This is a genomic window from Thalassospira sp. NFXS8, from assembly GCF_040148805.1.
Lineage (GTDB): Bacteria > Pseudomonadota > Alphaproteobacteria > Rhodospirillales > Thalassospiraceae > Thalassospira.
Window position 1 is genome coordinate 230,687 of record NZ_JAGEMF010000004.1, and the last position, 115,343, is coordinate 346,029.

Below are 115,343 nucleotides of genomic sequence, written 5' to 3' on the forward strand. Positions count from 1 at the left end.
CTGCCTTTCGGGTAATATAACCCGGCATGAATCACTTCACTGTTGCGCGAACTGGTTTCTGTTCCGATGGCATCATGACGTTCAATGATCATGACCTCGCGCCCGGACAGCGCCAGGGCACGTGCGCAGGCAAGGCCAACCACACCTGCCCCGACAACAATTGTTTCAATATCATGCGTCATAAAGTTTATCGTCCTGCCTGACGAAAAAGGACTGGCTGCCCGGTATTGTCTTGCCCGTCCCCTTTGACCTGCGACGGGCTGCTGCTGGTGTAGGTTCCCCGCGCTGATGTGCCGTCAGTACAAAAAATAGCCCAGTTGCCAAAGGGAAGTGTTGCGGAGTTGTAACGACCATCCTTGTGCTGCCAGTAACCTTCGCAATGGCGATTGGCATCATCAATGATCATTGTGCCTTCACCTGCCGGTTTGTCAAATTTCAGTGCCCCGCGGCCTTCGATATTGTTCCAGCGTGTCATAATGCCAATTCCCTCGTCAGGGGAAATGGTTGTGTTGGTTGGCTCACCCGTGATGATGGTGGTTTGCGGTGCGGTTTCGGGTGATGATATGTCGTCAGTGATGGCTGCCGTTGGGGCAGTTGCATTCGGGTTGGCCGGGACGGCGGGAACGCCAACAGGCACCTGGCCATCTGTAACCGGCGCGCCGATATCACCGGGCAAATTAATTTCAAATCGTAAAAAGAAGCTGGCGGCAAAATCACGCGCCGCGGCCGGGTCCATTTGCTGTGCCGGGGCTTGATGTTTGGGGGCGGTTTGCACGGCTATCGGTTCGCAGAAATATCCCAGAAGCTGGCTGCCGCGCTGATCGGCGCGGGTTGGTTCCCAACGGCCTGAAAAACTGATGCATTGGGCATTGTCGCGCGCAAAGGGCAAAACCATGATGGGGCCACTGGGGGTTTGATAGCTAAAACTTTCACCGTTTTGACGGCTTTGGTTTTGAAGTGTTTCAAACATTCCCAGCAATTTTGCCGGTGGGGTATCTGTGCGAAAGGCAAAGCCGGGGCTGGTTTCGGAAAAAACCGATTCGATATAAATCTGGTTGGACGTATGCCCTTCGTCGCTTTGATCCAGCCAGCGCGCAACCGATACAGTGCTGCTGGTGCGGACTTGACGTAGATATACCGCCTGGGCGTTAAAGGGCGGATGATAATGAACCGGGCTTTCCGCGGCTGATACTTTCAGAAACCCGCCGTCACTTTGGGCATGGGCACTGCCGCTGCCTGCCATAGTAGCAATACTTGCGCCCAGAAGGCCCGTTATCAAATTTCGCTGAAAGGTCACAAACTTTTCCCCCGTTGAGCCTGCTGTCTTTGCTGCATCAATTATTCTATGTTTAGCGTCAAGACAGGAAATTGGCTAGGGTCAGGGCTTATTAATAGCTATTGACCGTAAGGGAGAGCTGATTTGCCCCGTGACATCTGCGTCTTTATGCTTGATTTTTGATGGCAAAGGCGTTCATTCACGAGCGATGGGGACTTTTGGTTTTCAGAACGAAATGACGGAGCAGCGCGTAATGACGGGGGACGCAACCGCCACCATGACCGAAATCAAGGGCCAGGGCGATGCCAGTACAACAGGCGGCCGCAGCAAACGTGCGCATGTTATTGTAATTGGCAATGAAAAGGGTGGGTCGGGTAAATCAACGACGGCCATGCATTTGATCGTTGCCTTGTTGAAAATGGATTTTTCTGTTGGCTCGCTTGATATCGACGCCCGGCAGGGAACTCTGACCCGCTATGTCGAGAACCGCGAGGCTTTTAATACCGCCCGCAGTCTTTCGTTAAAAATGCCGGTTCATTATCCAATCTATCGCAGCGAAGATGGCGATGCGATGGCCGCCAAGCACGATGAACGCGAACGTTTTACCCGTGCTCTTGGCGAATTGGTTGTTAATCACGATTTTGTCGTGATGGATTGCCCGGGCAGTGACAATTACCTTTCGCGTTTGGCCCATGCCTGTGCCGATACGCTGATTACGCCGATTAATGACAGCTATATCGACCTTGATATGCTGGCCCGTATTGACCCCGAAACCCTCGATGTGAAAGGCCCCAGCCTTTATGCCGAAATGGTTTGGGATGCGCGTAAGCGCCGGGCGGCGGTCGATGGTGGAACCATCGACTGGATCGTGATGCGGAATCGGCTGTCGCATCTTGACGCACGTAACAAACGCGATATTGCCGAAATCCTCGACAAACTGGCAACCCGGGTTCATTTCCGTGTGGCGCCGGGTTTTGGCGAACGCGTGATCTATCGCGAATTGTTCCTTAACGGATTGACGCTTCTTGATTTGCGCGAAAAAGGCATTGGTATTACTTTAAGTATGTCGCATATGGCCGCCCGCCAGGAAGTGCGGCAGTTACTTGAAGTTATCGGCTTTACCCCGAGTGATGGCGAAGAACTGCCAATCTGATAACGGGTGCAATCCAGGTTCTGAAATTACGTATCGGCAGGATAATGGCGGACAAGGACAAGGCCGTTTCAACCGTGTCAACGGATCAGGATATTGCCAGCTTTGTCAGGCAGGCGCAGTCTGTTGCCGGTAGTGCGCCGGCGTCGGGGCCGGCGCAAGGGCGAATTGTATTCGCAATGGATGCAACTGCCAGCCGCCAGCCCCATTGGGATATGGCTGCGCACCTTCAATCCGAGATGTTTGATGCGGTGGCGCAGATGGGCGCGCTTGATATTCAATTGGTGTTTTTTCGCGGTTTTGGCGAATGCAAGGCCAGCGGCTGGTGCCGGGACGCGGGCCAGTTGCGGGCTAAAATGAATGCGGTGCAATGTCGCGCGGGTCAAACCCAGATCGGCCGGGTTTTGCACCATGTTCTTAATCAGAACAAAAAACAGCCCGACCACCCGGTTAATGCCCTGGTTTATGTTGGTGACTGTGTTGAGGAAGCGGCGGATGATCTGGCGCATCTGGCTGGTCAACTTGGCATTTCCGGCACACGGGTTTTTGTTTTTCAGGATGGCCGTGACAGCGATGCAACAAAAGTTTTTCGTGATATGGCCCGTCTGGGGAATGGTGCCTTTGCCCGTCTTGACGGCAGTGCAGCATCTGTTTTGCGCGATTTCCTTGGCGGGGTTGCGTCCTTTATTCTAGGCGGGTTCGATGCGCTAAACGATTATAATAAAACGAAATCATCGTCTGATATTCATTTTCTTACCGATCAATTGCGACGGAAACGCTGATGCAGTGGCTTTTGCTTGGTATTGGTCTTTTTGTCGCCACAGGGTTTGTTTTGCGCTGGTTGGCAAACGCAAAACCGGCTGATATCCGGCAATTGGGCTTTGGGTTGATTGCAATTGTTCTGGTGCTTGTGGGGCTTTGGCTGCTGCTGACTGGCAAACTGGCAGCCATGGTTGCGGCCCTTGTTGCCGCCATACCATTTCTTTTTCGTGTCCTCAAAATTGGCTTATTGTGGCCATTTTTCAAGAAGATGTTCGCTGGTGCCCATGGTTGGGGCCGGGGAGCGAACCCGCAAGGTGCTGATGATGACGGTACCGGCACGGGCCGCTTTTCTGAAATCAGGACACAGCTTCTGGTGATGCAGCTTGAGCATGGCTCGGGTCGGCTGGGGGGACAGGTCATTGCCGGGAAATTTGCCGGACGCGACCTTGACCGCCTGAGACTTGACGAACTGCAACTTTTATATGTTGAATGTTGCGATGCACAAGATCAAAGCCGGACAGTGTTTGAGACATATCTGGATCGTCGCAGTGATTGTCAGGGCTGGCGACAGTGGGACGATGCAGAGCGAACGGAAGGCCGTTCGTCACAGCATGAACAAAATGGAGGCACTCGCGGATTTCGCTCAGAAGGGATGGATGTCACGGAAGCCTGTAAAATTCTGGGTTTGGGAAAAAATCCGGACCGCGCCGAGATCAATCGCGCCTATCAAACGTTAATTAAGGCGGTACACCCTGATCATGGCGGATCGGACTATCTGGCATCCCGGGTCAATGCAGCACGGCACGTGTTATTACAAAATTGTGGCGATTGATGTAATCCCCCGGAAGGGCAGCTTGATCAATGATCTGAAATTGTGGCAAAAGCGATAGATACTTGCTGCAAATTGAGAGATTTAGCGCATCCGTCGCCGCCAAAAACAAAGGAATAAAAGATGACCAAACGTATTAAAAAGGCGGTTTTCCCGGTGGCGGGCATGGGGACGCGGTTTTTGCCAGCAACCAAGGCTATGCCGAAGGAAATGCTGCCTGTTGTTGACAAACCCCTGATCCAGTATGCGGTGGAAGAAGCAATTGCTGCCGGTATTGAAGAATTCATTTTTGTTACCGGTCGTGGGAAAACCGCGATCGAAGACCATTTTGACCGTTCAGCCGAACTTGAAGCGATTCTGATGGAGCGCGGCAAACATGATGCCCTTGAAACGGCATTGGCGATGATCCCCGAAAATGGCCGGGTGACTTATACCCGGCAGGGTAACCCGCTTGGTCTGGGGCATGCTGTTTTATGTGCGAAATCCCTGGTCGGGGACGAACCATTTGTTGTGCTTCTGGCCGATGACCTTATTCAGTCCAAAACGCCGTGCATGAAGCAGATGGTTGAAAGCTATGGCCGCACGGGCGGCAATATGGTTGCGGTTATGGATGTGCCGCGTGAAGAAACCAAACGCTATGGCGTTCTGGAAGTCGAGGGTACGAATGGCCGCCTTGTCAGTGCGTGTGGCATGGTCGAAAAACCGGACCCGAAAGACGCGCCGTCAACGCTGTCGGCGATTGGACGTTATATTCTCGATCCGGGTATTTTTGATGTGCTGGAATCGATTCCGCGCGGGGCAGGAAATGAAATTCAGCTGACCGATGCGCTGGCTGCCATGATCGGCAAGGTGCCGTTCTATGGTTATCGGTTTGAAGGGCAACGGTTTGATTGCGGTAACAAGGTTGGCTTTTTGAAAGCAACACTGGCCTTCGCGCTTGAGCGACCGGATCTGCGCGATGATATGCGCACCCTGATCAAGGAATTCGCCGAACTTGAAGCCGCGAAATAACAGATTTTATTGAATGTCCGGGGGCACAGACCCCCGGTCAGTGTTTTAATGGGGTAAAACATCCATGCATGTTGCAATGATTGGCACCGGCTATGTCGGTTTGGTTTCCGGGGCCTGCTTTTCGGAATTCGGTACGGACGTTATTTGTGTAGACAAAGACGTCAGCAAAATCGAACGCCTTGAGCAAGGCATCATGCCAATTTACGAGCCGGGCCTTGATGTTCTGGTTGAGAATAACGTCAAGTCGGGCCGGTTGCATTTTACCACCGACCTGAAAAAAGGTGTTAAGGATGCCGATGTTGTTTTCATTGCGGTTGGCACGCCGACGCGCCGTGGCGATGGCCATGCCGATCTAAGCTATGTCTATGCTGCGGCGGAAGAAATTGCCGAAGCAATGGAAGGTTTTACCGTAATCGTGACCAAATCGACCGTTCCGGTGGGAACGGGGCGCGAAGTGGAACGGATTATTCGGGAAAAACGGCCTGATGCGGAATTTGCCGTTGTTTCCAACCCCGAATTCCTGCGTGAAGGATCGGCAATTGGCGACTTCATGCGCCCGGACCGGGTGGTTATTGGCACCAGCAATGAACGTGCGCGCACGGTTATGTCTGATCTGTATCGTCCGCTTTATCTGATCGAAACGCCAATTGTTTTTACTACACGTGAAACGTCGGAAATGATCAAATATGCGGCCAATACATTTTTGGCAGCTAAAATTACCTTCATCAACGAAATCGCCGATTTGTGCGAAAAAGTGGGTGCTGACGTGCATGATGTTGCCCGCGGCATTGGCCTTGATGGCCGCATTGGCAAAAAGTTTTTGCACCCGGGGCCTGGTTATGGCGGGTCATGCTTCCCCAAGGATACTTTGGCGCTTGTGCGGACAGCACAGGAACATAATTCGCCGCTGCGCATTATTGAAACGGTGGTTGCTGTTAATAACGACCGCAAAAAAGCAATGGCGGACCGGGTTATTGCGGCTTGTGGTGGTTCTGTTGCGGGGAAAACCATTGGTATTCTGGGTTTGGCATTTAAACCCAATACCGACGATATGCGCGATTCTCCCAGTCTGGATGTTGTCCCGGTGCTGATTGCGGCAGGGGCCAATGTGCGGGCATATGACCCCGAGGCAATGGAAGAAGCTGCAAAACTTCTTGAGGGGCTGACCTATTGCGAAACGGCCTTTGAAACCATCGAAGGTGCGGACGCCATGGTGGTCCTGACGGAATGGAACGAATTCCGCGGATTGAATTTGAAACGCGTAAAAGCTGCTTTGAAATCACCTGTGGTGGTGGATCTGCGAAATGTGTATGAGCCGCGCGAGATGAAAGAACATGGCTTTGAATATAGCTGTGTTGGTCGCGGCACAATTGGAGGCAATTGACCTATGACCGCTTCGGATGGCCATAAATTTGATCCCTCGATGCTGCGCGAATATGATGTGCGCGGCGTTGTAGGCAAAACCCTTCATGAGGAAGACGCCCATGCGTTGGGGCGTGCGTTTGGGACAATGGTTCGCCGCAGCGGCGGCACCCGTGTCGCCGTTGGCCGCGATGGCCGGTTAAGCTCGCCAGATCTGGCTGATGCCCTGATCAAGGGTATTCGTACCACCGGTTGCGATGTGCTGCGTATTGGCCGTGGCCCGACGCCGATGCTGTATTTTACGGTATATAATCAGAAAACTGATGCCGGCATTATGGTGACCGGTTCGCACAATCCGCCGGATTATAATGGCTTTAAAATGCTGAATGCCGGAAAATCGGTGTTTGGGGCCGCCATTCAGGAATTGGGCCGGATTGCCGAACAGGGTGATTTTGAAGTTGGTGCCGGCGGCCTTGATGATATCGATATCGAGGATCGTTATGTTGATCGCCTTGTCGATGAACTCGACATTGACGTTGCCAAGCCAATGACCATTGTGTGGGACTGTGGCAACGGTGCTTCGGGGGATGTCGTGCGCAAGCTGACGGCAAAATTGCCCGGCACCCATCATTTGTTGTTTGATGACATTGATGGCACCTTCCCCAATCATCATCCGGACCCGACTGTTGAAGCCAACCTGGTCGATTTAAAAGCCGCCGTTGCCAAACATAATGCGGACTGGGGCGTTGCTTTTGATGGCGACGGTGACCGCATCGGCGTGGTCGACGGTCAGGGTCGTGTTTTGTGGGGCGACCAGCTGTTGCAAATTTATGCAGCCGATGTTCTGGAGCGCGTTCCGGGTGGTGCAATTATCGCCGACGTCAAAGCCAGTCAGACATTGTTTGACGAAGTGACCCGACTTGGTGGCAATGCCATTATGTGGAAAACCGGTCATTCCCTGATCAAAACCAAAATGATCGAGGAAAAGGCCCCGATTGCGGGTGAAATGAGCGGCCATATTTTCTTTGCTGAACGGTATTACGGCTATGACGATGCGACTTATGCTGCCGTCCGCCTGTATCGTATTCTGGTGCAAAGTGGCAAAAGCCTTGATGTCTGGCGTGATGCAATGCCGGTTGCCGTCAACACGCCGGAAACCCGTATTGAATGCCCTGATGATCGCAAGTTCGCATTGATCGAGGAAGTTCGTGATCGCTTGGCCGGGACGGATGCCGAAGTAAACGGCATTGATGGTGTGCGCGTACGTACCGAAGATGGCTGGTGGCTGCTTCGGGCATCCAATACCCAACCTGCGATCGTTGCCCGGTGCGAGGCTGCTGATGATGCCGGGCTTGAACGCCTTAAAGGGCAGGTAACGGCCCAATTACAGAAAAGCGGGCTTGAAAGTGCCGATTTCTTTGCCGCGGGCGGCGGTCATTAAGGCGAGTTTTTGATCTGAAATTTGGCTGGATCCGGTTGAGCCCGAAGGTATTTCACCTTCGGGCTCAATTTCTTTCCGAACGTTATTTATAGAAGGATAACCAGTTCACGATGGTGTCATCGGCAGGTCATGGTTTGCGATAAAGGAAATGATTTCTGTCAGTCCGAGCATCTCACGAGATACGTCGTGCCGGATGTCTCAAACTTACGCCTGCATAATGTATGGTCGATATAACCCGTAATGGGGCGTTGTTTGATGCGGGCTTATTAACTTGGCTTGGGACGTAACAGCCATCTTACCGTGGTAAGGAGGGCGGAAAGTTTTAGTTCCGTTCTTTGCTCCGCGGGTTACGCCAAAGATTAAGGGCTGCCAATTTGGCAGCCCTGATCAAAAATGCTTGTGATATTCGGGTCGTGCTTATCCGGCGTCGTCAGGTGTGACGACAGGAATGCAGGCCATGTTCTGGCGTTGTAAGGCGGCACAGGCACTGCGTGCGTCTTCCTCGGCACCAAACCCAATCAGCCGTGCCCGATAGACAACGCCACTGTCTGATTCCTGTTGCTCAACGGCAGCACGGGTTAGGCGTAAAATTTCAGGGGCACTGCGCGCAGCGGTCAAGACGGCTTCCTGGGCGCGGCGCTGGTCGCTAAAGGCACCAACCTGAATGCCCCAGCCGCCTTGTGTTGGCTTTATGCGGGTGACGATGGTGTCAGTATCGATGTGACCGGGAATTTGCCCCTCGTTGGCGTTATTCAGCTTGGCGATCAGCAATTGCGTGTCTGCAGGAAGAATTTTGTCTTCCGGGCTGATGCGCGGCCGCGGCGGAATAATTTCACCATCTTTTTTTAGTTCGACATAGGCTTTATCAAGCAGTTTTTTCATTTGGTCATCGCGCGAACGGGCGGTGCGGCCACCAAATACGGCCCCGATCAGGCGTTTGCCATCGCGTTTGACCGATGCCACCAGGTTAAAACCCGATGCGTTGATGAAACCGGTTTTGATGCCATCTGTGCCATAGTACGACGCCAGAAGATTATTATGGTTGCCATAAGTGCGGTTGCCATAAGTAAATTTCTGCGTTGAAAAGAAGTGATAATAGTCACCAAAATCATTGCGCAGGCGCAAGGCGAGACGAACCATATCGCGCGCCGTGGTCATCTGCCCCCGGTTGGGCAGGCCCGATGCATTGCGAAAAGTTGTGCTTTTCATGCCGATTCTGCGCGCGGTCGACGTCATCATCTGGGCAAACTTGGTTTCCGTGCCCCCCAGATATTCGCCAATCACAACGGCAACATCATTGGCCGATTTGGTGACCAACGCCAGAATGGCATCCTTGACCGCGATGGTGTCACCGGGTTGAACGCCAAGTTTTGACGGTGCCTGGCCCCACGCCCGTTTGGAAACCGGCATGCGGGTTGCCAGCGTGACCTTGCCGCTATCAAGCGCGTCAAACAGCATATAAAGCGTCATGATTTTGGTCAGTGACGCAGGATAAACCTTTTGATCCGCACGATATTCATGCAGCACCTGGCCGCTTTCGGCATCAATAATTAATGCGGTATAGGTCCTCGCGACGGCAGGCGCACTTATCATCGGGAGCGCAAGCAAGGCGAACAAAACCATGCCCATCACGCATAAAAGCCCTCGGCCCGTCATGCGTGATGGCGAAAAGTCAGCGGAGTCTGGTTGTCTGGTCGGCATGGCAGGGCCGACGCGGAACAGAGAAATCATAAACAATGTCCGGTTAACGAGTATCCCCAAGACGGTTGAGGCCAGCATGCCAGTTCCGACTAAAAAAATGCTTAACGGAATGAAGAATACTGACAGGTCAATGTGCCTTGCCGATGCCCCAATTGCACGTAAGTTTATGACTTGTGATCGAGTCTGTCAAAACAGAGGTAAAAATGCCCACAGAAATACATAGACCGCACAATGATATAGCGTCAAAGCGGGCTGGATTCCTGAAGTTTGTTTCCGCGGTGTCTGCAGCCGCAATTTTGGCCGGTTGCAGCTATACCGCGACCAGTGACATTGCGAATCCGGTTGTGCGCAAGGCAAGCTGGTTTTCATATTTGAATGGCGATGATCTGCGAACTGCCTGTTCAGCGGGCGAGGCCGAAGGGCGGATTCGCATTGTTTATAATGCCGATTATTATAAGGATGTGCGGACATTTGATGTTACGCCGCAAACGGGAACCGATAACTTCTCGATGGTTTCGCATATGTTTGGTCCCCTTGATGTAAGCGAAATGAATGTGTCTGTACGATCACCACTTGGCGCTTTCAGCGGTGAACCTGTGCGCCAGACATTGACGCGCCAGCAATATCTGACATTGACTGACGCGATGCAGGAAGATGGTTTTGGCACCCAGAATCGGGACGGTCTTCGTTTGCATTCGGAAAACTATTACTGGGTAGCGTTGGGCTGTTCGCAAAAACAAATAACCCTGGCAGCCTGGGCCAATGGTGATGATGATTTAAGAGACCTGCATTTCCCGATTGTTCTGCAAAAGGTTGCGGGACAGGTGGACCCGTTACCACCGGCACCGGACCCGGACGTGGCATTAAGCCCGGATCCAACCATCGGACATGACCGTGACGAGCAGGACCGTAATTTTTATCGGACTGTTCGGGGAAATACTCTTCAATAAAACAGAATATAAACGGGTTGGCATTTGCCAGCCCGTTTGTTTTTCAACGGTATTTCCCGGGCGGGTTGTTTTGTGAATTCAATGTCACGAAAGTATCCTTGACGTTTTACGCGTTTCCATCTAAGGTTTTGCTGCATTGCAACATCGATATGGCTATCCTGAAACTCGTAAATGGAGGACGGCACAATGGTGACGACCCCGAAAAAGGTGCCTGCTAAATCCGATAAACCGTCAGCATCCAGCGCAAAAGCGACTGCGTCGGCTGCGGCTCCTGACTCATCTGCGAAAACAGTGACAGCCGGTGCTGCATCTGCGAAGAACTCGTCTGGCGCTTCTGTGCAGGCCGCGTCAAAAACGCCTTCCGGTAGCGCTTCGGGCAGCAAGGCTGCGCCAGCGACAACCGCAAGCAAACCTGCTGCTTCCGCGGCGAGGAAAACTCCGGCTTCGTCTGCAAAGACGCCAGCAAAGGCAGCATCGCGACCGCAACGTGCCGCTGCTGCCGGGGCAAGCAAGCCTGCTGAAAAATCGGCAAATGTTACTGCCGCCAAAGCGACCGGGGCGGCATCCGATAGCGTGGCAAAATCCGCTGAAACCGTGAAGTCGGCAACTGCAAAGCAGGCCGAGGTTGCAAAGGCAACCGCAACCAGCGCAACGCAGGCCGCAACAGCGGCGGTAAACAAGGCTGCCGAACAGGCGCCCAAGGCCCCTGAAATTATTGCGCCGGTAACCGCCGAAATGGTGACGCCGGTGAGCAAGGTTGAAGTAAGCCTTGATGATTCTGCCGCGAACGACACGGTAAAGGTTACTCAAAAGGTCGAAGCTGAAATTCCCGTGCCTTTGGTTCCGGTGTCGCAGCTTTTTGAAGCCTGGCAGTCTGATGATGTTGTTAAAATGATCACATCGGCACAGGAAGCCGCAAACGAAGCATTTGCCAGTTTGGTTGATGCCGTATCAGACCAGACCGACCTTTATTCGGATGCCGGTTCACATCTTACCAGCCAGTATGAAGATCTGTTCCAGTCGCATTTCGCCAACTGGGACGGCATGATGCAGGCATCGTCAAAAATGGTGGAAACCGGTGGACTTCTGAGTAAGGAGTGGATGGCCTGGATGCAGCGCGAGCTTGATGCCGCGCAGTCGGATGTCGAGGCTCTTTCCAAAGTAGAAAAAATTGAGGATGTGCAGGAAATCAATTCCCGTATCGTCAAGCGGATGGTCGATGGTGCCCTTGAAGAACATTCCCGTATTCAGGAAATCTGGCTGGGTATGTGGAATGATGGTGTGTCATTGATCGGGAAAAGCTGGGAAAACAAAGCTGCCAGCTGACACGGCATTTGCCACGAAATAATATACCGCGCACAGCTGGTTTCATGCTGTGCGGAAAAGATGTCTAACAGGGCGGGTGCGGTCGATGATCGCACCCGTTTTGTGCATTTGGGCCAGAACGCAGCGTTCACAATTTGGTGTTGCTTCGGGCGGCCAAGTTTCACTTCTGCATCTTGCGTCGCCGCATTCGCACCTTACATGACATGTAAATGAGTAATGTTTTCGTGGACTGAGTTTACGGGGCTTTGAAACAGAGGCATGTTGACCTATCATGTTTTACAAAGCGCAACAAAAAGGATTCCGGTTAGCAGGTTATGAGTGATCAGGGCAATCAGGGTGACGGCCTCCCGACCACGGGAGTGGTAACTAAGACACGGCCGAAAACCAAAAAACCGGCAATGTACAAGGTGTTGTTGCTCAATGATGACTACACGCCGATGGAATTTGTCGTTCTCGTCCTGGAACAATTCTTTGGAAAGGGACGGGAAGAAGCGACGGCAATCATGTTGCAGGTTCATCGCAAGGGCGTAGGGATTTGTGGCGTGTTTACCTATGAAATCGCTGAAACCAAGGTCAATCAGGTGATGGACCTGGCACGCCAGAACCAGCACCCGTTGCAGTGCACGATAGAGAAGGAGTAGTCATACATGCTCTCGCGTAATCTGGAAGAAAGCCTGCACCGTGCGCTTGCATATGCATCCGAACGGCGACACGAATATGCAACGCTGGAACATTTGCTGCTATCGCTGACCGAAGATCAGGATGCGATCGCTGTGTTCAAGGCATGCCGGGTTGATGTTGACCGGTTGCGCAATGAATTGCGTGATTTCGCCGACAGCGAACTTTCGGGCCTGATCAGCGCCCGTCTGGTTGACCCAAAGCCGACAGCCGGTTTTCAACGTGTTATTCAGCGTGCTGCCATTCACGTTCAGTCTTCGGGCCGCGAAGAGGTAACGGGGGCCAATGTTCTGGTTGCCCTGTTTTCCGAACGTGAATCCCATGCGGTGTATTACCTGCAATTGCAGGATATGACGCGGCTGGATGCGGTGAATTATATTTCGCATGGCATTGCCAAAACGCCTGAACTTAATGAACGTCGTATTCCGCGCGGCGCCGAAGAAGACCTGGGTGCCACTGGCGCACAGGATACCGACGAGCCAGGTGCGGCCAAGGAAGGCGAAGCGCTAAAGGCTTATTGCGTTAATTTGAATGTTAAGGCGCAAAAAGGTAAAATTGATCCGCTGATTGGCCGGCAGAGCGAAATTGACCGTACCATTCAGGTTTTGTGCCGCAGAACCAAAAATAATCCGCTTTATGTTGGTGACCCTGGGGTCGGTAAAACCGCCATTGCTGAAGGGCTTGCCAAACGTATTGTTGATGGTGATGTGCCGGAAGTTTTGTTGGGTGCAACGATCTTTGCCCTTGATATGGGTTCGCTTTTGGCAGGTACGCGCTATCGCGGGGATTTTGAAGAACGGCTGAAGGCTGTGGTCAAGGAGCTGGACGAGCATGATAATGCCGTGCTGTTCATTGACGAAATTCATACTGTGATTGGGGCCGGTGCCACATCAGGCGGGGCGATGGATGCGTCCAACCTTTTGAAACCTGCCCTTGCCAGTGGCGCATTGCGGTGCATCGGGTCGACGACTTACAAGGAATTCCGGGGTCATTTTGAAAAAGACCGCGCCCTTGTGCGTCGTTTTCAGAAAATAGATGTTGATGAACCATCGCTGGAAGATACCATCAAGATTCTCAAGGGTCTGAAGCCTTATTACGAAGAACATCATCACGTTAAATACACCAACGAAGCTATTCGGTCGGCGGTTGAGCTGGCGTCACGCTATATTAACGACCGCAAGCGCCCTGATAGTGCGATTGATGTAATTGACGAGGTTGGTGCATCGCGGATGCTGGTGGCCCCCAGCAAGCGCAAACGCACGATCAGCAAGCGTGATGTCGAGGAAATTGTTGCCAAAATAGCCCGTATTCCGGCCAAGTCGGTATCAAGTGATGACCGCAAGGCGTTGCAAAATATTGAACGTGACCTGAAAACGGTGGTGTTTGGTCAGGATAAAGCCATCGAGGCCCTTTCAAGCGCGATCAAGCTGGCCCGTGCCGGTTTGCGCGAGCCTGAAAAGCCGATTGGGTCTTATCTGTTTTCCGGCCCGACCGGGGTTGGTAAAACCGAAGTTACCAAACAGCTGGCCCATGTTATGGGGATCGAGTTTGTGCGGTTCGACATGTCCGAATATATGGAACGCCATAGTGTCTCGCGTCTGATTGGCGCGCCTCCTGGATATGTCGGCTTTGATCAGGGTGGTCTTTTAACTGATGCCGTCGATCAGCATCCCCATGCGGTGGTGCTGCTTGATGAAATTGAAAAAGCCCATCCCGACCTGTTCAATATCCTGCTGCAGGTAATGGATCACGGCAAGCTGACGGATAATAACGGTAAGACTGTTGATTTCCGTAATATTGTGCTGGTGATGACCACCAATGCCGGTGCATCGGATATGGCGAAACCCGCCATCGGATTTATGCGGGACCAGCGTATTGGCGAGGATGAAGAGGCGATCAAGCGTACCTTTAGCCCTGAATTCCGCAACCGTCTGGATGCGGTTATTCCGTTCACCCATCTGCAAGCAGACGTTGTCAAGATGGTCGTGGATAAGTTCATTTTGCAGCTTGAAGTTCAGTTGGCGGATCGCAATGTCTCTATCGAGCTGACAGAGGCTGCGCGCACTTGGCTTGCTGATCGTGGCTATGATCCGGCGTTTGGTGCCCGTCCCCTTGGTCGGGTTATCCAGGAGCATGTTAAAAAGCCGCTGGCCGAAGAGTTGCTGTTTGGCAAACTTGAAAAGGGTGGTTCTGTTCTGGTCGATATCGAGAATGACGGTGTTGTTTTTCGGTTCCCCGATTATCAGTCAGGTAAAAGTGAAACCCGTGACCCGGAAATGGTTGAATAGGATTTGAGCCTGATTTCAAAGGGTTTAACTGTTCAGGCTTGCTATCGGGCCATAGCATAGTATCTTGGGATGCATCCGGTCTTTCGTTTGGGCCGGATGCATTTTCAATTAAGGATTGTTCCGGCAGTTTATGAATTCATCGACACAAAAACAAAAAACTAAAGAGGTCGAGCATTTTCTGTCGCAGTTGGAAAAGCGCGGGCGCATTTTAGTGTCGATTGCAGCCGAGCTGGAGGTAATGGCCGATGCAACAGACGTTACCCGTTATCGTCCGTTTCGCGAACAAGTCGATAATTTCAAGGCATTGTCATTGATTCTTTCTGAACGGCTGGCGGCCCTTGATGCGCATCCCCGAAAGGATGAACTGGAATCGCAGTTTCATAAATTGCAGGTTCTGATGTTGCGACTGGTGATTAAAACCAGCCTTAAGTTCTTTTTTGTGATGAGCGCCAAGGCGTTTTTGCCTTTGGGGTCACGTGAGCTGTTCCAGAGCGAGCTTCGGACATTGTATGAAGCTGAAAAAATGCTCTCTGATCCGCGTTACAAAAGTGACCTTGATGAAAGTGCCCAGGATGATCTGGATATGGCCAAGGATATCCTTGAGGAAATCATCCAGCACGCGCCGACACTTTTGAATTTTGGCAAAAAATCATCGACGGCTAAAAAGAAGAAGTTTCGTTAAGTTGTACGCTATCTTGTAAGTATTCCAATCCGATCGTGTGGGGTGGGGTATGGCTTAGCCTATACCAGATATAGGCGTTTTTTTTAGGTGATAACGCAATATCCGCAGAATGCGAATTTAATTTGTAAGATCAAAGACAGTAGCGAGTTGCTGTTTTCGCGTGCTTTGGTGGGGATTTTCATTGCGTTAGAAGAGTGTCGTTGAGGATTTTCGCAAAATGGGGAAGTCAATTTCGCAAATTGCAAAGATTTTTTTTCAAATTGCGAATCTGGATCATATCCTCCGAAGGTATTACTACTCTATACCGCTAAAATCAGCGGAATTTTAATTTCCCAAAACTGGCACGGCACCTGCATAGGCTATAGCGGACAGTTGTTCTGTGCAGGGGCGCGCTACGGTGCGCCTGGAACAACGTAATCTTCTGCAGTTTGCTCGTGTCCCAACCAAAACTTAGCGGCGATTTCGTATCGCCGCTTTTTTCTTGCCCGAAATTAGGGCGAGCCAGACACAACGGCACGATATTTTCCCCATCATAATAGAGCATTCCCAAATTAGGATGTTACGACACTATTCTTTTCGTATAGGTTGCTGCTATACCAAATGGCAATTTGTATGCGAGTTGCCCTGTTAATTTTGCGCTTGAACCCAAGTTATAAAGAGATGGCGCGTCAAAGAATGGCAAAGGAAGTGCGATGAAGCGATTTAGTAAGTCCCATTGGGCGCTGGCGGCAGGCGTGACAGCGTTGCTTATAGCGAATGGTGCTTTGGCCAAGCAGGCCTCGCCGGGCGCGCCGGAGCAATTAATTGATGCAACTGTTATTTCAGCCGTACGCGAGTGGCTTGCCAATCCGGTGGTCGAAATATCGGTGAAGGGCCAGAACAAGCGCAACCAAAACCTGTCACAGGCCGATATTGATGCCGCCGACAAGGAATGGCGCACCGAGCGCGAAGCCGAAGACCAGCCGATTATTGCGGCGGTCTTGACTAATCCTTTATCGGGATACCTGACCCAGATTCAGGCGCGCTCTGGCGGACTTTATAGCGAAATATTCGTTATGGATGCCCACGGTCTTAATGTCGGGCAAAGCGCTATCACGTCGGATTTCTGGCAAGGTGATGAAGCGAAATTTCAAAAAACCTATCCGCAGGGGGCGACGGCGGTTTTCATCGACGAAGCCGAATATAACGAGGCCGCCGATAACTGGCGCTCGCAGCTTAATATGACGCTGGCAGATAGTGCCGGTGTGCCGATGGGGGCTGTGACAATCGAAATCAATCTTACCGAACTTGCGCGCCGCAAGGGCCTTTAAGGGATCAAGTGTTATGATGTACATAAAGAATATGCTTATTCCAACCAAACTTGCGGCATGTTTTGCGGTAATTATTGCCGTTATTTTATGTGTTGGCGGGGCGGGATTAAATGCGATGCGCCTGGTGCAGAATGCAAGCAAAGGCACGGCGCAACTGACAAGTATCGAAGAAAATTTCACCGATATTGATCGTTATTATCGAACTGCCCGGCAGGAAATGACCTATTTTCTGACCACAGGTGACAGAAGTGGATTGACGGCCTATCGCGAAGCAGTTGATTTGACCGACAAAAGTGTGGCGCAGTTGATGGAGACTGCCACCAGTGATACCGAAATTCGCCGGCTGGCCAGCGAAATGGAAGCTGCGATTGATGGCTGGGAAGAAATTGCCAATCGTCAGGCGCAACTGATGCGTCAGTATCTTACAGTAAATCATGCCCGCGCAATTGAAGCATCAGGTGAACCCCGTGCGTTGGCCCTCAAAGCCACCGAGGCAGCCCATCAACTGGAAGATTATATCGACCAGTCACGTGATCGGCTGGAGCAAAACCAGAACGACGCCATGAGAGCATTTGTGATCACCCTCGTTGTTGGTGTGATTGCTCTGGTGACGATTGCGGTTTTGTTTGCAACGATATTGTCACGCATGATTGCAACGCCGATCCGCGATATGACAGCTGCCATGGGTAAACTTGCCGCTGGCGACGTTAATGTTCAAATTGCAAAAATGAAACGTACCGATGAGGTAGGTGATATGTCGCGGGCATTGCAGGTTTTTCGTGAAAATGCTGCCGAGCGTCTGCGCCTTTCTGAACAGGAACGTATCGAAGCGCAACGTCAGCTGGAGCGGAGCCGCAAGATGGGTGAGCTTTCTGATCAGTTTGACCGCCAGATCAGCGAAGTCCTTAACACTGTAACAATGGCCCTTGGTGAAGTACGTGGTGCATCCGAGCAGTTGTCAGATCATTCTGCACGCGCTAACGACCATGCCCAAAGTGTTGCCGAGCAGGCCGAGGAATCAACTGCAAATATCGAAACTGTGGCAACAGCAACGACACAGCTTTCGTCCTCGATTAACGAAATTTCGCATCAGATTTCACAGGTTACCGGTATTGCCCAGAAAGCCGTACGTGATACCGAGCAAACCAACCAGCGCGTATTACAGCTTAACGAAGCTGCGCAAAGTGTTGGCGAAGTGGTGAACCTGATTAGCGATATTGCCAATCAAACCAACCTTTTGGCTTTGAACGCAACCATTGAGTCGGCCCGGGCCGGAGAAGCCGGAAAGGGATTTGCCGTGGTTGCAGGCGAGGTTAAAAACCTGGCGGCACAAACTGCACGTGCGACCGAACAGATTACGATCAAGATTACGGAAATGCAGTCTGAAACCGGTGCGGCAGCAGCGGCAGTTCGTACCTTTGCCGAGACCATTCGCAATATCGAGGGGCTGATGGCCGTGGTTGCCAGCGCGGTTGAGGAACAGGGTGCTGCAACTCACGAAATTTCACGCAGCGTTGATGGGGTTGCTAATGGTAACCAGCAAATCAACAGTGCGGTAAGCAGTGTGGCACGGTCTGCTACCCAAAGCGGTGAACTTTCAAACGGGCAGCTTGGCTGTGTGGGGCGTTTGTCAGCTGCGAACGATCAGTTGCTGGAGCATGTTCAGGGCTTTCTTGATGAAGTGCGCAAAGTCTAGTGTCGCTGTTCGTTGAGGATGCCGGGACTCTTTGATTGAAACCGGTCAATCCGGTCTTGGAAACGGATGTCATGACGGTAAAGGACCGGGGTGAAGTGCCCTGGTCCTTTTTACATGCGGTTTCCGTCGTTTCTGTTAATTGTCTTGCCGGTAGGGGCTGTGTTCGTCCTTGATAAACAGGCTGTCCTGTTCGATCCCGGCACGTTCCTGATCCAGAAATTGCGCAATGGCTGCGCGTAGCCCTTCATGGCGCAAAAAATGGGCTGAATGGGTTAGCACCGGTTCATAGCCACGCTGAATTTTATGTTCGCCCTGGGCGCCGGCTTCAACGGTTTCAAGTTTGCGTTCAATCGCAAGGTCGATGGCCTGATAATAACAGGTTTCAAAATGCAGCATGGGTGTGCGGTCAATGCTGCCCCAATTGCGTCCATAGAGTGTTTTATCGCCGATCAGGTTTAACGCCCCGGCAACAATGTTGCCATCGTGTGAAGCGGTGACAAGTACGACATTGTCGCGTAGCCGGTCGTGTAGCAGGTCGAAAAAGTCGCGGGTTAGATAGGCTTCACCCCATTTGCGATCTGTTGTGTCACGGTAAAATTCAAAAAAACGGTCCCAGTGAACGGTTTTCAAATCGTCACCGGACAGAGCTGCAAAGCTGTATCCCGCTTCGACAACCTGGCGGCGTTCTTTGCGAATGTTTTTGCGCTTGCGCGAGTTTAGGGCACCTAGAAAGTCGTCAAAACTTTCATATCCACGGTTTTTCCAGTGATATTGAATGCCGACACGCGGCAAAAACCCGTTCTCAGCCATGATCCGGCTTTCATCTTCACTGCAAAAGGTAACATGAACACCCGAAAGCCCCAGTTGCGCGGGCAGGGCGGCAAGACCTTGCGCAAGGGCCTTGCGAATGTCGTTGGGGGCAGGGTGGTCTGCCCGTACCAGCAGGCGAGGGCCCGGCACCGGGGAAAAAGGCACTGCCGATTGCAGTTTGGGGTAATATTTGCCGCCAGCCCGCTGAAAGGCATCGGCCCAGGCCCAGTCAAACACATATTCACCGTATGAATGACCTTTGACATAAAGGGGGGCGACCCCGACAATCGTGCCATCATCGTCGGTGCAGATAATATGAAACGGCTGCCACCCGGTATCGGCATGGGCCGATTGGCTGTCTTCCATGGCAGATAAAAACGCAAAGCTGACAAACGGATTGACCGACCCTGCACAGGCATCCCATGCCTCGGCCCCGATCTGATGGATATCGGTGGCGGTTTTTAACTCTATTGGCAATTTTTTCCCCATTGGCAGACGGCAGGCTGACCCATATGGAACCTACGCAGAACCCGGTATATGCGTTCAAAAGATAGGCGCAATGCGTATATGTGCAAGGGAAAGCCTTTGACCTCGCGGCAAGTTGGTCCTATTTCATGAACGGCTTGGGAAAAACCCCAGCATATTCTTCGAAGAAAAGGATGGTACGCCGTGATCAGCAAGCTTTCGTTGGAGAAGGACAAAATTAAAATTGTTCTGCTCGAAGGTATCCATGAAAATGCTGTTAAAATGTTTCGGGAGGCCGGCTATTCAAATGTCGACCTGTATCCCGCTGCTCTTGACGCTGACGAACTGAAATCTGTCGTCTCCGAGGCGCATTTTCTTGGTATACGATCCCGCACCAAACTGACGGAAGAAATTATTGATGCCGCGCCGAAACTGACATCGATCGGTTGTTTTTGTATCGGTACCAATCAGGTTAATCTGACGGCCGCCGCCATGCGTGGCATTCCGGTATTTAACGCACCCTATTCCAATACCCGTTCGGTCGCGGAACTGGTGCTGGGCCAGATTATTATGCTGATGCGCGGTATTCCGCAGCGCAATGCATCGGCTCATGCCGGTGGCTGGCTTAAAAATGCCAAAGGCTCGTTCGAGGCGCGCGGTAAAACGTTGGGCATCATCGGATATGGTCATATTGGATCGCAGCTTTCAGTGCTGGCCGAATCGCTGGGGATGAATGTTGTTTATTATGACGTGATCAACAAGCTGGCGATGGGCAATGCAACCTCATGTGTCAGCATGGACGATCTTTTGGCCCGTTCGGATGTTGTTTCGCTGCATGTTCCGGCAAACGATCAGACCAAAAACATGATTACGTCGGTTGAACTGGGTAAAATGAAGCCTGGGGCCCATTTCATTAATGCTGCACGCGGGAATGTTGTTGTCATTGAAGACCTGGCCGCTGCCCTTGAAAGTGGTCATCTGGCCGGTGCCGCGATTGATGTCTTTCCGGTGGAGCCGGCAGGCAAGGATGAACAGTTTGAAAGCCCGCTTCGCGGGATGACCAACGTGATCCTGACTCCGCATATTGGTGGTTCAACCCAGGAAGCGCAGGAAAATATCGGTATCGAAGTGGCCGACAAGCTGATTACCTATTCCGATAACGGTTCCACCCTTGGTGCGGTTAACTTCCCCGAAGTGGCCTTGCCGGTTAAAAACCGTAATCACACCCGTTTCATGCATATCCATCGCAACGTTCCGGGCGTTTTGTCGAAAATCAACGATGTGTTTGCCACCCGTGGCATGAACATTTCCGGGCAGTATTTGCGCTCTGAAGGCGGGGTTGGTTATGTTGTCGTCGAAGTTGACGACGAAATTAAACCGGGCCTTGGGATTCGCAAGGAACTTGAAGCCATCAATGGCACCTTGCGTGTCCGCTTCCTGATCTAGGACTCCGGAAATTAAACTGATAATAAGGGGCGGGGCCATTTGGTTTCGCCCCTTTCTTTTGAACCAGGCAAAGTCAGTGGACTTGTTAAATGGCTTCAGAATAATACCAGTTGATACCACATTCGGAGTTCGGTCAGAAAAATCTAATATTTGGTATTCAAAAGGTATTTCTTTTGTGCTTCTGTTTTGATGTGTGAATTGGACATGTCAAACAACAGGGTACAAAAATGAACCTAAAAAAAGCAATCAGGGTTGGGCTTGCCGCGATGATGTTGGCGGGCATTCCGTTTTCGTCGGTACTGGCCGCCGGGCAAACCGATGCTGCGCGCATTCGCGAGCTGGTTGATACCGGCATGCATTATTACTGGTCAGGCGGTGACGTTAAAAAAGCCGAGGCCGAGGTGTTTAAGGGAATTACCCTTCATGGCCGTTATGATGTGGTTGAACAGGCCTTTGCCGAGGCCTCAGCCTTGTCACCCGAGCGGCTTGACTTTCGCTATGCTGTTGCTTCGGCGCGTATTCTTCAAAAGAATATCGATGGCGCGATTGAAACCTATACCGGTATTACCCGCGTCGATCCGAACGCCTTTAATGCCTATGCGTGGCTTGCCGCCCTTGCGCATATTCGCAATGATGATGCTGCCTATCATAATTACATGGATGCGTTGGCGGGTATTAACCGGGAAAAGGCAAATGCCTTTCGCAAACGTTTTGATCGCGCCGATACCATAATGTCTATGGCCCCCAATCAGGATGTGCCAGCATTGGCGCATCATACGACCATCGTGATTTTGGGATATGCATTGGCCGAGGATGGCAGCATGCGTCCGCCTTTGATGCAACGGCTTGAAATGGGGCTGGCCGCGGCCAAAAGGAACCCTGATGCCTATGTGATGGTTACCGGTGGTCAACCGCAGGCCGGAGTTACCGAAGGTGACATGATGATGCGCTGGCTGGTGGACAAGGGTGTTGACCGTGGCCGGATTATTCTGGAAGACAAATCCAGGGATACCGTTGGCAATATGTTGAACATTGCCAACCTGTTACATCGTCATACAGCCGATGATGTGATTTTGGTGACCAGTGCCAGCCATATGCGGCGCGCACAAACTGTACTGGAAGATGCCCTGGCGCAATATGACATCGATGCACCGGTACATCCGCTTATCGCTCTTGATTTCGATAGTATGGAAGAGGCAGCAAAAGTTAGCGATAGTGAAAAGCTGGTTGTTTATCGGGATTTGCTGCGTGTTGCAGGCATTTGGGCATTTCCGGGTTTGCAGCAGTAATTTTGCGTGACAGCCGATAAATTAGTGACGGTAACGGATTTTAACTTTCCGGCCATGTCTGTGGACATGGCCGGGGTTATGTCGTCGGGTAAGGTTTTTCGCACAATACGGCTTCAAGCGCTTCCTGATCGGCCTGGAAGGGCAGGCTGGACCGCCCGGTCAGTGCATTGGCAAGTTTGGTGCGGTATTTTTCCCGTGAAATTTCAACAACGCCAAACTGTTTTAAGTGATCATTCACAAATTGGGTATCAAGCAATTGATAACCGCCCTGGCGCATCAAGGCGACCAGATGTACCAGTGCCACCTTGGATGCATTGGTTGCGCGCGAAAACATGCTTTCGCCAAAAAAGGCCTGGCCGAGACTAACCCCGTATAATCCGCCGACCAGTTCACCGTCTTTCCAGGCTTCAATCGAATGGGCGCATCCCATTTCGTGCAGGTGGCAATAGGCCTCGCGGATACTGGCATTGATCCATGTTTCTTCGCGTGTGTCGGTCGTGGTCGCACAGGCCGCGATTGTTGCGGCAAAATTGCTGTCAACTTTGATGTCGAACTCGCGGCGGCGAACGGCTTTGCGCAGGCTGCGCGGGACATGAAATTCACCCAGCGGTATCACCCCGCGCCATTCCGGATCAATCCAGTACAAGGTCGGGTCGTCATGGCTTTCGGCCATGGGAAACAAGCCCACGGAATAGGCCCGGATCAGAAGCTCTGGCGTCAACTGGTTCGACATGATCGCTGAAATGGTTGCATATCCTGATTACGCTGGCGGTCCCTATCACCAGATCCTGTCTTTCATATGTGCATCGTACCCGGCGCAACAAGACGAAAATTAATCTATTCTGTTTTGTCACAGTTAGGTATAATGCAAAGCTATACCCAAGGACGCTCAATTTTGCATGTTCAGTTTCGCATTGATGGGTAAAACAAAAACGGTGGTGGGGATGAGGAAAAGCCACCATTCTGTTTTTGAAGACATGATTTGGCATTGAGTAATGTCCGCATTCAGCGCTTGATCCGCAAAATTCAACCGTATGTTTTCTGAGGGGATATTATGAAACTTTTACGGTCCGTTGGTGTTGCCTTTCTCGTGTCGACGGCATTTGTCGGCGCATACGGAACGACAGCAGCTTTTGCCCAGTCGGCGGGGCAGTCAGCAGGTATCGCCCAGTTGCCGCCTGCTTTGCGAGCGGCTCTTCTAGCGGGTAATTCTAACGCAATTCAGCAGGCGATACAGACCTTGAGCGGCGGTAACGCGACGCGGGCAGCAAGCCTTGCCCAGCAAGTTGCTGCAGCGGCCGAGGGGCTTGTTCAGACCAACCCGCAGGCAGCCCTTGCGGCTGCGCAGGCGGCTGTCAATGTTGTCAGCAATAATCCGGTCCAGACTTCCGCGCCAGCTGCTGCCAATAATGTGGCCGCAATTGCTGCCCGTATTGTTGTTCATCCGAATGTGATTCAGGTCGCACCGGCCCAGGTTGCCCAGGTTGCGACCCAGGCGGTTCAGGTTGCAACATCACCGGTCGTATATCAGTCTAACCCGACAGCAAGTATACAGGTTGCCGCCAATTCATATGCTGCGGTAACTAATTCGAAGGTTGTAAGTGCGTCGCCGGATGCGGCACAGCGGGTGACTTTGGTTATTCGTCAGGCAAGTGCCAATTCCGAGTTAAATGGAGCGAACCAGGCTAATAGTGCGCAAATGAGTGCGATATTGCCGCAAGACCAGCAGCCAGTGGCGCCAAGTCAGGATTTTAATCCTTATGATGGTTCTTCAACAGAGCCCCCTGTTCAGGACTCCGAATTGGTTAATAACGCATCGCCAACGTAATTGAGCCTGACGGGAAGAAATTAAAAAACCGGGGACCCATTGGTCCCCGGTTTTCTATTATTTTTTCATGCCCATAAATTTCTCAAGCCAATGAATATCGTAATCCCCGGCTTGAATATCGGGGTTTTCCAGCAATTTCTGGTGCAGGGGAATGGTGGTTTTGATGCCGCCAATGGCATATTCAGCCAAGGCACGGCGCAAACGCATCATGCATTCCTGTCGGTCACGCCCATGAACAATCAGCTTTGCGATCATGCTGTCATAATAAGGCGGAATTGAATAACCGGTATAAATGCCACTATCAACGCGCACGCCAAGGCCACCAGGGGCATGGTATTCCTGGATTTTGCCGGGCGAGGGCACAAATGTTTCCGGGTCTTCGGCATTGATGCGGCATTCAATGGCATGGCCATTAATTTCGATATCATCCTGGGTAAAGGATAATTCCATACCCGCAGCAACGCGAATTTGCTCGCGCACCAGATCAACGCCCGAAATGGCTTCGGTCACCGGGTGTTCCACCTGCAAACGGGTGTTCATTTCAATGAAATAGAACTCGCCATTTTCGTAAAGAAACTCGATGGTACCGGCATTGCGATAGCCCATGTCACGCATGGCGTTTGCCACCACGGTCCCAATCCGGTCGCGTTCTTCGGCGGTCAGGGTTGGCGAGGGGGCTTCTTCCATCACTTTTTGATGGCGCCGCTGCAAGGAGCAATCGCGCTCAAAAAGATGCACGGCATTCCCATGGGTATCACCAATGACCTGCAGCTCAATATGGCGCGGTTTGCCCAGGTATTTTTCGATGTAAACAGCGGCATTGCCAAAGTTTTGCATCGCTTCCTTCCGCGTCATGGAAAAGGCTTCGGCCAAATCCTCGTCGCGTTCCACAACCTTCATACCACGACCGCCGCCGCCGCCCGATGCTTTGATCAGCACAGGGTAGCCAATGTCGGCAGCACATTTCTGGGCCAGCTCAACAGTGGTAATTTCGCCGTCAGACCCTGGCACAACAGGAATGCCAAGTTTTTCGACAGTCTGTTTGGCGGTGATCTTGTCGCCCATCATCCGGATATGTTCCGGGCTGGGGCCGATAAAGGCAAAGCCGTGTTCTTCGACCATGGCGGCGAAGTCGGCATTCTCGGACAAAAAGCCGTATCCCGGGTGAATTGCGTCGGCGCCGGTAATTTCGGCAGCCGAAAGAATGGCCGGGATATTGAGATAACTGTCGCGCGACGCTGCCGGGCCGATGCAAACCGCTTCGTCAGCCAAACGCACATGCATGGCGTCGGCGTCGGCAGTGGAATGCACTGCGACGGTTTTGATGCCCATTTCGCGGCAGGCACGCTGAATACGCAGCGCGATCTCGCCTCGGTTGGCAATCAGGATTTTTTCGAACATTGCGGTTATGACCCCGGCTTATTCAATGATGACCAGCGGCTCGTCATATTCGACGGGGTTGCCGTCGGTTGCGACGATCTGGCTGATTTTGCCTGCTTTTGGTGCACGGATCGGATTGAAGGTCTTCATGGCTTCAATCAGCATCAGGGTCTGGCCTTCGGCAACCGTCGCACCTGCGCTGATAAAGGGGGCGGCACCTGGTTCGGGTGCGAAATAAACCACACCGACCATGGGTGATTTGACACAGCCCGGATGTGACGAAAGATCACCACCAGCCGGTGCGCCGGCAGCCGGGGCTGCAACACTGGCAGGTGCGGCGATCGGGGCTGGTGCAGCATACGTGGTGCCCTGGCGGGCAACGCGAATTTTATTGTCGCCTGCGGCAACTTCAATTTCTGTAAGATTGGTTTCGTCCAGCAATTCTGCAAGCTGGCGAATGGCGTCATTATCGATGTTGAACTTGCTCATTTCGACTATCTTTTATGATGAGGGGGCAATAAGGGGCTTCAGAGCGTCAAGGGCCAGGACATAGCCCTGTGCACCAAAACCGCAAATCATGCCTTTTGCGGCCTTCGAGACGAAGGAATGATGCCTGAAAGTGTCACGCTGATGAATATTGGACAGATGGACCTCGACGATCGGCAAATCTGATGCCAGCAAGGCATCAAGAATAGCGACCGACGTATGCGTATAGGCCGCAGCATTAAGAATGATGCCGCATCCCTTTACACGGGCTTCCTGTATCTGGTCAACCAGAACGCCTTCGTGATTGCTTTGATGAAAGGCGGTTTGAAGGCCAATCGACGTCGCATGCTGTTCACACAGGACCCTTATATCTTCCAGGGTGGTCGCACCATAGATTTCGGGCTGACGCTGTCCCAGTAGATTAAGATTTGGCCCATTTAAAATGTAGACGGGTTTTGTCATCCGGTCTCACATACCCAACAGTTTGTGAAGCGTTTATAACACGACGATAGTATGACGCAACGCTGCATTCCTTATATCGCAATGATGGAATATGCCAGCAGTGCTGCAAATTGGGCCCGCATTGTTATATTTGCCGCAATACAGGCCAAAAACGGGTGATCTCGGCTTGCCTTCAAACCCGGTGCTGACCATACTGCGGCCAAATATACAAGGATTAGGGACTTTAGTAAAAAAATGCGCCTTACGATCAATGGTGAAGACCGCACAGTCGAAAATGCAACCACAGTGGCCGATCTCCTTGAGCAATTGCAAATTGCTTCGGGCAAGGTGGCGGTTGAACGCAATCTTGAAATTGTTCCCAAAACTGCATACGGCGTAACTGCGCTTGGCGAGGGCGATAAACTGGAAATTGTTCATTTTATTGGGGGCGGTTCGTCCGATGCGGACCTTGCCGCAGCCGAAGATGATGGCTTTGTGGTTGCCGGGCGTACTTTTAAGTCCCGGTTGCTGGTTGGTACCGGTAAATACAAGGATTTTGATGAAACCCGCCTTGCTTTGGAAGAATCGGGTGCTGAAATTGTGACGGTGGCGGTGCGCCGGGTCAATGTAACCGACCCGAGCCAACCGATGCTGGTCGATTATGTTGACCCGAAAAAATACACTTATTTACCCAACACAGCCGGGTGCTTTACCGCAGACGATGCGATGCGGACATTGCGGCTGGCGCGCGAGGCTGGTGGCTGGAATCTTGTAAAGCTGGAAGTGCTGGGCGATCAGAAAACCCTGTATCCGAACATGCCTGAAACCCTGAAAGCGGCCGAAATCCTGATCAGGGAAGGCTTCGAGGTAATGGTGTATTGTAGCGATGATCCGATTCAGGCGAAAATTCTCGAAGATATGGGGTGTGTTGCGATTATGCCGTTAGGGTCGCTGATCGGTTCTGGCATGGGAATTATCAACCCGGTGAACATTGCCCTGATCAAGGAAAATGCGTCGGTGCCGGTGTTGGTTGATGCCGGTGTCGGGACCGCATCGGAAGCGGCCTTTGCGATGGAACTGGGATGTGACGGCGTTCTGATGAACACGGCCATTGCCGGGGCGAACGACCCGATTCGTATGGCGCGTGCCATGAAACATGCGGTTATTGCCGGTCGCGAAGCCTTTTTGGCCGGGCGGATGCCGCGCAAAAGCTATGCCGATCCGTCATCGCCATTGGCGGGTATTATCTGATTTCTGGCTGCCTTGTCTAAACAACATCCCCCGTTTCGAGATCGAAACGGGGGATGTTGTTTTATTGCCAATCCGATATGAAAAAACTGCATATGCGGTTTGAGATGCGGGATCAGGAATCCTTGGACAGGCCGGCATCAACCAGTGATTTAACCCGTTCCATATCTGCCCCTGGTACCAGCGTGCCGTTGATCAGGAAGGCAGGTGTTCCATTAACACCAATTGATTTGGCCATGGCGCTGTTGCGTGACAGTTCTTTTTTGACGTCATCGCTGTCCATGTCCTTGTGCATTTGGGCAATATCCAGCCCCGCACCGGCGGCCAGTTCGTCAATGCGGTCGTTGGTGAGCTGGCCACGGCTGCCCATCATGGCACGATGAAGTTCCAGGTATTTTCCCTGCTTGTGGGCGGCCAGGGCTGCGCGTGCGGCAACCACCGATTCCGGTGTCAGGATTGGTAATTCCAGAAAAATGGTGCGGATTTTTTGGGTGTCGTCGTCGGCCATTGCCATCACATCATCAAAGGCGCGTTTGCAGTAACCGCATTGATAATCGAAAAACTCAACCACAGTGACTGGCGCATCGGCAGAACCAACTGAAGGCGCGATCGGGTCTTTGGCGGAAAGGGCTTGCCAGACCGGTGCAATGGCTTCGTCCTGGCGGCGGGTTTGCTCGCTCATTTGCCAGGTTTGTACATTTTGAAGGGCACGCAAAAGCACATCCGGGTGATCCATCAGATAGCCCTCGATCATGCTTTCAACCTGTTTTTGTTGCGCAGGCGACAGGTCGTCTGCGGCATGGGCAGGGGTCGAGGCCAGGCTCGTCATTGCCAGCGGCAACGCAACGGCGCAACAAACCGTCGCTTTTTTCAAAATGTGCAATGCCATTAAAAATCCTTTTGTCTGCGGTCAGGCAAAACTGCCAGCAAATTACAGTATGGTTGTAACCTTGATACGGGACACATGCCCTAACGGGAAAGTAAAATATGCGAGAGGTAGGTCACAGCCGCAGGGGCACGGTTCTGCTGTGGGCGTGACGCAATGCCAATCCATACCAGTTTGACAGCGGTTGGGTCAGTCTTGGGCCAATACCGACGATGCAATGTGGCAAGGTCCAGATAATCGGTTTGCCAAAAGCTGTGTGCCGTAGACGGCATCGACGGAGCCGATGAAGCGGACGAAGCTGTCGGCATGTCGCCAACTGGAATTTGCAGGACATAATCGACACCCGGCAGGCCAACGCCAAAGTCTGTTTCGCTCCAGTTATCTGCGGTTTGGTTACGAAACCCCAATATTAGTGTTGCATCACCAGGGCGGGCGCCATTTTGCAATTGCCAGTCAAAAGATAAAAATGGCGTGCTTAAAATGGCAATATTGGTACGTCGGCCCAATTCAACCCCGTCGCCTGGTGCACCATATGCAGAAACTCCCAGGGCGATTTTGCCATCAATATCGGCCCAGAACAGGGCGGGGGGCGACGGTAACGTCCCTGTTGCCATCTTTTGGCGCGGGTTTTGTAACGGCGATCCTTCCCGACGTGGCACATACAGCCAATATTCCGGCAGTTTATGCGCTTCCAGGGCAAAGGGCGCATAAAGCAATTTTAATCCGCCATCGGCATTCACCCCGGCGCCGGGCAAGCTACAGGCGGCCAAAAACATGGCCGTCATAGTAGCAATAATTGCCCGAAACCGCTGAAAACGCATATGTGTTGGACATTCAGACGGGAATTTTCGCATGTGTCTGTGTCCGATTGCAGGTTGGCTCAGGGCAGTATTGAAGAATGCAGGCAGTTGTTTTCTCGGCTAGCGATACCATCCCGGCGGGTATGTGCCGCGGGATGGTATGGGTGGGGGTGTTGTTGGCCTGGCAACGTCACGGGCTGTTAGTTTTTATTGTCTGGCTGGGTGGCGCGCAAAATATCCTGTGCGCGCTGCCAAGGGGCCGTGCCGCTGGTCAGTTGCCGGTCCGCTTGCACGGCATGATAGCGTGCAGCGCTACGATCACCGGTCAAAAGACTATATTCCGACTGGGCAAGCGATGCCTCGCCGGTATTGTTTAATCGGGATTCGGTAATGGCACGAAACCGCCAGGCCGATGCGTTATCGCGTTCCTTTGACAGGGCCGCCAGCAAGTTTTGTTTGGCATCATCGAGCAGGGCCGGGTCGTTGGTTTCAAGTTCGGCATGGGCCAGTAAAATACGGATCAGCGGGGCGTCGCCGCCAGATTGGTCAACTGCCTTGTGTAACGGCTCAATGGCATCGGCGGCTTTGCCAAATTCCAGCAAGACCTGGCCTTTTAATTCGGCGAAATATGGATTTTCCGGTTCGTCGGCAATCAGCGCGTTGATGCGTTCCAGTGCCGGTTCAAGCTGCGAATCGCGATAATAGGCAATTGCGCGGGCATAGCGGGCGGCAATACTGGTATCGGACTCGGGATACTGGCGCAGGGTTAACTGCAAGCTGTTGGTAAAGGCGAAAAGTTTGGCGCGCATTCGGGCATGACGTTCGTACAGGGCAGGTGAAACCTTGGCATCCTTAAGCGGAGAGTTGGCAACATAGTTTTCAAGAAACTGCACACGTTCGGTTGTTAAAGGGTGGCTGCGCAGATAAGGGTCCTGATTGGCGGCACTTAACAGTTCCTGCCCTTCAAGCTTCTCCATAAAATTTCTCATGCCGCGCGCCGAAATGCCGGCCTCGGTCAGAAATTTAACGCCCGCCTGGTCAGCGCTGCTTTCCTGGGTGCGGGAATATGCGAGAAAATTACGCTGCGCCAGGTTCTGCCCGCCAATAACGGCGGCGGTGCCAACATCGGCCCGGCCGGATGCAACCCCGGCCGCAACGCCTAAAACCGTTGAAAGAATTGAGATTGCCGATGCATTGCGCAACTGGTCCTGCACGCGCGAAAGATGCCCGCCAGCGATGTGGCCGGTTTCGTGCGCGATAACCCCCATCACCTGTTCAGGAGTATCTGCTTTCAACAGAAGCCCGGTATTGATAAAAAGTTTCTGCCCGCCTGCAACGAACGCATTGAGACTGTTATCGGAAACGATGTAAACCGATACAGCCTGTGGATCGAGACCGGCGGCCTTGAACAGGGGCGTGGCATAGAGACGAAGGGTTTCCTCGATTTCTGTGTCACGGATAAATGAACGGCCTTGGGCGAAAACTGCGCTGGGCAAGGCAACAAGGAAAATGGCAGTGAGTGTTAAAATGCGTCTAAGCAAAATGTGCGTTCCGTATGTTCGTTCATCCGGGCCAGTCGAAAAGCAGGCAGGCCAACCATCATGGCGGATCGCCGCGGCTTTCGCAATGACTGCTGTACTTTGTGCTTGCACCACCACACCACAAAATGTTGGCCAGATCGGGGCAGTCAAAGGTGTTTTGGGTGGTGTGACGGGTGATGAACCCCTTGCCGTACAAACCGCGCGCGATGTTTTGTCATCGGGTGGTACCGCGGCTGACGCGGCGGTTGCCCTGTATGCAACCATGACAGTTACCAAACCGTCGGTAGCCGGTATTGGCGGTGGCGGTGTGTGCGTTGTGCATGACCGTGTGGCACAAAAAATTGAAGTTCTGGATTTCTGGCCGCGCCCGGGCACCAAAACTGCCGATGGCCAAACCCATACCGCTGTTCCCGGTGTTCCGCGCGGCTTGTATGCGCTGAGCGCCCGTTATGGCCGTTTGCAATGGGGCCAGCTTATTGCCAGTGCCGAACAGGATGCCCGTTTTGGAACACCCCTGTCGCGATCTTTGAAAATGGATCTGGAAGCATCACGCGATAAAGTTATGTCTACCCCTTCGCTGGCGGCAATCTATAGCCGTGATGGCCATTTGCTTGAAGTTGGCGACCGGGTTCAGCAACTGGGCCTTGGCGCATTGTTAACGTCGTTGCGGGTCAAGGGGCCTGGCGATTTTTATAGTGGGGGGCTGGCATCGCAAATCGTGACGGCGGTTCAAAATGCCGGTGGTACACTGACGCTGGCGGATCTTAACAATTATAAACCGGTCTGGCGGGAGGCAACTGCCGTGAAATCGGGCAATGAAAACCTGTATTTCACTCATGCTCCCAAATCGGCAACCGGTACGGGTGATATCACAGGCGAGGGTGATGTTGTTTCGGTCCTGAACCGTTATCTGGCTGATATCGACAATGCGCCAGCCAACAGTGCAAAGGGGGGGCGGAGCGGATTTGTCGTTGTGGATCTTGCTGCCAATGCCGTGGCTTGTGAAACCACAATGAACGAACCCTTTGGCGTTGGCGTCGGTGCAAATGCGTTTGGGCTGGATCTTGCAAGCGGTGATGTTGCCGAACCATTGGTTGGCCCGGTTCTGAAGCTTAATCCCAATGTCTGGGAATTTTATTATGGCATCGCGGGCACCGATACCCCGGCAGGCGCGACTGCCCAGATCGCCAGAATTGCCGAAGATCTTGTTGGTGCGGGAAGTGCCGCCGAACTTGGCATGAATGCCAAGGGGGTATCGTCAGTGAATTATATTTCCTGTCCTGAAGGTGTGCCGCCACATCCCGAAAGCTGCCGTTTTGTTGCCGATCCGGCAGGGGGCGGTATGGCGCTTGGTCGTTAAACCTGTAAATTGCAGCACGGCGGTGCCAAATCGGCAGGATGTTTGCGTGTCGTATGTCCTGCCATTTTACGGACCCTGACGATAAAAGTTGCAACTAAAAAATAGAAACAACTCCTGCCTGTGTGATCTTCATGCAGGCAGGTTTCATTTCTGACGGACTGGAAAGAAAATGACCCTGAAAAAGTCGACTCGCGGGGCAATTTCCCCCTTCATTGTGATGGATGTGTTGCGTGCGGCAAATATGCGCGCCGAAAGTGGCAAGGCCGTTTATCATCTTGAAGTCGGACAGCCTGGCACCCCGGCACCGAAGAAAGTGCGCGAAGCCGCTGCCCGTGCTCTTGACGGCGATTTGATCGGCTATACCGATGCGTTGGGTGTGGAGCCGCTGCGTGCGGCCATTGCCGGGCATTACAAAACAAAGTTTGGCGTGTCTCTGGACCCGTCACGTATTTGCGTTGCCAGCGGGTCTTCGTCCATTTTTGTGTTGGCATTTTTGGCGGCCTTTGATGCGGGCGACCGGGTGGCAATGGCGGCACCGGGATATCCGGCTTATCGTAATATTCTGGGGGCGCTGGGCATTGAAACAGTTACCCTGATGGCAGGTCCCGAAAGCCATTATCAGCCAACTGTCGAGATGTTAATGGCGTTGGATAAGCCAGTGGATGGCCTGATTTTGGCAAGTCCGTCCAACCCGGCCGGGAGTATGATCAGCCGCGAGAAGTTTGCCGAACTGGTACGCTATTGCCGGGAAAATGGCATTCGCCTGATCTCGGACGAAATTTATCAGGGTATTTCATTTGGGGATGTTCCGGATTCTACCGCAGTAGAGTTTGGCGATGACGCTTTCATCGTGAACAGTTTTTCCAAATATTTTTCCATGACCGGTTGGCGTTTGGGTTGGGCTGTCGTTCCGCCTGATTTGGTGCGACAGGTGGAATGTTTACAGCAAAACCTGTTTATTTCGGCACCGACCCTGTCGCAACTGGCTGCTGTTGCTGCCTTTGATTGCGAAGACGAATTACAGGCTAATATCGCAGCCTATGCCCGCAATCGCGAGATTTTGCTAAACGAATTGCCCAAGGCCGGGTTTGACCAGTTTGCCCCGGCGGATGGTGCATTTTATTTGTATGCCGATGTTTCGGGGCATACCGATAATAGTGAAGCGTTTTGTAAGAAAATGCTGAATGAAACCGGTGTTGCCATCACGCCCGGAACGGATTTCGACCCGTTTCGGGGGAAGTCTTATGTTCGGTTTTCCTTCGCCCATAGCGAACAAACCATGTTGGGTGCAGTTAAGGCGCTATGTGACTGGAAGCGTTAAATTGGCATTGGTCGAACGGCGTTAGGTAATCCATACCTGTGTTGCCATGCCCTGTATTCACAAAACAGGTTTTATAATAAGCAGATAATTTGAAAATAGCCGACAAAAAAGGGATGCCAGATTTTGGCATCCCTTTTTGCGTTTGGGGTGACCCGGTGGCTAGTTGCTCCACCAGCCTTTACGTTTCGGCTTCGGTTTGGCTGGTGCCTCGGGCGCTTTCACGTCTGCCGGGGTTGCCGCCTGTTCCGGTTGGGTCGGTGCCGGTGCTGTGTTTGGTGCTGATGTAGCAGGTTTTTCGCTAACCTCAGCTGCCGGTGTGGCGACTTCGGTTTTGACGGCTTCGTTTGTGACCGGTTTGCTTTCGACAGCAGCAGGCGTTGCTGTTTCGGGTGCCGGTGAATCCTTAACCTCAGTGGTTGGCGCCGGTGATTGTTCTGCCGGGGCTGCAACGGGCGTGTTTGGTGTCGGTGTTGCCGTTTGTGCAACGGCGTCAGCTGTTTCCGAACCACTGGCTTCCGGTGCCGGGCCACTGTGAATCGGAATATTGCGAACTTCGCTACGATCCCGGTTCTGGTTGTTGCGACGGTTGTCTTTGTTGCGATTATTCCGATCGCGACGCTGACGGGCCGGGGCCGGGGCGGTTGTGCTGCGTTCACGGGCCGGGCGAATTTCATCACCGTCTCCGGTTGCTACAAATTCGTCGGCTTCCTGACCTTCACTGTCGCCTTCAATGATGGCGTCAACACTTGTTCCGTCCGGGGCGCTATGGTCGCGGTTGCGGCGTTTTTCGGTCGCTTCAGGATCGTCGGTTGGCGATACGACACGCGGTGCCGCTTCGAATTCCTGGCGGCGCGAACGACGACGTCCCCCGCGTTTTCCCCGGCGGCGACGTTTGCGTGATGCATCATCATCGCCATCATCATCACCGTTCTGGTCCGCAGACTGGGCCGAATCATCGTCTTCATCGTCATCGGATGACGTGTCGTCATTCTCGGCGGTCGTGTTTTCATCACGATCCTCCGGGCGACCACGACGACGGCGGCGGCGGCGGCGGCGTTTATTCTGCTCGTCGCTGTCGGTGCTGATTTCGGTTTCGGCTTCGTCATCCCGGCTTGTGTTTTCAACAAGTTCTTCCTCGACCAGTTCGATCGGGGCTTCGATGGCGGTTAATGAAACGCTATCTGTATTTAGAACTGCCGGATGATCATCTTCGCCAGCCTTGGGCGCACGGGACCGTTCGATACGATGATCCGGTGAAATCAGGCTGTCGTCACCGAAAATCATGACAGTAAAGCCATAACGCTGTTCGATTTCGGCCAGTGAATCGCGTTTGCGGTTCAAAATATAAAGGGCAACTTCGCTGGCAACATGCACCGTCAGGGCACCGGCACGGCGACGCATGCCTTCTTCTTCAATGACGCGCAAAAGATGCAGGGCCGAACTTTCGATGGAGCGAACCAGACCAACACCACGGCAATGGGTGCACACCTCAAATGCGCTTTCGACCAGCGACGGACGCAGGCGTTGACGCGACATTTCAAGCAGGCCAAACGGGCTGATGCGACCAATCTGCAGACGGGCACGGTCGTTGCGCATCGCTTCCTTAAGCTTGCGTTCAACGGCACCCTGGTTGCGGTGATCTTCCATGTCGATAAAGTCGACAACAATCAAACCGGCCAGGTCGCGCAGGCGTAGTTGGCGTGCCAGTTCTTCGGCGGCTTCAAGGTTGGTTTTATAGGCGGTTTCTTCGATATTGCGTTCGCGCGTTGACCGACCGGAGTTCACATCGATTGCGACCAGGGCTTCGGTCGGGTTGATCACAATGTAACCACCCGATTTCAGCTGAACAACAGGGTTCAGCATCGCATCAAGCTGGCTTTCGACCTGGAAACGGTGGAAAAGCGGAACGCCTTGATCTTTGTAGGGCTGCACACGCTTGGCATGTGATGGCATCAGCATCTTCATGAAGTCTTTGGCGATGCGGTAACCTTCATCACCTTCAACCAGAACTTCATCAACATCGCGGGCATAAAGGTCGCGGATGGAGCGTTTGATCAGGTCGGCTTCTTCATAAATCAGGCATGGTGCCTGGCTTTGCAGGGTGGTTTCGCGGATACGGTCCCACAGACGCATCAGGTAATCAAAGTCGCGTTTAATCTCGGCTTTGGTCCGTTCAGCACCGGCTGTGCGCACGATAACCGCCATGCCACCGGGAATTTCCAGCTCGGCCAAAATCGATTTAAGGCGTTTACGGTCCTGCGCATTGGTGATTTTGCGTGAAATGCCGCCACCACGGGGAGTGTTGGGCATTAAAACGCAATAACGTCCGGCCAGTGACAGGAAGGTTGACAGGGCCGCACCCTTGTTGCCGCGTTCTTCCTTTACGACCTGAACCAGCAAAATCTGGCGGCGTTTGATAACTTCCTGAATTTTGTACCGCTTTTGCATTTGCGGACGAACGGAGTCAGAAAATTCGTCGCTGTCATCCCCGCCCATATCTTCGATATTTTCGTCGTCATTGACGGTTTCAGTATCGTCGATATCAACCGAGATTTCGGCGATCTCTGCCGACATGGTGGCAACGGTGTTTGAACCACCGTTATTGCCGTTGTCGTCGTTGCCGGTCTCATCGTCGCTATGGGCGGCGGTATCGGCGGTGTTTTCGCTGTCTTCGGGTTTTTTGCGACGGTTGCGCATCCGGCGGCGACGCGGTTTTGTGTCATCTTCGCCGGTGTCGCTGTTGGCACTTGCGGCGGTATTTTCGCGCGCTTCGCCATCGTCGTCATTGTCCGACGCAGTTACGGTGTCGTTGTTGTCCGTTGCGGCGGTATCGTCTTTGCGCGGTTTGCGGCGCGAACGCGAACGAACCGGCTTTTTGTCTTTTTTCTGGGCATCATCATTGTCGCCACCAATATTGTCTTCGACAATTTCGGCGTCCCGCGTTGCTGGCGCATGGGAGTGGGACCGGGCAATTGCTTCGCGGTCGGCGACAGGGATTTGATAATAATCGGAATGGATTTCGCTAAAAGCAAGGAAACCGTGACGATTCCCGCCATAATCAACAAAGGCTGCCTGCAACGAGGGTTCAACCCGCGTTACTTTCGCAAGATAAATGTTACCTTTAATCTGTTTTTTGGTCGACGTTTCTACGTCGTATTCTTCTAGCCGATTTCCATTTATGACAACGACACGGCTTTCTTCCGCGTGCGTTGCGTCGATGAGCATACGTTTGACCATTCGGAACCTGTTCCTGAAGGTCCCGCCAGTTTAATGCGTCTCGCTAAAGTGTGCTGATATGCAAACAAACCGGCGTTACCGAAGGCGCCGCCCACAAAGGTCGCGATATGTCCGTTATATATATGGTTCATCGCGTTTCGGCTGCTCTTTCGGTATGGACCTGGTTTTGGTGTTAAAAAAAAGAATTGGCTTATGTCTGTTGTCTGTTCGAGCGCGCCACGACAGCCTGGAATGGGAGGGCTCTATCGGGAGCGGGGATTGCCGCGTCACCGAGACACCGACCCGAGGAACTGCCACGTCGCGTCCTCAGCCTGACGGAGAGTATTATTAACCCGTAAAGCATAGGAATCTCGGCGACAACATATCTCTTTTATTCACAGGCGACAAACAATTTTGTTGCGCCATTCACAAGGTTTCTTGGCCACATGGTTTAAAAACCGCGCATTCTCCACATTTCAAAGGTAGAAAAGAAAATTCCATGCAAATAATTGTGATCATAACGATTTTTCAATTATTGGCGTGATTTGCAAATTGCGCTGTGGCGTCGTCGCGCTGTGTTGCGGTTAAAAATACCCGATGCAAATTTAACATTAAAGCATATGACCCTATATTTACCGCCAAAGTCGGGTGATTTTTTGACAATCAAAGGCAGTGTTGTGCCGTGCAGTCCAGGTTGCAGAATCGGCCGCTAACAACGCGGGTTCATTTGCGCGCATCAGGGTCGTGCGTCGTGGCTGCGTTTCATCGTCGAATTTGTCAGATAAAGGTGCCCGAACGTTCAGAACGGGCCGGTTGGTCAATTACCCGTTAACTTTCTGGTTGCTATAAGCACAAACGGTACGCTACGTGCCATAATTATCCGGGAAAACAAACAAGTCAGGATGGGGTTGGCGGTGCTTTTGCAAGGCAGGCAAAAAAACGCGCAGGGGAATATGTTTGGCGCTGTCGGCTTTTTAGGGCGGGCTGCGGCAGTGTTATGCTGTCTGTTTTTTATGTTTGCAACGCAGGCAGCCATGGCAAACACAGCCAAGGTTCTCGGCGCTCGCCTGGGGGTATATCCCGATAAAACCCGCTTCGTTATCGACCTGGATAGCGATGTTGATTTTACCTATTTCCTGCTGCCAGACCCGTTTCGTATCATTATCGATATGCCTGAAATCGACTGGAGCGCGCCACCGGGTAAAGTCACATCGGGTGGCGGTATTATTTCGGGTTTGCGGTATGGCCTGTTTAAACCGGGCACTTTTCGCGTTGTTCTTGATGTTAGCCAGCCGGCATTGATTTCAAAAATTTTTACCCTGCCAGCAAGTGGCGGCAAGCCTCATCGTCTGGTTATTGATGTTGCCCCGACATCACGTGATACCTTTATGGCGGCTTCGCGCGAAAGTATGGCCGCCTATTCGGCACGCCAACGTAACGATACGTCGGTTACGGAAAAAAGTGCCGATGTTGCCGTTGAAACGGGCCAGACCGGAACCGATACAAAGCCCCTGATCGCAATTGATGCCGGGCATGGGGGCGTGGACCCGGGTACCATCGGGGTGGGGGGCATATATGAAAAAGATGTTACCCTTGCCGCTGCGCGTGAATTAGCAAAGGTTCTTACTGATTCCGGGCGTTACCGTGCCCTTTTGACCCGCGACAAGGACGTGTTCTTAAAACTGCGCCAGCGCACGGAAATTGCGCGGAAAAATCACGCCGATCTGTTTTTGTCCCTTCATGCAGATTCCATATCCGATTCCCGGCATCGCGGGGCGTCTGTTTATACCTTGTCTGAAAACGCATCGGACAAGGAAGCATCGGCATTGGCGAGCAAGGAAAACAAGGCTGACGTCATTGCCGGTGTTGATTTGTCCGAAGAAAACTCACTGGTGCAAAGCATCTTGATCGACCTTGCCCAGCGTGAAACCATGAACCTGTCGTCCAATTTTGCGACGGATATGGTGCGTGAATTGACCAACGATGTGAAATTACAGCAACGTACGCACCGGTTTGCCGGTTTTGCTGTGCTAAAAGCCCCGGATATTCCATCTGCGCTGTTTGAAATGGGGTATTTGTCCAATCCGACCGATGCAAAGCTGCTGCAATCTTCAGCACATCGTCATAAAATGGCCCAGGCGATTTTACGTGCGTTGGACGACTATTTCAAAGTTCACAAATTTTAGGAAATCCGGGCCCATATTGTTTCGCGCGACGTCGATTAGGGGCGCTTTTGATGGCGTGTTACCGACGTTTGGTGAAAGTTGCATTGAATTTTTTATGTAAATTTGATGATTGCTGTTTTGTGCCGTTGTTTTGCCGGGATTTATCTTTAGGCTGACAGCCACGATCAGATGTGGGCGCAAATATTTTAAAATTTATTCAAATGCTGACGAAAGCGCAGGAAACAAAATGTTGGGCAGGTCGTTCTGTTTCAACATGGTCACTTTTTTGCCGCGATAGTAGGGCTTTGTGTTATTTGTGCCTGCAGGCATCCGTCAAGACGGCAACAACAGCGAAACGATAAAGATCCGTTTAATGCGTATTTTCCTGACAATTATCGGTGTGTTCTTCCTGCTCGCAGTGGCTGGTGGGGCATGTGTTCTTGGCGTTTTCTGGCATTTTGGCCAGGATTTGCCTGATTATACCCAGCTTGCTGACTATGAACCCGAGGTCATGACTCGTGTTCATGCGGGTGACGGGGCATTGATTGCTGAATATGCCAAGGAAAAACGGGTTTTTGTCCCGATTGAACAAATTCCGCGCAAGGTGATGAATGCCTTTGTCGCCGCCGAGGACCAGAACTTCTGGACCCATCCGGGTATAGATTTTCCCAGCGTCTTTCGTGCGGCTGTTACCAACATTGCCAATATTGGTTCGGGGCGGCGTCCGGTTGGGGCTTCGACCATTACCCAACAGGTGGCAAAAAACTTTTTGCTGACCAACGAAGTTTCCTACGATCGTAAAATCAAGGAAGCGATCCTGTCGTTTCGCATTGAACAGGCATTTTCCAAACAGCATATTCTTGAACTGTATCTGAACGAAATTTATCTGGGCCGGGGAAGTTACGGGGTTGCAGCAGCTGCCTTGCGTTATTTTGATAAGTCGCTGGACGAGCTGACCGTGGCCGAAGCCGCCTATCTGGGCGCGCTGCCAAAGGCACCGTCCAATTATGACCCGGTACGCGATCATGACGCGGCAAAAGGACGTCGTAACTGGGTGATCGGGCGAATGCTGGATGAAGGGTATATTACCGACGCCGAAGCCCAGGAAGCGATTGCATCGCCGCTTATTGGTCAGGATCGGGAATCGGTCGATTATTATGCCCATGCCGATTATTTCGCAGAAGAAGTCCGTCGCGAACTCGTTGATCGTTACGGCGAAAACGCCCTCTATAATGGCGGCCTGTCGGTGCGGACATCGGTTGAGCCAAAATTACAAACCATTGCCAATAAGGTAATGTATGACGGGTTGGTCGAATATGACCGGCGACATGGCTGGCGCGGGCCCCTGGATAAAATCGACATTTCCGGCGACTGGCAAAAGGCGCTGGAACCGGTTAAGGCCCCCAATGATGTGCCGTGGCTGAAGGCCGTTGTTCTGAAACTGGATGGCAACGATGCCGTGATTGGCATTGAAAATGGTAAACAGGGGACAGTCCCCTTTGCCGAAATGAAATGGGCGCGCCCGTGGCAAAAGGGCCAGACCGTTGGCGGTGCCGTTGGCAAGGCATCGGATGTGGTTAATCCCGGCGATGTGGTTATGGTTGAGCCGATTAAGGCCGATGATGATGGCAAGGCCGCCGAAAACACCTATTCCTTGCAGCAAATTCCCAATGTGAATGGTGGTTTGGTGGCAATGGACCCGCATACGGGCCGGGTTTTGGCAATGTCGGGTGGTTTTTCACATGATTTGTCAAAATTTAACCGTGCGACACAGGCGCGCCGTCAACCTGGGTCGGCTTTTAAACCGTTTGTGTATCTGGCGGCGCTTGATTCCGGTTTTACCCCGTCATCGCTGGTGCTTGATGCGCCCTTCGTGATTGATCAGGGGCCGGGGCAGGGCAAATGGAAACCGGGTAACTATAGTGGCAAGTTTTATGGCCCATCCACATTGCGCCTGGGGATTGAACTTTCGCGAAACCTGATGACGGTGCGTCTTGCACAAACCATTGGTATGGACAAAGTGGTTAACTATGCCGAAAAATTCGGTGTTGTTGACAGTATGCCCGCTGTTTTATCCATGTCGCTGGGGGCTGCTGAAACCACGGTGTTGAAGCTTACCAACGGATATTCCGAACTCGTGAACGGGGGCAAAAAAGTAACCCCGACACTGATTGACCGTATTCAGGATCGCCGGGGCAAAGTTATTTATCGCCGGGATGACCGTCAGTGCGCGGAATGCCAGGACGTGGTTTATAACGGCCAAACCCCGCCAGAATTGCCAGATAACCGTGAGCAACTGGCTGATCCGGCCAGTGCTTATCAGATTGTGTCAATTCTGGAAGGTGTTATTCAACGCGGGACCGGTCGCCGGATGCGGAATTTGCAATTTCCTTTGGCAGGCAAAACCGGAACGACCAATGATTCGCGTGACGCCTGGTTTGTGGGCTTTACCCCCGACCTTGCCGTTGGCGTGTATGTGGGCTTTGACGACAATCGTTCGCTTGGTGGGCGCGAACAGGGTGCATCGGCCGCAGCACCGATTTTTCAGGAATTTATGACCCATGCCATGGAAGGGGTGACACCCGTTCCCTTCCGTACCCCACCTGGTATCCGTATGGTGCGGGTAGATGCGAAAAGCGGCCTTCCGGCGCAATCTGGCGATAATAATGTGATCTGGGAAGCCTTCAAACCCGGAACCATCCCGGAACGTAATGATAATGTTATTGATGGTGGTTCGCCCGGTGTCGGATCCTCAGGTAGTAGTGGCAGCAGCGATAATGGCGTTTCCAGCCCCAGCGGTATTTACTAGTACGCCGATCTGAACGGGTATTGGCTGTTGAAATAGCGCAAAAGGGCCGGGTAAACACAGACCCGGCCCTTTTGTCTGCGCCGCAGGGGTTTCAAGCGGGGCAAAAACTGTTATAAGCGCCGCCGATGACGCGATATTCGCAACTTTCGGCGGATATCGTCCAAACCAGATTTTTGTATAACGGAGACATCAATGCGCGCTGAAGCACAGGCATTGGTAGATGAGATCAAGCAGTCGATGGCGCTGCTGAGGAGGCATCTTTGACTGGGATAATGCTCTTAGACGCCTGGACGAATTAAACGCCCTTGCCGAAGATCCGACCTTGTGGGATAGCCCTGACAACGCGCAGAAAATCATGCGCGAACGCACCCATCTGGAAGATTCCATTAACGGCTACAAATCACTGGCTCAGGAACTTTCTGACAATATCGAATTGATCGAACTTGGCGAAGCCGAGGGCGATGATGATACGGTCAAGGAAGCTGAAGACGGTTTGCGTTCGATCCGCGATATTGCGGCCAAGCGCGAGCTGGAAAGCCTGCTGTCGGGTGAAGCTGACGCCAATGACGCCTATCTTGAAGTCCATGCCGGTGCCGGCGGGACCGAAGCGCAGGACTGGGCCAGTATGCTGGCGCGTATGTATGTGCGCTGGTCGGAATCCAAGGGCTATAAGCTGGAAATGCTTGAAGAAAGTGACGGCGAAGAAGCCGGCATTAAATCTGTGACTTACAAGATTTCCGGCCATAACGCCTATGGCTGGCTGAAAAACGAAGTTGGTGTGCATCGTCTGGTGCGTATTTCGCCCTATGACAGCGCGGCACGTCGCCATACCAGTTTTTCATCTTGCTGGGTTTATCCGGTGGTCGATGACGATATCAATATCGAAATCCTGGACAAGGATTTGCGCGTTGATACCTATCGTGCTTCGGGGGCTGGTGGGCAGCACGTTAACCGGACGGATTCTGCGGTGCGTATCACCCATATTCCGACCGGCATTGTCGCCCAGTGCCAGAATGACCGCTCCCAGCATAAAAACCGCGATACGGCGATGAAAATGCTGAAAGCCCGGTTATACGAGGCTGAATTGCAACGCCGCGAAGCCGAAGCCCAGGCCGTTGAAGACACCAAGTCCGATATTGGCTGGGGCCATCAGATTCGCTCTTATGTGTTGCAGCCTTATCAAATGATCAAGGATTTGCGTACTGGCGTTGAAACATCCGATACCCAGGGTGTTTTGAACGGTGATCTGGACCAGTTCATGGCTGCCGCCCTGGCCGCCCGTGTGACCGGTTCGGCAGGCGACGTTGAGGATATCGACTAACCTTGTTTCGGATAGAGACATTTAAACCCCCGTTGTTTTGCAGCGGGGGTTTTTCTTTGCCTTTATTCCCAAAATGGCAGGTCCGGAGAACACCGGGCGATCTCGTACGCGGATGCCTGGATTACGATGCGAAACAGGGTTGATTGCGGTGGTTTTGAAATTTCCTGTTGCAGATCGCGTTTACATGTATAGACATAATATCATGTCTATACAAAATAGATGTCGATAAACGTAAAATTCGGGGACGCTATTATGTCATCAAGAAACGAACCTGCGTCTGCGCAGGCCAGCACCAAACAGGTATCCGGGCAACCTAATGCGGCCAATATCTGGCGCTTGCTGGGGTTAAGTGCGATTGGCATTTTTATCTTTTTTGTGCCGATCACGCTGGAAGGTAAAACATCGATCCCGCTCGATCATATGGTCGGGTATTTACGCGGTGTTCTGGGGCCGGTTGCCGGGTATTATGCGCTGGCCATGATCTGGGTTGGGGCAGCTTACCCGTTTGTGACCGGGCAGTGGAAAACAAACACCACTGAAATGGTGTTTTCGCTGCTTAAGGTATTAGGTGCGCTTACGGCAGTTCTGGCATTGACCGGGTGGGGGCCGGATGCCTTGCAAAGCAAGGATATGTTGCCGTTCCTGTTTAACAAGCTGGTCATTTCTGTAGGCTTGATTGTGCCAATTGGTGCGGTATTTTTGGCATTGCTGGTCAGTTACGGGCTGCTGGAATTTATTGGCGTGTTTTTACAGCCGGTGATGCGTCCGATTTGGAAAACACCGGGCCGTTCAGCAATTGATGCGGTGGCCTCGTTTGTTGGCAGTTACAGCATTGGCCTTTTGATTACCAACAGGGTTTACAAGGCGGGTCAATATTCGGCCCGTGAAGCCGCAGTTATTGCGACCGGTTTTTCAACCGTGTCGGCAACTTTCATGATCATTGTCGCAAAAACCCTGAACCTGATGGAAATCTGGAATCAGTATTTTTGGCTGACATTGGCAATTACCTTTGTCGTGACGGCGATAACGGTGCGCATTCCGCCATTATCGGGGATGGATGACCATGCCCGCGACCCCGAACCCGAGGTCCCTTCGGGCCAGCGGGTACGCACTGCGTGGCAAAGCGGGCTGGATGTTGCCCATAATGCGCCGGGTTTACTGGAAAATGTGAAGCTGAATTTTCGCGAAGGTCTGTTAATGACCCTTTCGATTTTGCCGTCCATTATGTCGGTCGGCCTGATCGGGTTGTTGCTGGCAAAATACACCCCGGTATTTGACTGGGTTGGTTACATTTTTTATCCGTTCACGGCGATTTTTGGCCTCGATGGAGCTATGGAACTGGCGAAGGCATCGGCAACGGGGCTGGCTGAAATGTTCCTGCCTGCCTTGTTGCTGGGGGATGCAGATATGGTCGTGCGGTTTGCTGCCGGTGTGGTTAGTGTATCAGGCGTTTTGTTTTTTTCTGCATCGATACCCTGCATTCTATCGACTGAAATTCCCATCGGTGTTGGCCGGTTGGTTGTTGTGTGGTTTTTGCGGGTCGCGCTAAGTCTGTTGCTCGCTATACCGGCCGGAATGCTCATTGCCGGATAGTCAAACTTAATACCGGTTTTATACCGTCAGAACGGCCCTGTGGAATCTGCCACGGGGCCGTTTTGCATTATGCACCAATGTGGTTAGGGGCGAGGGCGATGTGCCCTGTTTTTTGCATGTGTGCTATGCATTGAAAAAGTTCAATTAAAAACAATGACTTGCCTTCGGTTTTGTTGGCATCTTTTGATGTGATGCAATTCACACTTGCCATTCTGTACGGCAATTTCATATACATTGCTTACAATATGTATTGCGTATAATAAGCTGGAGCCGGTTTTTGCATTCCTCGCGTGATCCTCAACGAAGCATAGGCTTTTTGGTGAAAGACGTTTCGCGTTTAATGATGCGTCGTTTTAACCGTCGTTCGCGTGATTTGGGCCTGACCCAGTCGCAGTTGCAGGCACTTGCATTTCTTGTCCCGCGCGAGGGTATCAATCAGGCCGCCCTGGCCGAGTTGATGGATATTCAGCCCATTACACTGGCGCGTTTGATTGACCGGCTTGAGGAAGCCGGCCTGGTCGAACGTCGGCGAGACCCGGATGACCGACGGGCAGTTAACCTTTATGTCGGCAAAAATGCGTCTCCGCTTATTGATAGAATGTGGGAGTTTGCCGCCGAAACCCGGCGCGACGCCCTGGCTGGTTTGTCGGCGGAGGACCAGGAAATCATGATTGGTCTTTTGCAAAAAATGCGCGTGAACCTGATTTCCTGCGAACAGGACCAGGCCGACAAAACCCCCGGCGCAACCAAACCTGTTTTAAAAGGCATAGAAGAATGAACGAAAGAGTGGATAATGCCGCCGGTTCAGAAGGCAGTGCAGATGTTGCCGCACCAAAACGTAAACGGCGCTGGTTACGCCCGATCCTGCTGGTCTTAGGGCCGGTAGCCGTGATCGTAGGTGGGGCGTACTGGTATTATTCGGGCGGGCGGTTTATTGAAACCGAAAACGCCTATATTCATGCCGATATGGTGGCGATCAGCCCGCAGGTGAGCGGGCAGGTAGCCGATGTATTGGTGCATGAAAACCAGCAGGTTAAAAAGGGCGATGTGCTGCTGCGCCTCGATCAGGATCCGTTCACCATTGCAGTGGAGCAGGCGCAGGCAAATTTGTCCTCTGTTCGTCAGGACATGAATGCCCTTAAACAGGGTTATGCCGAACAACAGGGCAGCCTGGAACTGGCAAAAATCAAACTGGAATATGCCCAGCGCACCTATGCCCGCCAGTCGCAGCTCAGCAAGAAAAATGTGGTGTCGAAGGCTGCGTTTGATGATTCGCAAAACGCAGTAGCCAGCGCCAAACAGCAAATTGCGCTGGACCGCCAGGCCATGCAAACCACTTTGGCTAAATTAGGTGGGTCGGTGGATACCCCGGTCGAGCAATTACCGCAATATCAGCAGGCCAAAGCCGCCCTGGATCAGGCGGAACTTGACCTGGCCCACACGGTTATTACTGCGCCGTTTGATGGTGTTGTCACCAACAAACCCGAACCGGGTGCATATATTACGCCGGGTAAGGCTGTTGCCAGCCTGATTTCAACCAAATCAATGTGGATTGATGCCAATTTCAAGGAAGTCGACCTGACATATCTTGAAACCGGGCAGGAAGTATCGGTAACGGTGGATGCCTATCCTGACCACGAGTGGAAAGGGGTTGTGCAAAGCGTTTCACCTGCGACCGGGGCGGAATTTTCGGTATTGCCGGCACAGAATGCCACGGGGAACTGGGTAAAGGTTGTGCAGCGCGTTCCTGTTCGTATTGAGCTGGAACTGACCGACAGTCAGCCGATCTTGCGGGCCGGGATGAGCACGGTCGTAGAGGTTGATACCCACCATAAACGTGAAATGCCTGCCTTTGCCCAGACGGCGTTGTCGTGGGTTGGTATTAACCAGGCAGAAGCAGGAACCGGTCATGGTCGCAAAGACAATGGCATCGGAGATGATGCACAATGAGTTCTGCCGCCACCACAGCAACAGGCATGGAAACCACACCGCTTGAACGCGGGTTAACAACGGTTTCCATTATGCTGGCGACCATCATGCAGGCGCTTGATACAACGATTGCCAATGTGGCCTTGCCCCATATGCAAGGCAGCATGTCGGCGACCCAGGACCAGATTTCCTGGGTGCTGACATCCTATATCGTTGCTGCCGCCATCATGACGCCGCCCACCGGGTTTCTGGCCGCAAGGTTTGGCCGGCGCAAGCTGTTTATTTGTTCGGTGGCCGGTTTTACCATTGCTTCCATGTTGTGTGGTGCGGCAACGTCCTTGCCTGAAATTGTCATGTTTCGTCTGCTGCAAGGCGCCTTCGGGGCCGGGCTGGTGCCGCTTTCGCAGGCGGTTCTGCTTGATACCTATCCCAAGGAACAACACGGTTCAGCCATGGCAATGTGGGGCATGGGTGTGATGCTTGGCCCTATTCTGGGTCCGACTTTGGGGGGCTATCTGACCGAATATTATAACTGGCGCTGGGTTTTTTATATCAACCTGCCGGTTGGGTTGATGGCGCTGGGTGGCATTATGGCGTTTGTGCCTGAAACCTCGAAAAAGCCGGGCTTGCCGTTTGACTGGTTTGGTTTTGCCCTTTTAAGCCTGTCGATTGGTGCATTGCAGATGATGCTCGATCGGGGGGAATCCCAGAACTGGTTTTCATCCTTCGAGATTCTGATCGAAATGGTGCTGAGTATTTTATGCATCTATATGTTTCTGGTGCATATGTTTACGGCTAAAAATCCATTTCTGGAGCCCGGCCTGTTTAAAGATCGAAACTTTGCCATTGGCTTGATTTTCATCTTTATTGTGGGTGTGGTGTTGTTGGCAACACTGGCACTTTTGCCCCCGTTCCTGCAAAATCTGATGGGATATCCGGTGGTGACGGCAGGTATCTTGCTGGCACCACGTGGTATCGGATCCATGATCGCGATGATGCTGGTCGGGCGGCTGGTGGGCCGGTTTGATATTCGCTTTTTGATCCTGTTTGGTTTGGGCATGACGGCATTGTCGCTGTATCAAATGTCGTGTTTCACCACCGAGGTCAGCGCAACGACACTTACCATGACCGGGATTATTCAGGGGGTTGGGCTCGGGTTTATTTTTGTGCCCCTTAGCACCATTACCTTTGCCACGCTAAACCCGAAATACCGCACCGAAGGCACGGCGATGTTTAGCCTGATGCGGAATATCGGGTCGAGTATCGGGATTTCGGTGATGACAACGATGCTGACCCAGAACACCCAGGTTGTGCATTCAAGCTTTGCCGCCATGATGACCCCGTTTCGTCATGCCATGCAGGCACCATGGTTGCCTGATGCCTGGGACTGGCAAACAACGGCCGGGGCGGTTGGCTTGAATAACATGATTACAAATCAGGCCAAGACCATTGCCTATCTTGATGATTTTCAGGCGATGATGTGGATTGTTCTGGCAGTTGCACCCTTGTTACTGGTGATGCAGGGACCAAAGAAAAAGCGCTCGGACGAGGAGCAGCATATGGAGGTTATGGATTAGCCTGGCCCTGTCATTATTTACCGTTTTCGTTGTCCATGTTCTTCCCCCCAATCCCCGCATGGACAGCGGAACAAAAGGCGGCGCGAATTTATTCGCGCCGCTTATTTGTTTCTGGCTGTTTTTCTGCTGTGTCGGGTAATTTGGTATTGCTGCCCCGCATTTTATCCCAATCAATTCTTAACCAGAATGCGCTAATATTAAATCTGTTATGAAATCGGATTGATCCCTGATCGTCCGGTCATGTAACGGGTGAAAATTTATCTGTGGCAATCTGCGCGCCTAAAAGAAGAAAAAAGCCGTGCAAGAGCAGGTAAAGGTTGTTAAACGCATACATTATTCTGTTGTAAAATTTCAGCCGGACGCCGCATTTGATGTCATTTTTTCATTAATTTTGACGGAAAACTGAACAATGGCCGGTGACTGGAATTTCTTGCCGTAAAGTTGATGTGCAGACTTTGCCATCTTCCTTCATATCACTGTCATAGTTTTGCCGTGACTTTCGCGCAGAATAACCGGTGTTATCAAAGCCGCGTTTATCGTTGGGCGATAAATGTCAGGTCTTTGTTTCTATATATTACGGAGGTCCTAAAGAATGGCGCGGAAAGCGGACCAGAATGTCGCCATTGGCGACCAGTTCAGGGTTACCAATGCCCATAGTTCGGTTTTTGAGGTTCTTGAAATCCGCGACATCTCGCCGGCACCACATGCCTTGATCGTCAAGATCAGCGAAAGAAGGTCGCCGTCGCTTATTGCTGTTTCTACGTTGCTAAACCCGAACTTCTATCAAAGGGTTTTCACCGAAGAACCGCCAAAGTTCTGATTTTCAGCCTGATATGTGCGGGAAACCGTCATTTCGGTTTTTGATACAGCAAAGGTCGCGCCACAATTTGTCTGGCGGGGCCTTTGTTTTTATGTGGCTGTAATATGTAAATGTCCGAGTCCGAAAGTGGCGAGTATTTATGCGCTGTTCTGTTAAGCTGCAGGCATGGAACAGATCAGCGATGACATTTGTTATACCGCCTTGCTGGCGCGTGATAACCGGTTTGACGGGCGGTTTTATACCGCTGTTAAAACCACCGGCATCTTTTGCCGGCCCATTTGCCCGGCGGTAACGCCCAAGCGGCAAAATGTTACGTTTTTTCCTACGGCCGAAGCCGCCATTGCTCATGGGTTTCGCCCCTGTTTACGCTGCCGCCCCGAGGCCGCACCGGGCAGTGCGGCGGCGGCGGGTGTGCACGCAACCGTGCGCCGCGCCGTGCGCCTGATCGAGGAAGGTGCCCTCACCGAGGGTTCGGTCGAAGATCTTGCCGACCGATTGGGTCTTGGAGCGCGGCATTTACGTCGTATTTTCAAGGATCATACAGGCGTCACGCCGCAAGACCATGCCAAGGCACGACGGTTGCTGCGTGCCCGTCAGCTTATTGTCGATAGTAACATGTCGATGACAGAAATTGCCGATATTGCCGGTTTTGGCAGTTTGCGGCGCTTTAACGATGCCATGAAAACGGCCTATGGGCATGCGCCAACGGCCTTTCGACGCGGCATAAAAGATGGCGCAGACCGTAAAATCACATCAGGAAATGATCATCCAATGCAGCTTCAAAAAGACGATATGGTTTTGCGCCTTAAACCTCGTCAGCCCTTTGATAGCGATTTTTTACTGGGGTTCTTCCGCGCGCGATCCATACCGGGGCTGGAGGCGGTGGGCGATGATTATTACGCGCGCGGTTTTTTGCTGGGCGCGGCACCGGGCCTTATGATTTGCCGATTTTTGCGTAATGGTAGCGTTGAAATTTGTTTGCGCGGCGAAGATCGCGGTAGTTTGCTGGATCTGGGCGGGCGGGTGCGTCGCCTGTTTGATCTTGATGCCGATATGACCGCGATTTGCGCTGTTTTTGCCGACGATCCGTTATTGGCACCACTGGTAAAACGTCGTCCCGGCTTGCGCGTACCCGGCTGTTGGGACCGTTTTGAACTGGCTGTTCGCGCTGTGCTGGGCCAGCAGGTTTCGGTGGCGGCGGCGCGCACATTGGCCGGGCGCATTGTGGTGCAATATGGCCAGGCTTTGCCCGACCATCTGGTGGCAGGTACGGGTATTACGCACTTATTTCCCCAACCCGAAATCTTGCAAGGGCACGATCTGGTTCCCATTGGTCTGACAAAGCGTCGGGCACAAACATTGGGCGATGTGATTGCGTTATTTGCCAACATCAATATGCAGGACCGCAGCGACAACGATATTCTGGCCGATTTGGCGGCGATCAAAGGGATTGGCCCGTGGACCTTGCATTATTTTGCCCTGCGCGGGTTGGGTGACCCGGATGCTTTTCCCGCTGCTGATCTTGGCATTCTTAAAGGGTCGGCGCAGGGCGGTGGCCCGGCCACGGCCAAAGAACTTGAAAAACAGTCATTGCGGTGGCGACCGTGGCGGGCCTATGCCGCGCAATATTTGTGGTCGGCCCTGATTCCCGATGCGGATAGCGAGAACAAGGAAAACGATGATGACCCTGATATCGAAAATTGACGTCGCCCGTTATGACAGCCCGCTTGGCACCCTCAGTCTTGCTTCGGTTCATCAGCGGCTGGTGCATCTTGATTTTGAAGAAAATGACGACCGTCTGCATCTGATTTCATCACGGCGGTTTAAAAATATTGACTGGCGCAACAGCAGCTTTGCCCCGCCATCGGTTCTGGCGTGGCTCGATGCCTATTTTGCCGGGCGGGTGATGCCCCTGCCAATGGAAGATATTGATTTACGCGGCACGGATTTTCAAAAATCAGTCTGGCAGGCGCTGATCGAAATTCCAGCGGGAACCCACGTTTCTTATGGGGGACTGGCGGCAAGCCTTGGCAACCCCAAAGCGGTGCGCGCGGTGGCCCGGGCCAATGCGCTTAACCCGGTTTCCATCATTGTACCCTGCCATCGGGTGATTGGCGCGGATGGCACGTTGACCGGTTATGCCGGGGGCCTTGCGCGCAAAAAATGGCTGCTTGATCACGAGGCAGAAATGGCGCGTCAGCACGCCTGATCCCCAAAACATTCGATTTTTTAAACCCTGTTACCTGCATTGCCCAATGCGGGACCCTATCTTTTGTGCCTGAAACGAGGTTGGTTATGAAGTTATATGATTATGCCGGGTCGCAAAATGCCTGGAAAGTCCGTCAGCTTTGCGCCCATCTGAATATTGATTATGAAACGGTCTGGCTGTCCATTTTTGAGGGCGAAAGTCATACGCCTGATTTTATGTTGAAAAACCCTGCCGGTGCGGTGCCGGTGCTGGAGCTTGATGACGGGCGATGCCTGGCGGAATCACATGCCATTTTGCTTTATCTGGCACAGGGCAGCAAATACCTGCCTGATGATGCTTTTCAAAAAGCCAAAGTCAGCCAGTGGCTGTTTTTTGAAACCGACTATGTCCAGTCAACCATTGCGTGCCTGCGCCATTGGAATTTAACTGGTAAAAATGAACGCAATGCCGCGCAATTACCCCGGCGACGGGAAAGCGCAAAACATGTTCTGGGTTTGCTTGATGCCCATTTGCAGGACCATATGTTTCTGGCCAATGGCAGCTATTCTGTCGCCGACATTGCGGTTTATGCCTATGTTCATCTCGCGCATGAAGCCGGTCTTGAAATGACTTCTTATGGCGCACTTATAGCCTGGATAAACCGGGTTTCTGCCATTGTCGGCCCTGACGTGCCGGTACGGTATTACAGCGAAGACCCGTTTTGCGGGCGCGACTTGTAAGTCGCACGGTAAAAGAAAGGCGGGCTGCAATACAAATCTCCCCCGCATATACCCATGTTTGAGTGCTAAAACAGCATCTCTCTCCCCAGTTTGGACAGGTGTCTTTGGTTCTATTACTGTGCATACTTATCGAAATCGGGTGGGGGAAATTTCTTGATTAAATCGGATCGTAGACCGGGCGGACATATTAAGCATCTGTGGCGCTGGGTGCGGCACAATAAAGGCAGTGCTGTTGCGTGGGCTTGCATCGGCGCTTTGGTCATTTGGGTGCCGGATTGGAAATATCTTTTGCAGTCTGACACAGGGGATGTTCCCCATAAATTTTATGTGGCGGATACCCTGTCCGGGGTGGGTTCGATCGGATCCGGTATAAACTGGGTCGACAATGAACGTATATTTTATTGGGGCTATAATGCCGAAAGAGTTCCTAAAACCCGTGAAGCGCAGAACCAACTCAGTGCCAAGGGAATGGATTTATTCTTGTGGACGATTGATTCGCCTGAGCAGGTCTATCCTGCGGAAAATTGGATGCGGCCCAGCGTTGCTCTTTGTGCCGGGTCTGGAATTATAAGTTATCCAATTAAAAGTAATGAAGATGGTGTTTATTTTTATCAGGGACCTGTCGGGAAAGAAAAAGAAATTGAAATCTTTAAAAGAATGGTTCGTCCTGCAAATGAAAAATATGGATTTAATGCCGCCGCGACATCCTATGCTGACTGTTCTATCGTCGTAAACGAATACAATAAAAAATTAAATCGCCGCTGGAAGCCATTTGCGCCCGGTGAAGGTTTCTTGCTGTTTGGCGATTACGGGGATGATGATCCGCGTAATGCCCGGCTTGATGTGTTGCATCCTGAAAATGGTGAATTAATTCATCTTGATATTTCCGGCAGCGAAGCATGGCATGGTTGTACACGCTATAATCCCTTTTTGAAGGGGCTGATGACGTGGAACTGTATGGGGTACACCATGCATATCAGTCCTGACGATAATTGGAAGAAAACCAATTGCTATGCCATTTGGGCGGTTTGGCCGGATGGCAGAAGTCGCAAATATTGTTTGCCGTTTGGGGAATGGTCAATGCACTCCGCCGATATTAGTCCGGTGATAACGGCAAAAGGAATTTTCTTTTTCTGGTCTGGCGGTCCTGCGAGTTATTTTGCCGGGGACGACGGTATTGCGCATTTGGTGCGGCGCGGTGTTTTTCAGGAACCGGCAGTTTCACCCGATGGCTGCAAGGTCGCAGGTAATTATGCCAAAAGCTGGATTGACGCGCGCTGGATCACTGGGAACGGGGGCCAGCATGCTGCCGTGATTGATTTGTGCGCCGATCCTGGCCAAGATTGATAAGGGTTTAAACGGGGAATGCCGGGAAAGACCCGATGGGTAAGTTGAAGTCGGAAATGCCGCACCGGGGGTGACTCCGGCACGGCATTTTATGTGTGTAGATGGCGTAACCGCGACAGGTCAGATCGTCATAACGATGCGGCCATCAATTTTGCCGCCGCGCATGCGGTCGAAAATGGAATTGATGTTTTCAATCGGTTCGGTGGTGAAATGCGAATGTACTTTGCCGTCGCCCGCAAATTCCAGGGCTTCTTGTAAATCGGCACGGGTGCCGACGATGGAGCCGCGAATGGTTTTGCGCGACAGGACGGTATCAAAAATATCGAGTTCGAACGTTCCCGGCGGCAGGCCACAAAGGGCCATGGTGCCGTGACGGCCCAGCATGCCAACGCCCTGTTTAAAGGCACTGTTAGACACCGCCGTTATCAGCACACCATTGGCACCGCCCATCTGTTTTTGCACTTCGGCAACCACATCGGTTTCGGCGGCGTTCAGCGTCCAGTCCGCACCGAGGTCCTTGGCGAGTTGCAGTTTTTCACTGGTGATGTCAACAGCGATAACTTTCATGCCCATGGCCTTGGCATATTGGACTGCCATGTGGCCCAAACCACCGACACCGGAAATAACCACCGTTTCGCCGGGTTTGCATTCGGTTTCTTTCAGGCCTTTGTAAACCGTGACACCGGCACATAAAACCGGGGCGGCATTGCCAAATTCAAGGGCATCGGGCAAATGGCCGACATAGTTGGGATCGGCCAGAACATATTCGGCAAAACCGCCATTGATAGAATAGCCGGTATTGATTTGCTCGCCGCACAGGGTTTCCCAGCCGGTGATGCAGTGATGGCAATGCCCGCAGGCGGAATATAGCCACGGCACGCCAACACGATCGCCAACCTTGACTGATTTAACGCCCGCGCCGATTTCGGCAACAACACCAACGCCTTCATGACCAGGAATGAAGGGCGGGTTTGGTTTGACCGGCCAGTCGCCTTCAACGGCATGCAAATCGGTGTGGCAAACGCCCGATGCCTCGATTTTAACCAGAATGGTGCCCGGTGTAACTTTGGGCACGGTAACTTCTTCAATCGACAGGGGTTTGCCAAATTCGCGCGCTACGGCGGCTTTCATTGTGGCAGGCATGCTCGTCCCTCCTGATATGGTTATGGGTGGTGACAATCAGATTCTCACAGGACGAAATGATAGCGATTTGCAAATACGTAGCCTTGCGGTACATCAAATATTGCTAATTTAGAGGCGTGCACCGGCATCTGTTTCAGGCGGCATGGGGCACGGCGATGTCGCCATTACGCAACAATTGGCTGACAAATTGATGGAACAACGAACGGGACCGGTCATAAGTCAACACAAGTTCAATATCGGGCAGGGATGGTAAAATATCGGGTAGATGTAACAGCACATGGTCACTGCCAATGGCATTATGGGGCAAAATGCCAATCCCCAGGCCCGCTGATATTGCGCGCCGGATATTGTGATAGGAGGCACTGCGATAGGCATTAAAATAGCCAAGGCCGGATTTTTCAATGGCAGCAATTGCGGCCGCACGGTAGGCGCAACCTTCGGGAAATGTAATGAGTGGAATATCGCCTTCAAGATTTGGCGGAATGGTTTGTGATGCCACCCAGCCAAGGGGCTGCCGATGCAAAATGGTGTCGCTGGAGGTGTCGTGTGTGGCTGCGGCCTTTGTGCCAGGCGTTGTGGCGTGGGCGACCTTTTTATAAATAATGATATCGATCTCGTTCTGGCGGTATTGCTCGCACACTTGCGATGACAGGGCAGATGTAACCTCGACCCGCAAGGACGGATTAATTTCCATGCATCGCCGAACTGCCGTGGCAATGTTGCCTAGCGGAAAATCATCAGGCACACCCAGCCGGATCCGGCCCTGTAATTCGGGCTGGCGAAAGCTGTCTATTGCAGTGGAAAGGCGTGATAGAATTTCCTGGGCCATTGGCAAAAGCCGCCTGCCATCTTCAGTTAAATCCGCCACTTGCCCACGCCGCCGGTCAATGAGCCGACAGCATAAAATTTCTTCCAGTTTTTGCAGGCTTTGAGTGATGGCAGACTGGCTGCGCATCAATTCGGTGCTGGCAACCTGAAAATCCAGCGCTGCGGCAATGCCGACAAAGGTGCGAAGTTGCTCCAGTGTTATCCGTCGGTCGTCAAGATGCCGGACCGGGGCGGACAGGGAACCGGTTGTGGTAATTTCTGTCATGGGAATGACCGTGCGTGGTGTTGTGAAGTTCCAACGAAGCTTGCGTTCAAATTAGTATAACTGATTTGTTAAGGTTTTTAATTAATTTTCCATTTTTAAATTCGTCATGCACAATTTGGGCATCAAAGTCTGTTTTGCAGAAGGAAAACCAAAATGGGACGTATTCTTGTGTTGTTTGCAGGCTTCAGCCTGGTGTGGTCGTCGGCCTTTATTGTCGGCAAGGTAGCAATTGCCGATCTTGACCCGATTGTGCTACTTGCCATTCGTTTTTTGCTTGGTGCGCTGTGTTTACTGCCGTTTGTATTGCGCCGGGGGCAGTTGTTTTTACATATACCCGTCATGCGGTTTGGGGCCATTGCCGGGGTTTTAAACAATGCGTTGTATCTGGGGCTAAGTTTTCTGGCATTGCAAACGGTGCCCGCCCCGGTGCTGGTGGTGATAATTAGTTGTGCGCCATTATTAACCAGTGCTTTTGCCGTGGTATCCGGGCAGGAAACACTTAATGCGCAACGACTGGCAGGTTTTGCCATTTGTGTTGCGGGGGTGGCTTGTGTTGCCATATGGCAGCCGGGGTCGGGTATCAATATGCCTCTGGCGGTAATGTCCGGCATATCGGCGTGGGCAGGTTATGCCATGGCAATTGGCGGGACCGTGGCCTTTGCCTTTGGTACGGTTTATTTGCGGGGGCGCTCGACCGGGGCATCACCGGTGGATGTAAATTTTTGGCAATCGCTGGTCGGCGGGCTGGTATTGATGCCGGTTGCCCTGTTTCGGGCCCCTGAACTGGCACAATGGCAGGCGGCCCTGCATTTGCAAACCCTGATGGCGATTTTATATTTGGCCGTCGTTATCACCTTGGGGGCGATGTTTATGTGGCTGTATCTGATCAAACGGTTCGGGGCCAGCAAGGCCGCCGCCGCCCATTTGATCAACCCGTTATCGGGGTTAATATTAGCCGCTGCCATTTTGGGAAATGACATCGCCGCAATTCAGATTGTCGGGGCTGTGTTGATTGGTTTTGGGTTATATATTGCTGTCTTTCGCACGGCGACCAGGCATAAGCCGGTCGTCAGCAAAGGGGCCGCTTCGTGTAGGGCGACATCCTGATTACGTGGAACGCTTGAGATTTGAGAAACCGCTGCCGGGAGCCGGGCGCCGGCAGCGGTTTTATAAGGTATCGCCACAGTTCAGGCATCGTCCTCGTCCTCTTCGCCTGGTAATTCCAGTACATAATCCTGGTAATAGTCCGGTGGCATGCCCGCATCGTAACGGGCTTCGTCGTTAAAGGGCGGTTTGAGCGGGCCGCGTAGATGTTTGCGTAACAGGCCGTGCCAGGTGGTGTAATAGGGCAGGCCGCGCTTGTCGCACATCATTTCATAATATTTGCGTCCGGCGCTGACATGGGCGACTTCTTCGGCGGCGATCAGTTTTAATATTTCCGCACTTTCCGGGTCGCCATTGGCGATTAATCGTTCGACGGTCGGCGGGGTGGCATCCAGTCCACGGGCCTCAAACACCATGGGCACTACGGCAAGGCGGGCCAGCAGATCGTAGGCGGTTTCCATGCTGCTTTGCCATAATCCGTCATGGGCGGGTAAATCACCGTAGGTCGCGCCCAGTTCCGCGAGCCGGTTATTCAGCATTAAAAAATGTTTGGCTTCGTCGGCGGCAACCTGAACCCAGGCATCGTGAAAATCACGCGGCATGTTTTCATCGGGGAAGCGCACGGCGATATCCCATGCAAGGTCAATGGCATTCAGTTCAATATGGGCCAGAGCGTGCAACAGGCCAATACGCCCCTTTACCCCGCCTTTGCTGCGTTTGGGCATTTTGTTGGGCGGCAATGTTTCGGGTTTGGCCGGTCGTGCGGGGCGGTCGGGCAGGGTGGTGCTGCCAACCTCGGTGATGCTTCCTTCACGCCATTGACGGGCCAGTTCAATACTGAAATGGGCCTTTTGCGTGGGATCAACGGTCAAAAGGGCCTGTTTGGCGGCATCAGCAAGGGTTTGGTACATGGGTTTTATGACAGTCGGCTATGGCAGGAAAGAAAAACGGACCGGTGCTGTGTGGCATGGTCCGTTTTTGGGGGCAAATGGCGTTTTTAAGCGATGCAGGTTGGGTGACCTTACCTTGTGGCCATCAGGTAATGTTGAACCGCGCCAGTGCTTCGGCCAGGTCATCGCCAAATGAACCGCCCTTGCGGATAATCGCGGTGCGAAATGGCAGGTCGCGCAAGGACGGATGATTGGGGGCATCGGATGTTAAAACAGCTGTCGGGATATCGCGGGTTTTGGGCATGGCTTGCAGAGCACTGACCAGATCAACCCCGTCCAGATCATCAATTGTTTTGGCAACAATGATAAAATCGGGGCGGGTGCGAACCGCAAGTTCGATTGCTTCAAACGACGTTTGGGTGGCTGAACTGCGATAGCCACATGCGGCCAGTTCGCGTTCGACAATGGCCGCCATCGAGCGTTGCGGAATGACCAGCAGGGCTTCGACATTGGTTTTGCTTAACCAGGCCGGGTCAATATCAGGCGCGCGTTTTGACGGCAACTCGCGGACAAATTCGGCAGAATCGGTGCTGGCACCTGAAATATCACCATCCAGAATACCTTCGATTTTATCGACAAAGGACTGAATGTCAGCGATTGAATCGTCATTGAGGTCGCGGCAACTGGTGACGTAATCGGCCAGGCGGTGGCTGGTCAGGTTGATCAGCGGGGCATTTACTGATTTGCCCTTGTATCGCAGGTTAAAAACCTCGCGCTGGATCGCGGTTAGCAAAATATCGCGGTTGGGCTGCGAATGGGCATTTTGCAAATGCACGTCAAGGCTGCTGATGATATCGCGGGCTTCATCCTTGAAATCGGCTAACATTTGATCGTCAAGATCAACGACATTTTTGTTCATTAAATGGCCCCGCCATACATGCATTGAAATTTTCTGTCCCGGCCGCCTAAGAGCGGTCGTGCAAACTCCCGATTTATAAATATCATATTATTGCGGGGGACTTGCAAGATGCATACGGCCTTAATGGCAAAGTTTATGAATTTATTCAATGAATTGAAATTAAACAATAATAATGAAAATGCGCTGTTAAGTCGTAAATAATTCTGCAATCCGTGAAGCCCCTGGCGGGGTTACATGAAACCGGCCGCAAAGCAAATGCTTGCGGCCGGCCAGAATATTGGTTGTGAAGTCACGCAGCGTCACAGGGCTTTGACGGCAGCCAGAACTTCGTTCACATGGCCTTTGACTTTCACTTTTTCCCAGATATTGCGAATGACACCTTCGGCGTCAATCACGACGGTGGTGCGCTCTATTCCCATGTATTTTTTGCCATACATGCTTTTTTCTTTCCACACGCCATATTTTTCGCAGGTATCGTTTTCCTCGTCCGATGCCAGCGTGAAATTCAAATCGTGTTTGGCCTTGAATTTATCGTGGCGGGCGACGCTGTCTTTGGAAATGCCAATGATTTGGGCATTAACCGCGGCGAAATCGGGGTGCTGATCGCGAAAATCGCATGATTCTGTGGTGCAGCCCGGCGTCATATCCTTTGGGTAAAAATAAATCACCACTGGTTTTTCACGCAGATCGGATAATTTTACATTGCCGCCACCATCGGTCGGCAGGTCAAAATCCGGGGCGGTATCTCCAACAGCTATGCTCATCTCTGGTCGTCCTTTGTTTTGGGCAGTTTAATCAATGTTGATTATAAGGTAGCAAACGGTAACCGGTTCAGTCTGGTTGTTGAACCGGCCCCAATTTTTCGGCGGGTTCTGTTATCAATCGATCATAAATCTGTTTTACGCCATCTGCCGTATCGCCCAGTTTTTGTTCCAGTTCGGCGAAATCCTCGCACTGGCCGGCACTGGCAAGCATACGGCGCAAATCGGTGCTGGCATTGTCAGGATTAAACCGGCCTTCGGTGGTCAGGCGGATCATGGCTTGTAATGCCAGCCAGAATGACGATGCATTGGCCAGCCATGCGGCTTCTTCTGCGGGTAAAATACCGGCCTTGCCCAGGCGTTTAAATACTTTCCGTGTGGTCGAAGACAGGATTTCAGGATGATCATGGGCATGATTTAATTGCAAATATTGTGCAATAAATTCCAGGTCAACCAATCCGCCGCGGCGTAATTTAACATCCCACGCCTGATCGCTGCCCTTGCTGGCGGCCATGCGGTTGCGCATATCGTAAACATCGCGCAGCAATTTATGCGGGTCGCGCTGTTTACATAAAACGGTACGGGTGCACGCCATGACCTTTTGTTGCAGTTTTTCCGGGCCATATACCGGGCGCAGCCGGGTTAATGCCATATGCTCCCACGTCCAGGCTTCGTTGTTCTGATAGGCATCAAAGCTGTTGAAGTGGCAGGCAAGCGGCCCTTTGCTGCCGCTGGGGCGCAGGCGCAAGTCTGTTTCAAACAGCACGCCTTCGGCTGTGGGGGCGGAAAGGGCGTTAATATAACGCTGGCTAAGCCGGATAAAATAATGCCCCGGCGACAGGGGTTTTTCCCCATCGGATTCATCGTATCCCTCGGGCACGTCATAGACAAAAACCATATCCAGATCGGACCCGGGCGAGAGTTCCTGCCCACCATGTTTGCCAAGGGCGAATACCGCCAGTCCGCCTTCATCAAAGCCGCCATGTTTTTGGGCGAAATCTTTGGCGATGCGTGGAAATAACCCGCGAATGGCCACATCGGCCACATCGGCCAATGCCCGGCCTGCCTGATGCGGCGTATGACGGTTATGAATGGTTTGCACGTCAATGCGAAACTTCTGATCGTTGGCCCATTGTCGTGCAATATCAAGCCACTGTTCCACCATTTCCGCACCGGGCTGGGACAATTGTTCGTTTAACTGGTTCAGCATGGTTTGGGCATCGGGCAATTCATCGTTAAAGCCTGACATCAAAACGTAATCCAGCACGCTGGCATTACGCCCCAGATATTTAGCCATGCGCGGGGCGGTGCCCGCGATTTGAGCCAGCAACCGTAATAGTTCCGGGTTGGCTGTTAGCAGTGAAAACAGCTGTACCCCGGCCGGCAGGCCTTTTAAAAATTCGTCAAAGGCACGAAAGGCCATGTCGGGGTTGGTGGTTTCCGACAGGGATTTAAGCAGGGTGGGCATCAGTTCGGTTAAAATCTCGCGGGCGCGGCGCGACCGGGTGGCGCGATATCGCCCATGGTGCCAGCCCCGTACCGTACTTGAAATCATGCTGGCATTTTCAAAACCCATCTGGCGCAATTGTTCGATGGTTTCGGGGTCGTCTTCGGTGCCGGTAAACACCAGGCTGCCTTCGCTGCCACCCAGCGGGGAATCCTCTTCAAACAGTTCGGCATAATGTGATTCAACCCGGCGCAAATACCCCATCAGGTCGCTTTTGAAGCCATCACTGGTGTCATAGCCCAAAAAGCAGGCCAACGCGGCCAGGCCTTCTTCGGTTTCGGGCAGGGTTTGGGTTTGCTGGTCATGTGTCATTTGCAGGCGATGTTCGACATTGCGCAAAAACTCGTAGGCTTCCAGCAACTCGTCGCGGACCACATCGGATATCTGTTTGAATTCGCATAATTCACGCAGGGCATCACAGGTGCTTCTGCATCGCAAGGATACCTCGCGTCCGCCCCAGATCAATTGCTGGGTCTGGGCAAAAAATTCAATCTCGCGAATGCCGCCACGGCCCAGCTTGATGTTGTGGCCGGGCACATTGACCTTGCTGCCACCTCGAAGCGCATTGATTTGCCGTTTGATCGAATGAATATCCTGGATGGCAAGAAAATCGAGATGTTTACGCCAGACAAACGGGCGCAGGATTTTTAAAAATTCCTGCCCGGCGGCGTAGTCGCCCGCCACAATGCGGGCCTTGATCATCGCGGCCCGTTCCCAGTTTTGCCCTACAGTTTCATAATATGTTTCAGCGGCCAGAGCCGACAGAATGGGCGGGGTGGACGCCGGGTCGGGCCTCAGCCGTAAATCGGTGCGAAAAACATACCCGTCGCCGGTACGTTCTTCCATAATCCGGGTGACATCACGCACCATACGCACCAGAATTTGCTGCATGCGGTCGGGGTCAACCCAGCCGATTTTTTCGCCGTCATAAAGAAAAATCAGGTCGATATCGGACGAATAATTAAGTTCATTGGCGCCAAGTTTACCCATGCCAATGGCATAAATGCCGCATTCGCGCAGCGGGTCATCGGGGTAGGGAATGGCAAGGTTACGTTGCCGTGCTGTTGCCGACAGGCAGTGTGCCAATGTGTAATTCAACGTGGTTTCGGCGGTTTTGCTGATCGCGGCAGTAATTTGCACCAGGTCCCAGCTTTTGCTGATATCGGCCAGGGCAATAACCAGTGCTGCCCGGCGTTTGGCCCGGCGCACACGCATCATCGCTGTTGGCTGGTCGGTCCCTGCCGCGCTGGCGGCTGATTTTACGTCGTCCAATGCTACGTCGAATGCGTGGTCCAAGCCCTTGTCAAAGGCTTCCGCAATCATATCCGGGTCGCGCAGGGCAAGGCTGGTCAGATAGGGGCTGTTGCCAAACAGGGCCGCCAGAACCTGATGCTGATCAGGGTTCTCTGCCATTTGCGCAAACCGTTCGGCCATGCTTTCCCATACCGGTTTGCGCGCAAGATCAAGCCAGCGTTCAAAGCCGGTTTTGCAGCGTTCCGCGTCAAAGGGGGCAGGCAGTGTCTGTTGGGTCCAGGCGAGGGTCACGTTGGGCCTTCCTTTGGTTGAGGGTGCCATCACCCTTTTACGTGGGCGCACGGTATTCTGGCAGCATCTTTTTGATCTTAAATCACACTTTAGTCATAACCTCTCTTGGTGATGACAAAAAGGCCCTGTAAACAACACCTCATGTCAGATCAGTTTTAATTTAGGGTAAAGTCATGGAAACCCTTTGCCTTGTGCTGCGTTAATGGTTTGATTGAAAAAACAGGATGTAAGCAGGTTTGGAGAATACAGGTCGTTGAGGCACGTTAAAAAAATTTCCGGGATTGTGGCATCACTGTTCGCGTTTTGCGTGCTGTTTGCGGGTGTATTCTCCGGTGTGTTAATTTGGCGCTTTTCGCAAGGTCCGGTATCCTTGAACCGCATTGCCCCCTACATTCTGGCAGAGCTTAACAAAAGCTCTGGTGACCTGAAATTTGATGTCGAAGACATGGTTCTGGTCTGGCGGGGGTGGGAAGAAAAATTTGATGTTCGGATGCGTCAGATTTCAGTGCGCCAGGCCAATGGTCGTGAAATGTTGCGCATGCCCGCTGCCGATGTGGTTTTTTCCAGTCGCGCCCTTTTCGACGGTATTTTGGCCCTTCGTGAAGTTGATCTGATTGCGCCACGTATGCGCCTGGTGCGCCATAGTGATGGCAGCTTTGATGTTGGTTTGTCGGGGGACCTGGCCAATGTGTTGCCCGGTGCCGATGCAAATGGCGGCGAAAACAAAGATGCCCAGGGTGCCAATGCAACGACGGCGCGGGTGCCCGACATGCAAACACCGACAACCCCCGATGATACGGCGGTCATGACGGCACCAATACCCGCGACAACGTCAAAGGATGACGAAACATCGTCGCTGACCGGTGCAAATGGTACCGCTAACCCGGCTGGTCAAAATCAGGATGGTGCTGTTGGCGCAGCGGATGCTGTTGGTGATGCCCCGGCCACAACTATGCCCGATGCCGGTAACAGCCCCGCAGCCAACCCTGCCATGACAGATAATGCAGGCAAGGGTGCCGTTGGTGACAGTATCGGGGATAGCACCAAAGTTACCAATGATGACAAGGACGTTGCCAAGTCCGAAGCTGTTGATCAGACAGAACAGGAATTGTTGTCTGGCAGTACATTAATGCGCCGGGTCGTGGCAATTTTATCGGGCGAGGCTGCTGATTTTCCTGCGGCGGCCTATTTTGAAAGTTTTGGCATTTATAAAGCTGACCTGAAGGTTGAGGATCGGCTTTTGGGTGTTGTGTGGTCGGCCCCTGATGCAGATATTCGCTTGGCGCGGAGTGCGAACGGTATAGATGCCGATATGAAAATGTCGATCGGGGCTGGCGATATGACTGCCGACCTTTCGGCAACGGCCAGTTATTCCACTCATGATGAACGCATTGCCGTCAAGGCGCATATTGGCAATGTGATCCCGGCCTCGCTGTCGACAATTTCGTCGGACTTTATCGGAATGGACCGGTTTGATTTGCCGGTGTCCGGCGATTTTGATGCTGATCTGGGGGCAGATGGCAGTGTGTTAAATGTTGTTGCCCGGCTTGATGTTGGCAAAGGGCGTGTTCAGTTACCGACGCCTTTAAACGCTGTGTACGATATAGACGGTGGCAAGGCGACGATCAGCTATGTTCCGGGCAAGCTGGCCTTTCGCGATGTTCAGTTAAAAACAGGTGAAAGCGGCCTTGAAGGTAATGCCAATATTGATCATCCGCTTGGCAATTGGGCCGTGCAGTTGAAAGCAGCAGTAACAAATGTTGCGACCAATGACCTTGGTACCCTGTGGCCGGAAACATTGGGTGACAATCCGCGCGAATGGGTGATTAAAAACCTGTCAGGTGGCGGCGTTCATCGTGCGCAAATTGATCTTGCCATGCACCGGGGGGAAAACGGCGACGCCGCGATTGACCACATGGCCGGTGACATGACCATGTTTGATATTGATGTGCAATATTTACCCGGAATGCCAAAGGTGGAAAAAGCCGCCGGTCATGCTGAATTTAACGCCAACAGTTTTAGCATCTTTGTTGATAGCGGTGCGGCTAGCGGCATCGAAGTGGACAGCTCCAAGCTGGTTTTTTCCAAACTTGATACCGATAACGAATTTGCCAATATAGAATTTGTGGTGCATGGCGGTGTGCGCGACGCCATGAATCTGATCGATCATCCGCCGCTTGGCTTTGCCAAAAAACTGGGGATTGACCCCAAACAGCTTTCGGGCAGCCAGGCCACGCGTGTTCAACTGTCCTTTCCATTATTGTCTGATTTGTCTTTTGATGATGTTGACGTTGCCGCAGCTGCGCGTATCGAAAAGGCAAAGGTAAGTAATGCTTTTCGCGATCTGGACCTGTCAGAGGGCAGCTTTGAATTACAGGTTAACACCAAGGGGTTGGAATTAACGGGTGATGCCCGAATGGGGCAGGGTCATAACACCATCAACTGGGTTGAAAGTTTTGACGATAAAACCCCTCTGACCAGCCATTATCAATTGGGCGGGACGTTTGATCTGGCGGTATTGAACGATATCGGCGTTGACGTGTCGTCTTTCCTGCATGGAACGGCGACCGGTGATGTTGAAATAAAGGTGATTCGGGCCGGAAACGTGGAGGTTTCGGGCAAAACCGACCTTACCAATAGCGTTATTGATCTAGCCGAGGCCAATTACCACAAGGATGCGCAGCAACCCTCGAAGCTGGCATTTGATGTGGTGTTTAAGGATGACGGTGGCGGTGTTGTTCGCAAGATTGATTTGACTGCACCCGACGCGGCAATTTTGGCCAGCGGGCGATGGCGCGGTGATAACAAGCTGGACGACAAGGCCTATTTCGAGTTGGCAAACGGGCATTTTCGCGAAAATAGCGGCCTTTCTGGCACCCTGGTTGTGAAAGATAACGGTGTTTTGCAGGTTGATGTGACTGGCGAGCAGGTTGATTTGCGCCCGTTCCTGTCCGAAAACGGCACGGCAAAAGATATGGGAGCGTCCGTAAGTGGCGGGCAGGATGCGGGGACTGCTGGCTCTGCATCATCAGCCGATAAACCCGAATTCTCGATTATAAACATTAATCTGACAGCCAAAAGGTTTTACGCCAAAGGCGATAACCCGGTGGTTGAAAATGGCAAGATCACATATCGCCGCCGCAATCAGGATTCTGAAATTGAAGTGGTCGCTGATAAATTTGATGCACGCCCATGGATTATTTCGACGTCGTCAACATCGGCAGATAACGGTAATGGCCGCAATGCCAACAGCGCCGAAACAGCGCCGCAAGGCCCGGCAAGTGGCGGGATTGGTGAAGAAACATCGCGTCGCGGTGGCAAAAAGGAAATTTTCCTCGATTTTGGTGAGTTGCTGGCGGCCCGTGATCAGGTGGTAAAGGGGCTTAAGGGCTCTATCCATGTTGAAGGGGACGAATGGCGATCTATTGTTCTGAATGGCAAGCTGGATGGTACAGCGGATCTATTTGCCCATGTCGAACCGGTTGACGGTGGCAAGCGCAAGGTCCAGTTGACATCGGATGATGCCGGACGGTTCCTGGCGGCTATCGACCTGTATGGCGATTTGCGTGGTGGCAAACTGAATGTTCAGGGGATGGTGGATGACCATAAATATTCGCAACCCTTTACAGGTAGCGCCCATATCGAAAATTTCCGGATTGTGAATGCGCCATTAGGTGCGCGGGTGCTTAATGCGGCATCGCTGCTGGGACTTGTTGATTCCTTGCAGGGAAAAGGCATTATTTTTGATGCCATGGACGGTGATTTTACCTACGCCAATGACGTTTTAACCCTGTCAAAGGTGGCCGCAAACGGTGCCGCCATCGGGGTTACCGCAAATGGCAGTATTGATCTGGCAACCGATGAAATTCGGCTGGCGGGGTCTATCGTGCCGTTTTATGCGCTCAATTCGGTACTGGGTAAAATACCGTTGATCGGTGACTTGCTGGTTGGTGAAGAAGGCGGCGGCGTATTTGCCCCGACTTATACGGTTGAAGGGGCGGTGGAAAACCCCGATATTTCGGTTAATCCGCTTTCGACCATTGTTCCTGGTGTCTTTCGTAACCTGATTACCGGGGCCAAACCGGGGTAACAGGTGTTGTATATCGGCATTGGCATACAGGTATGAAAAAAAACGCCCCGGCAACCATTATGCCGGGGCGTTTTTAAAATTACGGTGACGAGGGTTGCTTAAACCGGGCGGATCAAAACGTGGCGTTTTTTACCTGCCGAAAGTTTGATAACCCCGGTGCTGTCAATTGCAGCGGCAGTAATAACCTGGTTTTCGTCATCGACTTTTTCGTCGTTGATTTTGGCACCGCCACCTTTCACCAGGCGACGGGCTTCACCGCCTGTTTTTGCCAGGTCGGCACGACGGAACAAATCAAATGCCGGAATGCCATCATCAAGATCGGCGCGGGCGATTTCCACCGTCGGCAGGCTATCGGCCAAAACACCTTCTTCAAAGGTTTTGCGTGCGGTTTCTGCTGCTGTATGGGCGGCTTCTTCGCCACGACACAATTTCACTGCTTCAAACGCCAGAATCTTTTTGGCGTCATTAATGGCCGCCCCTTCAAATTTGGCATATTCCGCGATCTGTTCCATTGGCAGTTCGGTGAACAGCTTCATGAATTTGATGACATCGGCGTCTTCGGTGTTGCGCCAGAACTGGTAGTAATCATAGGCTGACAAGCGTTCTTCGTTCAGCCAGATCGCGCCTGATGCAGTTTTGCCCATTTTGCCACCCGATGCGGTGGTGATCAGCGGCGTTGTCAGGCCAAACAGGGCGGCATCGTCAACACGGCGGCCCAGTTCAACACCGTTAACGATGTTACCCCACTGGTCTGATCCGCCCATTTGCAAAACGCAGCCATATTTGCGCGCCAGTTCGACAAAGTCGTAAGCCTGCAAAATCATGTAGTTGAATTCAAGAAAGCTTAGCGACTGTTCGCGTTCAAGACGGATCTTGACGGAATCAAAGCTCAGCATGCGATTGACCGAAAAATGACGGCCAAAATCGCGCAGGAAGCTGATGTAATTGATGCTGTCAAGCCAGTCGGCATTGTTGACCATGATGGCGTCGGTCGGACCATCGCCAAACGTCAGGAATTTTTCAAAAATCTTGCGAATGCCAGCCATGTTGCCAGCGATGATGTCATCGGTCAGAACCGGTCGGGCATCATCGCGGCCGGTGGGGTCGCCAATGCGGGTGGTGCCGCCGCCCATCAGAACAATGGGTTTATGGCCACATTTTTGCAGCCAGCGCAGCATCATGATCGAAACCAGCGACCCGACATGCAGGCTGTCTGCGGTGCAATCATAACCCACATAGCACACCACCTTTTTTTCTGACGCATAGGCATCAAGGCCTTCGTTATCAGTGCATTGGTGGATGTAACCGCGTTCGTTCATGACGCGGAGAAAATCAGACTTCATTTCAGTCATTGTTTTTGCGCTATGTTATGTTGTGATTGTCAAATGCGAAGCAGTTGGCGTTCGTGCCACTCTGCGGGCGATGATTTAGCACAAAATCGGCAAAAACAGCAACCATCGCGCACGGATACATTTGTCGGGTTCGTTTGCCATGCGACTGGGCGAAATTTACGGCGCGTTTTAAAGGGGCACGGGGCTGGTTATCGGATGTTAAACAGTTTGCATGAACAATGCAGGCTCGCCGTATAAAGGCGGGGAAATTTCGGTTTCAGATTGGGTGACAACCTGAAACATGATGCGTGAGATCTGCACGGCGGAGGCAACCGATGCAAAATAAGTGGTACCGGGCAATTGGCATGATGAGCGGAACATCGCTGGATGCTGTTGATGCCGCGATTATTGAAACTGACGGGGTCGAAGTCCGTCGAACCGGGCATTTTGTTTCTGTTCCCTATGAACCGCAATTGCGCGAGAAAATACGGGGCCTTTTTGGCAACCGTTCTGCCACGAACAGTGAACATGTTGTCGCCGATGACTTAACCAAGCTTCACGCTGATGCCGTGATAGCATTGCTGGCGCAGTCCGGCATGGTTGCTGCCGATATTGATGTGATCGGTTTTCACGGGCAGACCGTTTTTCACGAACCGGCAAGTGGAATTACCCGCCAGATCGGAACGCCTTATTTGCTGGCAGAGCTTACAAACATTCCCGTTGTTGCCGATTTTCGCCTGGCTGACGTTGCCCAAGGGGGGCAGGGCGCGCCTTTGGCCCCGGTTTATCATGCGGCCCTGATCAAAAGTGCCGGAATTGATGCGCCAGTGGCGGTGCTTAATATCGGCGGTGTTTCAAATGTGACATGGATTGGCCCGAACGAAGACCTTATTGCATTTGATTGCGGGCCGGGAAATGCCCGGATCGATGACTGGATGCTGCATCATACCGGCAACCCGTTTGATCAGGATGGGGCAACGGCATTATCGGGCCAGGTTGACGCGTTCGTGGCGATGACATTTCTGCAAGATGCCTATTTTGACCGCGTTCCGCCTAAATCACTGGATCGTGAAGATATGGCCGCGACGATGAACAGCCTGATTGCCGAAGCCGGGCTGACATTGGCGGATGGGGCCGCGACTTTATCGCAATGTACCGTTTCTGCCATTGTGGCGGCGGTTAACCATTTGCCGGTGGCGCCTTTGCAATGGTTTATATGTGGTGGTGGGCGTCATAACCGTTTTGTTATGGCAAAACTGGCTGAGAATCTTGGTGTTGCCGTCCGGTCAGTTGACGAACTGGACTGGGATGGCGATGCTGTAGAGGCCGAATGTTTCGGGTATCTTGCCGTGCGTCATCTGGAGAACCTGCCGCTTAGTTTTCCGGGCACCACCGGGGTTGGCGCGCCGTGCCCGGGCGGGCGTTTGTACCAAACAAAAAAGGCCGCCTGAATTTTCCAGGCAGCCCTTTTATATTTCATCGGTTTTGGCTGTTACCAAAAACCTGCAGGTGCGTTTTAGGCGCCGCGTTTGTCAAGATAGGAAGATGTCTGGCGAACCACTTCTTCCTGCTGTTTGGCAAAATAGTGGTCAGCACCTTCGATCAGGCACATGCTGACTTCGATACCTTTTTGGGAATTCAGCTTGTCGCCCAGTTTGGTAACCGAATTAAGCGGCACATTTTCATCACGAGTCCCGTGAATGATAAGGCCTGACGACGGGCAAGGGGCCAAAAAGGTGAAGTCATAATCGCTGGCCGGGGCCGCAATCGAAATAAAGCCGTCAATTTCCGGACGGCGCATCAAAAGCTGCATTCCGATCCAGGCGCCAAACGAATACCCCGCCACCCAGGTCGAGCGCGAGTTGGTATTATAGGTTTGCATCCAGTCAAGGGCGGATGCCGCATCGGACAGTTCGCCAATACCGTGATCATACACGCCCTGCGACCGGCCAACGCCGCGAAAGTTGAACCGCATCACGGAATAACCGCGATCCTTGAACATATTGAACAGGTTAAAGCACAGCTTATTGTTCATTGTTCCACCCTGTTGCGGGTGTGGATGAAGAATAAGGGCGATGGGCGAATTGTCAGCACCGTTATGGTGGTAGCGCCCGTCAAGGCGCCCTTCGGGGCCGTTAAAAATGACCTCAGGCATGGATCAGACAGCTCCTGTCCGCAAATGGGTGTGCAGTAGGAAGAATATACCCGAGTAGATTTGTGAGTTTTTTTGTTCTGCTGGCATAAATTGCTTGGGGCAAATACTTGACCACGTTACTCGGTTATCCTATATTTCAGTCAACCGGACAGCCATACCGACCTGTGTTGCATCTTGTGCGACGCTGCGCCGATATGGGTGGTTGCCGGGAATCGAAACTACTTATTACACAGGGGACTGCCCCATGTTCAAGATAATTCGCCAGGAAATAGACGCGATGATCGCACGCGATCCCGCGGCACGGTCCCGTTTGGAGGTCGTGTTAAGCTATCCGGCGTTTCATGCGATCATGGGGTATCGTGTTACCAACTGGCTGTGGAAGCGTGGTTTTCGCATTACTTCCCGGTTCCTGTCGCAAATTTTTCGCTGGCTGACCGGTATTGAAATTCATCCTGGTGCCACGATCGGGAAAAGATTTTTTATTGATCACGGCATGGGTGTTGTTATTGGCGAAACCGCCGAAATTGGCGATGACGTTACCTTGTATCAGGGCGTCACGCTGGGCGGAACGGCCCCCAGTGTCGATAGTGACGGCCAACGGGGCCTGAAACGCCACCCCACACTGGAAGATGGTGTGATTGTTGGTTCGGGCGCGCAAATTCTGGGTCCGTTCACCGTGCGCCGTAATGCGCGCATTGGCGGCAATGCTGTTGTTCTGGCCGAAGTTCCCGAAGGGGCGACGGTTGTGGGTATTCCGGCGAAAATTGTTCGCCGCGAAAAAGATGACCGGTTCTGCGCCTATGGTACCCCGGTTGGCGATTTGCCCGACCCGATTGCCCGCGCTCTTGAAGATCTTTCGCGCGAAGTCCAGGGATTGCGCCAGCGTGTGGTTGAACTTGAAGGTGAACAACAGGGCAGTAGTTCGGCACCGGCTGCCGCCCCGGAAAAACCACGTATTGTGGTTGCTTCGGAATAAGTCTGGTCTGTTCGAGCGCCGCACTGCGGCACACTGAAATCGAAAGCCCGTGCATTGTTTGATAATGCGATGCACAGGCAGGAGGACGCACTGTGAAGTTAAGTACGAAAGGCCGCTATGCGGTAATGGCAATGGTTGATCTGGCTGATAGTGGCCGGGATCGCCCCGTTGCCCTTGCTGACATTGCCGAACGTCAGGAAATTTCGCTGTCCTATCTGGAGCAACTGTTTGGCAAACTGCGCAAGGGCGGACTGGTTCGTTCGGTGCGCGGGCCAGGTGGTGGTTATATGCTGGCACGGACAGCGCAGGAAACCCGTATTGCGGATGTGATTTTGGCCGTGGACGAACCGATCCGCGCAACGCGCTGCAAGTCTGGCTCGCCCAAGGGCTGCAAAGCCGATAAAGGCCGGTGTCTGACCCATGAATTGTGGGAAGAACTGGGCAATCAGATCTATCTGTATCTGTCGTCGGTCAGCCTTGCTGATGTTGTGGATCGTCGTATATCGGGTGTCAGTCGGATGTTTGATCGTCGGACCACCCAGGTTCATGAGCCGCAAGTGGCGGCACAATAAATTGCAAATATAATTTCGGTATCAAATCAGCCCTTAAATGTGAAAGGCCCAGTTCAAGACGTGATGAAACAGCCGGTTTACCTTGATTATAACGCCAGTGCGCCGATGAACGCTACCGCCCGTGACGCGGTGGTGGCAGCACTTGACGTTGCCGGAAATCCGTCTTCTGTGCATGGAGCAGGGCGTGATGCCCGCAAGATTGTGGATCGTGCCCGCCGTCAGGTTGCTGATATGGTTGGCGGTGATCCCGAACGGGTTATTTTTACCAGTGGTGGTACCGAAGCCAACAACCTTGCCCTGAACGGGTTGGAAGATGTGGTGGTGCTGACCAGCGCAATCGAACATCCCTCAGTGATCGAGGCGCGCCACGATGCCCGGCGTATTGTCGTAAATGCAAACGGGGTCATTGACCTTGGCGCACTTGAAGACATCTTAAGGGTATGCCGGGAAGCTGGCGAAAAGGTGCTGGTTTCGGTGATGCTGGCGAATAATGAAACCGGTGTCATTCAGCCGGTGGCACAGGCCGCACTGCTGGCCCGTGAATATGGTGCTAAAATCCATTGTGATGCCGTACAGGCCGTTGGCCGGGTGCCGGTGGATATGGGGCGCCTGCTGGTCGATATGGTTTCGGTATCGGCCCATAAAATTGGTGGCCCCAAAGGTGTTGGTGCCCTTGTTATTGCCCCGGGCGTGATGCTGGTGCCGCAAATTCGCGGTGGCGGACAGGAAAAATACCGCCGGGGTGGCACCGAAAATGTTGCCGGTATTGCCGGTTTTGGTGCCGCAGCGGCCCTGGTTGACGAAAAATTGGCCAATATTGACGACATAACAGCCAAACGTGACCGTTTGGAAAACGAAATTCTGGCTGCAGCGCCAGAAGTGGTGATCGCAAGCCGCGATACCGCGCGCCTTGGCAATACCAGTTGCCTGATCCTGCCCGGTATGCCCGGTGAAACGCAGGTGATGGCAATGGATCTGGCCGGGGTGGCAATCAGTTCGGGATCGGCCTGTTCATCGGGCAAGGTTCGCGAAAGCCACGTCTTGAAGGAAATGGGCGTTGCAGAACCGGGATCGGCCATACGGGTCAGTCTGGGTTCTGAAACAACCAACGAAGAGATCGATATGTTTATCCGTGTTTGGAGCCGGATGCGGGGCAATGCGGAGCGCAAAAAACTCGCGCGCAATGCTGCCTGATAAAATGAGTGAGGATGCCTAAAAATGAACGAGCTTAAAGCAAAGCCGATCTATCTGGACTATCAGGCGACAACGCCGACCGATCCGCGTGTTGTTGATGCAATGCTGCCTTATTTTTATGAGAAATTCGGTAATGCCCACTCGCGGAACCATTCGTTCGGCTGGGAAGCAGAAGACGCCATTGAACTGGCCCGTGGCCAGGTTGCAACCATCATCGGGGCATCGCCCAAGGAAGTTATCTTTACATCCGGTGCGACTGAGTCAAACAACCTTGCGCTGAAAGGCGTGATGAAGTTTTACGGCAAGAAAAAGCCGCACCTGATTACGACGGTGACCGAACATAAATGCGTTCTCGACAGTGCGCGCCATCTGGAACAGGAAGGGTACAAGGTTACGTATCTGCCGGTTCAGCAAAATGGCCTGGTTGATCTTGAACAGCTTAAAGCCGCGATCACCGATGAAACGGCCCTGGTTTCGATCATGGCGGTTCACAACGAAATTGGTGTGATCCAGCCGCTTAAGGAAATTGGCGAGATTTGCCGGGAACGCGGTGTGTTCTTCCATTGCGATGCGGCCCAGGCCGTTGGCAAAATTCCGCTTGATGTCAATGACATGAAAATCGACCTGATGTCGATTTCGGGTCATAAAATTTATGGTCCGAAGGGCGTTGGCGCCCTGTTTGTGCGCCGTCGTCCGCGCGTGCGTGTTGTCGCCCAGATCACCGGTGGTGGTCAGGAACGCGGCATGCGTTCAGGTACCTTGCCAACCCCGCTGATCGTTGGTTTGGGCAAGGCATGTGATATTGCGCTAAACGAAATGGCCGAAGAAAACGCCCGCATCATGGAACTGCGTAACTATACGCTGAACCGTTTCCGTGAACGTCTGGCCGATATCTACCTCAACGGTGATGAAGAAAACCGTGTTGCCGGTAACCTCAATATCTCGTTTGCCTATGTCGAAGGCGAAAGCCTGTTGATGGGCATCAAGAACATTGCGGTATCGTCGGGTTCGGCCTGCACCTCGGCGTCGCTTGAGCCGTCATATGTGCTGCGCGCCCTGGGTGTGGACGAAGAACTGGCCCATACGTCACTGCGTATTGGTATCGGTCGCTTCACCACCCGCGAGGAACTGGACCAGGCTGTCGATGCGATCTGCAATGAAGTGGAACGTCTGCGCGAAATGAGCCCGCTTTGGGAAATGGCGCAGGAAGGCATCGACATCAAATCAATCGAGTGGGCCGAGCATTAATTGCGACGCGTACTATATAATAGTTACAGAGAGACACAGGACTTCTTAGGAGGGTTCAAACCATGGCTTATAGTGAAAAGCTTCTTGATCATTACGAAAACCCGCGCAATGTCGGTTCGTTCGACAAGAACGAAACAGCTGTCGGGACCGGCCTTGTTGGCGCCCCCGCATGTGGTGACGTGATGAAACTGCAAATTCGTGTTTCCGCCGACGGGATCATTGAAGATGCAAAATTCAAAACCTTTGGTTGCGGTTCGGCGATTGCATCAAGCTCGTTGATCACGGAATGGGTGAAAGGCAAGACCATTGCCGAAGCGGGTGCGATTAAAAACTCGCAGATCGCTGAAGAACTGGCGTTGCCGCCGGTTAAAATCCATTGTTCGATCCTGGCTGAAGACGCGATCAAAGCCGCGATTAGCGATTACAACACCAAAAACGGCAAAGCCGAGGTTGAAGCGGCTGAATAAGCTGCTTTACCCTGATAATCATACGATTATCCGCAGACAAGGAGACCAGGATGGCATTACCGTCGCCAATTAACGTAACACCGAATGCCCTTGATCATATCAAGGCGTTGCTTGATAGCCGCGGCAAACCGTCTGCTGGGATTCGTCTTGGTGTGCGCAGCAAAGGGTGCTCGGGTCTGTCATACACGCTTGAATATGCCGATGATGAAAGCGGATTTGACGAAATCGTCCAGCTTGACGACGGTGTGAAGCTGATGATCGACCCCAAGGCAATCATGTTTGTGCTGGGTACAGAGATGGATTATTCGGTCGACAAAATGGAAGAAGGTTTCGTGTTTCGCAATCCCAATGAAAAAGGGCGTTGCGGGTGCGGGGAGTCCTTCCACGTTTGATGCCGCCGGTTTCCGGCCCTGATCTTGTCGATGGCCCCGGTGCTTGTCACCGGGGCCATCACTTGATGGCATATGTTTTAACCGGCATATGAAACTTTTGGGCATGTGGGTCTTATCCCTTTGGTCGCAGGTTTCATATGGTGGCTGCGAACGGGTGTTATGGCCCGCAAGTCCGATCAATGTGTTGAATGATACAGGCCCGAAATAAAATGACTGCTGCGTCAAAACACACTGCTACCACTGGCAATGGCAATAAAATTTGTTGGTCCTGCAAGGGGCCGGTCGATGCTGTTGCGCTGTTTTGCGATACCTGTGGTGCCATCCAGGCGCCGGGACAGCTGGATCATTTTGCCCGGTTTGAATGCGCGCGCGATTTTAATGTCGATATTGATGCGATCGAAATTCAATACTTAAAACAGCAACAGGCCCTGCATCCGGATCGCTTTGCGACGAAATCGGCCCGTGAAAAGGCCCTGTCGCAACAACAGGCTGCCAGCCTGAACGAGGCCTTTGAAACCCTGAAAAACCCGGTGTCGCGTGCGGAATACATGATGCGTATGAACGGTGTGGAACCCGAAGGCGGTGAAGGCCAAACGGTGAATGACCCGGCATTGTTGATGGAAGCAATGGAAATGCGCGAAGCCCTGGATGATGCAGGGGACCGGGCGGCAATTGATACGATCATTCGCGATGTGCGCAAAATGGCGCGCGATTGCGAAAAGGAAGTTGCGACCGCAATTAATGGCGGGGCCTATGATGCGGCCCGCAAATTAACCACGCGGTTGCGTTATCTGTTAAAAATGGCGCAGGAAGCGCGGGCCAAAAAGGCACGCTTGGCTGCGGCCTGATATAATAAACGGATTGAATTTTATGGCTTTGCTGACCATCCACGAACCCGGACAAACCCCGCTTCCCCACGAGGAAGAACGTAAACTGGCGGTCGGGATCGATCTGGGCACAACCAATTCTGTTGTCGCCATGTCGCGCGCGGAAAAATCCGAAGTGCTGCGCAATCCCGATGGCGGGTCGGCCATTGTTCCCTCTGTTGTGCATTATGCCACCGATGGGACGGTAACCGTGGGCGAAGCCGCCCGCGATTTGATCGATAGCCAGGCAAGTCAGGTGGTGTCTTCGGTTAAACGGTTGATGGGCCGTGGCCTTGAAGATGTGAAATCGGTTGCCGGCACTTTGCCTTATCATGTTGAAATTCCCGAAACGGTGGCGGGTTCAGATGCGGCCAGTGCCGAACCGCAAATGGTGCGCCTTAATGTTGGCAACCGGGTTTTAACCCCGGTCGAAGTTTCAGCCGATATTTTGCGCGCCCTTAAGGCCCGTGCCGAAGCGGCCCTTGAGCAGGATGTGGAACAGGCTGTTATTACGGTTCCGGCCTATTTTGATGATGCCGCGCGTACGGCCACCAAGGATGCCGCCAAACTGGCCGGGATCGAGGTTTTGCGCCTGGTAAATGAACCAACGGCGGCCGCGTTGGCCTATGGCCTGGATAACGGGGCAGAGGGGCTTTATGCCGTTTATGATTTGGGCGGGGGTACGTTTGATATATCCCTGTTGAAAATGCAAAAGGGTGTTTTCCAGGTTAAATCAACCGGTGGTGATGCGGCATTGGGGGGCGATGATTTTGATCACGCCATTGTTGAACATATTCTGGCGGCGCGCAAAGCTGACGGTATTGACGACACGATTGATTCCTCGGCCGCCAAGCGCCTGTTGAAGGTCGCCCGGGCGATCAAGGAAGCCCTGACCGAACGTGATCAGATTGATGTTGCGGTTGATATCAACGATCGCGAAACCACACACAGCATCACCCGTACCGGTTTTGATGCCATGATCGCGAAGATGGTGGCGCGCACGGTGTCGATCACCGAACAGGTGCTTGATGATGCCGATGTACTGCCCGAAGACGTAAAAGGTGTTGTGCTGGTTGGCGGTTCCACCCGTGTTCCTGCGGTGCGTGCGGCTGTGGCATCGCTGTTTGAGCAGGATCCGCTTTCTAACATCGACCCCGATGAAGTGGTCGCCGTTGGTGCCGCATTGCAGGCCGAAGCCCTGACCGGTGGGTCTGATAACCTGTTGCTGGATGTTATTCCGTTGTCACTGGGTCTTGAGACCATGGGCGGGATTGTTGAAAAAGTGATTGATCGCAACACCCCTATTCCTGTTGCCAAGGGCCAGGAATTTACCACCTATCAGGATGGTCAAAGTGCCATGATGATTCATGTGGTGCAGGGCGAACGCGAAATGGTGGATCAATGCCGTTCGCTGGCGCGGTTTGTTCTTTCGGGTATTCCGCCGATGGCGGCAGGGGCTGCGCGCATTCGTGTGACGTTTCAGGTTGATGCCGATGGTTTGTTAACCGTCTCCGCGCGTGAGGAAACCACAGGAACCGAGCAGGAAGTCGCTGTTAAGCCGACCTATGGCATTAATGAAACCGACATGGCGAATATGCTGCGCGACAGTATGGTTAATGCCCGTGGTGACATGGAATTACGATTGTTGACAGAGGCCCGGGTTGAAGCACGGCGCAATATTCTGGCAGTGCAGGCCGCGATGAAGGCCGATGCCGAATTGCTTGATGCCGATGATGAAGGCGCGATTGCCGCGGCGGTTACCGAACTTGAAACGGCGATGGCAGGTGATGATCGCCAGATTATCAATGATCTGGCCGAAGCACTGGATACCGCGTCGCGCCCGTTTGCTGAAAAACGTATGGATCGTGGCATTCGCCGCGCACTTGCGGGGCAAAATGTGAATAGTGTCGGCACTTAACCGGGTGCAGATGAATTGACAAATTAGGCCGCTGCGGCGATTGTCCCGGCACATCGCTTAAGCGGGTCGATAAACAGAGATCGAAACAGAATTTAATTCGAGGAGAAAGGCGCAGATGCCCAAGATCGTTTTTGTGGAACCTGACGGTTCGGAAAAAGAATTCGAAGTCGCCGACGGGTTGTCCGTTCTTGAAGCCGCGCATAAAAACGGCATCGATCTGGAAGGTGCATGTGAAGGTTCGCTGGCATGCTCGACCTGCCATGTCGTTGTTGACGGTGACTGGTTCGATAAACTTGAAGAACCCAGCGAAGACGAAGAAGACATGCTTGACCTCGCATTTGGCCTGACCGAAACCTCGCGTCTTGGCTGCCAGATTATCATGAATGATGAACTGGATGGTTTGCGTGTTATGCTGCCCTCAGCGACGCGCAATATGATGGTTGATAAATAATCTGGCCTGTTAACCGCCGGGCCTTTTCACCCGAAAAAGGGGACGACGATGCGCTGGACAGATACAATCGATATCGCGATCGAACTTGAAGAAGCCCATCCGGATGCCGACAACGTGCATCTGCGCTTTACCGATTTGCATAAATGGGTTTGTGCGCTGCCGGGCTTCGAGGATGATCCCGAAGCATCGAACGAAAAGATCCTTGAGGCTATTCAGATGGCCTGGATCGACGAACGCGAAGACTGATTGCCGAACCATCTTTGACCCCGCTTGCAGGCGGGGCGGGGGATGGAAAACGCCATATATCGCCAGATCAAGGACCAGTCCCGCCAACGCGGGCTGGTCTGATCTGTTTTTATGTATCGCGCGTATGCAGCGGAGCCATTTTAATGACCAGCACCAGTGATTTTACCGACATTATTCCAGCCGATAGCCTGTTTGGGCAATTGCGGGCCAATGCCCCTGATGTCTGGAACAGGTATGTGGATCATGAGTTTGTTCGTAAGCTGGGCGATGGCACATTACCCGAAGAATGCTTTCGCCATTATCTGATTCAGGATTACCTGTTTCTTATCCAGTTTGCCCGCGCCTATGCCCTGGCGGTTTACAAGGCGGGCGATTTAACCGCGATGCGCCAGTATTCCCAAACTGTATCGGCAATTCTGGACATGGAAATGAGCCTGCATCTGGATTTTTGCAACAGCTGGGATTTAACGGAAAGCGATATCGTTAGCCAGCCCGAAGCCCGTGCCACAATCGGCTATACCCGCTATGTGCTGGAAAAGGGCAACCAGGGCGATATTATCGACCTGCATGTGGCTGTGATGCCCTGTATGGTGGGATATGCCGAAATCGCAAACCGCTTGATGGCAAGTTCTGATACAAGGCTGGAGGGTAATCCCTACCGGGCGTGGATTGAAATGTACGCGTCGGATGATTTCCAGAATGTCGCCAGGGCTGAAATCACCCTGCTTGACATGCTGGCAACCCAGCGCGGGGCCGCCGGCCGGCTGGATGATTTAACCCGTACCTTTACCATGGCAAGCCGCCTTGAAGCCGATTTTTGGCAAATGGGCCTTGATCTGGCAAAATAGGTGACTGGGCCCATATAGGGCACACATAAATAGCGACGGTGCGAAAAACGCCCCGTTAAAATACCGGATCAGAGATCGACACAATCTGGTCGCCATCGCCTTGACCGATGGTGGGCCAAGGGAATTTGACGATGAACAGTCTTGGAATAGACAAAGCCCCCGAAGATACCCGCGTGGTTGTTGCCATGTCGGGCGGGGTGGATAGTTCGGCGGCAGCCGCGCTTTTAAAATCAGAAGGTTACGATGTGGTCGGGATCACGTTGCAGCTTTATGATATGGGGGCGAATGCGCCGTCACGGGCAAAATCCTGCTGCGCGGGGCGCGATATTTACGACGCCCGCAAAGTGGCCGAGGATATCGACATTCCCTATTACGTGCTGGATTACGAAAGCCGTTTTCGCGAAGAAGTCATCGACGATTTTGCCGATAGTTATTTGCGCGGTGAAACGCCGATTCCCTGTGTGAAGTGTAACCAGACCGTCAAATTCCGCGATTTGCTGGAAACGGCCCATGATCTGGGGGCGGACTGCATGGCAACCGGCCATTATGTGCAGCGTAAACTGGCCGCCAACGGCCAGGCGGAATTGCACCGTGCGGCCGACGCCAACCGCGATCAAAGCTATTTCCTGTTTACCACCACCCAGGAACAGCTCGATTTTCTGCGTTTCCCCTTGGGGCATTTAACGTCCAAGGCTGAAACCCGCGCCCTTGCGGCCCGGTTTGGCCTTGAAGTGGCCGATAAACCCGACAGTCAGGACATTTGCTTTGTCCCCGATGGCAAATATGCCCGTCTGGTGGAAAAGCTGCGCCCCGAAGCGGGTGAACCCGGCCAGATTGTGGATGTGGATGGTAACGTGATGGGCGATCATCGCGGGCTGATCCATTATACGGTCGGGCAGCGGCGCGGCCTTAATATTGGGGGTACGGCAGAACCGCTTTATGTGGTGAAACTGGTGCCTGAAACCCGCCAGGTCATTGTCGGCCCCAAATCGGCGCTGGCAAAGCACAGCATTTACGTCAAAGACCTGAACTGGCTGGGCGCGTCAGCCATTGACCCCGCCGGGATCGAGGTTGAAGTCAAGCTGCGTTCTGCCATGGCTCCGGCCACAGCGACGCTTTATCCTGTTGCCGATGCACCGGGGCAGGCGCGGATTGACTTGCACGCACCGCAATTTGGCATCGCACCGGGGCAGGCTGGCGTGATTTATCAGGGCGACCGCGTTTTAGGTGGTGGCTGGATCAGCGCGCAGGAGCATCAGGCTGTTGCTGGCACGGCGCAGGTCACACCGGCTCGCGATACAATTAGCGCGGCCTGACCATCGTTTAAAACGGCCTGTGGCCGGTTTCGCATCTGCCTGTGCTTATATTGGCCGGGCAGGGCGAAAATGCCGATACTACAGGCCGTATTATCAAGGCTTTGTGCCACTTGTGATTTTGGCGGAATCTTTTTTGATAAAAACGTCAAAAAGGCGCTTGACGGGGGCGGTTCCCTGACGTAAAAACCGCCCCGTTCCGCACGATACGGAACTGCGAAAGACAAAGCCATATGGCGGAGTAGCTCAGCTGGTTAGAGCAGCGGAATCATAATCCGCGTGTCGGGGGTTCAAGTCCCTCCTCCGCTACCAATTAAAAAGCCCTGCAAAGATTGCTTTGCGGGGCTTTTTCTTTGTCCACCGTGAGGGCGGATAATCTTGCTTTCGCATCAACAAAATAGAACTCATGCTGATGTGTTGCAACGTAGTCGGAATAGCAGCGATTTTCTCTTAGGCAGCAGCGCATTTTGCCGGATACACGTTGGCAGGTTGCCAGTTTGCTGTTTCCTGTTCGGCGTCCCACGTGTCAATTTTGGCTTGCAGATTTACCCGGAATTGAGTGGTCGTTTCCAGAACCTTGGCGATTTTTGCAGCAAGTGTACTGTCCATCCGGGCGTGACCATTCACGATCTGACTTAGATGTTTGGTGCTGATGCCAAGATCTTTTGCCAATGCAATTTGAGTAATACTGCGCGGCGCACGATAATGTTCGCGCAATATCTTTCCCGGATGGGTGGGGCGGCGGTTAACGTGCAGGGGGCTATCAGCTTGTATCACGTGTGATCCTTGAGGGAGGGGAAAATGCCAGATAATACTGTGCTGTATTTGCATGAACGTGAAGCGGAACTATTTGATTCTTTCAACACGTATTCGTGCTGATATGCAAAGAGAATGATGTTTTAATCATCTGGACTTTGCGTGTCATGCTGCCTATCACTGCGCTGTTACGATTTGATGTGAGGTGCCCGCATGAGTGATGACAATCCGACTTTTAGCCCGACGGCATGGACACCGGCGCGCTGTGTGTTGTGGGAAAGCCTGAACGGGGCCGAGCGCAAGGAACTGGAAGACATTGTTGCCAAGGGCAGCAGCGTGCAGATACCGGCGAAATTTATGGCACAATATGAGGCCGCCAAAGGGACTGAGAAGAAAGTTGCGATATCGCAAGATGTGCTCGATTGTATGCGGCGTATTGGCTGGACGGATGCCGTGATTGAAAGTGTTTACGGGCCATATTCAAAAGAGAAAGCAGCCTAATATTTTGGCACCCCGTGCGTTGTATGCAAAGTTCGGGATCAGGCGGCAGTATTTCCTTGCAATTGGCTATACTGGCGCGGCGAACAGCCCATTTCGCGTTTGAACGCCGTGCTAAACGCACTTTCTGATTCATACCCTAACGCCAGGGCAATCACCGACACCGGATCGCGCGACGTGCCGAGCCGTTCGCCCGCTAAAAGCATTCGCCATCGGGTAAGATAGGCCATCGGGCTTTTGCCAACGCGTTCCTTGAATTTGGCAGCAAAGGCCGAGCGGGACATGCCGGTATGGCTTGCCAGCGCCTCTACCGTCCAGGGATGGGCCGGGGCGTTATGGATGGCGCCAATGGCAGCCCCGATTTGTTTGTCGGCAAGCGCGAAAAACCAACCGGTGCCATCGGGGGTTTTATCCAAGTGCTGGCGCAGGGCCTGAATCAGCATCGTATGCGCCAGATTTTGTAAAACCAGCGTGCTGCCCGGTTCGTTCTTGCGCATTTCTTCCATCATCCGTTCAACCGAATGACGCAGGGCAACGGTTTCGCCGTGGTCGTGGATATGCACAAGAGGCGGCAATAGAGACAGCAACAGGTCGGCCTGGCTGCCATCCAGCATAAAGCGGCTGCTGACCACCAGGCATTCGCCACCGCCATTAACGGTGCGAATATGCCCATACCCGGTATTAGTCGCGAACACATCGGCAGCGGCAACCGGGGGTACGTCCATGTCGCTGCCCATGAAAAACGGGTTGCCATGCGGTAGCAAAAAGCAGTCCCCGGTTTGCAAATGAACCGGGTTATCGACCCCCTCAACCGACAGCCAGCATTCGCCCGACACAATAGCGCCGGTTTTAATGCCTTTGCCAATGCGCGAAAACTGTATCGCCCATGGCCCGGCAATATCGACCCCGGCGGACATATAGCTGCGCGGTTTTAAAAGCCCCAGAACGTCTGATAGCGGATCCATGATTTCTCTTTTGGACGAATGCGAAGATATTATGGATCCTAACACATAGATCGTCTATTCGTCATCGCCTATTCTGCCTGTGCCGGGGAAATAAAATCCCTGAAAAAGAGGAATTCTTGGTAAGCAGGAGATAACAATGCGGGTATTTGTAACCGGGGCTACGGGGTTTGTCGGGGCTGCCGTTGTGCAGGAATTAATGGCATCGGGCCATGAGGTGCTTGGCCTGGTGCGATCCGATGCGTCGGCAGTGGCATTGGCGAAAACAGGTGCCAGGGTGCATCGCGGGGATGTGACAGACCATGATAGCCTGCGCAGCGGGGTTGAGGCATGTGACGCTGTGATCCATACGGCCTTTAACCATGATTTTTCCAAATTTGCTGAAAATTGCGAAAATGACTGGCACGCCATTGCCGCGATGGGCGATGTTTTGGCGGGGTCATCCCGGCCACTGGTGGTGACATCGGCAATTGGTCTTTTGGCAGGTGATGATATTGCAACCGAAGACAGCCCGGCTAATGGTAAAATTCCGCGTATAGCATCGGAGCAAGCAACGCTTGCATTGCGCGAACGCGGGGTTAACGCATCGCTTATGCGGTTGCCACCGTCGGTTCACGGTGCGGGCGATCATGGTTTTGTGCCTGTTTTAATTGATCTTGCCCGGCAAAAAGGGATGGCTGCCTATATTGGTGACGGGCAAAATACGTGGCCGGCAGTACATCGTTTTGATGCGGCGCGCGCCTATTGCCGGGCAATAGAAGTGACTGACGCCTTGCCGGTTTATCATGCAGTAGGCGAAGAAGGGATTGCGTTTAAGGACATTGCAACAACCATTGCTGCGGGCCTTGATTTGCCGGTTAAAAGCCTGACGGGCGATGACGTGGCAGATTATTTCACTTGGTTTAGCCATTTTGCCGCGATCGGCATTCTCGCAACGGCGCAAAAGACAAAGGCCAATCTGGGCTGGCAACCAACCGGGCCGCATCTTTTGGATGATATGCGCAACACCGATTATTTTGCCGGTTAAATTGGGCTGATCTGCGATATTGCGGTAAAACCGGGCCGGGCCGGGGCGGGGATAGGCCCCGACCCGGTTTTGTTGGCATTCAGGCAAAAAGACGCATACCGCGTTCAGCAATAATCCTGAAGCCTGCAACCACATGTTCGGCAAGGGCTTCCTCGATGTCGCCAGCACCTTCGCGTTTGGCCAGTGTCATGCGGTATTCCCCCAGATCGGGCAGGCCGTGGCTGGAACCAAGATGAACCAGATCATTGGAAATAACGCTTATGGGCAGCGGGGCAATGGCAAGATCGGCCCGTACCGCCGCAATTTGCGCCTGGCAAAATTCGCTGGTATAGGCAATACGGTAATTTAACCCTGCATCGTCCAACGCTTTAAGGGCCATGGCCCGCCAGTAACATCCCGGTTCGGCCATTGCCATTGGCAAAGGGCTTTTTGCTAATGCGGTGCCATTACGCGCACCCAGCCATACCAGTGGTTCAACATGGATGGGGGGCTGCTGGTCAAGTTCGGCATCGAAACTGAAAATGGCGATGTCAAGTTCGCCTGCGGCAATACGTTTGCGCAAATTCAGGGTTGGCCCCAAATGTACATCCACTTCAACATGCGGGTGGCTTATCGCAAAACGATGCAGAATTTCGGGCATGGCAACAATGCCGTTGTCATTTGGGGCACCCAGCCGGACGCGCCCTTGAAATTGCGGGCGTAAAAATTTGGAAAAGGCTTCGTCATTCAGGCGCAGCAACCGGCGTGCATAGCCCAACATCATTTCACCATCGCTGGTCAGGCTTACCTTGCGGGTTTCCCGATAAAACAGGTCGCAACCAACCATTTCTTCCAGTTTTTTAACCTGAAGACTGATTGCCGATGCACTGCGATGCACCTGCTGTGCGGCACGAGAAAAATTGCCGGTTTCACATATGGCAACAAAGGTGCGCGCCAGATCAAGATCAAGGCTGGGCATTGTGTGCGGCAAAGACCGGGCCAGGGAAGACATCAGCTTATCCTTTTGAGGTTTTCTCACAGATAATGTTAAATCTTCTTGTTTGTTTAATCAATAGCGACGGGGCATGGTGGTTGGAACACAGGAGGTTTAAATGATGAGCCAGACGATTAACCAGCAGCGCACGCCCTTTTCCAGCGATACGAACACCCCGCATTCCTTTGGCGTTGTGGCGTGGTTGCGCCGCTTTTATGCGACGTACCAGGCGCGCCGGGATGACCGAATGATGATCCGCCAGATTGAACGCCTTGATGATATTATTCTGGGGGATGTTACCGGGCTAACACGGGCACAACTTGATGTTGCCTTGCGGTTGCCTGCGGCTGTTGCGCGCCGCGAAATTGCCCGTCAAATGCGGGCCAAATAATGTGCTGGTAGCAAGCGGTATAGAAAAAGGACGACTGGCAATATTATAAATGGTTGCTGGTCGTCCTTTTTATGATGAAGGGCCTGTGGTCAGGCTTTTTTCAGGAACTCGGTTTTCAGAACAATGGTGGTTTTGCCATTGCGGCATTCCACTTCGCTGTCCTTGTTGGTCAGTCGTACATTTTTCATCACGGTGCCACGTTTCAGCGTAGTCGAGGTGCCCTTTACCTTTAGATCCTTGATCAGGGTAACGGAATCACCGTCGTTTAATTCCGTGCCATTGCTGTCTTTTACGTCGCTCATCGGGTCCTCGTGCGGTGCGGCCGGTATGGGGCCGGTTGAAAGGCAAATCATATTTCAGGGTGGGCGATTTATAACGGTTGCGACATGTTTTGGGGAATAAAACTGCCGCTTGCGCGCAAATTGCCCGATGATGCGTTTATAGGCCAAATGGTGTGCAATTGATTTGTTCTAAAACAAAAATGCCTTTCAAAATGAAAAGCCTTTTGCGTTTTATGCCATGGTGACTGGATTGCCCTGCGTCCAATAACAGGGTTGGCCTTTATGCTATGCTGCCGCTTCAAACCGGGTTGCCGCTGGACGGCCCAATAAAAAGCCCTGAACGTAATCCACCCCGCGATCAACCAGAAAATCGAGCTCCTGTTGGCGTTCAATGCCTTCGGCAACCACTTCGATGCCGATTTGTTTGGCAAGGTCGATCAGTTTGCTAACGATGGCCTGTTTGTAAATATCCTCGTCCACCCGATCAATTAGTTCACGGTCGATTTTGATAATGTCTGGCCGTAATTGCGACAGCATATTCAGGGTCGAATAGCCCGAGCCAACATCGTCGAGCGCCACGCGAAAACCTGAATCGCGATAGGATTTTAAAATGGCCCGCAAATGATCAACGCTTGAAACCTTGTCGGTTTCAATGACTTCAAATACCACCTTGCTGCGGTCAAACCCGCATTCATTGATAACCTGAATGGTCGAGCGCAGGCACGAATTGGGATCGTAAATTGACGACGGCGTGAAATTGATAAAGACGTTATCAATACCGGCGGCAAAGGCATTGCGGACATTGGCCGCACGTGCTGCCCGGTCCAGTTGAAACAGCAAATCGGCGCTTTTTGCGGCCCCGAATAATCTGTCGGGCGAAATTATCGCACCCTGATCATCAACGGCGCGGATCAGGCATTCGTGGGCGTGTGGTTTTTTAAAATCATGAATGGCAAAAATTGGCTGAAAAACAGACCGCAAACGGTTTTCACCCAGAACGCCGGTAAGCCAGCGTGCGCCGATCCGGGCATGAATGGCGGCAACGGAGGTTACGCGTGCAATATCGTTGACACCGGGTTCGTCGGTGTTTTCCATGATCAGGGCTTTGGTGTCATCGGCTTCTTCAGGCAGTAAAACGCCGTCCAGGGCCTGCATCATGATTGGCAGGCTCCGGGCGTTAAAATCGGCATAGATGATGGACATTGCCGGGTTTGCTTCGGCCTGATGGCCGGTTTTGCGCATTTGTGCAACGATTTTGGCGGCGGTATGATTTACAGGCGGCCATACATAAAGCCTGCCTTGCTGCGGTAAGGGCAGGGGCAATACATCGCATTTTTGGCATTCAGTCACAAATGTCTCCGTCTGGATAATGAAGATCCAGGCCCGGTGAATTGCGTTTCGCGGCTGAATCGGTATTTTGTATATAATATCAAAATACCATAAACGGGGGTGCATGTGTCAACCAATCGGGCCATGCGAAAGCCGCAGGGCATTGATGCATAACTACAGGGTATGTAAAATGCGTTTTATTATCCTTGTGGTGTTGATGTGGGACCTGGGCGGTCTTGCCCGGTTTTAACTAAAATGCTGTTTTGCGCAGCCATGCTAATGGGCGCCCGTCGATGATTGCCAGGCCCAGCCCAATTGTCAGCATTCCGACAATGTCATCTCGGGCAAGTGCTTCGTTCAAAAAGAAAAATCCCAGAAAAATAGCACTGATCGGAATAAGAAAGGTGACCAGGACAAGATTGCTGGCACCCGCGCGCGCCAGAAGTTTGAAATACAGAATATAGGCCAGTGCTGTGCTGATGCTGGCAATACCTGCTACCGCAAGCCAGGTGGGCAAGGTGGGAAAGGGTAATGTCCAGGGTGCATCGATCAGGACGACAAGGGGTAACAGCATCAGGCTGCTTGCTGTCGTTTGGCCTGCGGCCGTAACAATGGGGGGCGTGTTTTTAAACCGGCGGCCAAAAACACTGGCACAACCATATGAAATTGCTGCGATCAATACGGCAAACGGGGCAATCGCTGTTAGTGACAGGCTGTTTTCGGTTGTTGTATGTGTTTCCGGTGCCAGCGCGGTAAATGAAGGAATACCGGTAACAATCAAAACCCCGATAAACCCGGTAATAACGCCAACCACCTTGCGACGGGTCAGTTTTTCGTTGTCGGTGGCAATATGGGCGATCAGCAGGGTGAAAAGCGGTGTTGTCGCATTTAGAATGGCCGCAAGGCCGCCTGCGATATAAGTCTGGCTCCAGACGATCAGGGAAAAGGGCAGCAGGTTATTTAATAACCCCATAATAAGAAAGCTGCCCCATATGGCGCGCGATTGCGGCAAACGAATGTGCCGTATGATAATGACCAGCCACAAAATAACCGATGCCAGGGCGACCCGTGCCAATACCAGTGTGAAAGGGGGTAAATCTTGCAAGGCTATTTCGGTAAAGAAAAATGACCCGCCCCATAACAGCGATAACACCAGCAAAAGAACCCAGCTGATACCGTCCATTTTTGGTGCTGCCAAAGGCTTGTGTTGCAGCGATGCTTGTGGTGGTGAATTTGCCGGTGAACGGGCGGTGCCCGTATGCGTTGACGCAGACAATGGTGTGTTGGTCATGAGGGTTCCGCCCGTGAGTAATGGTTTAATCGGGGCGGAGCATATGCCAGACGGTGTGTCTTGGCTGGCCACATTCGGACATGGTCATTTTTTAAGGATGGTGGGGCGAGTTCGTTGTTGGGTGTGTGGCGTGTAAGCCACCGTAGACCGTAGAATGGCTTTTAATTCATCAGGCGAAGTTGTGATTTGCGGATATATGACTGGTAATCCTCGGTTGGTTGCAACCCGATATCGGCAAGCTGATATTTGTTCAGATCGGTGATACCGGGGCCCCGTTTCGTACGGAGAACGATCAATACCAGCCGGTCAAAAAAACGGTTCAGGGCATTGAGGAACGAGTCATCGTTTTTAGGCTGGTTTTGGGAGGTGTCGCCATTCGATTGTGCGAATTGTTTTGGCGATCTGGATGTTTGACCATCACGGTTTTTAGCAATGGAGACGGTGAGCTCGTGCATTTTCATGTTCCTTCCGGCAGGTGCAAGCGCCAGATTGGCGGGGTGCAGGGATGCCGGAAGGATAGTTTTTAAAAGCCAGGTCCGCTCGCCAGCTTCGGACGCGAACCCTAATAATAATGCTAATGTTAATGCATATAACAACTGCCAGGGGCAGTGTTTGGCCTTGGCATTATTATTGGGCAATGCGGGGCGCGACTGCCTTGCGGTTACGGGATGGAAAACGGGCAAAAATGGTAATATTGCCCAACAGGATCAGGGCCAGCCCCGCCGCCCCGGTTAGTGTCCAGACATACCCTTCGAGAAATGTTGAAACCGTAAGGGCCACGACCGGAAACAGGACCGTAACATAGGCAGCTTTGCCCGCACCCACCCGGTTTACCAGCGCCAGGTAGGCCAGGAACGCAATGATGGACCCGGGAATGGCAAGGTAAAGCAGCCCGGCGATATAATACGGATCGGTTGGTAAAACCATGGTTTCACCGCGAAGCAGGGAAAACACCAGCAATAGGCCCGCACCATAAGCCATGCCGCGTACAACGGCATCGCGAGTGGGAACGCCCATTTTATGGAGTTTAACCGATACCATATTGCCCGATGCAAAAACCGCTGTGCCGCCAAGGGCGCAGGCCATACCGGTAATGGCGGCCGCATTGTGCGATAATGTTGCCAGCTGATTGGCGAACAGGCAAACAATGCCACCCAATCCCAAAATGGCCCCGCCCACAAAGCGCCAGCCGGGACGTTGGCCGTAAAACACCCAGTTGCCGAGTGCATTAAATATGGTTGATGTGGTGAACAATACCGCGATGATACCACTGGCGATGTATGAGGAGGCAGTGTACATCAAAATAAAATTGATGGCAAAAAGCCCGCAGCCCAATAGAAAAATCCACGGATGGGCGCGCCAGGGAACCGGCCTTATCCGTCCGGTAATGGCCATGCCAACGGCAAGCACAAGGGCCGCGAGCGCAAAACGATAAAATATCGATATTTCAATCGGAATGGCGCCGATCTGTAATTTGATGGCATACCAGGTAAATCCCCAGCACAGGGTAACAATGGCGAACAGGGCGGCGGTCATGATGGCAACTTTCGCAAAATCAATTATGGCCCAAATTATAACCGTGATGGTGGCGGCGGGCTTTCACGTTATTGCGGTGTTTTTCATAATCTTGCGCAAAAATGATGTGATGTGCAGGGAAGGCTGGTCAAACCGGGGGTGGCAATGCCAATATTATAACCGTGTTCGATATTCCCGCTGTAATCAGGGCTGCCCGCATTAAATGACGATACCGCGTTACCAGCAATATACGGTTTACAATGAACTAAAACGTGATGCCGATCTGGTATCGGCGGGCGATTTTGGCGATGAAATTTCGGCTGCCCGCTGGCGCCGGGATTCGTACGCGCAAAGCCGTTATGATAACCCGGTTCACCATACCTTAAGCCTGTATTTGAATGGCGGGACAGGCATTTTACGCCAGCAAGGCAATACGCCGGTTTCAGGCGGCGGGCCGGGCCGGGTGTGCATCATGCCGGCGCATATTTCGTCGGACTGGATGGTGCGGGGCCAGGTTGAACTGTTTCATTTATATATTCCTGTGGCAGCCTGGAACCGGGCGGTCATCGAGGTTCTTGATGTTGACCCTGACCGGATCGAACTGGCAGAAAAAATCTTTTGCCTTGACCCGGTTGTTGAACACATGGTGCGGGAAATTGTGATGCCGCTGGATTGGCATGCCCCGGCAGATCGGCTGGTGATGTCGTCTGCCGGGCACTGGTTGCTCGGGCATCTTCTGGCGCATCATACCGTGCAGCGGCCCAACGTGACTGGCGTCCGTGGCGGGTTGTCCGGTGCGGTGCGTCGCCGGGTAATTGATTATATTGCCGCCAATCTGGAACAGGCGATAACACTGGATGATTTGGCAAGTATTGCCGGTTTGTCGGTTTTTCACTTTTCACGCATGTTTCGGACGTCGCTTGGCGAAGCCCCGCACCAGTTTGTATTGCGTCAGCGCATTTTACAGGCGCGCGCCATGCTGGGGGATGGTGATTTGCCGGTTTCTGAAATTGCCCAGGCGTGCGGGTTCTCCAGCCAGGCGCATTTAACCACGCGGTTTGGCAATATGGTGGGGGTATCTCCGGCGCGGTACCGGCAAATTACCTGTAATGGAGCAAACCCCGTTTTTACAAGGGACTGGACCGCCATAAAGACAGATGCAAAAACGGGCACCTGACGGTTGCCGGTCAGCTGTCGGGAGCTATTTGTTTGTCTGTTAATATGACTGTGCTGTTTGTTAAGCCAGATGGCGTGTTTCGCCTAATGTAAACAGATCAATGTCTGATTTTCGTCCGCGAATGGCGTGAGTTCCCAGATCAATAAACGACATGTCGTCTTTGGTGCCTTCTGCATGGCCGATCAGGTCGCGGGTGGCTTTGCTGATCAATATTTCGGTGCCGGTTTCCTTGTTCAGATTTTCCAGCCGCGACGCCAGGTTTGCGGTATCGCCCTGAATGGTAAAATCAATTCGGTCGCCCGAGCCAACCGGCCCGGCAACGACAGGCCCTGAATGAATGCCAATGCGTGTTTTCATGATATGGGAGCCGCCAAATCGGGTAATGCGGGTGACATGGCGAATGGCAAGGGCAGCCCGAACGGCATGTTGGGCGTGGTTCGGGTCATCATGCAAAATGTTAAAGGCAGCGTGCAAGGCGTCGCCAACATAATTTAGAACAATGCCACCGTTATCGCGGATCGGCGCATTCACCTTGTCGAAATAATCGTTTAACAGGCTGATAACCTGTTGCGGGGCCAGGTTTTCTGAAAGCGAGGTGAAATCGCTGATGTCGCAAAACATGACCGTGGCAAATCGCAATTCGCCTGCGGCACGTGGATCACCGCGATTTTCCCGGTCCATTGCCAGTTCCACGACATCGCGGCTAACATATCGTTCAAAGGCGCGGCGCATTTGTTCGCGTTCGGCAAGGCCCGCGGCCATATGGTTAAATTCATAGGCAAGCTGGCCGATTTCATCGTCGCTGGCAATTGGGCTTCTGGCCGTAAAATCGCCCTGACTAATTTTGCGCATTGCCTCGCGCAGAAAGACAACCGGCCGCGTCAGCGTGCGGCTAATGAAAAACAGGCATAAAATTGCTGCGGTTTCAGTTGCAATAACGTCCAGCATTACGGCCTGCTGGGTTGAAAGGCCCTGTGACGCACGAATATCAACAAACAGGGTCAGATCAAGCAGAATTGCCGCTGACGATACCAGGGTCAGAACAAGAAAGACAATTGCCAGGCGTGGCCCAATGGCGGCCCGGCCTGGATGAAACCGGACTTGCCAGTTTTCAAAAAGGTGCCGCTTTACTGTTTCTGTTTGGTCCAGTGCTGCGAAATAGGCATAAACAGCAAAATGGGTTGCATAGGCAAAGCTAAACCAGAAACCGGCAAAGACGCGTATTTCGGTTGGAACAAGCGTGGTTGTCGCCTGGGGGGCAATCAGGAAAACACCACTGCCAAATGCTGCGGCACAATAAACAAGGCCAACGCAAAATGCCCAGATAGTTGAATATAAATGCAAGTGGCGCAGACGTCGGGTGGCCGAGGGCAATTTTGCTGGTAGACCCGATGACAGGCATTGAATGGCATTTGCCACCGGCCTGAACAAAATGGCGGCCCCGATGCCGTTTAACAGGATCAATATCAGGATATTAAGGCCGATGGCGCGGCCCAGCACATGGGCATTGCCCGAAATCGCCACATAGGCACCAGTAAAGCAAAAGTCGATGGTGGCCATGCCTGCCATCGCAAAAACATACCGTTGCCAATGGCTGTGATCCCGTGATGTTGCCTGCATAAATTGCATTTTCTTTATTAAGGCGGCGATGAATGGCAGTAGGGGCACTCAAATGCCTGTATTTTTCTGCCGTACTTTTTGCCTGTATTAATGTGATAGCGGTTTTATGGTGCCGCATTAGATACGTTTTAAACAGCGATATTGATTAATCACGAAATAGTGTGCTGTGATTTCGTGGTGCCACACAGGGTGTTCTTTACGGTTGGTTATTGTCATTGTCATTTGCAGGGTCATAATAACAGGCAATCAAATGCTCCGAATCCAGGAAACCTATGTCGCTTAGTTTTCGCCATTATCGTTCCGAGACACTTTCCCACAGCCACGATGATTTTCACCAGATCATTGTATCGCATCATGGTGTGCTGGATCTGGATGTTGAGGGGGCGGGTGGGGCTGTGCGCGGGCGGCAAATTGCTTTTGTTCCGGCCGGGGCGCGCCATGCCTATCGTGCGCAAGGCATGAATCGTTTTTTAGTAATCGATCTGGATGCCAACCTTGCCGCATGCGCCGGGATTGAACAGTTGTGGCAGCAGGCAGGTGGCGGGGCATATTTGTCGGTTCCGGGGACTGTGCGGCTCGGAGAACTTGAATCCATGTTTGGCGGGGCAACCCACCTGGACCTTGCACCGTGTGCCGCATCGGTGCCAATGACAATGACAACCGGGTTTCCAATGCCCCGGCTTCATTCTGCCGGGCAATCTGCCATGATCGGATTTTTGGCCGATTTGTTGCGCAATGCCCGGCGGGGACAGGGCCATAGTCATGGGCAATATGACGCCCATGACAATATTTCAGGGGAAATTCCACCCCGGTTGCGCCGGGCGATGGAATGGGCTGCCGCACGGTTAAATGAACCGCTTAGTATTGCCGAAATGGCGAAAATCGCCGCCCTGTCGGAAAGTGCGTTATTTGCGGGCTTTGAACGCCATGTTGGCTGTGCTCCGATGCGGTGGCTGGGCCTTTTGCGGCTTGATCGTGGCCGCGATTTACTGGCTGATCCAAAAAATAGCGAGACTATTGCCGATATCGCCCGGCAAGTTGGTTTTCAGGATCAGGCAGCATTTTCACGGGCATTTTCGCGTCGTTTTGCCGTCGCACCAGGCCGTTTTCGCAAACAGTGCCAGGTGCCATGATTTTTTATTTTCAGGGTCCGCGTCTTTAGGGTGCCAATAGTCATATCGTCATGTTGTGCCGTGTAAAACCGGAGTTTGGGCAAAGACGATTTTACGTTTGTCAGGTAATGTTGCGCAAAATTTGACCGCAACGGAACCCATCCATGACATTCTTGGACCCTAAAACCAAGGCAACCCTGATCGGCACGATTGCCGTTCTGTTATGGGCGTTGCTGGCACTGTTTACCACCGTGGTAAAATCTATTCCGCCGTTTCAACTGGTGAGCCTGTGTTTCAGCGTGGCAACCGTGTTTAGTGCCGCGTGGATATCGCGGCGGGGGCCGGGTGCTTTTCGCGCACTGCGCCAGCCTGTCGGGGCATGGGTTTTATCCGTCGGCGGGTTGTTCGGGTATCATTTTTTCTATTTTGTTGCCCTTGCCAACGCACCAGCCGTTGACGCCAGTTTGATCGCCTATTTGTGGCCGTTGTTTATTGTGTTGTTATCGGCGTTGCTACCGGGGGAACGGCTGCGCTGGTATCATGTGGCGGGTGCTGTTTGTGGGCTTGGCGGGGCGGCTGTTTTGGTTAGCAAAGGGCAGGGCTTTGATTTTGATCCTGCTTTTGCGGCTGGTTATGGTGCCGCATTGGCGTGTTCAATTTTGTGGTCGGGCTATTCCGTATTGAACCGCCGGTATCGCGCTGTTCCGGTCGAGGCCGTTTGCGGGTTCTGCGGCGGGGCGGCAATATTGGGTTTTATTACCCACAGCCTGATGGAAAGCTGGGTAACCCCCGATGCATGGCAATGGTTGGCAATTGCCGGTTTGGGGCTTGGCCCTGTTGGGATTGCCTTTTTTGTGTGGGATTACGGCACAAAACACGGTGATATTCAGGTGCTTGGCGTTTCCGCCTATGCTGCACCATTATTATCAACCCTTATTCTGATTGTGGCTGGTGCCGCACCAGCCAGCCCGGCAGTCATTTGGGGGTGCCTGCTTATTGTTGGCGGGGCGGTGCTGGCGTCCAAAAATATCCTGATACGCAGGCGTACCACCCCATAACAAAAATATTACCACAGCGTTTATATCAGCAAACCCGGCATTTACCGCCGGGTTTGTTCTTTTTATAGGCGCTGTTTATGGTGTGGCGTATTTTTACGCTGTGCATTGCAATATAAATGACTTATATTCAGAAGCGTACCGGGGAATTCTGGGGGGAATGTCGCCACGGTCATAAAATGCTTCGGGATATGCAAATGAAGCAAACACAAAAAGATCCGCTGTCATCAATGAAGGAAGCGATGGCAGCAAAGCAGTTCGACAAGGCGGCAGCCATTGGTGCCAAAATTGTTCGAACGCACCCTAAAAACATAGAATTACAGTTGATGACGAGTGTTGCCGAACTGCAAGGTTCGTTACCGCGTCGTGCATTTCCCCGTTTGGCAAAATTGGCGCAAACCGTTTCGGTGACTGATCGTCATATCGGGATGGTTTTGCAGAACCTGATCGCTTTTGCACGTGCAACAGGTGACTATCAGTCAGTAATTGCATTGGCGGAAAAGTTACATCGTCAACATCGCAGCCAGCCGCTATATGCGGAGTATCTTGCGACGGTTATTGTCGAGCATGAAAAGCGGATTTCCATAGCGCCGACCTATTCGCCAGATACCTTGCGTGCGGTCGGGTTACTGGAAAGCATTCCGGAAACATTTACCCGGTTTTATCAAAGCCAGCTTGCATTGGCACAGTTATATGTTCACGTTGAAATGGCAGATAAGGCCTTGGCCTTGTATGAAAAGCTGGTTGCATCGCACCCGGATGACATGAATCTGCGTCATATGCAAATTTCCGCCCAGGCATTAACCGGTCAGGTTGACCCTGCGGTATGTAACAGCCTTGATTTGATCGAAAATCATAACGAAACCAATACCCAACCCTATCTGGTGGTGGCGTTTTTGCGGCCCCACGTTATGCCGGAAAAGGCGGTACCATTTTTGGAAGCCACCTATAACGATCCATCGCAATTTGTGATGCACCGTTACAATGCGGCTTTCGCGCTGGCCCGTACCGCTGAAGTGAGGCAGGATTTTGAAACGGCTTTTTCCTGGTATGAAAAGGGCCATGCAGCACACCGGGCGGTTCGGCCGTTTGACCGCGCTCAGGAAGAGCTCGAGATTGAACGGATCAGCGCGTTAAGCCGTGCCGACCAGGCCAGGATGTCTGCTGCATCGCAAGATAACGTGCGTGCCGAACTTGGTAAGGATGATGACCCGCAAGCTCCGCGCCCGATATTTATTGTTGGCTTGCCCCGTTCGGGAACAACCCTGACCGAACGTATTGTCGGGGCGCATAGTGATGTGCATCCAGCCGGCGAGGCCGGTGATTTTGCCCGTGCGGTGGGCGAGGTTGTTGGCTGGGGAACGATTGCTGATCAGATGGAACGTATTGATGGCAAGGCGGCGCGCGCCATTCGCAAGAAATATCTTGCGGCCATGGCCGGATATGCCCCGCAGGCAAAAATGGTGGCAAATAAAACGCCGGCGAACTTTTTGCGTATCGGTCAGATACGCAAGGTGTTTCCCGACGCGCCGATTGTTCATTGCCAACGGCATGCGCTAGCTACCTGTTTGTCGATCTATACAACGCCATTTGCCAATCCCATGCGTTTTGCCGATAACTTGCAAGACCTGGCCGATTATTATCGCGGTTATGAAAGCATTATGGCGGCCTTTGTTGAAACAGATGACAATGGGCAGATTTTTGATTTGTCCTATGAAGACCTGGTGTCGGATCCTGAAACAGTTGCGCCGCGCCTGTTGGCGCATTGTGGGTTGGACTGGCAGGCTGATTGTCTGGAATTTTATCGCAGTCGTCAGGCTGCGAAAACGGCTAGCCTGATGCAGGTGCGTCGGCCAATCAATTCGGAATCGGTAGATAAGTGGCACAGGTTCGAGCCGTTTATCGGGCCGCTTGCGGCCCTTTCCGGCGGGGACGATGACAATGGTAAATCATCACGTAACCGAATACAGGCAGCTTGAACGCGCAGACCGGGGTGTCTTCAACCCGGGTTGATGACGCTCTGTTACCAAAGCAGATTTAAAACAACCGGCCTGTTTTTGCAGGCCGGTTGTTTTTTGCAGGTAAAAAATAGCTTCTGATCGCGTTGGGAAGGCTTTATCTGTAGTCTGAATAATTGCCTGTTTTACCTGACCCTGGAGCCCGCATGACACTTAAACTGCCCAAAGCGGAATTGCATTTGCATCTGGAAGGCGCAATGACGCCCGATCTGGTGCGGCGTTTTGCTGCCCGTAACAAAATTTCGGTCGCTGATGGCTTGTTTGACGAAAATGATCGCTATATCTGGTCAGATTTCCCGCAGTTTCTGGATAGTTTTGATGGCGCAAGCAGTGTTATCCGCACCCGCCAGGATTACACGGATCTGACCCGGCATTACCTGGTGGAACAGGCCAAAATCGGTGCAGTTTATGTCGAACTTTTCTGTTCGTCTTCTCATGCCGGAATGCAGGGACTGTCGTTTGATGAACATTTGCTGGCCGTCGCCGACGGTATTGATCAGGCCTTTGCTGAAACCGGGATTATTGGCCGTATTGTGATGACTTGCGTGCGCCATTTAGGGCCGGAACTGGCCGTGGATGTCGCCCGGGAAACGGTGGCATGCGGGCATCCGCATGTCGTTGGTTTTGGCATGGGTGGCAATGAAAGCATGTTCACCCAGAAGGACTTTTATCCCGCCTTTAAAATTGCAGCCGATGCCGGGTTGGGATGTACCACCCATGCAGGTGAAGTGCAGGGGCCGGAAAGTGTGTGGGACGCGATTGATCATTTACCGGTGGACCGTATTGGTCACGGTGTACGCTCAATCGAGGATGCAAAACTGATTGATGAGCTGGCCCGGCGCGGTATTGTTCTGGAAGTTTGCCCGGGGTCGAACATTGCCCTGTCCGTGTATCCGGATTATGCCAGCCACCCGTTGCGTAAACTTTATGATGCGGGTGTTAAAGTAACATTAGGGTCAGACGACCCGCCCTTTTTTCACACGACATTGGCTGATGAATATCAGCGTGCACAGGATGTTTTCGGGTTTAGTAAGGAAGAATTGCGCGGCATTACCCAAACTGCCATTGCTGCGGCCTATGTTGATGGTGAAACCAAAGCCGCCTTGTGGTCGCGGGTGTGAAAATAGGGCCAGGCTGACGGTGTAATGTGCGCTGCCAGTGATAATTTATAATATAAGGGCCGCCGATGTGATGGGCGGCCCTTTGTGTTGGGGCCGACAGGGCAGGTAAGCCTGGTTTACCAGTTGGCTTTGCCCAGCAATTTTTCACCAAGCGGTGTTAGTTGCGCCTGTTCATAACGGGTTTGTTCCCAATTGCGAGGATCGCCGGGAAAGGCATGGCCACGGGCGGGCAAGCGTTCCGCCCAGCTTTGAACCCGCCATTTTGCCAGTTCGGTATCTTCGGGCGAGGCCGGAGCCATGGAAATATACTGCGCGATGCGTGCCGACCGGGACCGGTTGGCACGAATGCCATGTGCCAGAAGGCTGTTAAATATCAGCAGGTCACCTGTATTCATTGGCACGCGATGGCACGGATAAGGCATTGTTTCCATATCCGGGCGAAACGGGTTTCGGCCCTCGGGTGCGGATTGTAACCATGTGGCAAAATTTTCAAAAAGTTCGGGTACGCATTGAAATCCGCCCGTTTCGTCGCTGGTATCAACAAGGGATAAAACACCCTGAACATTAATTGGCAACGGGTGTTGGCTGGTGTCTTCATCCCAGTGAATAAAGCCGTCAAATGCCCGTGCTCCGGTATTGGGGGTGTTTAGATTGGCCCGGTCGATGGATACCCACAAATCCTCGCGGTCCCAGATATCGACAAAGGCATCGTAAATACGTGGCGACTGGCGATTGTCCCACATTGTTTGGTGGTGATAGGCCTCGACCATACCGGAATTGTTTAGTTCTTTCATGGCGTGATCCCGCAATTGCGGGCGTGCCCATGTTTCAGGCCTGTTCGGGTCCATTTCCTGAAATTCCCACAGGAAATCGGCGGTTGCAGATGCCTGTGTATGTGAAATGGCATTACGTACAATGACATAGCCATATTGTTGCCAATGATCAAAATCCTGGGCACTAAGCACCCGCAATGGCAGTTTCTTTTTCATATCGCGTAATTGTGGCCCGGCAATGCTTCCGACCGAGGCATTGCCGGGTCGGTCGGCATTAGGTGACATGGTTACCGGGGTGGATGCGGGTGTTGTCGGCATGGCTGTCATTGTCATCTGGTTTCCTCCTGATCGGAACCGCCGGTGAAGGCTTGTTGTAATAGAGCCATTCTAAAACGCGATGGACAAAGCTGCCCACTGACGCAGCGGACGATTTATGATACTATTCGGCCAAATCGGGGTTCAAAGGTGCCGGAAAGTGAAATTATTATTCGAGCATGTGCAGATAGCGCCGAACCGGTCCTGGCGCGGTTTGCACCGCAAGCTGCCTGCCATACCGTTTGAATGGCACTATCACCCGGAATATGAATTAACCCTGACAATGAATAGTACCGGGCGGCGATATGTTGGTGATCATATTGGTGATTACCAACACGAGGACCTGGTTTTGTTGGGGCCAAACCTGCCCCATACATGGCATTCATCGAATGCTGATGCGCCAATAAACGTACGCTCCGACAAAGATGGTGGCCCTATGGGGCGCGCTGATTATGGTGGCAGGAAAGGGGTGGGTGAAACCGACAGAAATGGCGGGATTGAGCCAGCCCCAACTCCGTTTTCCTTGTCTTCCGTTGCCTCGAAAAAACGGGATTTGCCCCACCAGGCGTTTGTGTTCTGGTTTTCAGCCAGCTGGGTGGATCAGGTGTGTGTGACCATGCCGGAACTTTCGCCGATTGTACCTGTTTTGCACATGGCGCGGCGCGGGGCCGTGTTTGACCGGCAAACGGCCTGCAAGGTTGCTGCACTGACCCCCCGGTTTGATCAGGGACCGGCCACAGGGCAACTTGTTTTATTGCTGGAAGTTTTGGCGATATTGGCAGAAGCACAGGAAGTAATGCCCCTGGCATCTGCCCGGTTTGATGCCGCAGCCCCCAATCGTAGCGAAGCGACACGACTGGGCAGGATACTGGATATTTTACATGCAAATTATGCCCATCCTCCCACGGCAACCGCCCTTGCGGCCCGCATGGGGATGAGCGAACGGAACATTCGCCGGTTTTTCAAATCTCATATGGGTAGTAATATTCAGGATTATGTTATGGGGTTGCGATTGGGGCGGGCCGCAGCATTGTTATTGTCGTCCGACATGCCGGTTTACCGGGTGGCCGAAGAAACCGGTTTTGAAAACCTGTCGCATTTTAACCGTCAGTTCGTACGCCATAAATCAATGACGCCATCGGCGTTTCGTAAATCCCGCTTTAAGCCGTAAAGCGAATGCCATTGCCACGGTAACTTCAACAGTATTGTTGAAATGCACAATCAGGCCGCGGTTGCAATTTGGTTAAATTGCGGCTTCGGCGTTGGTGGCACCGATATGTGAGTCGCTTGTACGCCAGTCAGGGTGATGGCGGGCAAGGTGATGTTCAAAAATATGCCAGAACTGCGATCTTAGATCGTCACGTTCCTGCAGGATTTCGTGGCGGGCGCCGTCAATTTCATGCAGCTTTACCTGTGGCTGCCCGGCAAACAGGCGTTTGGTTGCGGCATTATTTACCACCTTGTCATTACCCGACATGATTATTGTCGTGGGCGGCAGGGCAGTTGTGTTTGTACGTTTTGCTTGTTGGCTGGCGGCGGCAAGTTGGGTGTTGAGCATTTCCTGCGCACGAAAGCAGGCATGAAGCCAGCCTGCCGATACTCCGCCTACAATGAGTTCCGGTTGTTCGTGAAGCAGGGCAAAGCTGCGTTCGTAACGTACTTTATCCGACGTTAGCAGGTTTTCGGGATTAAAGGGCTGAAGCGGGGACAGCAGCTTTTGCCCGGGCAGAAATTTTTTGTCCAAACCGGTTTTGCTCAAACTGGCCGATATCATTCTGGCCAGCCCAACCATCCAGTCCGGGCCGCTTAATCCGAAAAACGGTGCAATCATAAGGGCAGATTTAAATTTTTGCGGTGCTGCCAGCAGCAGATTGATACCGACCAGTCCGCCGGTGGAATGGGTCATTAGCATGGGGCAGGAAATATTATGCCGGGTTGTTACGTGCTCGGCGATGGTTGTTGCGTCATCAAGATAATGGGAAATATCGCCGACATAGCCCATTTCTGGAAAAGGTGTTTCGCGGATAGACCCGCCCTGACCGCGAAAATCAAATGTAACACATCCGATGTGCTGAGCAGCCAGGTCGCGGGCAGTTTCGTTATAACGCTCGATGAATTCGGCCCGGCCTTGCAGGATAAAAATATGGCCGCGGGCATTTTTCGGTGTCGAGATACCATATCGCAATTTTGTTCCTGTCGAGGACAGGCAGTGCTGAATTTCAAATGGCATTCAATGGTCTCGTCAAGCTGGTCAGGTTTCTGGATGTTTATTTGTGCTCGCATATGTAAACGATGCGGCGCAATCAGGGTTCCAGAACCTTGTGCAGAAACACAACCATTTTGCCCATCATGGCGTCAAAGTCGGGGTTAAAAGTACCCCGGCGCAAGGTGCCTGGTGTGGCGGATTCAAGCAGGTTGGTTTCGCCGTAAATGGAATCCTTGTTGTCTTCTTCGCAGGCTTTGTAATCGGCAGCTTCGCTGTAATGATCACAACGGCGATAATCGCCTGTCAGGCCATAATGGGGGTTGTCCGGGCGCATGGTCATGGCGGTGTGGGCATGGTTGACGGTGCGCAAATCCGGGGTGGCTGATTTGACAATATCAATATCGTCGCAAATGGGCTGGATACGGTCCTCAAGGGCGGCGGCCTCGCCCTGATACCAGATCATGTAGCGGTTACTGGACTCGACCTTGCCACAAAAGAAATGGGCCGCAATGTCCGCGCGGACTGTTCGATCATCGGAGCTAACGGCCATGAAAACCGGTTGGGTCAGAGGCGGCAGGGTGTTTTCACCAAATGGTACGGTTAACAGCTGAAACTCGGCCGCTGCATTCATTGCCAATGATTCATATTTGGCAACATCGTGATCGCGGCGTTTATCTACCCATGGTTTTACATATCGCACATAGGGTGTTAGCCACGCCAGATCGCTATAGGCCGCGAACCCTGGTGACAGCAAAATCATGGCTGATAATTCGGCGTCATTGCGGTGGTTTTCGGCAGCGCGCACTACCAGGGCTGCCCCCATTGAATACCCGACCGGCACAATGTGATGGATCGTATCATCAAAACTTTCCAGCCCGTATTTTACCGCAGCCTGCCACTGATCAGCGCTGACATCGCGTAAATCACCCGGCACTGTGCCATGACCTGGCAGTAACAGGGCGTGCAGGGTTGCGCAGGGCAGGGCATTGTGCAGCGAGGCAGCAACATCGCTTAACAGATAGGGGCTATCGGATAGCCCATGCACGAGCAAAAAGCCGACACCTTCGCCGTTTTGCACGGTTTTCCCCTTTTGTGCGCAGGCCTGGTTATCGGGGGATATTTCAAAGGGTGCGCGAATGGAAACAGCATCGTCGATTGTATAATCATCGAACGGGTGCGGTTCGGGGGTGTAACGCAGTTCTTGCAGTGCATCGCGAATTTTAGCACGACTGTCAGCAACATATTGCGAAAAAGGTGTGCCAGGTTGCGGGGTGGCAATCGCATGGTTTGATGCCGTGTAACGGCCAGGTTCCTTGTCGCAGGCCGCAATCAGGCACAAGCTGATGAGGGCAAGGCAAAGTCGCGGGCGGACAAGGGACCGTAAAACATGCATTGGTGGGAATCCTGTGGTATCCGGGCAAATCGTATATCGCCGCTTGCGTGTAATAATGTCATATCACACGCGCATGACACAAAAAAGAAACGGCACCCAAATTATGGATGCCGTTACAATATAGTATGGCAGCGTTTATTTGCCGCGATCAAATTTTGTTACGCATTATTGATAGATGCCCTGCGAACAAATAAGCCTTAGTCCAGCAATTCCCAGCTGTGGGTCAGTTCTGCGGCCTTGGCCAGCATGATTGATGCCGAGCAATATTTTTCGGCGGAAAGATGGACCGCCCGTTCGATTTTGGCTTCGTTCAGGTTTTCGCCCCGCACCTTGAAATGCAGATGAATTTTGGTGAAAACCTTGGGGTCGGTTTCGGCACGTTCGGCTTTGATGTCGGTTTCAACATCAAGTACGTTTTCGCGGCTTTTTTGCAAAATATGCACCACATCAATCGACGAGCAGCCCGCAACACCCAACAGCAGCATTTCCATCGGACTGGGGCCAAAACCGTTTTCCCGATCGCCATCCATAACAATGCCGTGGCCAGACCCGCTGGTGCCAGTAAAGGTCAGTTTATCAAGCCATTTAACCCGTGCTTCCATGGTATTTGTTCCTTTTGGTCCATCTGCCAATTTACAGATGCTGAATTTACATTGTGTAACCTCTAGCCGTACAGGCCCGGTCTATCAAGCATGCAATTGAAACTATGGCAGGGACAGATACTGGTAATGGAGAGGTTTCGTATAAATATCATGGAACAAGGCCGCTTTAGGCATTTTGTCGGGGGGGCGAATGAGGTAAAATAAACACCAGCGATATATGGTTTGCTGGGTTCTTAACCATAGGGGTAAGCGCGAATGACCGAAGATGCTGGCCGTACAAAAAGTCGTTTCCGCATGGCGATGGAACACGTGATCCGCGAGATCAATCATGAAGTGATTAGCCCGGCGATACCGAATTTGACGGTAGATGAAATTTTGCCACTGATGGTTTCGGTCGCACGCTCACGGGCTGAATATTTGCGTTATGCATTTAAACTGGCCGGTGATGGCAAGGCAAACCACCCCACCGAGGCCGAGGTGCTTAAATTGCGCCAGTTGCGCGAGGCCTATGAAGAAATGAAAGCTGCCAGCGGTGAACTGGAACATTGCGTGGATCGTGGTTATATCGATCTGGCAGATAATCCAACGGCAAAAAAACCATCCGTTTAAGGTGTACTGGATTTTTTTGTAATTTGGGAAACGGGTTTTGGCGAGGCACTGGTGCCGACAGGCCGCACCGGTCGTTTCATATTTATAATGTGTTTGAACAGGGAGTGCGCTTTAACCGGCGCTGTATGTGCATTGGCAATTAGTTCCGATATTGTTGCGACCGCAGCCCTGGGGCGAGACGGCATTATCTTTCTTTCAGCAAATGATTTGTCGGTTCAGCATGCAAATAACGTTGCGACAAAAATGCTTGAAAAACTGCTGCCAGGTTTGAAAACCGGAACAGCGTTAAAGCAGTTTTTGGCGCTGTTATCGCGTGAGGCGAACTTTACCGACAGTGACGGGGTTGAAGCGGTTCGCAAGGCATTACAGGAAATTGGCAAAACAGGGGAGCGCGATTTGCCCCCGTTCAGCGTTGGTGATGTACGAATTTCCTGGCGCAAAACCGATGGCCCTGCCGACCTGGTGGTTTTGCAGTTGCGTGATGTCACCCGCAGCGAGGCATTAGCGCGCGCCCTTACCGATCATAAGTTTTTTATTCAGCATTTGATCGATGCATTGCCGATTCCGATTTACGTTAAAAATATTGATGGGGTTATTAATCGCTGCAATTCGGCATTTTCCGATTTTATTGGTTGCAAACTTGATGCGGTACTGGGGCGCAAATCATCCGAGGTGACCCCGGCCATGCTGGATGCGACCATGAATAACAAGGAAAAGCCGCTTTTAGTGGCGGAAGGCAATGTACGCGACGAAATTAGTTTTGAACGCGAAGATGGCACAGCCAAAGCTGCCATCTTTGCGGCGTCGACCCTTAAAACGCCCAGTGGTGCCATTGGTGGCACCATTGGTTCGCTGATCGATATTACATCGCTTAAAAAAGCAGAGGCCGAGGTTGCCGGTGCGGCTGCCCGCCTGACGGACATTTTACAAAAAGCGCCGATTGGCGTTGGTATATCGGACCGGGAAACCGGGAAATTTCTGTTTTTTAACAAGACCTTTGTTGAATTGCTGGGGATTGAGACTGGTGACTCGCAAAATGTGGCTGAGGAAGATGTTGATCAGAAAGTTCCCTTGACCGATGCCACAGACAGCATTTTGCTGTCGGAGCGTTACCGCGAAAAAAGCCTGTTTGAAATGGATGCCATGGGGGAATTGCATGATGTGGAATTGCGCATTCGTCCAACCGGTGCAAAGGAAGCCCGCTGGCTTCGTACGTCGCTGGAACCCCTTCCGTTTGAAGGGCAGGAGGCCGTTTTATGGTGGGTTGCCGACATTACCAAACAGAAAATGGCCTCGCGCGAGTTGCAAAACAAAGCCAATAACGACGAATTGACCGGGCTTGCCAACCGTGCCCGCTTTATGCAGAAGCTAAACCATTGTGAATCGGTTTTACGGGGTACCGAGACCCCGGCGGCTGTATTTTTGCTGGATCTGGATGGTTTTAAACAGGTTAACGATACGCTGGGTCATGCGGCCGGGGACTGGGTGCTGGTTGAAACAGCGCGACGCTTGGTCCGAGTTGGTCGCCGGGCAGATGAAGTTGCCCGTCTGGGGGGCGACGAATTTACCATGGTCTTTGTCAATAAAGGCCGTGCTGCTGAAATGATTAAAATGGCAGATGAAATATTAAAAGCCCTGGCAGAACCTTATATTTGGGAAGGTAAAACCTGCCCGATTGGGGCGTCCATTGGCATATCGGTTTTTGATGGTGGTTTTTGCGATATGAGCGAGCAATTGCGCCGTGCCGACAAGGCGATGTACCAGGCGAAGCTGGCCGGGAAGGGGCAATATGCCCTGTATGACGCCGATGCCGACATTGATTTGCATGACGACTAGATCTAGCCGGTTTATACCCGTGTGATTGTGTTTGATCCGATGCCTGAAATTAAGGATAGCAACCCCGTATGCTATTGGCGTACGGGGTTTTGTTTTGGGTGTTTGCCCGGTGCGTTTATATCGGCTGTTGTTCGTTAGATAAAGGTTATCTGATAGATGCAGTATTACCGGACCAGCCGATTAAAATCGGGATGAGAGATCGAAAATGAAAAAAAACGCCCGGCAAAATGTTTGCCGGGCGTTTCAAATTCACAGGATAATTGAAGGATCAATTAGCCGCTGTAATACATGTCAAATTCGACCGGGTGCGGTGACTGTTCAAAACGGATGACTTCTTCCATTTTCAACTTGATGTACGCTTCGATCAAATCGTCGGTCATCACGTCGCCTTTTTTCAGGAACTCGCGGTCTTTATCAAGGCTTTCAAGGGCTTCACGCAGGGATGCGCAAACGGTCGGAACTTCTTTGAGTTCTTCCGGCGGAAGATCATAGAGGTTCTTGTCCATGGCTTCGCCCGGATGAATCTTGTTTTCGATACCGTCAAGGCCAGCCATCAACATGGCCGAGAATGCCAGGTACGGGTTGGCAAGTGCATCGGGGAAGCGGATTTCAACGCGTTTGCCCTTCGGCGACGCGGTGTAGGGGATACGGCAGGAAGCCGAACGGTTACGGGCAGAATATGCCAGCAGAACCGGTGCTTCAAAACCCGGAACCAGACGCTTGTAGCTGTTGGTGGTCGGGTTGGTGAAAGCGTTCAGCGCCTTGGCATGTTTGATAATGCCGCCGATGTAGTAAAGGGCCATGTCGGACAGATCAGCATAGCCGTTACCAGCAAACAAAGGCTTGCCTTCGTTCCAGATCGACTGGTGGGTGTGCATGCCAGAACCGTTATCGCCCCAAACCGGTTTCGGCATGAAGGTGGCGGTTTTGCCATACTGGTGTGCAACCATGTGGATGCAATATTTGTAGATCTGGATCGCGTCGGCATGTTCGATCAGGGTGCCGAAACCGATACCCAGTTCGTGCTGCGACGGTGCAACTTCGTGGTGGTGCTTTTCGCAACGCACACCCATTTCATTGATGTAGTTGACCATTTCAGCGCGGATGTCGTTGGCTGAGTCAACCGGCTGTACCGGGAAGTAACCGCCCTTCGGACCCGGGCGGTGGCCACGGTTGCCGCCTTCGAATTCGGTGCCGGTGTTATACGGACCTTCTTCGGAGTCAAGCTGGTAGCCCATGCCTTCGCCAGCGGTGGTCCAGCGAACGTCGTCAAACATGAAGAATTCAGGTTCTGCACCGAAGAATGCGGTGTCACCAATGCCGGCAGACTTCATGTATGCCAGTGCGCGTTTCGCGGTCGAACGCGGGCAACGTTCATAACCCTGGCCGGTGGCCGGTTCGATAACGTCGCAAACAACGATCAGGGTCGGCTGTGCGGTGAACGGGTCAACAACGGCGGTCGACGGATCGGGCATCAGAACCATGTCGGATTCGTTGATTTCTTTCCAGCCAGCGATGGACGAACCATCGAACATGATGCCGTCAACGAAAACGTCTTCGTCGATCGTGCAGATGTCCTGTGCGGTGTGCTGCCATTTACCTTTGGAATCGGTAAAGCGCAGATCCACAAACTGGATGCCTTTTTCTTTGATCAAATTAAGTACTGAAGCAGCGTCAGACATGATGCAACCCTTTAAAACTCAATAATATAGCGACCGTACAGCAAGCAGGGATGAAATGACCGATCAGATCGCGTCATTGCCCCGTTCGCCCGTACGGATACGGATCGCGTCCTCAAGCGAGGAAACGAAAATTTTACCATCGCCGATCCGGCCGGTATGCGCAGCCTGTTGGATCGCTTCAATCGCACGCTCAACCAGCGTGTCTTCGACAACAATTTCCAACTTCACCTTTGGCAGGAAGTCGACCACATATTCAGCACCACGGTAAAGTTCCGTGTGACCTTTTTGACGGCCAAAGCCCTTGGCTTCGGTGACGGTAATCCCTTTAAGGCCGATCTCCTGAAGGGCCTCTTTAACCTCGTCAAGCTTGAATGGCTTGATGATGGCTTCAATCTTTTTCATTAAGCGCCCTCTGCTTTGTGCGAGAGTTGCGATGAACTCGGTCAATGTGGTTAGCACGGCGCGTGCCAGTTTTAAGCTCCCGTCGCCGAGTGCCGATATTCTAGGGAGTCTTATGTCGAAAACCTAGAAAAACCCACCCGTTAATATGGAAATTTTCCAGGATGCTGATCGTAAATTAGGCATTTTGTATAAAATTTATGCAAAATGGCAATATTGGCTTAGCGTTTTGGAAAATTTGTAAAAAACCGTGCCGACAAATTACACCGCAACGCAAACAATCGCCGCTTCGGGGGCCGATATTGGCTTATTCGATTCTATTTTTGTGCATGATCGTCATTTTATTGTTTTGCGGTTGCGTCATGCTGGTCATTGCGGGGCTGGCATGGCAAAAACATATCATCAGGATGGTATTGCCTGCATCAGCGGAGATGACCTGCACGGATGCAGCAATAGCGGATATACGCATAAAGACAGATAAAAGGACGGTTCACGATGTCGGATTTTATTGGCAATCCCTTGTTTGCATCGGGCGGTATTACAATTTTCGAGGTCATGAGTGGCCTGGCGCGCAAACATAACGCCATTAATCTGGGGCAGGGGGCGCCCGATACCGATGGCCCGGCCGATATCCGTCAGGCCGCCGCAGATGCGACGATGAACTTGTCAAACCAGTATCCGTCCATGATGGGCATTCCTGAACTGCGCGAAGCGGTCGCACGCCATAATCAGCGTTTTTACGGGCTTGATGTGGATGCCCAAAGCGAAGTGATGGTTACCGCAGGGGCGACTGAAGCCCTGGCAAATGCCATTTTGGGTTTGGTTGCACCTGGGGATGAAGTGGTGTTGATTGAGCCGCTTTATGACAGTTATTTGCCAATTGTGAAGTTGGCCGGTGGTATTCCCCAGCTGGTACGTGTAACGCCGCCCCATTGGGAATTACCGCGCGATGAACTCGCCGCGGCCTTTTCTGATAAAACCAAACTGGTGCTGATCAATTCGCCAATGAACCCTTGTTCAAAGGTGTTTAGTGACGATGAATTACAGTTTTTATCGGAACTGGTGATCAAGCACGATGCCTATGCCCTGTGTGACGAGGTTTATGAACATCTGGTCTTTGACGGGCGCAAGCACCGCCCATTGATGACTTTTCCTGGCATGCGTGATCGGTGTGTACGTATTGGTTCAGCTGGCAAGACGTTTTCGCTGACGGGCTGGAAGGTGGGCTATATTACGGCCTGTCCCAAATTGCTGGAGCCAATTGCAAAGGCCCACCAGTATCTGGTTTTCACCACAGCCCCTAATTTGCAACATGGCGTGGCCTATGGCCTTAATCAGGATGACAGCTATTTTAACGGTTTTACCGCCGTTATGGAAAACAAGCGTGATTACCTGATGAAAGGATTGCGCGAAGTTGGCTTTGATGTGCTGGACTCCCAGGGGACGTATTTTATCACCTGCGATTTCCGTCCGCTGGGCTTTGAAGGCGATGATGAAGCGTTTTGCCAGTACTTGATCGAAAAGGTCGGCGTTGTTGCCATTCCGGTATCGGCTTTTTATCAGCAAGGCGATGTTCGCCATTTTGTGCGTTTTTGTTTCTGCAAGCGCGAGGAAATGATGGAAGAAGCGATCGAGAGAATGAAAAAGGTTTTTGTCGCCTAGTGATGCCGTAAGGTCGGCATATCGAGTTGCAATTAACGCAATAAAAAAGAGGGCATCGTTTTGGGGCGATGTCCTCTTTTTATTATGTGGGGCAACCAGGCCACAGATGTTTATTTCTGGTCAACCATTTCCCAGCTTCCGGTGCGGGCCGAGCGCGCCAGACCGTCCAGAATTTTCATATTGGCGATGGCATCTTCAATCGGGTAATCGACCTCGATCTCGCCGTTGAAAATGGCGGTCGCGGTTTCACCCTGCAAGGTATAGTGATTGCAGATCGGAAAAGTGATTTCGCGGGCTTCGCCAAAGCCAGGCTGTTTTTGGGTGCCAACGCGGATAAGGGCGGGGTTTTCCGGTACCGGGTTAAACGGCATGACAATTTCAATGCGTCCCTCGGTGCCCAGAATATGAACCCGCTGAACGGCGGCTGATTGTGTGCCGCAAACAAAGCTGGCCTGAACGCCGCTACCAAAATCCAGCATGCCTGAAACCAGCCGGTCAGTGCCAAATTTGGGGTCTTTATCCATCAGGGATACCACCCGGACAGGTTCACGCCCGGTAATGTAACGAGGGCCGATAATGCAGTAACACCCGATATCAAGCAGCCCGCCGCCGCCGATATCCTTTTTGTTGCGCACATTGCCGGGGTCGGTGTTGTGGTAGGTGAAAATGCTTTGAACGGCGGTTAAATCGCCGATCTGGCCGCTGGTTACCAATTCCTGTGCATGTTGCCATTGCGGATGATGGCGCACCATAAAGGCTTCCAAAACCTGCTTGCCGCTTTTATCCCGGGCATCAATCAGGCGCTGCGCATCTTCGGTATCCATACCAATCGGCTTTTCGCACAAAACGTGCTTGCCAGCTTCCAGTGCCTTGATCGTCCATTCAACATGCAAATGGTTGGGCAGGGGGTTATACACCGCCTCGATCGACGGATCGGCCAGCAGTTCTTCATAGGAACCATAGGCGCGTGGAATGCGCAGGTTTTCGGCAACCTCGCGGGTTTTTTCCAAATCACGTCCGGCAATGGCCAGAATTTCCAGCTTGTCGCTTTGCTGCATGGCCGGAATAACTTTGGTGGTGCCAATATTGGCTGTGCTGATCACGCCCCACTTCATCGGATTCTCCGTTTCCTTATCCTGTCCGGTCGCGTGTACCCAAATCGGTGTACGCCGGATTCATGATATTGCGTTGACTTAATTGTTCCCATTCTGCCCCGATGCAAGTGAAATATGTGAGGGAAAAAAGCACGGCGGTGAAAAGCATTGGTTCTGCCATGCGTTTTAACCGGCTTAAAATCGCGCTGAAAGGCGGTTTGCAGGTATCATTTAGGGCAGTGATGAAAAAAAGTCGAAATCTCCGCTTGACGTACCCTGTCCCCGGCGATAAAAACCGCGCCACACGATGGCGGGTGTAGCTCAGTCGGTTAGAGCGCCAGATTGTGGCTCTGGAGGTCGTGGGTTCGATCCCCATCATTCGCCCCATTGTGAAAAGGTCAGGCTTAACAGCCTGGCCTTTTTCGTTTTCCGGCCTTTTCCATCGCGAAAATACCGGGCAGGTAATGTTTGCAATTCCCAAAAAATGGTTGATCTGGTACTCAAGGCCCCTGCACCAAACAGGGCCTGTTGGCCCCATTGCGCACGTGTTTGCATTTTCAGGAGGTCCCACATGTCAGCTAGCCGCGTTACTATCCGTCGACCTGATGACTGGCACCTGCATTTGCGCGATGGCGATATGTTGCGTGCCGTGCTGCCTGAAACCAGCGCGCATTTTGGTCGTGCCATTATTATGCCCAATCTGGTGCCGCCGGTTCTGACGCGCGATGACGCCATTGCCTATCGCAACCGTATTGTCGAGGCGACCCCCGCCGGCCATGAATTTACCCCGTTAATGACCCTGTATTTGACCGAAGGAACCGACCCCGATGATGTCGAGGCGGCATATCGCGATGGTGTTATCCAGGCGTTAAAGCTGTATCCTGCCGGGGCGACGACCAATTCGGCCAGCGGTGTGCGTGATTTTGAAAAAGCGATGCCAGTGCTTGAGCGTATGGCAAAGCTGGGCATCCCGCTATGTGTTCACGGCGAAGTCACCGATGCTGACATTGATATTTTTGATCGCGAAGCTGTGTTCATTGATCGCATTCTTGCCCCGCTGCGCAAGCGCCTGCCGGAACTGCGCATTATTATGGAGCATATCACCACCCGGGACGGTGTTGATTTTGTAAAGTCGAACGACACGAATTTTGCCGCCACTATCACCACCCACCACCTGATCATTAACCGCAATGCGATTTTGGTGGGCGGTATTCACCCGCATTATTATTGCCTGCCAGTGGCAAAGCGCGAAAAGCATAGGTTGGCGTTGCGCGAAGCGGCAACATCGGGCGATGCGCGCTTTTTCCTGGGGACGGATTCAGCCCCGCATACCGATGCCCACAAGGAAAGCCCGTGTGGCTGTGCCGGTATTTTTACCGCCAATAATACGGTGCAATTGCTGGCGCATGTGTTTGAAGAGGAAAATGCGCTCGACAAGCTCGAAGCCTTTGCCTCGCTTAATGGCCCGTCTTTTTACGGTTTGCCAGTAAATGATGCGAGCATCACCCTTGAAAAACGGGATGAACCTGCCAGTTTTGCTGATAAAATCAACACGGCTGAGGGTTTGGTAACGGTGTTTGATCCTGGCTATCCGGTATATTGGCATTATGCCAAATAAGGTGTCGGATGATGGGGGTGGCTTGTCTGCGCTGCCTGTCCCTGTGATTTAACATTTTAAGGTTTGCTAAAAAACGCCTGCTTATGCGGGCGTTTTTTATGTCGCTCAGGTGGTAATGCCAGGCAAATAGGGGCGACACAGGCGTGGTTTAGTCGCAACCCTTCCATGCCATCTGCTACGGGTGCCAATGGCGGCCCCTGATATCGGTTAAATCGCAATGATCAGAAAGAAAATCAGGCAACCAGACCGGATGTTTTTTGCTGCTGGCTAAACAGCATTGCCGTGGTCTGGTTATAGGACTGGCTGGCCGTCTGTTGCTGATGGCTTATCATTTGGCTTATATTTGCGGATGATCCGTTCTGAGCGGAGAAATCGGCTGTTGATGTGCCAACGGATGCTGCATTTCCGATGGCAACCTGATTGGCAATTGCCTGGATGCCCGTCAGGCCGCGAAGCGGCTGGATCGTTACATGCCCGCCTTCTGCATATAGGCGTCCATCCGGGCCAACGGTGTAGTTATAGCTGATCATGCCGGCATTGGCGCCGGCCAGGGCCTTGTGGCTGTTCTCTTCGGCCCGCACGGCGGCGTCACGATCTTGCAAGCGTTGAACATGGTCCCGGGCGCCGGGGCTTAATGTGTCCGGGGCGCCGTCAGGGGCAGGTGTGCTTCGGGCTTGAGGTGTTTCAGACCTGTTTTCTTTGGCCGAGCCAGGTAATTCTGTTGCGGTTGCTCCGCTGCCCGGCAAGCTGCGCGGGTCAACCTGCTGGACGACGGTAATGGTGGCAGCTGAAATGGCCGGGGCAGGGCGGGCTTGCGCCACGGGGGCTGGTGCGGGTGCCCCGGCCACCAGCGTTGTCCCGTCAGATGTGCCAGATTGCCCTGATTGCGCACGCAGACCTTGCGTCGCGCCGGGTGCTGCGGGTGGCAATTGTTTGCTGGCCGGGCTGGTGATCGGAACAAGCGAGACAGCGGCCATGCGGCGCGGCAACAAACCACCCTGGGACGTGCCCCCGCTGGAGGCTCCCTGGCTTTCGGTGCTGGCAAGACCATTCATGGCGACAACTTCGCCAATCTTGCCGCCGCTCCCTGGTATGGTTTGAATGCTGCCTATTGATGTCATGATCGCAAGTATACCAAAATCGCTGGTTGATGCCAGTTTTTGTCAATACGTATCAATGCGCATGATGGAATGGTTGTAATTGTGCCTGTAAAACAGGCAATTCTCTCAAAACAGCATGTTTCAATGGCGTGTGACACCGAAAATGACAAGCTGAACGTGCATGTCGGCCTTTTCTCCGCTCAGAAACGCCGCAGGCGATTGGCGTTGCGAAAAATCGCGGTTATCGAGTCTGTCGGGAACAGATCGACAATGCGGTTCCATTTGGTGCCGCATTGTCCGTTTTGTATTCAAAGATTCTGGTGCAGGATAACGGATTTCGTCCATGAAGCTAGGCAGCGCATGTCGCATTCCGGCATTGATGATGGATCATGTGCCGGCTGTTGACCCGGTTATGCTCCGGCCTTTTCAAACGGCAGGAAGGGTTTTCAGGCTGCTGTTTTGGGGGCGATGGCGGGCATGGATTGATGCGCCCATGCCTGGGTAAGGGAGGGCTGCATGCGTTTGGAAGAATGTGTCATACCAAATTCACGCGCCTCGGCCACCTGTGCCAGTGTTTTTCGCACGTCTTTTTCGGTAATGCCGTCATAGGCCATGAGGGTCCGTACAATCGGGTCTGCCAACATTTCATCAATGCTCAGTTCATGATCGACATAGCTCATCTTCTTGCTCGCTCTGTTTTTTTGCTCTGTTCTTATTTAACGCAATTGACAATCATTATCAATAACTCGATTGCGCACCTGTCCCTGATTTAATGCCAGGGTTGTATCGGATCACAGTTTCTAACGCCGGCATTTTTCACTTTGGCCTGCACTGTCTTTGAGTTGTGTAGCACAATATGTGTTTCTATTTTGTTGATCTTTCTCAAGATAATCGGTAACGCAAAGTCTTTGATAATGTTCCCGCCGGATAGATGTGTGGAACAAAGCCATATGCACCAATGATTATGGCGATAATAGGCGGGAAACATGACACGTCCGGGACTGCTTGATTACTTTTTGTTGATATTGCTGGCCCTGATGTGGGGGAGTTCATTTGCCTTTATCAAATTGGGCGTTCACGCCTACTCACCGCTGATTGTTGCGGCAGGGCGCATTACCCTGGGTGCGGTGGTTTTATGGCTGATTGTGTTGTTGCGTCAAAGCGGCCTTCCGCGCGGGAAAACCGCCTGGGTATCGGCATTTTTGTGCGGTATTTTAGGAAATGCAGTACCGTTTTTCCTGATTAGCATGGGAGAAACCCGGATAAATGCCGGTCTGGCCGCCATTTTGATGTCTGTTGTGCCGTTAACAACCGTGGTGCTGGGGCATTTTGTGACCCGGGATGAAAAACTGACGCCGGGCAAGGTGGCGGGGCTTGTTTTGGGGACATGCGGGGTGATTGTTCTGGTCGGGCCGGAAACCCTGAGCGGGCTGGGAGGGGATTTGCCCTATCAGCTGGCGGTTTTGATGGCGGCGATTTGTTACGCCGTCTCGTCGTTAATTGCGCGAAACCTGCGTGATCAACCCCGTGCCGGGTCGGCTGCGGTTATTTTAACTTTTGCATCGCTGTCGATTGCGCCGGTTGCCTTGCTGGTTGACCAGCCCTGGGCGATGGCATGGTCGGCACAGGGGGCGCTTGCCATTATCTATCTGGGGCTGGTGCCTACCGGGCTTGCGATGTTTTTGCTGTTGTTAATGGTGGCGCGCGCAGGGGCGGGGTTTGTTGCCTTTAATAACTATCTGGTGCCGGCTGTCGGGGTGGTGGTTAGTCTGGTTGTGCTGGGTGAAATTCCGGCACCCAGCACATTGCTGGCGATGGTGATCATTCTGGCGGGCATTGCGGCGGCCAATATCCGCTTTGGCGGGCGAAAAAATGCTCTGCCAATTGTACATGTAATGACAAAAAAGGACTGAAAACCCGGCCTGTCATGATTTGGCAGAAAAGGTGCTGCGTCATATGTTGTTTGTGCGCGGTAAACCTGATACTTTCCGCGCTGAATGGCTTGCTGTGCAGATGCACGGAGGCCTCATTGATTCTTTTTTGATTAAGCGTTTAAGAGGTTACGGCCTTTGTCCTCCGAAGTGTCAAGCACTGCCAACCGCGATATTTTCCCGGTTTCCATCGAAAGCGAAATGCGCCGCAGTTATCTTGATTACGCGATGAGCGTGATCGTTAGCCGTGCGTTGCCCGATGTTCGTGACGGGTTGAAGCCTGTTCATCGTCGTATTCTTTATGCGATGCATGAAAACGGTTTTGACTGGAACAAACCGTTTCGTAAATCGGCGCGTGTCGTCGGGGACGTGATGGGTAAATATCACCCGCATGGCGATAGTGCGATTTACGATGCCATGGTCCGTATGGCGCAGCATTTTTCCATGCGCCTGCAACAAATTGACGGGCAGGGTAACTTTGGCTCGATGGATGGCGATAA

The 115,343-nt window shown here is 52.5% G+C and carries 100 protein-coding genes and 2 tRNA genes (2 of these 102 running past the window's edge); 63 read left to right on the forward strand and 39 right to left on the reverse strand.

Annotation, left to right across the window (positions count from 1 at the left end):
- Positions 1-182, reverse strand: the beginning of a protein-coding gene (locus tag J4E05_RS19965; RefSeq protein ID WP_349599322.1) for an NAD(P)/FAD-dependent oxidoreductase. The gene continues 955 nt to the left of window position 1, outside the view; the window shows 182 of its 1,137 coding nt (coding positions 1-182); its start codon is at positions 180-182; its stop codon lies off the left edge, out of view.
- Between the two features lie 5 nt (positions 183-187).
- Positions 188-1,297 carry a hypothetical protein gene (locus J4E05_RS19970; RefSeq protein WP_349599325.1) on the reverse strand — a complete coding sequence of 370 codons (1,110 nt, stop codon included), beginning with the start codon at positions 1,295-1,297 and terminating at the stop codon, positions 188-190.
- Between the two features lie 256 nt (positions 1,298-1,553).
- Between J4E05_RS19970 and J4E05_RS19975 the strand changes: the two genes are divergently transcribed.
- The 6 genes from J4E05_RS19975 to pgmG all read left to right on the forward strand — a co-directional run bounded on the left by J4E05_RS19975 (position 1,554) and on the right by pgmG (position 7,831).
- On the forward strand, positions 1,554-2,429 hold the full coding sequence (locus J4E05_RS19975; protein ID WP_210402845.1) for a division plane positioning ATPase MipZ: 876 nt from the start codon (positions 1,554-1,556) through the stop codon (positions 2,427-2,429).
- Between the two features lie 44 nt (positions 2,430-2,473).
- Positions 2,474-3,208 carry a VWA domain-containing protein gene (locus tag J4E05_RS19980; RefSeq protein ID WP_349599328.1) on the forward strand — a complete coding sequence of 245 codons (735 nt, stop codon included), beginning with the start codon at positions 2,474-2,476 and terminating at the stop codon, positions 3,206-3,208.
- A complete protein-coding gene (locus J4E05_RS19985; protein ID WP_349599331.1) occupies positions 3,208-4,020 on the forward strand; it encodes a J domain-containing protein in 813 nt (270 codons plus the stop codon). The genes J4E05_RS19980 and J4E05_RS19985 overlap by 1 nt, the downstream gene beginning before the upstream one ends.
- A 120-nt stretch (positions 4,021-4,140) precedes the next feature.
- Complete coding sequence (galU, locus tag J4E05_RS19990) at positions 4,141-5,028, forward strand: UTP--glucose-1-phosphate uridylyltransferase GalU (protein WP_085588824.1); 888 nt, start codon at positions 4,141-4,143, stop codon at positions 5,026-5,028.
- 64 nt (positions 5,029-5,092) lie between these two features.
- On the forward strand, positions 5,093-6,412 hold the full coding sequence (locus J4E05_RS19995; protein ID WP_349599334.1) for a UDP-glucose dehydrogenase family protein: 1,320 nt from the start codon (positions 5,093-5,095) through the stop codon (positions 6,410-6,412).
- A 3-nt stretch (positions 6,413-6,415) separates the two neighbouring features.
- Positions 6,416-7,831 carry a phosphoglucomutase/phosphomannomutase PgmG gene (pgmG, locus tag J4E05_RS20000; protein WP_349599336.1) on the forward strand — a complete coding sequence of 472 codons (1,416 nt, stop codon included), beginning with the start codon at positions 6,416-6,418 and terminating at the stop codon, positions 7,829-7,831.
- A gap of 417 nt (positions 7,832-8,248) precedes the next feature.
- Here the strand turns inward: pgmG and J4E05_RS20005 are convergent, their stop codons facing one another.
- Positions 8,249-9,562: a serine hydrolase gene (locus tag J4E05_RS20005; RefSeq protein ID WP_349599338.1), complete on the reverse strand. Its 1,314-nt coding sequence runs from the start codon at positions 9,560-9,562 to the stop codon at positions 8,249-8,251.
- 248 nt (positions 9,563-9,810) lie between these two features.
- Here J4E05_RS20005 and J4E05_RS20010 point away from each other — a divergent pair, with 248 nt between their 5' ends.
- Positions 9,811-10,482, forward strand: coding sequence for a hypothetical protein (locus J4E05_RS20010; RefSeq protein ID WP_349599339.1), 672 nt, complete (start codon positions 9,811-9,813; stop codon positions 10,480-10,482).
- Here J4E05_RS20010 and J4E05_RS20015 read toward each other — a convergent pair.
- Positions 10,476-10,865, reverse strand: coding sequence for a hypothetical protein (locus J4E05_RS20015; RefSeq protein WP_168184833.1), 390 nt, complete (start codon positions 10,863-10,865; stop codon positions 10,476-10,478). The two genes, J4E05_RS20010 and J4E05_RS20015, sit on opposite strands and share 7 nt — an antisense overlap.
- 190 nt (positions 10,866-11,055) lie before the next feature.
- Between J4E05_RS20015 and J4E05_RS20020 the strand changes: the two genes are divergently transcribed.
- The 6 genes from J4E05_RS20020 (at position 11,056) to J4E05_RS20045 (ending at position 18,462) form a co-directional block, all read left to right on the forward strand.
- Positions 11,056-11,808 (forward strand): phasin family protein, encoded by a 753-nt coding sequence (locus tag J4E05_RS20020; protein WP_349599341.1) that lies wholly within the window; start codon positions 11,056-11,058, stop codon positions 11,806-11,808.
- Positions 11,809-12,122: 314 nt separating this feature from the next.
- Positions 12,123-12,449 carry an ATP-dependent Clp protease adapter ClpS gene (gene clpS / locus J4E05_RS20025; RefSeq protein WP_085588813.1) on the forward strand — a complete coding sequence of 109 codons (327 nt, stop codon included), beginning with the start codon at positions 12,123-12,125 and terminating at the stop codon, positions 12,447-12,449.
- A 6-nt stretch (positions 12,450-12,455) separates the two neighbouring features.
- Positions 12,456-14,774 carry an ATP-dependent Clp protease ATP-binding subunit ClpA gene (clpA, locus tag J4E05_RS20030; protein WP_349599344.1) on the forward strand — a complete coding sequence of 773 codons (2,319 nt, stop codon included), beginning with the start codon at positions 12,456-12,458 and terminating at the stop codon, positions 14,772-14,774.
- A gap of 130 nt (positions 14,775-14,904) precedes the next feature.
- Complete coding sequence (locus J4E05_RS20035; RefSeq protein ID WP_085588809.1) at positions 14,905-15,456, forward strand: hypothetical protein; 552 nt, start codon at positions 14,905-14,907, stop codon at positions 15,454-15,456.
- A gap of 692 nt (positions 15,457-16,148) precedes the next feature.
- A complete protein-coding gene (locus tag J4E05_RS20040) occupies positions 16,149-16,766 on the forward strand; it encodes a hypothetical protein (RefSeq protein WP_349599347.1) in 618 nt (205 codons plus the stop codon).
- Between the two features lie 13 nt (positions 16,767-16,779).
- Positions 16,780-18,462 (forward strand): methyl-accepting chemotaxis protein, encoded by a 1,683-nt coding sequence (locus J4E05_RS20045; RefSeq protein ID WP_349599350.1) that lies wholly within the window; start codon positions 16,780-16,782, stop codon positions 18,460-18,462.
- A 135-nt stretch (positions 18,463-18,597) separates the two neighbouring features.
- Here J4E05_RS20045 and J4E05_RS20050 read toward each other — a convergent pair whose 3' ends face one another.
- The gene (locus tag J4E05_RS20050) at positions 18,598-19,749 is read right to left on the reverse strand and encodes a GNAT family N-acetyltransferase (protein ID WP_349599353.1); all 1,152 of its coding nucleotides are present in this window, start codon (positions 19,747-19,749) and stop codon (positions 18,598-18,600) included.
- 192 nt (positions 19,750-19,941) lie between these two features.
- Between J4E05_RS20050 and serA the strand changes: the two genes are divergently transcribed.
- Positions 19,942-21,183, forward strand: a complete 1,242-nt coding sequence (serA, locus tag J4E05_RS20055) for a phosphoglycerate dehydrogenase (RefSeq protein WP_085588801.1) — start codon at positions 19,942-19,944, stop codon at positions 21,181-21,183.
- Between the two features lie 227 nt (positions 21,184-21,410).
- The gene (locus tag J4E05_RS20060) at positions 21,411-22,472 is read left to right on the forward strand and encodes an ElyC/SanA/YdcF family protein (protein WP_349599356.1); all 1,062 of its coding nucleotides are present in this window, start codon (positions 21,411-21,413) and stop codon (positions 22,470-22,472) included.
- A gap of 76 nt (positions 22,473-22,548) precedes the next feature.
- Here J4E05_RS20060 and aat read toward each other — a convergent pair whose 3' ends face one another.
- Complete coding sequence (aat, locus tag J4E05_RS20065; RefSeq protein ID WP_349599358.1) at positions 22,549-23,205, reverse strand: leucyl/phenylalanyl-tRNA--protein transferase; 657 nt, start codon at positions 23,203-23,205, stop codon at positions 22,549-22,551.
- A 321-nt stretch (positions 23,206-23,526) separates the two neighbouring features.
- On the opposite strand from aat, the gene J4E05_RS20070 reads away from it, so the two are divergent.
- Positions 23,527-24,300, forward strand: a complete 774-nt coding sequence (locus J4E05_RS20070) for a hypothetical protein (RefSeq protein WP_349599361.1) — start codon at positions 23,527-23,529, stop codon at positions 24,298-24,300.
- Between the two features lie 57 nt (positions 24,301-24,357).
- Here J4E05_RS20070 and accC read toward each other — a convergent pair whose 3' ends face one another.
- From accC to aroQ, 3 genes are read right to left on the reverse strand one after another with little or no spacing between them, the layout of a single operon-like run.
- Positions 24,358-25,701 (reverse strand): acetyl-CoA carboxylase biotin carboxylase subunit, encoded by a 1,344-nt coding sequence (accC, locus tag J4E05_RS20075; protein WP_085593998.1) that lies wholly within the window; start codon positions 25,699-25,701, stop codon positions 24,358-24,360.
- Positions 25,702-25,719: 18 nt separating this feature from the next.
- Positions 25,720-26,169 (reverse strand): acetyl-CoA carboxylase biotin carboxyl carrier protein, encoded by a 450-nt coding sequence (locus J4E05_RS20080; protein WP_085593996.1) that lies wholly within the window; start codon positions 26,167-26,169, stop codon positions 25,720-25,722.
- 12 nt (positions 26,170-26,181) lie between these two features.
- Positions 26,182-26,628 carry a type II 3-dehydroquinate dehydratase gene (gene aroQ, locus J4E05_RS20085; RefSeq protein ID WP_085593994.1) on the reverse strand — a complete coding sequence of 149 codons (447 nt, stop codon included), beginning with the start codon at positions 26,626-26,628 and terminating at the stop codon, positions 26,182-26,184.
- A 234-nt stretch (positions 26,629-26,862) separates the two neighbouring features.
- Here aroQ and thiS point away from each other — a divergent pair, with 234 nt between their 5' ends.
- Positions 26,863-27,858 carry a sulfur carrier protein ThiS gene (gene thiS / locus J4E05_RS20090; RefSeq protein ID WP_349599365.1) on the forward strand — a complete coding sequence of 332 codons (996 nt, stop codon included), beginning with the start codon at positions 26,863-26,865 and terminating at the stop codon, positions 27,856-27,858.
- Positions 27,859-27,970: 112 nt separating this feature from the next.
- Here thiS and J4E05_RS20095 read toward each other — a convergent pair whose 3' ends face one another.
- From J4E05_RS20095 to J4E05_RS20105, 3 genes are all read right to left on the reverse strand, one after another.
- Positions 27,971-28,744 (reverse strand): DsbA family protein, encoded by a 774-nt coding sequence (locus tag J4E05_RS20095; protein WP_349599368.1) that lies wholly within the window; start codon positions 28,742-28,744, stop codon positions 27,971-27,973.
- Positions 28,745-28,824: 80 nt separating this feature from the next.
- On the reverse strand, positions 28,825-29,526 hold the full coding sequence (locus J4E05_RS20100) for a hypothetical protein (RefSeq protein WP_349599370.1): 702 nt from the start codon (positions 29,524-29,526) through the stop codon (positions 28,825-28,827).
- Positions 29,527-29,741: 215 nt separating this feature from the next.
- The gene (locus J4E05_RS20105; protein WP_349599372.1) at positions 29,742-31,082 is read right to left on the reverse strand and encodes a M48 family metalloprotease; all 1,341 of its coding nucleotides are present in this window, start codon (positions 31,080-31,082) and stop codon (positions 29,742-29,744) included.
- An 85-nt stretch (positions 31,083-31,167) separates the two neighbouring features.
- Between J4E05_RS20105 and J4E05_RS20110 the strand changes: the two genes are divergently transcribed.
- Complete coding sequence (locus J4E05_RS20110; RefSeq protein ID WP_349599375.1) at positions 31,168-32,442, forward strand: gamma-glutamyltransferase; 1,275 nt, start codon at positions 31,168-31,170, stop codon at positions 32,440-32,442.
- Positions 32,443-32,611: 169 nt separating this feature from the next.
- Complete coding sequence (locus J4E05_RS20115; RefSeq protein WP_349599378.1) at positions 32,612-33,763, forward strand: pyridoxal phosphate-dependent aminotransferase; 1,152 nt, start codon at positions 32,612-32,614, stop codon at positions 33,761-33,763.
- 159 nt (positions 33,764-33,922) lie between these two features.
- Here J4E05_RS20115 and J4E05_RS20120 read toward each other — a convergent pair whose 3' ends face one another.
- A complete protein-coding gene (locus tag J4E05_RS20120; protein ID WP_349599381.1) occupies positions 33,923-37,000 on the reverse strand; it encodes an Rne/Rng family ribonuclease in 3,078 nt (1,025 codons plus the stop codon).
- A gap of 1,013 nt (positions 37,001-38,013) precedes the next feature.
- On the opposite strand from J4E05_RS20120, the gene J4E05_RS20125 reads away from it, so the two are divergent.
- The 12 genes from J4E05_RS20125 to J4E05_RS20180 all read left to right on the forward strand — a co-directional run bounded on the left by J4E05_RS20125 (position 38,014) and on the right by J4E05_RS20180 (position 53,468).
- Positions 38,014-39,165 (forward strand): N-acetylmuramoyl-L-alanine amidase, encoded by a 1,152-nt coding sequence (locus J4E05_RS20125; RefSeq protein ID WP_246833047.1) that lies wholly within the window; start codon positions 38,014-38,016, stop codon positions 39,163-39,165.
- Between the two features lie 352 nt (positions 39,166-39,517).
- The gene (locus J4E05_RS20130) at positions 39,518-41,953 is read left to right on the forward strand and encodes a penicillin-binding protein 1A (protein ID WP_349599385.1); all 2,436 of its coding nucleotides are present in this window, start codon (positions 39,518-39,520) and stop codon (positions 41,951-41,953) included.
- 192 nt (positions 41,954-42,145) lie between these two features.
- Positions 42,146-43,274 (forward strand): peptide chain release factor 2 gene (gene prfB, locus J4E05_RS20135; RefSeq protein WP_349599388.1). Its coding sequence is split into 2 segments (ribosomal slippage): positions 42,146-42,214 and positions 42,216-43,274, totalling 1,128 coding nucleotides; the frame shifts between segments, so codons are not numbered across the junction.
- Positions 43,275-43,526: 252 nt separating this feature from the next.
- Positions 43,527-44,867 carry a YjiH family protein gene (locus J4E05_RS20140; RefSeq protein ID WP_349599391.1) on the forward strand — a complete coding sequence of 447 codons (1,341 nt, stop codon included), beginning with the start codon at positions 43,527-43,529 and terminating at the stop codon, positions 44,865-44,867.
- Between the two features lie 319 nt (positions 44,868-45,186).
- A complete protein-coding gene (locus J4E05_RS20145) occupies positions 45,187-45,645 on the forward strand; it encodes a MarR family winged helix-turn-helix transcriptional regulator (RefSeq protein WP_246833046.1) in 459 nt (152 codons plus the stop codon).
- Entirely contained in the window at positions 45,642-46,817 is a 1,176-nt protein-coding gene (locus tag J4E05_RS20150) for an HlyD family secretion protein (protein ID WP_349599395.1), read from the forward strand. Before J4E05_RS20145 ends, J4E05_RS20150 begins: the two co-directional genes overlap by 4 nt.
- Positions 46,814-48,373, forward strand: coding sequence for a DHA2 family efflux MFS transporter permease subunit (locus tag J4E05_RS20155; RefSeq protein ID WP_349599398.1), 1,560 nt, complete (start codon positions 46,814-46,816; stop codon positions 48,371-48,373). The genes J4E05_RS20150 and J4E05_RS20155 overlap by 4 nt, the downstream gene beginning before the upstream one ends.
- 592 nt (positions 48,374-48,965) lie before the next feature.
- Positions 48,966-49,193, forward strand: a complete 228-nt coding sequence (locus J4E05_RS20160) for a hypothetical protein (RefSeq protein WP_085593970.1) — start codon at positions 48,966-48,968, stop codon at positions 49,191-49,193.
- Positions 49,194-49,358: 165 nt separating this feature from the next.
- Positions 49,359-50,897, forward strand: coding sequence for a DNA-3-methyladenine glycosylase 2 family protein (locus J4E05_RS20165; RefSeq protein ID WP_349599402.1), 1,539 nt, complete (start codon positions 49,359-49,361; stop codon positions 50,895-50,897).
- A complete protein-coding gene (locus J4E05_RS20170; RefSeq protein ID WP_349599405.1) occupies positions 50,872-51,402 on the forward strand; it encodes a methylated-DNA--[protein]-cysteine S-methyltransferase in 531 nt (176 codons plus the stop codon). The genes J4E05_RS20165 and J4E05_RS20170 overlap by 26 nt, the downstream gene beginning before the upstream one ends.
- Positions 51,403-51,488: 86 nt before the next feature.
- Positions 51,489-52,121 (forward strand): glutathione S-transferase family protein, encoded by a 633-nt coding sequence (locus J4E05_RS20175; RefSeq protein ID WP_349599408.1) that lies wholly within the window; start codon positions 51,489-51,491, stop codon positions 52,119-52,121.
- Positions 52,122-52,274: 153 nt separating this feature from the next.
- Positions 52,275-53,468, forward strand: a complete 1,194-nt coding sequence (locus J4E05_RS20180; RefSeq protein WP_349599410.1) for a hypothetical protein — start codon at positions 52,275-52,277, stop codon at positions 53,466-53,468.
- Positions 53,469-53,588: 120 nt separating this feature from the next.
- Here J4E05_RS20180 and adhP read toward each other — a convergent pair whose 3' ends face one another.
- Both adhP and J4E05_RS20190 read right to left on the reverse strand, forming a co-directional pair.
- Positions 53,589-54,611 (reverse strand): alcohol dehydrogenase AdhP, encoded by a 1,023-nt coding sequence (adhP, locus tag J4E05_RS20185; RefSeq protein ID WP_349599413.1) that lies wholly within the window; start codon positions 54,609-54,611, stop codon positions 53,589-53,591.
- A gap of 133 nt (positions 54,612-54,744) precedes the next feature.
- Positions 54,745-55,704, reverse strand: a complete 960-nt coding sequence (locus tag J4E05_RS20190; RefSeq protein ID WP_349599415.1) for a LysR family transcriptional regulator — start codon at positions 55,702-55,704, stop codon at positions 54,745-54,747.
- Positions 55,705-55,857: 153 nt separating this feature from the next.
- Between J4E05_RS20190 and J4E05_RS20195 the strand changes: the two genes are divergently transcribed.
- Positions 55,858-56,811 carry a DMT family transporter gene (locus J4E05_RS20195; protein WP_349599417.1) on the forward strand — a complete coding sequence of 318 codons (954 nt, stop codon included), beginning with the start codon at positions 55,858-55,860 and terminating at the stop codon, positions 56,809-56,811.
- Between the two features lie 80 nt (positions 56,812-56,891).
- Here the strand turns inward: J4E05_RS20195 and J4E05_RS20200 are convergent, their stop codons facing one another.
- From J4E05_RS20200 to J4E05_RS20215, 4 genes are all read right to left on the reverse strand, one after another.
- The gene (locus J4E05_RS20200; protein WP_349599420.1) at positions 56,892-57,719 is read right to left on the reverse strand and encodes a ferritin-like domain-containing protein; all 828 of its coding nucleotides are present in this window, start codon (positions 57,717-57,719) and stop codon (positions 56,892-56,894) included.
- Between the two features lie 124 nt (positions 57,720-57,843).
- On the reverse strand, positions 57,844-58,617 hold the full coding sequence (locus J4E05_RS20205; protein ID WP_085594002.1) for a response regulator: 774 nt from the start codon (positions 58,615-58,617) through the stop codon (positions 57,844-57,846).
- 299 nt (positions 58,618-58,916) lie between these two features.
- A complete protein-coding gene (gene bcp / locus J4E05_RS20210; protein WP_349599425.1) occupies positions 58,917-59,381 on the reverse strand; it encodes a thioredoxin-dependent thiol peroxidase in 465 nt (154 codons plus the stop codon).
- A 67-nt stretch (positions 59,382-59,448) separates the two neighbouring features.
- On the reverse strand, positions 59,449-62,430 hold the full coding sequence (locus J4E05_RS20215; RefSeq protein ID WP_349599428.1) for a bifunctional [glutamine synthetase] adenylyltransferase/[glutamine synthetase]-adenylyl-L-tyrosine phosphorylase: 2,982 nt from the start codon (positions 62,428-62,430) through the stop codon (positions 59,449-59,451).
- A gap of 370 nt (positions 62,431-62,800) precedes the next feature.
- On the opposite strand from J4E05_RS20215, the gene J4E05_RS20220 reads away from it, so the two are divergent.
- The gene (locus tag J4E05_RS20220) at positions 62,801-66,520 is read left to right on the forward strand and encodes a YhdP family protein (protein ID WP_349599431.1); all 3,720 of its coding nucleotides are present in this window, start codon (positions 62,801-62,803) and stop codon (positions 66,518-66,520) included.
- A 98-nt stretch (positions 66,521-66,618) separates the two neighbouring features.
- Here the strand turns inward: J4E05_RS20220 and tyrS are convergent, their stop codons facing one another.
- On the reverse strand, positions 66,619-67,872 hold the full coding sequence (gene tyrS / locus J4E05_RS20225; protein WP_349599434.1) for a tyrosine--tRNA ligase: 1,254 nt from the start codon (positions 67,870-67,872) through the stop codon (positions 66,619-66,621).
- A 314-nt stretch (positions 67,873-68,186) separates the two neighbouring features.
- On the opposite strand from tyrS, the gene J4E05_RS20230 reads away from it, so the two are divergent.
- Complete coding sequence (locus tag J4E05_RS20230; protein WP_085593942.1) at positions 68,187-69,302, forward strand: anhydro-N-acetylmuramic acid kinase; 1,116 nt, start codon at positions 68,187-68,189, stop codon at positions 69,300-69,302.
- Positions 69,303-69,367: 65 nt separating this feature from the next.
- Here the strand turns inward: J4E05_RS20230 and J4E05_RS20235 are convergent, their stop codons facing one another.
- Positions 69,368-70,006, reverse strand: coding sequence for an alpha/beta hydrolase (locus J4E05_RS20235; RefSeq protein WP_349599437.1), 639 nt, complete (start codon positions 70,004-70,006; stop codon positions 69,368-69,370).
- A gap of 244 nt (positions 70,007-70,250) precedes the next feature.
- Here J4E05_RS20235 and cysE point away from each other — a divergent pair, with 244 nt between their 5' ends.
- The 13 genes from cysE (at position 70,251) to J4E05_RS20300 (ending at position 80,809) form a co-directional block, all read left to right on the forward strand.
- Positions 70,251-70,982 carry a serine O-acetyltransferase gene (gene cysE / locus J4E05_RS20240; RefSeq protein ID WP_085595518.1) on the forward strand — a complete coding sequence of 244 codons (732 nt, stop codon included), beginning with the start codon at positions 70,251-70,253 and terminating at the stop codon, positions 70,980-70,982.
- Positions 70,983-71,074: 92 nt separating this feature from the next.
- Positions 71,075-71,554 (forward strand): Rrf2 family transcriptional regulator, encoded by a 480-nt coding sequence (locus J4E05_RS20245; protein ID WP_085595516.1) that lies wholly within the window; start codon positions 71,075-71,077, stop codon positions 71,552-71,554.
- A gap of 63 nt (positions 71,555-71,617) precedes the next feature.
- Positions 71,618-72,748 (forward strand): cysteine desulfurase family protein, encoded by a 1,131-nt coding sequence (locus J4E05_RS20250; RefSeq protein WP_349599441.1) that lies wholly within the window; start codon positions 71,618-71,620, stop codon positions 72,746-72,748.
- A 24-nt stretch (positions 72,749-72,772) separates the two neighbouring features.
- Positions 72,773-73,996 (forward strand): IscS subfamily cysteine desulfurase, encoded by a 1,224-nt coding sequence (locus tag J4E05_RS20255; RefSeq protein WP_085595513.1) that lies wholly within the window; start codon positions 72,773-72,775, stop codon positions 73,994-73,996.
- Between the two features lie 62 nt (positions 73,997-74,058).
- The gene (iscU, locus tag J4E05_RS20260) at positions 74,059-74,463 is read left to right on the forward strand and encodes a Fe-S cluster assembly scaffold IscU (protein ID WP_085595511.1); all 405 of its coding nucleotides are present in this window, start codon (positions 74,059-74,061) and stop codon (positions 74,461-74,463) included.
- Positions 74,464-74,513: 50 nt separating this feature from the next.
- A complete protein-coding gene (locus tag J4E05_RS20265; protein ID WP_085595509.1) occupies positions 74,514-74,855 on the forward strand; it encodes a HesB/IscA family protein in 342 nt (113 codons plus the stop codon).
- 209 nt (positions 74,856-75,064) lie between these two features.
- Complete coding sequence (hscB, locus tag J4E05_RS20270; RefSeq protein ID WP_085595507.1) at positions 75,065-75,703, forward strand: Fe-S protein assembly co-chaperone HscB; 639 nt, start codon at positions 75,065-75,067, stop codon at positions 75,701-75,703.
- Positions 75,704-75,725: 22 nt separating this feature from the next.
- Complete coding sequence (hscA, locus tag J4E05_RS20275; protein ID WP_349599447.1) at positions 75,726-77,639, forward strand: Fe-S protein assembly chaperone HscA; 1,914 nt, start codon at positions 75,726-75,728, stop codon at positions 77,637-77,639.
- 115 nt (positions 77,640-77,754) lie between these two features.
- The gene (locus J4E05_RS20280; RefSeq protein WP_085595503.1) at positions 77,755-78,090 is read left to right on the forward strand and encodes a ferredoxin family 2Fe-2S iron-sulfur cluster binding protein; all 336 of its coding nucleotides are present in this window, start codon (positions 77,755-77,757) and stop codon (positions 78,088-78,090) included.
- A 48-nt stretch (positions 78,091-78,138) separates the two neighbouring features.
- Positions 78,139-78,336 carry a Fe-S cluster assembly protein IscX gene (gene iscX / locus J4E05_RS20285; protein WP_085595501.1) on the forward strand — a complete coding sequence of 66 codons (198 nt, stop codon included), beginning with the start codon at positions 78,139-78,141 and terminating at the stop codon, positions 78,334-78,336.
- Positions 78,337-78,479: 143 nt separating this feature from the next.
- On the forward strand, positions 78,480-79,184 hold the full coding sequence (gene tenA, locus J4E05_RS20290) for a thiaminase II (protein ID WP_349599451.1): 705 nt from the start codon (positions 78,480-78,482) through the stop codon (positions 79,182-79,184).
- 131 nt (positions 79,185-79,315) lie between these two features.
- Positions 79,316-80,500: a tRNA 2-thiouridine(34) synthase MnmA gene (gene mnmA, locus J4E05_RS20295; RefSeq protein WP_085595498.1), complete on the forward strand. Its 1,185-nt coding sequence runs from the start codon at positions 79,316-79,318 to the stop codon at positions 80,498-80,500.
- 232 nt (positions 80,501-80,732) lie between these two features.
- A tRNA-Met gene (locus J4E05_RS20300) sits at positions 80,733-80,809 on the forward strand.
- 138 nt (positions 80,810-80,947) lie between these two features.
- Here the strand turns inward: J4E05_RS20300 and J4E05_RS20305 are convergent.
- Complete coding sequence (locus J4E05_RS20305; protein WP_349599455.1) at positions 80,948-81,274, reverse strand: HigA family addiction module antitoxin; 327 nt, start codon at positions 81,272-81,274, stop codon at positions 80,948-80,950.
- A gap of 192 nt (positions 81,275-81,466) precedes the next feature.
- Here J4E05_RS20305 and J4E05_RS20310 point away from each other — a divergent pair, with 192 nt between their 5' ends.
- On the forward strand, positions 81,467-81,754 hold the full coding sequence (locus J4E05_RS20310; RefSeq protein WP_085593432.1) for a hypothetical protein: 288 nt from the start codon (positions 81,467-81,469) through the stop codon (positions 81,752-81,754).
- 38 nt (positions 81,755-81,792) lie between these two features.
- Here J4E05_RS20310 and J4E05_RS20315 read toward each other — a convergent pair whose 3' ends face one another.
- Entirely contained in the window at positions 81,793-82,716 is a 924-nt protein-coding gene (locus tag J4E05_RS20315) for an AraC family transcriptional regulator (protein ID WP_349599459.1), read from the reverse strand.
- 136 nt (positions 82,717-82,852) lie between these two features.
- On the opposite strand from J4E05_RS20315, the gene J4E05_RS20320 reads away from it, so the two are divergent.
- Positions 82,853-83,740 (forward strand): SDR family oxidoreductase, encoded by an 888-nt coding sequence (locus J4E05_RS20320; RefSeq protein WP_349599462.1) that lies wholly within the window; start codon positions 82,853-82,855, stop codon positions 83,738-83,740.
- 79 nt (positions 83,741-83,819) lie between these two features.
- On the opposite strand, the gene J4E05_RS20325 is transcribed toward J4E05_RS20320, so the two are convergent.
- Positions 83,820-84,731 carry a LysR family transcriptional regulator gene (locus J4E05_RS20325; protein WP_349599465.1) on the reverse strand — a complete coding sequence of 304 codons (912 nt, stop codon included), beginning with the start codon at positions 84,729-84,731 and terminating at the stop codon, positions 83,820-83,822.
- 100 nt (positions 84,732-84,831) lie between these two features.
- On the opposite strand from J4E05_RS20325, the gene J4E05_RS20330 reads away from it, so the two are divergent.
- Positions 84,832-85,104: a hypothetical protein gene (locus tag J4E05_RS20330; protein ID WP_349599468.1), complete on the forward strand. Its 273-nt coding sequence runs from the start codon at positions 84,832-84,834 to the stop codon at positions 85,102-85,104.
- 89 nt (positions 85,105-85,193) lie between these two features.
- Here the strand turns inward: J4E05_RS20330 and J4E05_RS20335 are convergent, their stop codons facing one another.
- From J4E05_RS20335 to J4E05_RS20355, 5 genes are all read right to left on the reverse strand, one after another.
- Complete coding sequence (locus J4E05_RS20335; protein WP_085593535.1) at positions 85,194-85,406, reverse strand: alkylphosphonate utilization protein; 213 nt, start codon at positions 85,404-85,406, stop codon at positions 85,194-85,196.
- A gap of 264 nt (positions 85,407-85,670) precedes the next feature.
- Positions 85,671-86,735, reverse strand: a complete 1,065-nt coding sequence (locus tag J4E05_RS20340; protein ID WP_349599472.1) for an EAL domain-containing protein — start codon at positions 86,733-86,735, stop codon at positions 85,671-85,673.
- A gap of 229 nt (positions 86,736-86,964) precedes the next feature.
- Entirely contained in the window at positions 86,965-88,005 is a 1,041-nt protein-coding gene (locus tag J4E05_RS20345) for a DMT family transporter (protein WP_349599475.1), read from the reverse strand.
- Between the two features lie 161 nt (positions 88,006-88,166).
- The gene (locus J4E05_RS20350) at positions 88,167-88,643 is read right to left on the reverse strand and encodes a hypothetical protein (protein WP_349599478.1); all 477 of its coding nucleotides are present in this window, start codon (positions 88,641-88,643) and stop codon (positions 88,167-88,169) included.
- The gene (locus J4E05_RS20355; RefSeq protein WP_349599480.1) at positions 88,633-89,541 is read right to left on the reverse strand and encodes a DMT family transporter; all 909 of its coding nucleotides are present in this window, start codon (positions 89,539-89,541) and stop codon (positions 88,633-88,635) included. Before J4E05_RS20355 ends, J4E05_RS20350 begins: the two co-directional genes overlap by 11 nt.
- A gap of 202 nt (positions 89,542-89,743) precedes the next feature.
- Here J4E05_RS20355 and J4E05_RS20360 point away from each other — a divergent pair, with 202 nt between their 5' ends.
- On the forward strand, positions 89,744-90,697 hold the full coding sequence (locus J4E05_RS20360) for an AraC family transcriptional regulator (protein WP_085593414.1): 954 nt from the start codon (positions 89,744-89,746) through the stop codon (positions 90,695-90,697).
- Between the two features lie 60 nt (positions 90,698-90,757).
- Here J4E05_RS20360 and J4E05_RS20365 read toward each other — a convergent pair whose 3' ends face one another.
- The gene (locus tag J4E05_RS20365) at positions 90,758-92,317 is read right to left on the reverse strand and encodes an adenylate/guanylate cyclase domain-containing protein (protein WP_349599484.1); all 1,560 of its coding nucleotides are present in this window, start codon (positions 92,315-92,317) and stop codon (positions 90,758-90,760) included.
- A 272-nt stretch (positions 92,318-92,589) separates the two neighbouring features.
- Here J4E05_RS20365 and J4E05_RS20370 point away from each other — a divergent pair, with 272 nt between their 5' ends.
- The 4 genes from J4E05_RS20370 (at position 92,590) to J4E05_RS20385 (ending at position 97,623) form a co-directional block, all read left to right on the forward strand.
- Positions 92,590-93,450 carry a helix-turn-helix domain-containing protein gene (locus J4E05_RS20370; protein WP_349599487.1) on the forward strand — a complete coding sequence of 287 codons (861 nt, stop codon included), beginning with the start codon at positions 92,590-92,592 and terminating at the stop codon, positions 93,448-93,450.
- Between the two features lie 143 nt (positions 93,451-93,593).
- Positions 93,594-94,487 (forward strand): aromatic amino acid exporter YddG, encoded by an 894-nt coding sequence (yddG, locus tag J4E05_RS20375; protein WP_349599490.1) that lies wholly within the window; start codon positions 93,594-93,596, stop codon positions 94,485-94,487.
- A 194-nt stretch (positions 94,488-94,681) separates the two neighbouring features.
- On the forward strand, positions 94,682-96,463 hold the full coding sequence (locus J4E05_RS20380; RefSeq protein WP_349599493.1) for a tetratricopeptide repeat-containing sulfotransferase family protein: 1,782 nt from the start codon (positions 94,682-94,684) through the stop codon (positions 96,461-96,463).
- 185 nt (positions 96,464-96,648) lie between these two features.
- On the forward strand, positions 96,649-97,623 hold the full coding sequence (locus J4E05_RS20385) for an adenosine deaminase (RefSeq protein ID WP_349599495.1): 975 nt from the start codon (positions 96,649-96,651) through the stop codon (positions 97,621-97,623).
- 116 nt (positions 97,624-97,739) lie between these two features.
- On the opposite strand, the gene J4E05_RS20390 is transcribed toward J4E05_RS20385, so the two are convergent.
- Positions 97,740-98,729, reverse strand: coding sequence for a phytanoyl-CoA dioxygenase family protein (locus J4E05_RS20390; RefSeq protein ID WP_349599498.1), 990 nt, complete (start codon positions 98,727-98,729; stop codon positions 97,740-97,742).
- A 142-nt stretch (positions 98,730-98,871) separates the two neighbouring features.
- Here J4E05_RS20390 and J4E05_RS20395 point away from each other — a divergent pair, with 142 nt between their 5' ends.
- Positions 98,872-99,882, forward strand: coding sequence for a helix-turn-helix domain-containing protein (locus J4E05_RS20395; protein WP_349599501.1), 1,011 nt, complete (start codon positions 98,872-98,874; stop codon positions 99,880-99,882).
- Positions 99,883-99,954: 72 nt separating this feature from the next.
- Here the strand turns inward: J4E05_RS20395 and J4E05_RS20400 are convergent, their stop codons facing one another.
- From J4E05_RS20400 to J4E05_RS20410, 3 genes are all read right to left on the reverse strand, one after another.
- The gene (locus J4E05_RS20400; RefSeq protein WP_349599503.1) at positions 99,955-100,941 is read right to left on the reverse strand and encodes an alpha/beta fold hydrolase; all 987 of its coding nucleotides are present in this window, start codon (positions 100,939-100,941) and stop codon (positions 99,955-99,957) included.
- Positions 100,942-101,014: 73 nt separating this feature from the next.
- Positions 101,015-102,310 carry an alpha/beta hydrolase gene (locus J4E05_RS20405; RefSeq protein ID WP_349599506.1) on the reverse strand — a complete coding sequence of 432 codons (1,296 nt, stop codon included), beginning with the start codon at positions 102,308-102,310 and terminating at the stop codon, positions 101,015-101,017.
- 197 nt (positions 102,311-102,507) lie between these two features.
- Complete coding sequence (locus J4E05_RS20410; protein ID WP_349599509.1) at positions 102,508-102,912, reverse strand: OsmC family protein; 405 nt, start codon at positions 102,910-102,912, stop codon at positions 102,508-102,510.
- Positions 102,913-103,167: 255 nt separating this feature from the next.
- Between J4E05_RS20410 and J4E05_RS20415 the strand changes: the two genes are divergently transcribed.
- On the forward strand, positions 103,168-103,521 hold the full coding sequence (locus J4E05_RS20415; RefSeq protein ID WP_085593391.1) for a hypothetical protein: 354 nt from the start codon (positions 103,168-103,170) through the stop codon (positions 103,519-103,521).
- A 132-nt stretch (positions 103,522-103,653) separates the two neighbouring features.
- A complete protein-coding gene (locus J4E05_RS20420) occupies positions 103,654-105,357 on the forward strand; it encodes a sensor domain-containing protein (RefSeq protein WP_349599511.1) in 1,704 nt (567 codons plus the stop codon).
- A 272-nt stretch (positions 105,358-105,629) separates the two neighbouring features.
- Here the strand turns inward: J4E05_RS20420 and glnA are convergent, their stop codons facing one another.
- A complete protein-coding gene (gene glnA / locus J4E05_RS20425; protein ID WP_085595767.1) occupies positions 105,630-107,039 on the reverse strand; it encodes a type I glutamate--ammonia ligase in 1,410 nt (469 codons plus the stop codon).
- Between the two features lie 63 nt (positions 107,040-107,102).
- The gene (locus J4E05_RS20430; protein ID WP_007091888.1) at positions 107,103-107,441 is read right to left on the reverse strand and encodes a P-II family nitrogen regulator; all 339 of its coding nucleotides are present in this window, start codon (positions 107,439-107,441) and stop codon (positions 107,103-107,105) included.
- 492 nt (positions 107,442-107,933) lie between these two features.
- Between J4E05_RS20430 and J4E05_RS20435 the strand changes: the two genes are divergently transcribed.
- Positions 107,934-109,100 (forward strand): aminotransferase, encoded by a 1,167-nt coding sequence (locus tag J4E05_RS20435; protein WP_349599516.1) that lies wholly within the window; start codon positions 107,934-107,936, stop codon positions 109,098-109,100.
- Between the two features lie 110 nt (positions 109,101-109,210).
- On the opposite strand, the gene J4E05_RS20440 is transcribed toward J4E05_RS20435, so the two are convergent.
- The gene (locus J4E05_RS20440; protein ID WP_349599519.1) at positions 109,211-110,215 is read right to left on the reverse strand and encodes a Gfo/Idh/MocA family protein; all 1,005 of its coding nucleotides are present in this window, start codon (positions 110,213-110,215) and stop codon (positions 109,211-109,213) included.
- A gap of 289 nt (positions 110,216-110,504) precedes the next feature.
- Here J4E05_RS20440 and J4E05_RS20445 point away from each other — a divergent pair.
- Positions 110,505-110,581, forward strand: a tRNA-His gene (locus J4E05_RS20445).
- A gap of 184 nt (positions 110,582-110,765) precedes the next feature.
- Positions 110,766-111,812: a dihydroorotase gene (gene pyrC / locus J4E05_RS20450; protein ID WP_349599521.1), complete on the forward strand. Its 1,047-nt coding sequence runs from the start codon at positions 110,766-110,768 to the stop codon at positions 111,810-111,812.
- 233 nt (positions 111,813-112,045) lie between these two features.
- Here pyrC and J4E05_RS20455 read toward each other — a convergent pair whose 3' ends face one another.
- Positions 112,046-112,933 (reverse strand): putative metalloprotease CJM1_0395 family protein, encoded by an 888-nt coding sequence (locus tag J4E05_RS20455; RefSeq protein ID WP_349599524.1) that lies wholly within the window; start codon positions 112,931-112,933, stop codon positions 112,046-112,048.
- A 425-nt stretch (positions 112,934-113,358) separates the two neighbouring features.
- Positions 113,359-113,592, reverse strand: coding sequence for a hypothetical protein (locus J4E05_RS20460; RefSeq protein ID WP_085594958.1), 234 nt, complete (start codon positions 113,590-113,592; stop codon positions 113,359-113,361).
- Between the two features lie 306 nt (positions 113,593-113,898).
- Here J4E05_RS20460 and J4E05_RS20465 point away from each other — a divergent pair, with 306 nt between their 5' ends.
- Together J4E05_RS20465 and gyrA are read left to right on the forward strand one after the other, a co-directional pair.
- A complete protein-coding gene (locus J4E05_RS20465) occupies positions 113,899-114,825 on the forward strand; it encodes a DMT family transporter (RefSeq protein ID WP_349599527.1) in 927 nt (308 codons plus the stop codon).
- A 219-nt stretch (positions 114,826-115,044) separates the two neighbouring features.
- Positions 115,045-115,343, forward strand: partial view of a DNA gyrase subunit A gene (gene gyrA / locus J4E05_RS20470; protein ID WP_417844245.1) — the beginning only. The gene runs 2,461 nt beyond the window's last position; only the first 299 of its 2,760 coding nucleotides appear in the window; it begins with the start codon at positions 115,045-115,047; the stop codon falls past the right edge of the window.

Coding starts and splice junctions, on each gene's coding strand:
- J4E05_RS19975 (WP_210402845.1), top strand. CDS start 1,554: ATGACCGAAATCAAGGGCCAGGGCGATGCCAGTACAACAGGCGGCCGC.
- J4E05_RS19980 (WP_349599328.1), top strand. CDS start 2,474: ATGGCGGACAAGGACAAGGCCGTTTCAACCGTGTCAACGGATCAGGAT.
- J4E05_RS19985 (WP_349599331.1), top strand. CDS start 3,208: ATGCAGTGGCTTTTGCTTGGTATTGGTCTTTTTGTCGCCACAGGGTTT.
- galU (WP_085588824.1), top strand. CDS start 4,141: ATGACCAAACGTATTAAAAAGGCGGTTTTCCCGGTGGCGGGCATGGGG.
- J4E05_RS19995 (WP_349599334.1), top strand. CDS start 5,093: ATGCATGTTGCAATGATTGGCACCGGCTATGTCGGTTTGGTTTCCGGG.
- pgmG (WP_349599336.1), top strand. CDS start 6,416: ATGACCGCTTCGGATGGCCATAAATTTGATCCCTCGATGCTGCGCGAA.
- J4E05_RS20005 (WP_349599338.1), bottom strand. CDS start 9,562: ATGATTTCTCTGTTCCGCGTCGGCCCTGCCATGCCGACCAGACAACCA.
- clpS (WP_085588813.1), top strand. CDS start 12,123: ATGAGTGATCAGGGCAATCAGGGTGACGGCCTCCCGACCACGGGAGTG.
- clpA (WP_349599344.1), top strand. CDS start 12,456: ATGCTCTCGCGTAATCTGGAAGAAAGCCTGCACCGTGCGCTTGCATAT.
- J4E05_RS20035 (WP_085588809.1), top strand. CDS start 14,905: ATGAATTCATCGACACAAAAACAAAAAACTAAAGAGGTCGAGCATTTT.
- J4E05_RS20040 (WP_349599347.1), top strand. CDS start 16,149: ATGAAGCGATTTAGTAAGTCCCATTGGGCGCTGGCGGCAGGCGTGACA.
- J4E05_RS20045 (WP_349599350.1), top strand. CDS start 16,780: ATGATGTACATAAAGAATATGCTTATTCCAACCAAACTTGCGGCATGT.
- J4E05_RS20060 (WP_349599356.1), top strand. CDS start 21,411: ATGAACCTAAAAAAAGCAATCAGGGTTGGGCTTGCCGCGATGATGTTG.
- aat (WP_349599358.1), bottom strand. CDS start 23,205: ATGTCGAACCAGTTGACGCCAGAGCTTCTGATCCGGGCCTATTCCGTG.
- J4E05_RS20070 (WP_349599361.1), top strand. CDS start 23,527: ATGAAACTTTTACGGTCCGTTGGTGTTGCCTTTCTCGTGTCGACGGCA.
- accC (WP_085593998.1), bottom strand. CDS start 25,701: ATGTTCGAAAAAATCCTGATTGCCAACCGAGGCGAGATCGCGCTGCGT.
- J4E05_RS20080 (WP_085593996.1), bottom strand. CDS start 26,169: ATGAGCAAGTTCAACATCGATAATGACGCCATTCGCCAGCTTGCAGAA.
- aroQ (WP_085593994.1), bottom strand. CDS start 26,628: ATGACAAAACCCGTCTACATTTTAAATGGGCCAAATCTTAATCTACTG.
- thiS (WP_349599365.1), top strand. CDS start 26,863: ATGCGCCTTACGATCAATGGTGAAGACCGCACAGTCGAAAATGCAACC.
- J4E05_RS20095 (WP_349599368.1), bottom strand. CDS start 28,744: ATGGCATTGCACATTTTGAAAAAAGCGACGGTTTGTTGCGCCGTTGCG.
- J4E05_RS20100 (WP_349599370.1), bottom strand. CDS start 29,526: ATGACGGCCATGTTTTTGGCCGCCTGTAGCTTGCCCGGCGCCGGGGTG.
- J4E05_RS20110 (WP_349599375.1), top strand. CDS start 31,168: ATGACTGCTGTACTTTGTGCTTGCACCACCACACCACAAAATGTTGGC.
- J4E05_RS20115 (WP_349599378.1), top strand. CDS start 32,612: ATGACCCTGAAAAAGTCGACTCGCGGGGCAATTTCCCCCTTCATTGTG.
- J4E05_RS20120 (WP_349599381.1), bottom strand. CDS start 37,000: ATGGTCAAACGTATGCTCATCGACGCAACGCACGCGGAAGAAAGCCGT.
- J4E05_RS20125 (WP_246833047.1), top strand. CDS start 38,014: ATGGCAAACACAGCCAAGGTTCTCGGCGCTCGCCTGGGGGTATATCCC.
- J4E05_RS20130 (WP_349599385.1), top strand. CDS start 39,518: ATGCGTATTTTCCTGACAATTATCGGTGTGTTCTTCCTGCTCGCAGTG.
- J4E05_RS20140 (WP_349599391.1), top strand. CDS start 43,527: ATGTCATCAAGAAACGAACCTGCGTCTGCGCAGGCCAGCACCAAACAG.
- J4E05_RS20150 (WP_349599395.1), top strand. CDS start 45,642: ATGAACGAAAGAGTGGATAATGCCGCCGGTTCAGAAGGCAGTGCAGAT.
- J4E05_RS20155 (WP_349599398.1), top strand. CDS start 46,814: ATGAGTTCTGCCGCCACCACAGCAACAGGCATGGAAACCACACCGCTT.
- J4E05_RS20160 (WP_085593970.1), top strand. CDS start 48,966: ATGGCGCGGAAAGCGGACCAGAATGTCGCCATTGGCGACCAGTTCAGG.
- J4E05_RS20165 (WP_349599402.1), top strand. CDS start 49,359: ATGGAACAGATCAGCGATGACATTTGTTATACCGCCTTGCTGGCGCGT.
- J4E05_RS20170 (WP_349599405.1), top strand. CDS start 50,872: ATGATGACCCTGATATCGAAAATTGACGTCGCCCGTTATGACAGCCCG.
- J4E05_RS20175 (WP_349599408.1), top strand. CDS start 51,489: ATGAAGTTATATGATTATGCCGGGTCGCAAAATGCCTGGAAAGTCCGT.
- adhP (WP_349599413.1), bottom strand. CDS start 54,611: ATGCCTGCCACAATGAAAGCCGCCGTAGCGCGCGAATTTGGCAAACCC.
- J4E05_RS20190 (WP_349599415.1), bottom strand. CDS start 55,704: ATGACAGAAATTACCACAACCGGTTCCCTGTCCGCCCCGGTCCGGCAT.
- J4E05_RS20195 (WP_349599417.1), top strand. CDS start 55,858: ATGGGACGTATTCTTGTGTTGTTTGCAGGCTTCAGCCTGGTGTGGTCG.
- J4E05_RS20200 (WP_349599420.1), bottom strand. CDS start 57,719: ATGTACCAAACCCTTGCTGATGCCGCCAAACAGGCCCTTTTGACCGTT.
- J4E05_RS20205 (WP_085594002.1), bottom strand. CDS start 58,617: ATGAACAAAAATGTCGTTGATCTTGACGATCAAATGTTAGCCGATTTC.
- bcp (WP_349599425.1), bottom strand. CDS start 59,381: ATGAGCATAGCTGTTGGAGATACCGCCCCGGATTTTGACCTGCCGACC.
- tyrS (WP_349599434.1), bottom strand. CDS start 67,872: ATGACTGAAATGAAGTCTGATTTTCTCCGCGTCATGAACGAACGCGGT.
- J4E05_RS20230 (WP_085593942.1), top strand. CDS start 68,187: ATGCAAAATAAGTGGTACCGGGCAATTGGCATGATGAGCGGAACATCG.
- J4E05_RS20235 (WP_349599437.1), bottom strand. CDS start 70,006: ATGCCTGAGGTCATTTTTAACGGCCCCGAAGGGCGCCTTGACGGGCGC.
- cysE (WP_085595518.1), top strand. CDS start 70,251: ATGTTCAAGATAATTCGCCAGGAAATAGACGCGATGATCGCACGCGAT.
- J4E05_RS20250 (WP_349599441.1), top strand. CDS start 71,618: ATGAAACAGCCGGTTTACCTTGATTATAACGCCAGTGCGCCGATGAAC.
- J4E05_RS20255 (WP_085595513.1), top strand. CDS start 72,773: ATGAACGAGCTTAAAGCAAAGCCGATCTATCTGGACTATCAGGCGACA.
- iscU (WP_085595511.1), top strand. CDS start 74,059: ATGGCTTATAGTGAAAAGCTTCTTGATCATTACGAAAACCCGCGCAAT.
- J4E05_RS20265 (WP_085595509.1), top strand. CDS start 74,514: ATGGCATTACCGTCGCCAATTAACGTAACACCGAATGCCCTTGATCAT.
- hscB (WP_085595507.1), top strand. CDS start 75,065: ATGACTGCTGCGTCAAAACACACTGCTACCACTGGCAATGGCAATAAA.
- hscA (WP_349599447.1), top strand. CDS start 75,726: ATGGCTTTGCTGACCATCCACGAACCCGGACAAACCCCGCTTCCCCAC.
- J4E05_RS20280 (WP_085595503.1), top strand. CDS start 77,755: ATGCCCAAGATCGTTTTTGTGGAACCTGACGGTTCGGAAAAAGAATTC.
- iscX (WP_085595501.1), top strand. CDS start 78,139: ATGCGCTGGACAGATACAATCGATATCGCGATCGAACTTGAAGAAGCC.
- tenA (WP_349599451.1), top strand. CDS start 78,480: ATGACCAGCACCAGTGATTTTACCGACATTATTCCAGCCGATAGCCTG.
- mnmA (WP_085595498.1), top strand. CDS start 79,316: ATGAACAGTCTTGGAATAGACAAAGCCCCCGAAGATACCCGCGTGGTT.
- J4E05_RS20310 (WP_085593432.1), top strand. CDS start 81,467: ATGAGTGATGACAATCCGACTTTTAGCCCGACGGCATGGACACCGGCG.
- J4E05_RS20315 (WP_349599459.1), bottom strand. CDS start 82,716: ATGGATCCGCTATCAGACGTTCTGGGGCTTTTAAAACCGCGCAGCTAT.
- J4E05_RS20320 (WP_349599462.1), top strand. CDS start 82,853: ATGCGGGTATTTGTAACCGGGGCTACGGGGTTTGTCGGGGCTGCCGTT.
- J4E05_RS20325 (WP_349599465.1), bottom strand. CDS start 84,731: ATGTCTTCCCTGGCCCGGTCTTTGCCGCACACAATGCCCAGCCTTGAT.
- J4E05_RS20330 (WP_349599468.1), top strand. CDS start 84,832: ATGATGAGCCAGACGATTAACCAGCAGCGCACGCCCTTTTCCAGCGAT.
- J4E05_RS20335 (WP_085593535.1), bottom strand. CDS start 85,406: ATGAGCGACGTAAAAGACAGCAATGGCACGGAATTAAACGACGGTGAT.
- J4E05_RS20345 (WP_349599475.1), bottom strand. CDS start 88,005: ATGACCAACACACCATTGTCTGCGTCAACGCATACGGGCACCGCCCGT.
- J4E05_RS20355 (WP_349599480.1), bottom strand. CDS start 89,541: ATGACCGCCGCCCTGTTCGCCATTGTTACCCTGTGCTGGGGATTTACC.
- J4E05_RS20360 (WP_085593414.1), top strand. CDS start 89,744: ATGACGATACCGCGTTACCAGCAATATACGGTTTACAATGAACTAAAA.
- J4E05_RS20365 (WP_349599484.1), bottom strand. CDS start 92,317: ATGCAGGCAACATCACGGGATCACAGCCATTGGCAACGGTATGTTTTT.
- J4E05_RS20370 (WP_349599487.1), top strand. CDS start 92,590: ATGTCGCTTAGTTTTCGCCATTATCGTTCCGAGACACTTTCCCACAGC.
- yddG (WP_349599490.1), top strand. CDS start 93,594: ATGACATTCTTGGACCCTAAAACCAAGGCAACCCTGATCGGCACGATT.
- J4E05_RS20380 (WP_349599493.1), top strand. CDS start 94,682: ATGAAGCAAACACAAAAAGATCCGCTGTCATCAATGAAGGAAGCGATG.
- J4E05_RS20385 (WP_349599495.1), top strand. CDS start 96,649: ATGACACTTAAACTGCCCAAAGCGGAATTGCATTTGCATCTGGAAGGC.
- J4E05_RS20390 (WP_349599498.1), bottom strand. CDS start 98,729: ATGACAATGACAGCCATGCCGACAACACCCGCATCCACCCCGGTAACC.
- J4E05_RS20400 (WP_349599503.1), bottom strand. CDS start 100,941: ATGCCATTTGAAATTCAGCACTGCCTGTCCTCGACAGGAACAAAATTG.
- J4E05_RS20405 (WP_349599506.1), bottom strand. CDS start 102,310: ATGCATGTTTTACGGTCCCTTGTCCGCCCGCGACTTTGCCTTGCCCTC.
- J4E05_RS20410 (WP_349599509.1), bottom strand. CDS start 102,912: ATGGAAGCACGGGTTAAATGGCTTGATAAACTGACCTTTACTGGCACC.
- J4E05_RS20415 (WP_085593391.1), top strand. CDS start 103,168: ATGACCGAAGATGCTGGCCGTACAAAAAGTCGTTTCCGCATGGCGATG.
- glnA (WP_085595767.1), bottom strand. CDS start 107,039: ATGTCTGACGCTGCTTCAGTACTTAATTTGATCAAAGAAAAAGGCATC.
- J4E05_RS20430 (WP_007091888.1), bottom strand. CDS start 107,441: ATGAAAAAGATTGAAGCCATCATCAAGCCATTCAAGCTTGACGAGGTT.
- J4E05_RS20435 (WP_349599516.1), top strand. CDS start 107,934: ATGTCGGATTTTATTGGCAATCCCTTGTTTGCATCGGGCGGTATTACA.
- J4E05_RS20440 (WP_349599519.1), bottom strand. CDS start 110,215: ATGAAGTGGGGCGTGATCAGCACAGCCAATATTGGCACCACCAAAGTT.
- pyrC (WP_349599521.1), top strand. CDS start 110,766: ATGTCAGCTAGCCGCGTTACTATCCGTCGACCTGATGACTGGCACCTG.
- J4E05_RS20455 (WP_349599524.1), bottom strand. CDS start 112,933: ATGACATCAATAGGCAGCATTCAAACCATACCAGGGAGCGGCGGCAAG.
- J4E05_RS20460 (WP_085594958.1), bottom strand. CDS start 113,592: ATGAGCTATGTCGATCATGAACTGAGCATTGATGAAATGTTGGCAGAC.
- J4E05_RS20465 (WP_349599527.1), top strand. CDS start 113,899: ATGACACGTCCGGGACTGCTTGATTACTTTTTGTTGATATTGCTGGCC.